Raw genomic sequence first — 115343 nt, forward strand, 5'->3', positions numbered from 1 at the left:
ATAACTACGACTCTTAGTCAAAAACCCTAAATCTAGGGACAGATTAAAGTCCGACAAGGCTTTATTCAAAAAGCCAGCGTGTCGTGCTTCATCCCGTGACATCAGGTTAAAACACTCTGCCAATACAGGGTTTTTTCCTTTCAAGCGACGGCCGAGTTCTTTATATAGCAAAAAGCCAGAAAACTCTGCTGTACAGGAACGTTCTAGAAATTCAACGAACAACTTGCGAGTTTCCCCGTCAATGTGATCCCAGGATTGTTCAAACTCGGCATCCCGAACAAAGTGGTGGCGGTTGTAGTCAGTGCGGAACTCTTCGAGAATGGCTTGTAACTCGTCTTCGTTGACGGAGATATCCATCCGTGCCATTTCATCAAAATCGGTAGTATAAAACCGAGGTGTTAACAAGGTTTCTTTTGCCGGGACTTTAATCCCTGGCCGGATTTCTTCAAAGCCTGGTTTTTTGAGGGAATCTACCATGTCTTGATTTCTCTTTCGTCTTTATTATCTTAAGTAGACCTTTGGGGTGACGCTCTTACGTCCCTACCGCCACGGTAACGGCAGTTCCTCATGGGGAGCCAGTGCGTTGGGCGGCTGTGCCGACTTGTTCGCGCAGCGTCTCCCCTTGGGAGAAGCAACTGGCGTGGAAACCCTGTTGGTGTGAGCCTCTCCCTTTGGGAGAAGACCGGACTGCTTCACCAGAAATGCTCTGGCAAACCGTAACAGCCCACAATAATCCAATTGTATAAAGTTCAGTCTACCAAGGTGCGGGTGAGAAATTTCTAAGCAAAACATTAAGAGTTGCAACAATCATTCAATATTTGCGGAATCAAAAATCGCGGATTGGTAGTCAAATAAATATAGTTCAGCAAGCAGCATTATCTCGTTCAAGTGGAGTAGCACTCACCTCTTAATTTTCAAAGCACTACTATCTCAGTAATTTTCTCTGGTTGTTACTACAATAAATTCATAGGGTTCTACTAATACGTTGGGCATCTTAAAATTAACAATCCATGAGTAGCATAATTACTGAAAAAATCTGAGTACTTTAGTTATTTTTTGCACCTTTCTCACTAATTGGAGATTAGACAGTGCCCACAACTTCAAATCAGAAAAGCATTGTCTATTATGAAAATTGTTAGAAAGCAACTGGTGCAAGATGTAAGTCTAGCTATTAGCACTTGGTATAAAAAGCAGTCCGAAAAAACCATCTTAAACAACAAGAGTAAATCCAAAAGGTTGAAAACAAGATGAATCTTGAAAACAATCAGCAGCAGAAAGACCGACTTCTTGTCTCTTATATTTTGTGTGCAGTCGGATTTATCGGGGTGGGAGGATTACAGCGTTTCTACAATGGCAAGATCGGAACTGGTTTGTTATGGCTGTTGACTGGTGGTGTGTTTGGTATAGGGCAGTTCGTGGATTTATTCTTTATTCCCAATATGGTTAACGAATACGAACACAACTTGAGATTAAAAGCGGGTGTATCTCCCTTTGGTGTGCCGTTGAATCAAGCAGTAGTTGCTTCTCAAGTCCACCGCCCAACAGGCAACCAACTTATGATGAAACTGATTGAAGCGGCGGAAAGCAAGGGTGGTATTTTAACTGTCACTCAAGGCGTAAAGTTTACAGGAGCGACCTTTGCTGAAGTGGAAGCTACTCTCAAAGAGATGTACAAATCAGGTTATGTAAAAATTGATAACGACCCCAATACTGGAGCCGTTACCTACCATTTCCACGAACTTTAATTATTATTAGTCATTTGTCATTTGTCCTTTGTCCTTTGTTAAAAACTAATGACCAATGACCAATGACCAATGACTAATTTCTACCTAACCACTTTTGACCGTCTAAGCGCTGAACTAAGCCAAATACCAACAAATCGAGGGTCGTTTTGCGCTCATCGATTAAGAATGACTCAAGAGTGCTGGGTTTTTTGCCTTCATTACAAGAAAATCCCTTTTTTCCTTGAATATCTTCTTCGGGGAAATACAGGTTAAACTGACGCTTACCAATTTCTGACCAACTGCCGATAATTTGCCAGCATTCTTCGGCAGATTCAAAGCCAGTGATTGGCATCTTCTGCTTGGCAAAAGACACCTGTAAATCTTGCACACCTTTTTGAGCGATCGCTTTTTGTAAAGCTGGCAAGTAGTCTTGCTCAATGAACTCTACAAATGGCTTATCTTCAACAGATGGGGCTTTTTCCTTTTTAGCGGCTTTAGCTGCGGCGGGTTTTTCTCCTGTTGCGTCGGCGGCGGGTTTTTCTCGCTTGGGTGGTATAGCAGTTGGTTTAGCAGCTTTGGGATCTGGCGCGTTGGCAGTAGGAATATCTGTGGCTTCGGGTGAGTCTGTACTAGGAACCTGCTTGTCAGCAGTGGTGGGAGCTACTTCTCCCGCTTGATTTTGATTGGTTGGGTCTGCCATTGCTCAGGTCAATCCTTTAATCTAGCTTTGGGAGCGATCGCTCACCTTGATGTATCGGGTATTTTTATTTTGACATACTACTACCGCTGTGCAGAATTCGTAATTTGTATTTGTAATTTGTAATTTATATAGCGGTTCTCGGTTGAGTGAGGTACAATAACCCCACCGCCAACCCCCGCTCTTCGAGAGGAGGCTAAGATGTACCTCATGTGACTAGGAAACGCTATATACCACAAGGGTTTCATTTATTTGGGATGGGTGGTTTACTTGCAATACTGCTCGGTTAAGGTAAGAGACGCGATGAATCGCCGTTAAGACAATATTCAGTCTTTTGTCTTAACGGCGATAAATCATATCTTTAGCGATCTAGAATTTTCATCCTTCAAATCCCTTTGAATCCCATACCAGTTTCTACCTGTTGCTGTGCTGGAGTAGAATTTACCTTGCTGCTAGAAGTCTGACGCTTGGTGCCAACTTGGCTCAAGAATATACCTCCTAAAATCAAGCTACCGCCAATATATTGAGGTTGGGTAGGGGCTTCACCCAAAATTAAATAGGCTGCTATAATTCCCACAATTGGGCCAAATGAGCTAATTAGGGAAGCTGTAGATACAGTGGAAGTTTTCAAGCCTTTAACCCAAAAAGACTGGCCTACCACCACAATCAACCCGCCATAGAGAAACATCCACTGCCACAAGAATGGTGAAAGTACATCAGCAAAATGATCCTTGCCATAGAGGACTAAAGCAATGAAGAAAAAGATTACAGTTCCAAGTGCAGTCCGAAAGATGCTGTAGATTCCCAAAGGAATCTGCGAAAGATGTTTCTTGCTAATAATCGTAGAAGCGGCTATGGCCACAGATGCGGCTGCGGTCAAAAATTCCCCTATGCCTAAACCAAAACCTCCCATGTTCATCATGGTTCCTGTTGCCGGCTGAAGGATAATAGTTAGGATAACGCCAACAAAAGCTGCGATCGCACCAATAAATTCCCAAATATTTACCCGTTCTCTCAATAACCAAACTGATAAAGCCAAAGTTAGAGGTGGTTCCAAGCGTCCCACCAAGATGACATTATTCACCCCTGTGAGTGCGAGTGCCTGGAAAATTAAGCCAGGGGCTAACGCTCCTGATAAGATAGCTACTGCTGTTAGACTGACCCAATCCTTCCTTGAGAGTTGCTTCAAAGTAGCTTTGTTCCACTGCCGCCCATAGATTAGGATCAGAAGTATCAAGGCGCAAAGGTTTCCCACGAATAAAACATTACACAAAGAAATCGGATTGCGATTATCGATAAAATGTTGAGCACCAATTTCTGTTAGCTTCCGAGTAACAGCGCTAGATGCTCCAAAAATTAGCATTGCTAGCCACAGATATGTTTGTCCTGAAATTCTATAGATTTGGCGATGTGGTTTTTTGGGTCTAGTCACAATAACATCACTGCAATGAAAGCATTGCTCATTATATTAAGTTACCTTAACGCGCTTCAAAATGAGGTTTCGTTGAGAAAATACTTAAATTATCCTGTGACTTTGAGCAGCCATGATTAGCTGAGAAAATGCTGAGAATTAATTAAATTTTCTCAAAGGATAAATTCATGAAAATAGTGGCTTAGTTTCAATAAGCTCTCACTGCCACCTGAGATGCTTGGGATGTTCAGGATAAAACAAAGAAGAGAAGAAACAAATGAAACTCGCACCCTTACTTACAAGCGTAGCCTTGGTTGGTTTTTTCACAGTTTGGGACGTACCATTAAAGGCGATCAATCCTTCATTAGTCCAGGCATCAGCAGCCGAAGAAATGTCTGTAGCACAAAAAATAGACTTGCTTACTAAGAGTAAGGGTCAAATTGGTAGTGGCGATCAACTACGTCGTTTCTTTTTTGCTGACTTGGAACCAATCGGTATCCAGGTAGGTGGTGCAGGCCATGTAGTTAACCTTTATAACAAAGCTAATGATGTCACATTCGCTTACTGTTCGCATTACGATGTGATTGTTGCCATTAAGAAAGGTAAGGTAACTAAATTTGAACCCAGCGAAGTGAAGTAATAATAAATCCACTTTCTAATTAATATTTTGCTGAAACTAGAGGAGCAATTTGATTGCATCTAGGTTGCAATATATGAAGAAAAGCCCGGAGTCACGGAAACGTCTCCGGCTTTATGCTGTGCGTTTGCGCTTTAGCAAAAGTCTGATTTAGTCCTTCTCAAAAAAAATATTAAGTTTCTGGAAGATCGGGTCAAATAGAAAAGTTAAAATATGAAACTTTTTTACCCTTAAACTCTTATTTACTTATTTTCGTTCCAGGTATTTTACAATGAGGCTTTTAAAAGCGATCGCTTGTGAACAAAAATTGTTTAATAGCTATTAAAGCAATTATTGTATGCTACCTCATAGGTAATCGGTAGCAGTTCCAGATTAATGTAGTCAATAATTTTCCTTTTTTGAAAAAATATAAAAGCATATAATCCAGTCAAAAAACTTAGCAAAAACTAAACCTTAACCAAGATGCTATTCAACCTTAATGATTAGGAAAAATATTCTTAACATTATTCAAATACACTCTTGCTAAGATAACTCCAAATACAGATTACAAACTTAGTTTTTGACTTTTAATGGGTAAACAAAAGATGTTTAACTCTCGGTTAATTGTAATCAAATTTGGAAATGATGAGTTCCAAAAAAATGTGTGAAAGTGTAGCTAGATGTAGTTTTGAGATTTCTACATCCGACATCAAGTTCTCACATATCCTAATTTCACAACTTGAGCAAATAGTAATTACAACAATCTTGAGTTAAGTTTTTCTAGCCTATTTACAGTCAAAAGTTTAGTAATTAGTATTTCAGTTTTGCAAATTTCTCTGCTACATAAGCAAAGTAAGATAACGCAGACTAATCTTAAATCTCAGCCTAGCAAAGTTAGCTTTGTTTGTGTCGTACAGGCTTTTAGTCAGATAGCAATTTGCATCTTTGGAGTGTTCCCAAAAGTTTTACAGTTTGAATAAGGATAAAATTCTCATGGCTCTTTACGGCTATACAATTGGAGATGCGGATATCAATCCCAGCCAAGCTGGAGAACAATTCGCAGTTTACCGCTTCCCCATAGGCCCCTTCAATGCTACTCCCCAAAAAGTAGGCGAAATCAATGCTGCGAATATTCCAAACGCAGACCTAGAAGGTTTGGGCACTAACCCCACTACCGGAAGAGCAAGTGCAATTAACGAAGCACGTGCCTCTGGTTCTACAACAGCTGGTTCTGTTATTCGGGTAAATAATGTAGATCAGGCTTTTGCTCCAGCTAGTACCTCACCTACACCTACACCATCTGACCTACGTCGTTTTGGGTTTGACTCAGGTGCTGACTTTGGACGTGACTATTCAGTAGCTGGTCAACCAATTGTTCTGTACAACATTTCAGGAAATAATAGCAGCAGTAATGCAGGTAGCTCTCTTTATAAAGTTACTACAGCTAGCCCTGGAACTATTAGCCTTGTAGACGGCTTTGGCCCAGCTACTACTGCTGCACAAAGACAAGGAACTCAGGCTACCAACCCTGGAAAATTTGCCGACGGATTAGCTATCGATAATCTCAATCCTGGTCGTACTCGCGCTCTTGCTAGCGATTTCAGCACTGCTGATGGAGATGGAGCGCAGCTTTACAAAGTTGATTTGCTCACTGGTGAGCTATCTGCGCCTATTACTGTGAGAAATTCATCAGGTCAACCTCTAAATGTCAACGCAGATTCTGGGTTGTCATTTAGTAACTTCGGTTCTCAAGGATTGTTCGCTTTCCTGGAAACTGGTGCCGTCTATCAAATCACAGGCTACCAAGATGAACTTGCTGCATCAGGTTTAGGTTTAGGTAGTGCTGGTGGTACTAATGGTGCTGGCTTTGCAACTGCCACCTTAATTGGTAACGTTAATTTACCAAGTGCTGTGAGTGGAGCCATTGATTATGAAGGCTTTACGATTGTTAATGAATAACAGTCGTTAGTAGGATACTCTTTCTTCAACTCTTGTAAAAGTAGTTTTTATAAGAGTTGAAGAACGGAGCTAAAGATAAAAAAAGTTTTATTTGCCAAACTACCTGTACTTTTTGTCAAGACTAAGTAGATTTTTATTTTTAAATTTATCAAAACAAAATACGTCCGTCAGTCGCCATAATTCAGGATTGGGTGACGGAGTTTGGAGTAAGCACTCTAGTTCTTAAATAAGGGCTACCACCATTTAAAGTTCTATTTGATGAGCCATTAGAGCCTAAAGTTAAGGTTTCTCTCAAAATTAATTTCTTGTTATCACTTGATAGACAAATATCTGTTCCTTCAATGACTTTCTTTAAAAATTTTGCCAACTTGTAACCATGTTGTTTTCTTCTTTGGTCAAAATTGGGAATATTATCTTTCAATATATGGTAAATCTGATTCAGATAAATACCACCTTCTTTAAGCTGACTTAATTGCTCGATGTTCTGCTTTAAATCTTGTAAAATTTTATTAGTTACTATTAAAACATCATCATTTAATAAACTTTCACTAGTTACTTCATCAATTGAAATATCCTCTATTGTTACCTGGGGAGTAGGTATAGGTATAAAGCAATCACAAACAGACTTGAGAATACGATTAATTTGTCCTTCATAAGCGCATCCGATTACAGTCTTCCCATATTCATGAAGCTTTTTAGCTAAAGCGGCAAATGCACCATCACCTGATACAATAACAAAAACTTGCAGCATAGGACGACTTTGGGCTAATTCCATGATATCAATGGCTAGTTGCATATCTGCTGCATTCCGTTTGTGACTATAATCAAAAATTTGAATTGCTTCGATGCCAAGTTCTTGAATCTCATTCTTGAGTGGCCTTAATCGAGAATCACTCCAGTCAGCATAAGCGCATTGGATAGCTATTTTATTAACTAGGGTAGTGTTTTCCAGATTTATTTGAATTTCTTTTAGAGAAAAATTTAAGTTAGGGTTGTTTCTACCCATTGTTAAGTTTTCAATATCATAAAAAATAGCTGTATTGAACTGCCCAGCTTTAGGTGAAATGTTAGCTGTAGTAGGAAACTGTTCTACACAAATCTGACGTTCCTTTAACTCTTTGAACTCAGCTATTAAAGATATTATCTCTATCCTTGATTCGGAATCACCTTTTTTCTGTTTCAACTCTGTAATTGTTGTTTTTAAGTCATTGACTTGCAGCTTTGCTTGTTGTAACTCTTCTTGTAATTGCTCAGTTAATGTATTGATTTGAGTCTGGGTTTGGATAGTCTGTTCCCGGAGTTCCCCAATGGTTCTGGAAAGAATTTGCTGGCGTTGCTGATAAGCTATTACTAAAGCTTTCTGGACGACATCCCATTCTTGGGGGAAAGCCTCACGGGTACAAACTTGCAAAACTGTTTCATAACCTGCAATTACAATTTCTAAATTACTAGCAATGTTCCCTTGTTTAAACTCTTGAATAATAGTACTCAGTTTGATAATGACTCTAGCTAAATTAATAGCAATGGCAGGTTCTTTAGCAAAGCGATCGCTTACCCATTTTCGCAGCATTAAAGCCAAATCATCATTGAGTTTACTTAAGTTATGTTGCAGAATTGGATATACTTCCTGATTTTGATAAGTCGCTCTTAATAAATTAATTAGGAAGTCTTGCTCCTGGTTAGCACCTTCATTTGGCATAGCTAAATCCCTGACAATACATCTTTTAAGTTAGTATTCCCAAGTTTTCATCATATTGAACAATCAAAGCGGCGTAATCCAATAAGTAATGCCTCGAATAGCTTGTTGTTTAAAACCAAATAAAGGTAAATTATCTTCAGGTAAACCCACATAAGTCCAATGTGGAACATCGTTTGCTACAGTTTGAAACCAACCATTTTGATTAAGAGCTTTTCTCTGTTCTTTACTACCTACGCGTAAATCAATGGCTAATCCCCAGAGATGTTGTGAAGTTCCAGGGGGGGCAACTAAACCGAGAATTTTTGTTTCTTTCCCCTGTTGAACTTTTGCTAAGACTTGATTGTTAGCATATTTATTCCAAAATTTTAAATTAGTATTGAAAGTGCGAGTACAATCACCAGATCCATAACCAGATTTGAGCGGAATTTGTTGCTGGACTCGCGCTTTATTTAAAGCATCAGCCGCCGATTTTTGTAAATAACAGTCGTTAGTACCATCAACATGACCCATTGTTAAAGTAGCTTGAAACTCTTTGGTTTCTTGTTCATTAACAAAGATATTTTTTTGTGGCAATTTAATCCCAATATCTGGATTTACGAATACTGCACCATAGCTTCGCAGCAAAGTATATTCATAAGTCTCAGGCTGGGGAATTGTGGGTAATTTTCTAGCGATCGCAGATAAAAAACGCTCTTTAGCATCTAATTTGGCATCGGGAATAAATGGTTCTGATGTTGTATTTTTAGAGGTATCCATACAAAGTAATGAATTATTACTCAAGCATTCTTGTAATGGTTGAGCAGTTATAGCAACTTTGTGGTGGGTAATTTCATTGCTAGCTACTAATACAAAAATCATCAATATAACGATACTGATGAAACTTGTCTTTCTAATAAACCTAGTAATATTTTTTTGATTTCTGAGGGTGAGTTTCATTTTTAAATAATTGTTTGGTAATTTAAAGAATAAAATCAAGAAGCTTTTAGGAAATATCTATTATTGCTAAATTAAAACTACAAATAATTTATCGGTATTGAACTATAGTTTCATCCAAGTTAGAGAAAATATCTAATATATACCAACTATAAATTAATTTACATTGGCTAACGATATGAACAATAGCTGCGATCTCTAAACCGGAATGTTGTCACAACTTTTAAAAAATAATATTTTTCACTTCCTACTAAAGTTAAAAAATGGAACCTTGCTTTTAATTGAGTACTAGTAAGTTTGATAACTTTTTTATCAGAAAGTTACATCCATGAAACCACTGGAACAGCTAAAATTGAAAAGAACTCTAAGCTTGCCGATCCTGTAAGTATGACCATGCACAATTCCGTTGAATTCCAAGACGCTTTTGATGTCATAGTCGTCGGTGCAGGTCACTCCGGTTGCGAAGCAGCTCTCGCCTCTGCACGCCTCGGTTGTCGTACCCTGTTATTGACGCTCAATTTGGATAAAATCGCTTGGCAACCTTGTAACCCAGCAGTAGGTGGCCCAGCCAAATCCCAGTTGACTCATGAGGTAGACGCACTCGGCGGGGAAATTGGTAAAGTAGCAGACCGCACCTACTTACAAAAACGTATCCTCAACTCTTCACGGGGGCCTGCTGTTTGGGCATTACGCGCCCAGACTGATAAGCGCGAATATGCAGCGGTGATGAAAAATATTGTCGAGAACCAAGAAAACTTGACAATCCGTGAAAGTATGGCAACAGATTTGGTGCTGGGTGCTAACGGTGAAGTCATCGGTGTTGAAACTTATTTTGGTGTAGGGTTCCAATGTAAAGCAGTCATTTTGACAACCGGCACCTTTCTAGGCGGCAAAATTTGGGTTGGTAACAAATCAATGCCAGCTGGACGTGCTGGAGAATTTGCAGCGGAAGGATTGACACAAACCCTAAATCGTCTGGGATTTGAAACCGGCAGACTTAAAACTGGAACTCCAGCACGGGTAGATAAGCGATCGGTAGATTATAGTAAAATGCTCATCCAGCCAGGGGATGAAGATGTGCGCTGGTTTAGCTTTGACCCAGATGTGTGGGTAGAACGGGAACAGATGCCTTGCTACATTACCCGTACAACCGCCGAAACCCATCGCCTGATTCAGGAAAATTTGCACCTGTCACCAGTTTATGGCGGTTGGGTAGAAGCCAAGGGACCGCGCTATTGTCCCAGTATTGAAGATAAGATTGTGCGCTTTGCCGATAAGGAAAGCCACCAAATCTTTATTGAACCGGAAGGAAGGGATATACCCGAACTTTATATTCAAGGATTTTCTACAGGGTTGCCAGAAAATTTGCAGCTGCAAATGTTGCGGACTCTCCCCGGTTTGGAAAAATGTGTGATGCTGCGTCCTGCCTATGCAGTGGAATATGACTATTTACCAGCAACTCAGTGTTACCCCACACTGATGACTAAAAAGATTGCGGGGCTGTTTTGTGCTGGGCAAATTAACGGCACTACAGGTTATGAAGAAGCTGCTGCTCAAGGGTTGGTGGCGGGAATTAATGCCGCTCGATTCGTTCGCTCTCAAGAAATGATTGTCTTTGCCCGCGAGCAAAGTTACATTGGGACGCTAGTTGATGACCTGTGTACAAAAGACCTACGGGAACCTTACCGGATGCTCACCAGTAGGTCAGAGTACCGATTGCTATTGCGTTCTGACAATGCCGACCAACGCCTGACACCCTTGGGACGGGAGATTGGTTTAATTGACGATCGCCGCTGGGATATGTTTACTCAAAAACAGGGTAATATCACCACAGAAAAGCAAAGATTGCAAACCACACGAGTTAAAGAACATGATGAAATTGGAATAGCGATCGCATCTGATACCCAACAAGCAATTAAAGGTTCAATTACCCTCAATGACTTGTTACGCCGTCCAGGATTACATTACGTTGACCTCGACAGGTTCGGACTGGGAAACCCCAACCTCAACCGGGCCGAGAAAGAAGGCGCAGAAATTGACATCAAGTATTCTGGCTATCTCGCTAGGCAACAAAATCAAATTGACCAAATTGCCCGCCAAGCTCACCGCCAGTTACCTGGGGATTTAGACTACACAACAATTGATACTCTTTCTAAAGAGGCACGGGAAAAGCTGACCCACATAAAACCACTTACCCTTGGTCAAGCTGCACGTATAGGTGGTGTAAACCCAGCGGATATTAACGCCTTATTATTATATCTAGAATTGCGTAGAAGCAAGAGCCAGTCAGAGTTTCCAGCGTTAGCTTAACACAAGCTTGATAAAGACTGAGTATAGTAGTAGGGAGAGAGATTGGTATGATAGATGACATAAAGATTAGTCGTGGCATCATCAACAATCCCCAGATGAAAGTTGAGTTTAATACCAACACTCAATCAACTTATCTCAATCAGATGGGGGATTGGATGTTTCATTATTTAGGAGGCAGTGTTTCGACTACGCTCAACAACCACGCAGGAGTAACCCACGCACAACTGCATAGGATTGGCGCAAGACCAGAGGCAAAGCGGCTCCTCTGTTTGTATCTTGCCCCACACGTCTCAATACAATTCTTCTTTTTCATCAGGGTAATCACTTAAGAGTAAAGTTTTTATTCATACTTTTTTTTCAATAAGAACTGCCCTCTACCTGCTGCCTCCTCTGATAATCCTAATTTCCAGGCAGTAGGGGTGGCGTTTCCTCGTCCAAGCAACAACCCAGAACGTCTATGTTACAAGAAGCCAGCACCCGTCTCATAGTACCAGAACCATCAGAAGACTTAATCACCAACGAGCCTTGGTCGATAGAAAACTATGCTGATGGCCTAATGGATGAACTCTTTGCCGATATCGACTACATTCTGGATGCTAGTGGTAATCTGCCTTCTCAAACTGTTAGGCACAGTAGTCAGAACAGATCGAGCCACTCTGTTGCTGGAGTTTCCGCCCAAGCTCAACGCCAATCGCCTCCAGAATACGTGCCTCTGCAAACAGTTACGATACCACAGATTATCTTACCAAACACCTTGAACCAAGGAGTACAGTCAGTTGCTCAAAATAACCACAAGCAATTGAGTACCGTTGTATTTGACACCTCTACTGTTAAATCAGTTAGTAGAAAGCGTCAAAAAACTAGTTCGATTTTGGGCAAACTGCTGATTGTAGGAACAACTTTAGGCGTGGCGATCGCTAGTACAATCTACTTGGTGCAGTCTGGAGTTGTATATCTTTTAAATAATAAATTGCCTGAGTCAGCGCTTCTATTGCCGCAACCCCAGTCACGATTGCCCGTAAAAACAGAAATTGAGGCAGAGTTAGTTGACTATATGCTCCAAGCGCTGGCTGTTATAGACAAGCAAGGAGCAAAAAGCAATCAAAAATCTTTCAATCCAGGATTCTCCAGTCAGGCAAATACTAACCAAATAGGCCTTGGTCGCCAACAAGCAACTGGTAATCTACCAGCACTTCCACTTCTAGCTAATAATACACCACCAGCTCCCAATCGTTCTGGAAGCGTTGTTGAGCGCATCTATGTCCCCGTTTATCAAGCGCCGTCACCAATGCGCTACGCCCTTCCAGCCATTCCGGGGACTCCTACACTACCACAAGTTGCCAGTGCGTTACGGGTATCTCAACCTAATGTTGTCAAAACTGCCCTGAATACAGTCCGACAAGCTGCCAAGCCTGTAACTGTCAATATGTTAGCTGCGGCTGTACGAGCCGAACTCAAACCGGTGGCAGCAAAAACTGCACCCATTACCGTGCGCCAAACACCCAAACCTCTGCCTGCATTACCAGTAGTTCCATTGCGTGCTGCACTTGCACCAGAGTCAGAACCAACTATTACCCAGGAACAAGTATATCCGGCAACTGCGATCGCAGTGGCTCCAAGTAATACCTTAGAGGGATTGCTAGAGTTGGGTAACAAATCTGCCGCTTTGTTTAAAATTGATGGCGTGACTCGCCGCATCAATATGGGTGAAAGTATCGGCTCAAGCGGTTGGACACTAGTAGATGTCAGTAATGGCGAAGCAGTCATCCGACGTAATGGCGAAGTGCGATCGATTTATGCAGGACAGAAACTATAAATTTTTTAACCCACTGGCTGGTTGAAGAGAGTTTAAAGATTAAACTCATCTATGGCCATTAACAGAACTGCGACCAGCAATAATTGATTGAAATAATTTGATTGCGTCAAATAGTTCTCTGTCTTTGTCTGCACTGTTAGGATTGCCTATTTATATGTAGCCTAGCTAATGCGATCGCGCCTTAATAGTTTTAATATTATCAGCTTTATTGATAGCAAGATAGCTTTTACCTCCAACAGACCATGATAGATTTTGGGAAGGTCGTCAACTATGGGGAGCTTTAGTTAATACATCGCGTAACTTAACTCGTGGAATTGCGATAATAGTTAAAGAGAAAACACCACAAGATAAATTAGAAAAGGAAGCAATGCTTCGGTTAGTAACTGCTTTTGCAGTTGCAATGAAGTTACATCTTAGATCGGTGCCTTTAGACACTCAGTTGGCATCATTAATGTCTGAAAAACAATATTTACATCTCCAAGACAGCGATCATGCTCCACTACAAATTGCTTATTGGATAGGAGATTACTTGCAGTATCAGCATGATCGAAATTGTCTAAATGTCTATAATAGTTTAATAAATTATTCGCCAAGCTTTTACCGTCCCTTTACCAATTTCGCTATCAACAGTTTGACCTCCTTCTAAGACTAATCTGATATCTAAGTTCTCATCTGGAGCATTTTTCAAAGCAGTGGCTAATTCTTTACTGACAGCAAATGTGCCGGTTGAACCATCTAATTGATAAACTTTTTCTCTGATCTTGAGCAAAAGCTTATCGACTTTTTTAGTCGTTACAAATCTAAGATAGTCAGGTCTGGGATACACACGACCGGCGGTGTAGAAAGAAGACATTGCTTGACCCGAATTTACTGTTACGAGTACTCGAATACTCGAAGGTGTCCACAAACTAATAACTTGCGTTGAACCCTCACGGAATAAATAGCCACCTAATGAATTGCGATCGAAAACTCCAACAAACTCCCCTTCAAAGGGGTCAACAATTTTTACGGCTTTCGACCAAGGCACACCCATTTCGGGGGACAGCCCAGCCGATTTGACCATTGGCAAATCGCTTGATGCTTGAGCAAGAATAGCTATTTGTTGAACAGTGAAAGCAGCACAAACTTGAGGGGAAATTACAGCCAAGCTAGCCCCAAAAATAAAAACTGGAATCGTTTGCGGTAACTTCATCATAAGTCAGGGGTATAATCTTCAAATGCTTCTTAGTGCAAAACAGTTTGCCTCACTTCAACAGGTTCACCCGTCAAACTAAAAGGTCGGACTTCGGTAATTTTTACCTTTACTAACTGCCCTTTGAGTTCTTTGATGTCACCGCTAAAAAAGGTCAAACGATTACCACCAGTACGTCCCATCACTTGGGTTGAATCTTTAGGATTTTGATCTTCTACTAAAACTTCTTCAATGCGTCCAAAGTAACGTTGCGATCGCTCTGCTACTTTCAAGTTTCCCAGATGATTGAGTCGTTGCAGGCGATCGCTTTTAATTTCTTCACTCAGTTGATTGTCCCACAAAGCGGCTGGTGTCCCTGGACGTGGCGAATATGCTGCTGTATTCAACATATCAAAGCCAATATCTTCCACCAGTTTTAGGGTATTTTCAAACTGTGCTTCTGTTTCCCCAGGAAAACCGACTATTACATCGGCACTAATAGAAGCATCTGGCATATACCGCCGAATGGTATCGATAATTCGACGATATTTCTCATGGGTATAACCCCGCGCCATCGCCTTTAAAAGTTCGTTATCCCCAGATTGAAAGGGAATGTGAAAGTGTTCGCACACCTTGGGTAACTCAGCACAAGCTTGAATTAATCTCTCAGTAAAATAACGAGGGTGGCTAGTAGCAAATCTTAATCTTTCAATCCCCGGCACATCATGGACGTAATAAAGTAAATCTGTAAAGTTGTGTAGATGCCTACCTTCTGCTGTCACTCCAGGTAAATCTCTGCCGTAAGCATCAATATTTTGACCGAGTAGAGTAATTTCTTTGTAACCTTGCCGTCCTAATTCTTCCATTTCAGCCCGGATAGCTGACGGCGCGCGAGATTGTTCGACACCGCGCACATTGGGAACTACGCAATAGGTGCAGCGTTCGTTACAGCCGTAAATCACATTCACCCAAGCGGTCACTGTACTATCTCGTCGCGGCTGGGTGATATCTTCAATAATGTGAACTGCTTCGGTTGCGACAACTTGGTTGCCCTCAAATACTGACTCCAGTAAATCTTTCAGACGGTTGGCGTGTTGTGGCCCCATTACCAAGTCTAATTCTGGCACTCGCCGCAACAGCGCTTCTCCTTCTTGTTGGGCAACACAACCAGCAACGATGAGGGTTAAATCAGGCTGTTCATGTTTACGCTTTGCTTGTCTGCCAAGATAGGAATATACCTTTTGTTCAGCATTATCCCGAATGGTGCAGGTATTGTAGAGAATCACATCTGCATTATTCGGATCTTCACACCACTCAAAGCCCATGTCTTCCAAAACGCCAGCCATGCGCTCTGAGTCAGCTTTATTCATCTGACAACCGAAAGTAGTAATGTGATATTGGCGTTTAGAAGTGGTCATGGGCAATTCTGCTGAATCAGCGTAATGTATGTAAGGTTTCTTTCTATTCTATAACGCTCTTAAGCTGCTTCAGGAGTGCTGAGTACCTTGGTTCACATTCCTTTTGATATTTCAATAGTAAAAATCTAAAGAAGTTGCAAACATTAGCGGTGATGAAATTCTACCTCTTTCTCCAGAATTTTAATATCATAGTTGCCAAAGAAATCATGACCTAGTAGCCCGATGCTTGCTTTTGGTGCGATCGCCACTTGAAGATTATTGGCTGTAACTCCACCTACTGTAATAGATTTTACCTTACTGGTTGAGAATTTTACTTCACTACCATCAGCAATTTGGGCTTGCATTGTACCTGTAGCCTGGAGTTTCAGTGTATTCGCCATATCTTGAGTGATAATGGTTCCACTAGCACCTGTATCTACAATCATTTCAAAGGTTTTTTTGTCGTTGAAGGTGACATCAATCACAGGAGTTCCACCAAAACGGCGTTTGATTGAGACTCGAAAAACTCTATTGTCTGAAGGTGCGGCTATGATATTGCCACAAATCCTTCCCAATCCAACGGTTTTACCAGAGGAAGTTATCATGTAACACGCTCCGGGATCGTCTGCTGTTGCCTGATGAGAGAATGCTAAAAATATCACCGTCGGCATTAGTGCAATTGCAGCTAGATTAACGGTTGTAATCCAACGCCTCCAAGCATTCTTCATGTTATACTGCGCTCCAATTTTTTGGACTACTCTTAATATCTAAACTCATCATGGTGGCTGTAAAACATGGTGTTAAAAGAACAGGCTTTTAATATAAAAATTCAAATTATATCCATTTAAAATAGACATTTATAACGATTTTTTTAGTTTTAAATTAGCTAATTATTTGTATATGTATCTCAGAAATATGAAATTGCATCTTACTCAATACATCTTACATATAATTACTGATTGGTAAATTAAAGATTAGATAAAGACATGATGAAACTACTTAGAGCAGATTTAATCTGACATACTAATCCCGCATTTCTCACAAGCTCAAGGCGTTTGATGGAGCAGAGGAGAAGTAATGAGTAATGAGTAATAAGTAATAAGTAATAAGTAATAAGTAAAAACTTCTTACTTCTTACACCATTTATTTGTGAGGCTGCGCCCACTTGTGTCAACTTAACGCGAAACCGCACGTCCGCCAGCACGTCCGCCAGGGATTGTAAATCCCTGTCTCATAGCTAAAGTCCTCTGAAGAGGACTAAATAGCTCAAAAATTTTCAGTCTACTGAAGTAGACTTGAGCAATTAGTCAGGGATTTACAATCCCTGGCGGGTGAACTGGCGGGTGAACAACTTCACCTTTACCTGCTGGCTAACCTTCATGCTGACGTGAGCGGTTTCCATCTGTCTCTTCTGTCTGTGGAATAGAATTTGTTGAGTTGGGAAAGGTAAATCAATGCCGTTTGCAACGAGCGTTTTCTTAATTGCAGTAATCACTTTATCCCGCGATCGCAGATCGTCTATCCGTCGTGGTGGATTCATCCACCAGTGAACCCAAATGTTAACAGTGCTTTCGGCTAGTTCCATCACCAGTACATCAGGAGCCGGGTCTTTTAAAACCTCGTCTACGCTATGCATTGCCTCTAGCATTAACTGCTTGGCTAGGTCAATGTCGTCGTTATAGCCAATGCCAACATCGTATTCTAATCGTCGGTTATCAAAGGCAGTATTTACAGTCACAGAATTAGTAAATAATTCCGAGTTAGGAATGACAATCCGCCGACCATCATAAGTTCTAATTGTTGTTGCACGTGTCTCGATATCTTCGACAGTTCCTTCAAAGTCTTTAAAAAATGTTTTTTTTAAATTTTTTTATATTTTCAGGCTTTTATACTTACTAATTAACAATTTACTTCCTTAAGAAGGATGTCAGAGATCCATCATAAATATGAAAATTTTAATTATACAAAAATAACGTTAATTAATTTGGAATGAAAAATGCCACACGTATTACTTGTAGATGATGAAGCACCTCTGCGCGACAGTCTCACCTATACACTCCAAAAAGAAGGTTACACGGTGACAACAGCCGCAGATGGACATAGTGCAATTAAACAATTCCACAAGCAAGTACCAGATGTGATTTTGCTCGATCTTATGTTACCGGAAGTTGACGGTATGGAAGTTTGCTGGCGGATTCGAGCATTTTCCAATGTACCTATCGTCATGCTCACAGCTAAAGATGAGGATATTGATAAAATTTGGGGTTTAGAAGCAGGTGCAGATGATTATATTACTAAGCCCTTCAACACCCGCGAACTACTAGCACGCATCAAAGCAGTATTGCGTCGTCGTTCTGGGGAGCAGCCTTCATGAGAGGGTGGATACCTGGGATTAAATTAAATACAATTTATGCCAAGTTGTTAGGCACATACCTGATGCTAACAGCTTTTGGAACGTCACTCATGGCAGGTTATATCCTTTGGTCGTTCCATGATTACTTCATGCGATCGCGACAAGTAGATTTGGATAACTGGACGATCGCCTTGAGTGAAAGTGTTGCAGATGCACTAGAAGAAAAAGATATTAAACAAGTAAAGGTACTGGTGCAACGATATGGCGCACCACAAACTATAACTCTACGTGTTTTTAGTCAACAAGGCAGTCTATTAGCCACTTCTGACCCAAGGTTAGATAGTCAGGTTAAAGATTGGTCTCAGGTTCCGGGGATACGGGAAGCTCTACAAAACCGTGTCAAGCAAGGAATTGCTAAAGGCGTTTTATCAAATAGCGATCGCCTCTACATTACCAGACCTATTGAGCGTAACGGTCAATTGTTGGGCGTAATCCGAATGTCTATGACTTTGGAGCAGCTTCAGCGACAGTTTGCTAGGGTAATTTGGAGTATTTTGGGAACGCTAGCAATAACAATTCTACTATGTGCGTTAATTAGCAGTCGCTTTGCTCGCAGTCTCTCAAAACCAATTGAGATTATGCGGAACTTTGCCATTCGCTTGGGTGGCGGTCATTTTGGTGATAAGCTAACGATGCATGAGAACAATGAGTTGGATCAATTGGCAGCAGAACTCAACCGGATGAGTGAACGGTTAGCTTCCTTAGACAAAGAGCGACGGGTGTTTTTAGCCAATGTTTCCCATGAACTGCGTACCCCTATCAGTAACGTTCAGGTGACAGTAGACGCACTCAAAGCAGGAGCATCTGAAGAACCAGAATTACGCGATCGCTTTTTTCAAACTATCGAAAGCGAAATCAAACGTTTATCACGATTGATTCATGACTTGCTGGATTTAGGGCGTTTGGAAGCAGGAGTTACTGAACTAGAAAAGCAAGCTATTTCGCTGGATGGATTGATTAACCGTGCTGTCAATGCACTAGAACCGCGAATGCGAACTCTGAGAATTTCTACACGGGTGAATGTAGAAAACTTAATCATACAGGGCGATCCAGAACGGCTATTACAGGCAATTTTCAATTTGTTGGATAATGCGATTAAGCACTCACCAGCCAACTCTCAAGTATTTATTTCTGGATACATTCAAGGAAAACAAGCTATTATTCAAATTCAAGACCAGGGGAAAGGGATAAAAGAGGGTGATTTACCCCGAATCTTTGAGCAATTTTATACAACAGACCCCGCACGCAAAGGTAGTGGCAATGGTCTGGGGTTAGCAATTTCTAAGCGGATTATTGAAGCTCATCAAGGCAGTATTATCGCCAGCAGCACATCAAATCAAGGGGCAACTTTTACTATACATTTGCCGATAATTCGTAATTCTTAATTTGTCATTTGTCATTTGTCATTTGTAATACTCTACGGCTAGGGTTGCGCCTATGTAATTAAGTTTTGACCCTTACGGGGCTATAAAAAGGGCTAGGATGCAGATAGAATAGGCCTCATAGCTCTCTCTCCTTGCTGGTAGTACTTACGCTTATTAGGACTTAATATCAATAATTCTGTGACTAACTCATAAGAATTTTCCATGAAATTGACTCAATTGTGGCCATAAAGACCAATATAAAAACTACTATGTCGTCGAACAATCCTTAAGGATTCTTTAATTCGTCCAACATATTTTTGAACACCCATGCGTTTAATTTTTTGACCAGATATCGCGTCTTCTTGTGTTTGATTATTCATTGCGCCCAGTACTATTTACGCGTATAACGATGTTTCACCCCAATAGGGAAATATTCAAAATCACCCATTGGCGCTAATGTAACTTGTAGTGTTTGATATTCTGCCGGAACATAATTAGCAAACTCGCTATTTAGGCGTAGCAGTTGTGAAAGAATAGAAGATGCGATCGCAAGTCTTTGATCTTCACTACCCTCTACCCCTACTGCTAATTCCACAACTACAGATAAAAATCGGTTTTTGTCAGCATCTTCTTTCACCTGTAACACAAATTTACCTGTAACCCATTCTTGAATTACTGGTTGCTCTAATCCCACCGTTACATTTTCGGGATAGATATTCGCACCAAAGTAAGAAACTGTAAAATTAGAACGACCGAAGACATACACAAAAGGTAGCTGATGAATACCTCTAGCTGATTCTTGAGTATCAGAACGAAGATTTTCAAGCGGGTTAAATCCCCATTCTGCTAAAAATTGCAGCATGGCATCATAACTAATTATCCCACCAGTATCTAAAATGTCATAACGCACTAAGGGAATACCGTTATCTCCCGAAAACAGCAATCCGCCATCTTGAACTTCAAAAAAGCGATTGCAAGGATCGTATTGTACTAGCGTGGGTAAACGCGATTCCCCAAATAGACTTTTAGCTGCATCGGGATTTTCTGCCAAAAAGCGGCGAATGCAGATACTTAGGGGTGTTTCATTACCCAAAACTCCCGCATCCGCAGTGCCGTAAAGTGATGCAGAATCATAGCAAGGATTTCGCGAACCAACTCTTTCGCCAACTAAACTCCGCCATTCTTCACTAAATACTTCTCCCGCCATCACTAATTTAATCTGATATTGCTGCCACTCCACACCACGAGCGATACCAGTATCAATGACATCTTTCAAAAATGGCGGATATCCCAATAACACCACTTGCTCAAAACCTGAACCAAGTTCTTGGACAACTCGCAATATTTCTTCTTTGTTGTTACCAGGAGTAATTACAGTGATCAGATAACCTTTGCTAGCAAGATAACGACAGCAATTAGTAGTAAACATTCCACCTACCCAAGTGCCTAAAGTGAAACAAATCACTGCTAAGGTACGTCTGCTATCTGAATAGAAACTATCGTGAAAAATCTGTTCAAAGCGTGTGGCGATTTGGAGTTCATCTGTAAAAAAACGAGGCCAAAATGTCGGTTTACCACTAGAACCTGATGAAGCAGCTATCATGTCGCACGCTTCTAGTTGTCCGTTACGGCACAAGTCAGGTAGAGGATAACGCAGTATATAATTTTGTTTAGCGATCGCTGGTAGTTTTTGAAACTCCTCTAAGGTTTGAATAGTCGCGGGATTAATTTCCCTTTCTGCTAAAAACGCCTTGTAGGCAGGTACATTCGCCGCCACATCGTGAAATAAACTCAAAGCTGGCGAAGTTTGAGTGTTGAGATGCCTTTGCAGTACAGTTTCTAGGGGGGTAGATAAAAAATCTTCAAATGCTTTAATTACTTGCTGCTGTCTTGATTTGCCGTTCATGACGCTTGCTTATTTATCCTGAAGTAGAACCAACACCGTTTAAAATAATTCGTAATATTTCGGCTGCGCTCAATACAAGTTCGTAATTCGTAATGACGCTCCTGCATCGCTAACGCTGCGCGTAATTCGTAGAATATCCGAAAATGAGGGTATGCGCGTTGTAGTCATTCAATAAAACCTTAATTTATCCTTCAGCACCATGCAGCTTTATTGCAGTAAACAACACACAAATAATGGTAGTAACCGCTTTTGCACCCATTGTGGTGAACCATTACCTCTTGCTGTGGGACAGGTTGTGGATAATCGCTATCAAATTATCCGTCATCTAGGACAAGGCGGCTTTGGACGCACCTATTTGGCGGAAGATATCAATAAATCCCATCAAACCTGTGTGCTGAAGGAATTTGCACCCCAAGTACAAGAAAATCAAGATTTACAAAAAGCTAAAGAGTTATTTGAGAGAGAAGCGAATGTCCTGAAAAAACTCCAGCATCCACAGATTCCGCATTTTCACGCCTCGCTACAAGTGAAGATAGGCAGTAAAGATTTTTTCTTTTTAGTGCAAGATTATGTGGATGGTGACAATTACTACCAGTTATTAGAACAGCGTGAAAGTCAAGGCAAAACCTTTAGTGAAGAGGAAGTAATCACTCTCCTACAACAGATTTTACCTGTATTATCATACATCCACTCACGAGATGTAATTCACCGTGATATCTCTCCCGATAATCTGATATGGCGGCGTTCTGATAATTTGCCAGTGCTAATTGATTTTGGTGGCGTTAAGCAATTACCAGCTTCTCAGGGTTTTTGGCGCACTAAGTTAGTTGGAAATAACACTCTGCTGGGTAAAAAAGGCTACGCTCCAGAAGAACAGCTACGGCAGGGAAAGGCGTTTTTTAGTAGTGATTTATACTCTTTGGCGGTGACAACATTAGTGTTGCTCACAGGTCAAGAACCGCAGAAATTATACGATAGCTATCAGGGAATTTGGGGATGGGGCAAGGAAATCCGAGTTAGTCCAAAACTAGAAGCAGTGTTAAAAAAGATGCTGGCTTATAGACCGAGCGATCGCTACCAACGAGCCGAGCAAATCCTCAGAGATTTACCATCGCCAACTGCAACTAAATCTCCAGGCAATTATATTACCACCAAGATTAAGACAATGGTCGTTGCTCCGGGAAGACAACGCGCCAGTGCGGTTATAAGTAGATTCCAGAGGCAAACGCAAGCGATTGCTAAACCGAGAACTTTCCCTGTTTGGATTCGCCCTTTTATGATGAGTTTAGGGGTAACGGCGTTAGTTGGCTTAACTTTAGCGGCGGGAAATGCAGCCATTCGGGCCGTAACTTCAATCACCATCCCATCAATTTCATTACCTTCATTACCGCAAATCCCACAGTTTCCAACTGGAAAACCAGCCGGTGACAAAGGAAAAAATAGCAACCTCCAGAAAATTATCAGTCGTCGTCAAGAGTTAGAAATTACTGAAGGATTTTTTATTCGCACAGTAGATGATTCATTTTATACAAAAAAACCAGAATTAAAAGGACGTAGCCTGACATCTAAACCTGAAGATGCGGGTTTACGAGATGAATGGTCTGATATAGCTGATAATTTATTGGATAAACTAGAACAGGCTGACCTCAGTACAGCAGCTCGTCGGAAATTAGGGAACTATAGTCAAAAAGATTACGATACATGGAGACAACAAGCGCGATCGGGGCAGTTGGGGAACTATACAATCGATCAGTTGACCAAAGACACAAATGAAAAATTCGATCGCTTGTTTCCCGATCGAGATCGGAAGAAACTGAATCAACAGACTTTTGGTCAAATTTGGTATGCGATCGCAGCCGATCGAGTCAGTAAAGTACAAAGATAAAGTTAGGAGTGAGGAGTTAGAAGTTAGGAGTTATGGGTTATGAATTAGGGCAATTTTCTTTATAGACCACGGTTTCAGACCCGGAGTAGTGTAGTTAAATCAAGTAGAAAATGCTACTCGCTACTCCTTGTTATTATTAACTCCTAACTCCTAACTTTCCAATGAATTCAATCTATTGTTCTAAAGGACATGAAAATTCCCCAGGTAGTCGTTTTTGTCTCCAGTGTGGCGAAAATTTGTTGGATACACCCATGAGTTATGGTATACAACCGGGACTGACTTTAGGCGATCGCTATGTGATCGTGCGTCAAATTGGCCAAGGTGGCTTTGGACGCACTTATTTAGCTGAAGATGTCAACCGTTTCCGCGAACTTTGCGTTTTAAAAGAATTTTCCCCCCAAGTTCAAACCGCTTACGTTGTCCAAAAAGCTGAAGAACTCTTCGAGAGAGAAGCAAGTGTTCTTTATAAACTGCAACATCCCCAAATTCCCCGGTTCCGAGAACTGCTACGGCTAAATTTAGGGGGCAAAGAATATCTGTTTTTGGTGCAAGATTATGTAGAAGGGGAAACTTACAATTCTTTGTTAAATGCCCGGATACAACAGGGTTTGCGCTTTACAGAGGCAGAAATACGCCAATTATTCTTTTCAATTTTGCCAGTGTTGGAATACATCCACTCACTAGGAGTAATTCATCGAGATATTTCTCCAGATAACTTAATGCTTCGCACTGTTGACAAACTGCCAGTTTTAATTGATTTTGGCGGTGTCAAACAAGTAGTAGCAACTGTGGCTTCCGAATATTACCAACCCGGTATGGTTGCACCTCCGCCAGCACCAACTTTATTAGGTAAAATCGGATTTGCGCCCCCAGAACAAATGCAAACTGGGTTAGTATCTCCCCACAGCGACTTGTATGCAATGGCTGCAACAATGTTGGTTTTACTAACAGGGAAACAACCCCAAGAACTAATTGATACCTATACTCTCAGTTGGCAATGGCGACGGGAAGTTAATCTGAGTCAAGATTTGGCACAGGTATTAGATAAAATGCTATCTGCCAGACCAAGCGATCGCTATCAATCAGCCCGTCAAGTACTCCAAGCCCTCAACTCACCCCCAGCAAACTATCCGCCAACTCAATATCCCACTCCACCACAACCCACAGCCGCCACCGTCGCCGTCTCCCCACCTCCCCCACCTTCCCCAACCCCTCCATATCCCTCATATCCCTCATCTTCCCCCTCTTCTTCCTGGTGGACACCAACAAAAACCTTTCTTGTGGCGGCGCTAGTTGCTGGTAGTGTGGGATTAATTTGGTGGGGATTGAATGGCAGACGAGATGTCGGGCAAGTCGATCCTAATCCTACAGCCAGCCCCATTCCAACCAGCGAACAACCAACCGATCCTCTAGCGCAATATTCGCCAGCAGAACGAGAACGCAAAGAAAGATTAAGCGATCGCCGTCAACAGTTGGGTATTGACTCTAACTTCTACGTAAACTTAGTGAATCAAGTTTTTTGGGATAGAAATCCCAGTTTACGGGGACGTACTCTCAGCAATGGCCCTGAAGATGAGAGTTTGCGCGCAGAATGGGATAAAACAGCTTCGGAATTACTAGAAAAGCTTGCACCACTGAGTAATAATGCCCGCCAAAAACTAGGAACTTACACAACTGCTGAACGCGATCGCTGGAAAGCGCAAGTCAACAAAATCAACGTTGGTAGTCGTTCTTTATATGATTTGGGAGATACTGCTTTTTTAAGTGTATTTCCTGAGCAGCGGGGTAAAAGTTTTCAAGGTCAGCCCATTGGACAAGTTTGGTATGGATTTGTTAGCGATCGACTCAGTGCAATCCTTGCTGGTAGCGCTTTCCAGAAACTTGTCTTCGATCCTGGGGCTACTGGCAAAACAGTCAGCAGTACTCTCCAACCTGGTGGTGGTAAAGTATTCATTGCTGGACTTGCCAAAGACCAATCTCTAGACTTGAAGCTAGAAGCAAATTCCCAAGTTTTGTTATCAGTCTATTCACCCTCTGGCAAAATTCGATTTTTAGAAGATTCTAGCAAGCGTAGTTTGTCAACTAAATTACCAGAAAATGGATTTTATGAGTTTGTTGTAGTTTCCACAGCAACGAAACCAGTAGATTATCAACTCACTATTACAGCGGAAAATCCCACAGTTCCCCCACCACCAACACCCACACCCACAGAAACACCCACGCCCACGGAAACATCCACGCCTACACCAACTCCTACGCCCACGCCCACACCAACTCCTACACCGACTCCCACAGAAACCGCCACTCCTACACCGACACCAACGCAGGAGACAACGCCTTAGTAGAGAGTCATCCTCTGCATCTATCTGGAGTGGAGTGTCTCTACGTTAATTGAAGAAGAATGGAGAATTCAGCAATCTTTGAGTGAGGGATTCAGACCCGCCACTCAATTGTTGCACCACCAAATCTACGATTTGGTGGGGTCTTAAACCCATCTATTCAGCGTTCGATTGAGCGCTCACGCCGAAGTCCGCTAGTCGCACAGAATTCATGCTGTTAGCGGTAGCGGGGCGTTTAGCCCATTCTGACTTCTGACTCCTGAATTCTGTTTCGATAAAATTTATGGGAAGCATCCCAATGCAAGCAAAAATACACAGGACTGGCACAAAAACCTAATTTTCCGATCCCAAATAACTATATAAAATCTGATGTTGAAACTTAACTTAACAACGATACCACCTTCATCTGAAAAATCTCGCAACGTTCACCAAAAAGAACAGTAGTTTTAAACAATATTTAATTAAATTTAACACCTATTTTTTCATGTCTTAATCAATCGCATTTATTGCATTTTTAAGATTTGTTAAAGATGTTGATGTAACCTTGTACTTCATGATATGCATGTAAGTACAACGTAGGTTCAAAAAAATTTCAAAAAAGAACCAAAATATTTCAGCTAATTACTTACCATTTGGGTAATCATCAATTAAAGAATTTTCAGAAAATTGATTATCTAATTTTGTGGAGTAGGCGTCTCGTTCGCCCGCAACCAAATATGGGCTTTTCGGGTCAGCCTACAACAAATAGTTGGATATTTTTTTCTTTAGAAGTTCCTAACCAAATAATTAATGTTTTCTAACTTAGAGATTACTTAAATGGCAAGTAATCTACAATGAATAGTTCTTTGACTGAGGCTGAACTTACGTATTAGTGAGAAACTCAGGAGAGATAATATGGCATTTAAATCCGGCACTGCAGCTTCTGAAACGATAGATGGGACTCCGGCAAATGACACGCTAGACGGTGGTTTCGGCAATGATATCCTCAATGGTGGCGACGGCGATGATAGTCTACAAGGCGGACCCGGCAATGACGAACTCAATGGCGGGTCTGGAAACGATATCCTCATCGGTGTTTGGCCTGGTAGTGCGCTTCCACCTGGATTAGGGGAAACTGATCAGTTGACTGGCGGGGCTGGGGTAGATAGATTTATCCTGGGCGACGCTGAAAATGTTTTCTACGACGATACCACCACTACAAGTCCTGGTTTTGGGGACTTGGCTACTATTTTTGACTTCGACTCTAGCCAAGATCGAATTGAACTCAAAGGATCTCCACAGAACTACCGCCTGCAAGTTGTTGGAAGCAGCACACGAATATTCTTAGACAAACCAACAGGAGAGCAAGATGAGATCATAGGTGTTGTGCAGGGGAGAAACAATCTCAGACTTGATAGTGATGACTTCTTGTTCTATGAGCGGGAAAATGCTGGAGAAGCTACAAACGGTACACTGGGCAGCGCTGAAGGGTTAGGTTCCTTATCATCAGGCTCAAACGTTAATCTTTCAGGCCAGTTAACAACAGTTCAACCGGGGAGTAGTCCTGGTTTCGACTTTTTTACATTTTCTTTAGCAAATCCAGGAACTGTCACTATCAGGACAGTGACATCGGGAGATACAGTTCTCGGACTGTTTAACAGTGCTGGGAAGTTAGTGACCAGTAACGACGATGGTGGCGGTGGCAATTCGTCATTAATCACCAGTTTTCTGGGTGCAGGTACGTACTCCATCTCAGTGAGTGACTTTCCTTTCTTGCCTCAAGATGGCGGAACTTTCTCTGGTAGCGGCTTTAACCCTCTTTCTTATACGTTACAAGTCAGTTTTGCATAAGAACGTTGTCAACTTAAAAAAGTACTGACATCAGAGGGCAGATTCAAGGATACTTTTCTTCCTAGCTAGGGGAACACGGTAACGTGTCCCCCTTACCCGACAAGAGACTATTTACAAGTCCGGGTTATTTTATGAGTCCGAATTCAGAACTCAGGAGTCAGAATAAACCATGAATTCTGTATGCCAATTTTTGTAATGCAGAGATATTTAATCAAAGTCTGTTGGTAAAGCTGGTTGGCGGTAATGCTGGAAAAGTCGCGTGATTTGCGCTGGTGTCACACGTCCGATGGAAAGTACTGGTAACGCATCTTCACGGAAAAAACCTACTTCTTCAGTTTCAATACTTGATGATGGAGAACCACCAATAAGTTCGCAGTGAAAAAACAGCTTGTAGACATAAAAAGGTAATGGTGGATGTCCCTGTTTGTCTCTGTCATAAACTGCTAAAAGTTTGATAGCGCGTGCTTGATATCCCGATTCTTCGTATACTTCTTTCACAACTGCCTCACTGGCAGACTCGCCAACATCAGCCCATCCACCAGGCAAAGTCCAGCAGCCGTCTACCCGTTCCTTGACTAACAATATAGTATCGTCACGAAAAATTGCTCCTCGCACATCAACTTTAGGAGTTGCATATCCGACTTCACGGCTAAATAAATCGAGGACATAAGTGTGTTCTACATTTGAGTAACTCGCCATAATTTCCGTGGCGATCGCTCGTAATTGTTTGTAACGTTCTATATCGTAGACACCCTCAGAATAAGTCAACCCATTTTGAGCGATCGCTTGTAACTTCTGTCCCCATTCCAGCCATTTAGGTTGCATATATTTTTCTTATGTAGTGACTTAGGTATTGGGAAAAGGTGACAGGTGACAGGTAATAGGGAATAACCTGTAACCTGTACCCTATTCCCTTCCCCAATTCCTAATTACGCATCATCTAAAGCTGCAATTCCAGGCAATACCTTGCCTTCAAGTAACTCCAAGCTAGCGCCGCCGCCGGTGGAGATGTGGCTCATTTGGTCGGCTAAACCAACTTTTTCCACAGCCGCTACTGAATCGCCACCGCCGATGATGGTAGTTGTGCCAGTTTTACCGATTTCAGCGAGGGTATGAGCGATCGCTTCCGTACCTTTCGCAAACTTATCAAACTCAAACACACCCATTGGCCCGTTCCAAATTACCGTTTTGGTATCTGCAAGAGCTTCTTGGAAAAATTTCACCGAGTCTGGCCCAATATCCAAACCCATCCAACCATCGGGGATGTTTTCAATGCTAACGGTTTGAGAATTGGCATCAGGGGCAAAATTATCTGCCAATACCACATCTGTGGGAAGCAATAAAGCAACGCCCCGTTCTTTAGCCTTAGCTTCCAAAGACTTCGCTAGTTCTAGCTTGTCTTCTTCTACCAACGACTTACCAACATTCAAACCACGGGCTTTGTAGAAGGTGAAAATCATCCCACCACCGATGATCAGCTTGTCGCACTTCTCCAGCAGTGTTTCAATTACGCCAATTTTGCTAGAAACTTTGGAACCACCAATAATTGCCGCTAAAGGACGTTGGGGATTTTCAATGGCGTTTTGCAGATATTGCAATTCCTTCTCAACCAAATATCCAGCCACAGAAGGGCTGAGGAATTTAGTCACACCTTCAGTAGAAGCATGGGCGCGGTGTGCAGTACCAAAAGCATCATTTACATAAAAATCAGCATTAGCTGCCAATTTTTTCGCAAATTCTGGGTCGTTCTTCTCTTCTTCTTTGTAAAAACGGACATTTTCGAGTAACAGCACTTGGCCATTTTGCAACGCGCCAACTTTAGCTGCAACTTCATCGCCAATGGAATCATCAGTTTTAATGACTTCTTGCCCCAGTAACTCAGACAGACGCTTGGCAACGGGAGTTAGGCGTAATTTGTCATCCACACCCTTGGGACGACCAAAATGGCTGGCGAGAATGACCTTAGCTCCCTTCTGCGTCAAATCTTGGATGGTTGGTAGAGCGGCGCGAATGCGAGTATCGTCGGTAATGTTGCCTTGATCGTCCACAGGCACGTTAAAGTCAACCCGCACTAAGGCACGTTTCCCAGAGATATCAGCCGAAGATAAACTTGCTAAACTTTTTTTGGACACACCAAACTCTCCTGATTGCCTTTTTGTTATTGTTTTGAAAGTAGAACCATCAAGATTTTACCGGAGTCAGGGGTACCCAAGTGACAGATATATTTAAGACAGTACTATTTCCTATCGATCAAAGCCGGGAAACGCGGGAAGCTGCTGACGTTGTTACCAACGTAGTTAAAAAGTACAGCAGTCGCTTGGTGCTGCTGTCTGTGGTAGAAGAACCACCTCCAGACGCGCCTAGTGCCGATCCGATGGTGTCGCCAGAGGTAGTTGCGAAACTGCTGGAAAATGCCCAATCTTTATTTTCTGAACAAGGAATTCAATCTGAAACCTTAGAAAGGCAAGGCAAACCAGCTTTTACGATCTGCGATGTCGCTGATGAAATTGGGGCAGATTTAATTATCATGGGCTGCCGGGGGCTAGGTTTGACTGAAGAGGGAGCAGATGATAGTGTTACCACTCGTGTGATTAACCTTTCCCCTTGCCCAGTGTTGATTGTGCCTTAGCAGTGTGTTGCTCAATACTAGTGGTAGTGCGATCGCTAATAAAAAGGGGGCTGAGGAAGGTTGTCCTAGATTTATTGGTGCTAAATAAAGGCATCAAGTTTTAGCCTTAACCAAGCATTATTAACTCCTGCCCCCTACCTCCTTAAACCTTAGCGTTCTGAATTTTTTGATTATTATCTAATTTTCTGATTCCTCCAAAAACAATTAACCAAACTACTACTACAACCCAGTGAATTAAAACGATCACAAACAAAGATCCTGTGAGGGTATATCCAACAGTACAGATAATTCCCAAAAATGCAGCTAAAACAAGAAAAACACGATTAAAAAATGTGGTAATTCCAGCTTTAAAAAATGTTTTAGCATTCAAGGGATGATAAAAAATAAATAATAATAAACTCACTATTGCCCACAAAGACCATTGGAACCAACTGGTAATTTCGCTAGGATGAGGAAGCAAAAAAACGCGAAAAAAGAGTTCTTCCATAATTGCAGGTAAAAATAAGCAACGTAATATCAACAAGCATTTATTAGTCCAATTTGCAGACCAAAGTTCTATCTGTAAAAATCCAAATTTCCAACCATAAGGTAGAGCAAGAATACTATAAATTATCAACAGTACAACAATAACTAACCAATCTTTGAACCTCGGAACTACTAAGGACGCTAAAACGCGATTTAAAAGAATTGAAAGTGGTGAAATATTGGTAAAAGGAATCTTAATTTGTCCTAAAAGTGCTGTTGGGGCAATGGGTGTAATATTAGATTCCCAACCACCAACTTGATTGGTTCGCAATACTTGCATAGTTGCACCATGTTTTAAAAATATTGCAGCTAGGTCGTCGTGTGCAAGTCTTGGCATTATTGTTCGCCATGTTGTCAAACCAGCCCAAATACTACGATCTTGAAATGGTTCCGTCGTTTTTCCTCTGCCCGTACCTGCAAGTATACCTGCTTGACTTTGCCAATCAGCACGAACTATACCCAAGGGTGCTAACTGTTGTTCTAAAGATTGACCTAATTTAACTAGCTGCTGAAAGCGTAATGTTTGCGGGTGATTGGGGTTGGCGCGTATCCAAGTTTGAATTTGAGGAGTTGTAGCAACTTGGTTTTTAATTGCCAGTATTGCCGCATAAAGTGCTTGGCTTGCGTCTTGGACGCATGAGGTAGCAGGTGAGACTATTGCGCCACCAGTTCCATCACCAACCCGATAACGTGCCATTGTTACCTGTAATTGTTGCTGGAATTGTTCTAAAGGCGAAAGTTTGACACCATCAAAATCATAATCCTGCGTTACAGGGTCGAATTTGATCAGAATATCTGATACTGGACGTGTTGCCAGCCAACCACGTTGTAAATTACCCATATAATCAGCCCATGTATGCGTTCCGGCAATAATTCCATCGGGGTTATGGGCATAAATTTGGTGGTATTTAGTCTCGAAGCGTAATTCGTTAGTAAACTCGTCGCGGACAACTTCTGCAATTCCAAAAGCAAAATGTCCAGTAATAGTATAAGGTACTCCCAGTGGTTCAGCTTTACGTCCGCCAATTCCACCAAATAGGTGTAGGACAATAGCTTTATTGCCTTCTTGCCATGTTGATATAGATTGATTAAGTGAATTTTGTATTTTTCCAGGTTTTAATAATACAGTATTGAATTTACCTTTATTTTTCTCAGTATTTTGCCAATTTACATCTTGGATGTAATTTAGACCTAATTCCTTACCAGTAATAATTTGACGGGGTTGAATTTGCAACAGAGAACGAGGCGCAAGTGCGCGTACCGTAAATACGCCCTTTGTATCGGCAGCGCCATAAATATACCACCCATCTTCACCCGCAGACGATCGCTCGATTTGCTGCGAACTTGAAGGAGCAAAATTTCGCGAATCTATTACTTGTTGGGGAATACGAATAGTTTCTTCAAGACCATTAAATTTATTTGCATTAGGATTATAATGCTTTACCAAAAAATAATCGTTATACTGCTTTGGTTCTGGAGATAAAGTAGTTTTATATTGAGATTCAATCGGTTTAATTATTTTTACCAACCCATAAAATCTACCAGTTGCCAAAATAGGTTCGCGTTCAATTTGCAAAATAGATTTTTCTTTATTTGCATCAATGATTGTACTTGAATCTAAAACAACAATTGTTTCATCATCAGGATTTGCACCAGCTAAAGAGCGTAAAATCCCTATATGACGAACTCCATTTAGTCGAAAAGGATGAATATTTCCTTGTTTTTGACTTTTAATTACTTCAGGAGTGAAATTTATATCTCGCGTTACAACTCGTTCCAAAGCCAGCAAATTTTTATTCTTTTTCCACTCCAAACGTACAATTTTACCTACCAAATTTTGTGCTGTAGGTGGTGCATATTGTACTTCCATCCATACCCAATCTAAACCATCTTGTAATTGCTGTTTCGTTGGTAAAATTAATCTTCCTACCCAATCGCCAATAGGTTTATAAAGGTTTGTAGATGGAATTTGGGCAATGGGATAAAAAGCAGATTGATTAAAGTTTTGTTGAATATGTATTGCGTAATTACTTTCTTTCTGTACTAGCTGGGCTTGTGTTGGAGAAAGTTGCCACAACGCAATTACTGCAATGAACACTAGCGTTAAAAATATAGTAAATAGTAGCCTTGCTTTTTGACTTAATCCCCGAAAAATCATATATTATCAGCAAATAAAACTTGCTGATAATCTTACTCTAAATATACTGCTTTGAGTCTCTGCCATAATCAAGTGCTATTTTATTTTAAATGTGGGCGATATATAAGACATCCGATGAAAATAAATATGCTTGTTATAGAACCTTTGTAGAGACGTAGCATTACTACGTCTCTATATTCTTTTTCAGCAAATATCTAATGACAAACAGAAAATTCTGAGCGTCGGAAGTCGGCGCTCAGAATTTCAAAGACCAAACTGGCGTGGTGTAAATATGCACTGTTTATTTGCTTAACAGCTTAAAAACGATAGTTGCGATCGCGCACCCACATACTAACTGGCACAGCCTTACCTTGTGGATCTACTTTCGCCTTGACCACAATAGGTGGTACTTGTCCTCTGCGGGCGCGTTGGGCTTGTAAGTCGTTCCGAATCTGCTGCCGTTGGTTTTCTGGGATGTAATATGTTTCTAAGCCGTAGTTAACGGAACCATCCTGATAAACACCTTTTAAGGCTGCCTGATTGGCTCTAAGAGTTGTGGGGCGATCGCTACTTACTCGTAACGGTCTCCAAGCTCTCGGAACACCGCGCCCAGTAGAGAATTGCTCTTGCAAAGTCACGTAAATATTAGTTCCTTCAGGCAATCTCCTGCCGCTTCCACGACCTTTGCTGACTAATGTTTGCCAGCCAGGTAATCTGCTCAAATTTGAGGTACGAGAGATGTTGTAATCTAACGCTAAGGTGTTACCTTCGATCGCATTGTTAGGGTCTACAGGTACGGTTTGTAAAATCACCGTCTTACCTGTTACGTCTGTATAAACTGCTTGGGCTGGTACTGCCATAATTAGCCCTGTTTGCAGCGCCAGGGGAGCTAGTAACCGCCAAAAAGGCAAGGGCTTATTCGATTTTTGTTCAGTAGCAATCAAGTAATCCCGAAAAGTCACCTTACTGGAAAATTCGGCTTCAGGAGACAAGGGTTTATTCTTAGATTCAGAAGAAGTATTATTCATGAGCGTAGTCCTACAAAGCAGAGGTCTTGAGGAGGTTAAAAGTAATGAGATTAGGACTGACGCAGAGAAACTTTAAAAACTTTGACGCACAGAGATTTTTAGTTAGGAGTTAGGAGTTAGGAGTTGGGAATCATTCAATTTTAAATTAAGTGAACTTTTCCTGAATTCTGACTCCTGAATTCTGACTCCTGAATTCTTTCATCTTTTGCCCTACTTTTTACTTGCAGAGCTACCACCGGGTAGGCGGCGTTCAAACCAGAGTCCAGCGCTAATTAAAGCAGAACCGCACAGGACATAGACTAGCGACTTAAAAAGTAAGTCGGTGTCGTACTCCTGCACGCGACTGATAATTTGCAGTGTTACTAACAGCATACCGCCCCAGAAGGAACTTCTGTTGCTTAATTTCAATCCTTCTTGAATTAGTCCCCAGGCTAATGTTGCAAGAAGTACATTGAAAATAAAAATGCCAAGTTCATCAATCCGGCTGATAGTTTGATGCCAAAAAGGTACTATTGCAATAAAGACAAGAAATGTACTAATGACAGCAGTTGTGAAAATCACTTCCCGGCGCGGAGGGTTATTTCTTTGGCGCAGTAGAAACAACCATTGTAAAACCGCCAAGCCGCTGAGAATCCCCAAATCAATGATCGGCAGAGACTCAAATAAGTTTGTCAAATTCGTTGGCTGATTAAAACTATAATCAGGAGATTCCCAGACCCAACGAAAAGACAAAACGTAAAAGACGATGCCAAAGCTTAACAACGCTAAATTACGGGCTAGAGATTGAAACAATCTGTAATTTATGGTTGGAAAGAGTAAATCATCGTAACTCCAGAATAATGCAGGTGGCAGTGTAAAAGCAAAAGATGCCACCCAAGGGGCTATATCAGCATAATTTAGCAGTGGCAGAGGATTAAGGTTAGCTTGTAAGGAACTAGCAAAAACAAAGGCTGCTAGACCAAAAATCCAACGGGAACGACAGAAGTAGGCTAAGGGTACAAATACCAGCCATGCTAACAAAGGCAAATGCTGCACTACTAGCCGCGACCAAGTTAGCTCACCTGAAGCGTACCATAAGTCTTCTAGTCCAGTCCAGTAGCCGATTTCCACAAGGACAATTGACAGAATTCCTAAAGAATTCAAGGACAAACTGAAGGCCATGACTACAACACCAAATCCCCAGGCGAGAAACAGTTGGGAAGCTGAACCGATGATATTGAACATCTGGGCCATCAGCAGTAAATTTGCACCGAAGATGAAGGCGCTTAAAATTAGTAACCCCTCTCCTAGTAGGCGTTTGCTTCGTTCTGGTTTCTTTCCTTCAGGTGGCCTCCAGCTGTAAAATCCAGTGATGGCGATCGCAAAAAACAAACTCATCATCAGAATAAATTTGACTTCTCGCGATCCTCCTTGCCAGTTTCCTGATACAAAGGTAATTATGCCTAAGCATAAAAGTATGCTACCGATTGCGATCGCGATCGCTTTGTTGCGATCGCGTGCAGCAGCTTCCAGGTTTTTAAATTGATAACGTTCTGCTATCTGCTCATACTGCGAAGAACTAATTAATCCTTCATCCCTCCATAATTGTGCTTGTTTGCGTAATTTGTCCTGAAAACTATCTAAAAACATGACCTTCTCCGGTGCAGTGGGGTAGCTTGGCCATTGCGTTCCCAATGGCGGTCATTATATTTTGAGTATGAAGCCAAAAGCCTTAATTACATTGTTCTTGTGTAACAGTTTGATTTTGATTTAGATACAACGTACTAATTCGTAATTCGTACCTCGGCTTCGCTCGGCAACCTAATTCGTAATTCGTAATTGATAACTCATTATCTACATGGAAAAACCTTCTAATTTATTACTTAAAGTCTCGCGGCGTTTGTTCGCTAATCTAGATGAACAAGAAAAATTTATTGAGGCTTTAATAAATCCTCAGCCTTTTTCACCTAGTATTCTTTGGTGTCAAGAAAAGCCAGATGTTGCACCTTTGGCAGTGGAAACACCAACAGCTTGGCAACCACAATTTATAGACCGCTTATCTCTGGGAGAAAAACCTGGTAAGCATCCCTTGCATGAAAAAGGATATTTCTATTGTTTAGATTTTTCTTCGGTGTTTGCAGCTACTACTTTGTTAGCTATTCCTGAGTCAGTGCGTTTAGTTTTTGATATGTGTGCCGCACCGGGAGGAAAAAGTATCTTCGCTTGGAGAGCTTTAAAACCTGAATTACTCATCAGTAATGAAGTAATTGGCAAACGTCTAGGAATGCTAATTTCTAATTTGAAGCGTTGTCAGGTTAGCCCTAACGCAGTGGTTAATCGAGATTCGAGCATATTTGCCGAAATGTTTCCCGGCTCTAGCAATCTAGTCATAGTAGATGCTCCGTGTACTGGACAATCTTTACTTGCCAAAGGTGAAAAAGCACCCGGATGTTTTCACCCAACTGCTATTAACAAGAGTGCAAATCGGCAAAAGCGCATTATAGCTAACTCTGCTAAAATTGTTTCACCACAAGGCTATCTTGCTTATATGACTTGCACATATTCGCCCGAAGAAAATGAGCAAGTTTGTGAATGGTTTTTAGAACGCTTTCCCCAATTTGAAGCGATAAAAATTAGTAATTTAGCCAAATATCAATCGCATTTAACGACGATGCCTTGTTATCGAATATTTCCTCAAGACAGGTTAGGTGCTGGTGCATTTACAGTCCTATTTAAAAATACTAATGAGGATGAAAATGAGCCGAAAGAAATAGATTTAAATACAACTTCTTCGCTGTATATCTACCAAAGTTTTTAAAACAAGCTATAGGTTTGATACAATTCGTTTAACAGGAGGTAAATAGCGGCGTAAAAATCATAAGTGATACTTAATTTTATGAGTAAAATATAAGACTGAATTAGATTTTGGAGATAAAGCAAGGCTTTGAAAAAGATTCCAAATCATCATTTTATTTTTCTTTATTCAGAGATATAAAAGATTGCTAGGGCATCCTACTTCAAGCATCAGTAAACTTGTAAGCTAACTCCTTAACAAAAGTTAAAACTGTTAAAATCTTTGTGAATGCTTCTCTATGAGACACCACGCGAATGTTGTACTCACAATGATATATTTTAAATTTTCCCAATTAATGATTTAACACATTTGGTGCTAGTATTTATCTTGTCCTTTTTCACGGAAAAGAAGGGCAATAAAACTGAATTTATCAAAGGATAATACTCATGTCTTATCTTGCAAAGCTAAGTCGTTCACCACGTTTAATGACTCTGGCAGCTTGTGGTGCAATCATAGCTACAATTCCTATTAATCCTGCTTTTGCAGCACCCACTGATTCTAGTAGTTATCCAGCTTCCTGTCGGAATATTAGGGTTACTGGAGCTACCTTAACGGCAAGTTGCCGCAGAATTAATGGCACATATAGATCAACATCAATTCTGATTCGGGGAATATTCAATGGGAATGGAGTTTTGCGCTATTTATAGGTAGACATTAGGCTGCGTTAAAGTCAGTTGTGTTACCAAAATTTAGGTGAGGTAGATAAACTACCTCACCTAAATTTTAAAATATAATTTACTGACAAACAGTCCATCAATTCGGAGAACACTTGGCACAAAAATCAGGACTGAATTTGCAGTATTGACTACCTGTTACTGGGTAAACTGTACAATAAGGAAAACTTGTAAGTTCAATTTTGGCTGCTTGTAATTTGGAACCATTCGCCAATGTTTCAGTAAGTTTGGTTTTATCGGCCAAAAGGATAGCTAAAATCTTCGGTAACGCTATGCAAGCAGCAATATTGAGCAACGTTAGCATTATGCCGTCGATAAAATTCATAGGTAATCATCTCCTGTGAAACATAGGCGACCGCTGTTCTTAGATGCAAACACAATCATTGCTTGCACTCTATGTAAATTAACCTTAACATAAATTTTTGTAAATATAAACGTGGAATTCCTGGAATTATCATACACAGAAGGGTATGTGGATAATAAGGATGGATATTGTAGCGTAATAACAAAATAAGCTGGAAAATAATCAGTTTAAAATCTTTAAGTAAGGTGTTATGTCAAAAACCCAAACCGCGTCTTCTTTTTTATCTAACATCAGTGAGCGAGAACGGCAGGCATTAAAGCGGTTGGTAGATTACACAAATGTGGAATCGCTACCAGAAATTTGGCCTTTGGCAGCTCAACGATTTGGTGATGTTGTCGCTCTCCGCAATCCTCACGGTAAACCCGAAGTGGCGATTACTTATACCCAGTTGGCAGAGCAAATGCAACTATTTGCTGCTGGTTTACAGGCGTTGGGAGTAAAGGTAGGCGATCGCATTTCCCTGATTGCTGACAATAGTCCTCGGTGGTTTATTGCCGATCAAGGCATCATGACTGCTGGAGGCGTTGATGCGGTGCGTAGTTCTCAAGCGGAAAAAGAAGAACTGTTGTTTATTATCGCGAATAGCGGCAGTATAGCGATCGTTGTAGAGGATTTAAAAACACTTAAAAAACTCCAAGACCGCCTCAAAGATTTACCAATTCAAGTGGTAATCTTGCTTTCCGATGAAGCACCACCAACAGACGAAACCCTAAAGGTACTCAACTTTTCACAGTTACTCGAAATTGGGAAAAGTCATAATTTTGTGCCAGTCAAGCAAAATCGTAACGCTCTGGCAACTCTAATTTATACCTCTGGTACTACGGGTAAACCCAAGGGTGTAATGCTGTCTTATAGTAACTTGATGCACCAAGTGATAACTTTTGGCACAGTATTGCAACCAAATGCGGGTGATATAGTTCTCAGTATCTTGCCTTCTTGGCACAGCTATGAACGAACTGTTGAATATTACCTACTATCTCAAGGTTGTACGCAAGTTTATACCAACTTGCGCTCTGTAAAAGGGGATTTGAGACAATTTAAACCCAATTACATGGTCGGTGTACCCCGCCTGTGGGAGTCGATTTATGAAGGAGTGCAAAAGCAGTTCCGCGAACAACCAGCCAAAAAGCAACGCCTAATTAAATCTTTATTGGGCATGAGTGAAAAATATATTAGAGCGCGGCGAGTTGCTCAGGGACTAGATTTAAATAATCTTCATGCTTCAGGCATCGAACGATTAGCAGCTAGGATAATAGCAGCGGCTTTATTACCCCTCCATGCCTTGGGAGAACGGCTGGTTTACGCCAAAGTGCGGGAAGCCACAGGGGGACAAGTTAAGCAGATGATTAGCGGCGGCGGTGCGCTTCCTAGACACATAGATAATTTCTTTGAAATTATTGGCGTCCAGATTTTACAAGGCTATGGCTTGACAGAAACTTCTCCTGTCACCCATGTACGGCGTCCTTGGCGGAATTTGATTGGCGCATCAGGGCTACCACTCCCGGCTACAGAAGCTAAAATCGTCGATCCTGAGACAAAAGCGCCTTTACCAATAGAGAAGCGAGGCTTAGTATTGTTGAGGGGCCCGCAGATTATGCAAGGCTATTACCAAAATCCTGAAGCGACAGCGAAAGCAATTGACGCGGAAGGTTGGTTTGATAGCGGCGATTTGGGTTGGCTGACACCACAAGATGACTTGGTGCTGACTGGCAGAGCGAAGGATACGATTGTATTGACTAACGGGGAAAACATCGAGCCACAGCCGATCGAAGATGCGTGTTTGCGATCGCCATACATCGATCAAATTATGCTCATCGGCCAAGATCAGCGCAGCCTGGGAGCCTTAATTGTCCCCAATGTCGAAGCCTTAGAAAAATGGGCAGCAAGTCAGAATCTAACGCTGGATACGCTGGGCGATCAGGTGACTTCCTCAGATAGTCAAAAAATTGACTTCGAGAGTAGAATGATCCAGGATTTATTTCGCCAAGAATTGAATCGGGAAGTCCAAAATCGCCCAGGCTATCGACCGGATGACCGCATCGGAACGTTTAAACTCATCCTGGAACCGTTTTCTATCGAAAATGGCTTGATGACACAAACACTAAAAGTTCGCCGACATGTCGTCACGGAACGCTATCGCGATATTATTGACGGCATGTTTGCCTGATCATTCCACCTGCTAACTGTAAAGAGTGAACGTGAAATATTTATGGATGTCTCCAAATCTAATTTGCTTCTGAAACGCGTCGTTAACGTCAAAGTTATTGTGACTCCCCTCTGGAAAGAGGAAGTACAACAGCAGCTGCAAACCCAGATCAATCAACTCGATCAGCAACTGCAACAGCTAGACGTTGAAGGACAAAGAGCGATCGCGGCAATTCAAAAGCAGAGTCTGCAACCACCTGGGCCTCAGACCCTCCAACAAATTGACAATATCCAACTCCAAGTCAATCAAAAGAAAAGTGAATTTCTAGAGCAGAAAAATCAGTTGCTGCAAAACCTCCAGCAAGTGCAGTTTCTCCAGCAAGATCAAGAAGTCAACCAATTCCAAATGGAAGGCTTTTTCCGGGTAGAAATCGGTGATAACCTGATTAGCAAAATGCAAGTCGAAATCGTTCTACGCGATGGCGTTGTAGAAGAAATTCGCGGTGACATTTAGAGAGTTATAAGTTATGAGTTATGAGTTATGAGTTATGAGTTATGAGTTATGAGTTATGAGTTGGAATTCCTAACTTCTAACTTCTAACTTCTAACTCCTAACTTCTAACTTCTAACTTTTAACTCCTCACTCCAGCCCAAACGATTTGCCACACTGGAGGTGAGCTAATAAAAAGCGATCGCCCAAAGGTTGTCATCTCCGCTCGATATTTAACCGTCCCAACTGAATTATTACCCCGCTTGATTTGCGTAATCGTCACTAACGCCTGATTTGGTTGCGGATAAACTACCTCGATCTTTCGCGTTCCTCCCACTGCTATCTCCTCAAAGGCATTCAGGGCAAGGGTAGTAGGATTACTGCCTTGGAGAGATGAGTTAAGTTTTTCTAAAGGTATAGTTTGATAATCGGAACGCTCTGAGAATGCTGCAACTTCCTGAGACTGATGTATTGCTCCCATCTGCTGGGTTTGCCCATCACTAGTCTCAACAATCGGTGCAGATTGCTGGTGCTGAATAATATAAACTCCAGTACCAGCCGTAGCAGAGATACTCAATATCACAATCAAAAAGAATTTCAGCTTTGCCGACATAAAAGTAAACAGGAATTTCAAATAGGTTTATTACCAATTTTGAATTCTAGATTGAACTACATCCCATATCCTCTATCCGCGAGAAGCTCTTGTATCTTAAGTAGTGGTTATGAGGAATATAAATAGCAAGGGAATAGGGAACAGATGTATACTAAGTTTTTTCAAAAATCAAATACAAGTCCTATAGACCTCTAAGTTATATTTAGGTTCCTATTAGTCATTAGTCAAAAGCTAATGCCCAATGACCAATGCCCACTTGCCCTGAGCGACTCGTGCCGAGTATCTCGACTTACTTCGACTACGCTCAGTACACAGTCGCTCGATGGAGCCGGAGCCGAGGTAAGCCGAAGGGATGCCCAATTCCCAATGCCCAACCTAAAATATAAACAGTCTAAAACTCTCCCATCAAGATACAATTCGATCTGATAAAAACTGTTAAAGTCCATAAACCATTGATTTCCAAACCACCCTATGAGCATTCACGAAGTATTTATGCCGGCGCTGAGTTCCACGATGACAGAAGGCAAAATCGTTTCCTGGGTGAAATCGCCAGGGGACAAAGTGGAAAAAGGCGAAACAGTGGTGGTTGTAGAGTCAGATAAGGCAGATATGGATGTAGAAACCTTTTATGAAGGCTTTCTTGCCCATATCATAGTTGAAGCTGGTGAAACTGCCCCGGTAGGATCTGCGATCGCCTTCATCGCTGAAACGGAAGCTGAAATTGAACAGGCCAAATCTCTTGCCAATTCCGGCGGCGCGGCTGCTACTCCTACCTCTTCCCCTGAACCAGTTGCCGCCACAGCCTCAGTTGCAACACCTGCCTTAGCGTCTCAAAACGGGTCTAACCACAAAGAAGGAAGGCTTGTAGCTTCACCCCGTGCCCGCAAGTTAGCTAAAGAACTCAAAGTTGATTTAACTACACTCCAAGGTAGTGGCCCCCACGGACGCATTGTCGCCGAAGATGTAGAAGCATTGTCTAACAAGGGTAAACAACCTGCCCCAGTTGCTCCACCCGCACCTGTACCAACCAGCGCCCCAGTTGCACCCCCAGCACCTCGGACACCAGTACCTGCACCCGTGGCGGCGGCTGTTCCTGGTCAAACCGTACCTTTAACTACCTTCCAAAACGCCGTAGTGCGGAACATGGTAGCTACCATATCCGTGCCCGTCTTCCGTGTCGGTTATACAATTACCACTGATGGGTTAGACAAACTTTATAAACAAATTAAATCCAAAGGCGTGACAATGACAGCGCTACTGGCGAAAGCTGTAGCAGTGACATTGCAAAAACACCCATTGTTAAATGCTAGCTACTCAGACCAAGGTATTGTTTATCATTCTGATATCAACATTTCCGTAGCAGTAGCGATGGATGATGGCGGATTGATTACACCTGTGCTGCAAAATGCAGATGCAGTGGATATATATTCTCTGTCGCGTACTTGGAAGTCTTTGGTAGAACGTGCCAGGGCAAAACAATTACAGCCTCAAGAATATAACAGTGGAACTTTTACCCTGTCCAATTTGGGGATGTTTGGCGTAGATAAATTTGATGCGATTTTACCGCCTGGACAAGGTTCAATTTTAGCGATCGGGGCATCTCGTCCGCAAGTAGTAGCAACACCCGACGGTTTATTTGGCGTGCGGCAACAAATGCAAGTCAATATTACTTCTGACCACCGGATTATTTACGGTGCCCATGCTGCGGCGTTCTTGCAAGATTTAGCAAAATTGATTGAGACGAACCCTCAATCTTTGACAATGTAGTTTTGAAAAAACACCAAATTTAAATGTTAGCGCTATGAGCGAACATTACTTTTTCGTAGAGTAGCGCTAACAAGAAACAATACTTAAACTAAATTTTTGATGGACAAACTATGTAGCGATATTACGTCTCTACATGAGTTTATGTCCAAACTGATATCAAAGTGACATACGACAACACCCTGAAATATCTGGTTGAGCAGTATCCAGAAGATTTTATCCGCTACTTACTTGCATCTGAAGTAACGGATATCCAGATTCTCAAAACAGAATTAAATCAAGAACCAATCCGTGCCGACTCAGTAACCTTTTTGCAAACTGCCAATCAAATACTGCATTTAGAGTTTCAAACTTTACCAGCATCGACTCCACCCTTACCACTGCGGATGTTGGACTATTGGGTGCGGCTATATCGACAATACAATTGCGATATCGAGCAGATAGTAATTTTCCTTAAGCCGACAACTTCAGAAGCTGTCTTTGTAGATCAATTTACCGCTCGCAATACTACCCACCGTTACCGCGTCATCCGAATTTGGGAACAAGATCCAGAACCTTTATTGTTATCTCCTGGTTTATTACCTCTGGCAACTTTGGCGCGAACAAATTCTCCTCAAAGCTTACTCCAACAGGTAGCAGTTCAGGTGAGTATGATTGAAGAAGAAGCCACCAAGCAGACTATCTCGGTATGTACCCAACTTCTAGCAGGGTTAGTATTCGAGCCAGAACTAATTCGTCAGTTTTTGAGGAGAGAAGATATGAGAGAATCTAGCATTTATCAAGAAATTCTCCAAGAGGGACTCCAAGAAGGGAGACAACGAGGCATTGAACAAGGAATTGAACAAGGAATTGAACAAGGTCTTGAACAAGGAATTGAACAAGGAAGACAATCAGAACTAAGGCTAGTGATACGTCTATTAACTCGTCGGCTTGGTTCAATTAATTCTCAGTTACAATCTCGCTTGCAAGAGTTGTCCTTGGCTCAGTTAGAGGACTTGGGTGAAGTATTACTAGATTTTGTTAGTGAAGCTGATTTGATGAATTGGCTAAATACAACAGAAAATTAGAGTTTGCTTTAAACCTTTCTACCAGTTAGAAAAAAGTTAGATTTTCGTACCAAGCTCCTTGCTCGGTTGCTTTTGCTTCAATTTTTTGACGATATTCTGCTTTTAATTCTGCCATTTTCTCTGATGAAACCTGTAACAAAGGATTTTCTCTGGGATGAAACCATCCTCCATTCCATTCTCTAGCTTGCTCTACATTGCGATAGAAACCTAGTTGTTGGATTTTTACTTCAATATCTTTAAAACCAACTTCTGCAAGTAGATGATGACATTTTTCGGGTGTGCCTGTTGGCTCATTGATACTTGTCAGCGAAATGCCATGTTTGTTACATATTTCGATTATAAGTGGCGCTCCACAAGATTCCTCAGAGCAACAAGAAAAACCGATGACTCCCCCTGGTTTGAGAAAACGATACCATTTACGTAGAGCAGCAGGAATATCTTTAAAATACACTATCGCTGTAGAGCAAAGAATTACATCGAAACTCTCATCATTGAAGTTAATATATTCACCATCGGCTTCAATAAGTTCAATATTTTGCAAGCCTAATTCTTCAATTTTCTGTTGTGCTTGAGTTAGCATCCCTGAAGAAAAATCTACTCCAGTGACTTTTCCTTTGGAACCGATAATTTGTGCAACAGCAATAGCAATGATACCTGTACCAGTCGCCATGTCCAATACTTTTTGTCCCTTTTGCAGTTGAACTAAATCTAGTAGAGGTAGAGCGCGATGAATTGTGTAATCGTTATCGTAGCTAGTTCTACTATCAAAGAAATCAATTACTTTTTTCTTATACTGTTGTTCGTATTCACTATTTTGCATGACAAGTCTATTTACTTAAAATAATTATTTATTCTTCAGCATATCTTTACGTTTAGAAATAAAAAAGGTGGGCAATACCCAATACGCTTGGGTTAAGGCTAAAAACTAAAACTGGCGTATTGGAGCGCTACCCACCTACAAATTTATCCTTTAACACAAAGAACTTGTTTGAGTGTTGCTACAACCTCAACTAAATCTGCTTGATTTGCCATAACTTGTTCTATCGGCTTATAAGCACCAGGAATCTCATCTAATACGCCCTCGTCTTTGCGGCATTCTACGCCATTTGTTTGCTCTATCAAATCATCAAGTGTATAGACATTTTTTGCCTTATTTCTAGACATCAAACGTCCTGCACCGTGAGAACAAGAACAAAAACTATGAGCATTACCTTTACCCTTCACGATGAAAGATTTTGCCCCCATCGAACCAGGAATAATCCCATAATCTTCAGTCTGGGCACGGACTGCACCCTTACGAGTAACGTATACATCCTCATTAAAATGCACTTCTTTTTCGGCGTAATTGTGATGACAATTAACCTGCAATAAAGGTTTAGTTGCCTTCCCACCTGCCAGATGTTTCTCAACTATGTGCTTAAAACGCGCCATCATTACATCGCGGTTGACACGCGCATAGTTTTGTGACCATTGTAAATCGTGCCAATATGCCTGGAATTCTGGCGTACCAGCGACAAAGTGAGCTAAATCTGGGTCAGGCAATTTATTACCTGCCATTTTTGCTAATTCTCTGGCTGTGTGAATATGACACTGGGCGAGTTTATTGCCGATGTTACGCGAACCAGAATGCAGCATCAGCCAAACTTGATTCTCTGTATCGAGGCACACTTCAATAAAGTGATTTCCTCCACCGAGAGAACCCATCTGTTTCATTGCTTTACCTTGTAGGTCTTGCACGCCGCGATGCAAGTCTTTAAAATCATCCCAGTATTGCCAATTGCTGACAGATTTTTCAACGTCTTTATTTTCGTTAAATCCAGTCGGAATTGCTTCTTCAATATCCAAGCGGATTTTCTTTAGTTTACCTTCTAGTTGTTCGGCGGTAAATGCTGTTTTGATCGCGCTCATACCGCAACCAATATCCACACCGACAGCAGCGGGGATAATTGCCTCTTTGGTTGCAATTACAGAACCCACTAAAGCACCTTTTCCTAAGTGAACGTCTGGCATTAATGCCACATGCTTAAATACAAATGGTAATGATGCCACATTCTTGGCCATCTTGGTTTCTTCTGGCCCCAAAGAGTGATTTGCCCAAGATAAGACGGGTGCTGGTGTGGTAATTTCTAACTTTTCGTAGGGCATAATCGTTTCTATTTTTGATTTTAAATTTTAGAGTTTGGATTGGGTATTGGGCACTGTTAATTATCGGTATGACATATAACCCATTACCTAGTTAGTTGTAGCAATTTAAATGTTGTATTGTCTTTCATCTGGCTCCCTCAATTTTCGTGAAGCTGAAGAACTACTTTTAGGAGTTATATTTTTGTAGCATAAGTGTAGCGCTTTGAGTTACAGCCGTCAACCTATCACCACAGAGAGAAAGCAGATACTTCCCAGATGTATTAAAATTTGTAAAGAAAATAACTTTGTTTAAATAGCCCCTTAAAGTTCTGACACAATATGGCAGTCCGTCAAGATACAATCTGGGAACGTTTTTTATCCCCTGTAGTGCGTCTTTTGATTGATGAAGATGGGTTACGGCGTTACGCTGATAGTATTAATTGGGAAAAAGAGAGCGATCGCTATCGACGAGATGATGTCATAATTCCGTCGTACTACAGTAATCAAAACTTTCACGGGATTGCTGGCGGATATCTCAATTCCGATGCAGCAGTTACTTACGATCCGATTACTCAATACGTTATACCGCCTAATGAAGGTATTGTCCGTCAAGCTTTAGTTGATGCTGTGCAGGTGAAACCACGACGCATACTTGATTTAGGCTGCGGCACAGGTTCCACTACCTTAATGTTAAAACAGGCTTTCCCCGAAGCGGAAGTTATTGGTTTGGATTTATCACCCTATATGCTGGTAAGGGCGGAAGACAAAGCTAGAAATGCTGGCTTGGAAATAGTCTGGCGACACGGAAATGCTGAAAAAACTGGTTGGAAGGATGCAACATTTGACTTAGTAACAGCTTCTTTACTATTCCATGAAACACCAGATGCGGTGTCTCTAGCAATTCTGCGAGAAAGCTTCCGGTTGCTGGTAACTGGAGGACAAGTATTAATTCTAGATGGGAATCAGAAGACTCTGCGTCAGTTAGAATGGCTCAATGATGTTTTTGAGGAGCCATATATTCGTGAGTATGCTGCTAGTAGTACAGAAGCGAATATGGGTGCGGCCGGATTTGAAGCAGTGCGATCGCAGGATGTATGGTGGATAAATCAGGTAACTAGCGGCATAAAACCAATAGCAACCGAAAATGTCCGTCATTATACTCCCACATCGGTAGATAATAATGATTTGGAGGGACTTGGTTCTCCAGCGTTTGGCATAATGGCATGAGTTTAAAGGCAGTTCTCTTTGATTTTAATGGTGTCATCATTAATGATGAGCCAATCCACCTGCAACTGATAGATGAGATTCTCATTGAAGAAAATCTCCAACCCCAAAAGGTGAGTGAGCGTCAAGCTTCTTTAGGACGCAGCGATCGCGCTTGTTTTCAACAACTACTCGCTAATCGTGGTAGAGTAGCCAATGAAAACTATTTAACTCAGTTGCTGTACCGCAAAGCCCAAGCTTATACGGTGGAACTAGAAAAAATAAAGAAACTGCCTTTATATCCAGGTGTAGAAGACTTAATATTTCAGGTGCGATCGCGGAATCTGAAACTAGGATTAGTTAGTGGCGCGATTCGCAAAGAAATAGAATTGGTACTGAATCGCGCTAAACTAGACGAACATTTTAAAATTATCGTCGCGGGTGATGACATCACCACCAGTAAACCAGAACCCGATGGTTATTTACTGGCAGTAAAACGCCTAAATAAAGAATATCCCGACTTGAATCTTCAACCACACGAGTGTCTGGCAATTGAAGATACTCCAGCAGGCATCGAAGCCGCGAAGCGATCGCAAATGCAAGTTGTTGGTGTAGCGAATACTTACCCATTCCACATGCTCCAACGCTGCTGTAACTGGACTGTTGATTATCTCAGTGATTTGGAACTAGAACGGGTGCAAAAAGTTTATTCCCAAAAACAGCCTCAACCATCGGTAACAGAATGTTAGAATAATCTATGGTGATAATGTCTTGAGTTAATGAGTAATATTACTCTTGACTTAATACCGATTAAGGGGAATTAGCTCAGTTGGTAGAGTGCTGCGATCGCACCGCAGAGGCCATCGGTTCGAATCCGTTATTCTCCATTTGTTGTAGTTCGCACATTAAATGTCGCAATTCGCAAATTAATGTCCATTTTTTCACAGTTCAGGGACAGAAGTTACGTATTTTCTTTCGCAGCTTTCAGCAATCAAATCAGTTTGAAAGAATTATTGTCCAAAATCAGCTTGTAAAACTTGGCTAAATAATTGAGATAGCTAAAACCCAGTTAGAAATGACTGGGCTTTTTTGTATGCAATCTCTACTTTAAGCTACTTTAAGGCGCTGTGACCTAACTAGTAACTGATGGCTAATGTCAAACTCTTAACTGGGTGACGGCGATATTACCAGAAAAACATACATCTACATCGCTGCCAGGAGTGCGATCGCGTTTGCCATATTCCCCTACGTAATAAAAATCATCACCTTCAATTCGATAGTTAACGGGCAAAGGTTTGGTACAAGCTTGGCAAAATACCACTTTAGGATCTGGTTCTCCTGGTTGCAGATGCGGCAGATTCACATTCCAAAAGCTTCCCGGTTCTAAGGGACGCTTGAGTAAATCTGCTAAAACTTCAGCAGTGAATTTGGCAGCCAGATCCCAATCAAAATCCTGTTTGGCTTTGCGATACTGAGAAATGGCAACTCCGGGAATCCCATGCATCGCTGCTTCCCGCACAGCAGCCACTGTGCCAGAAATATAGGCATCGACTCCCAAGTTGCCCCCAGCGTTGATACCTGAAAGTACAAATTTGACATCTGCGTGAATTTGTGTTATTGCAATTCTCACGCAATCAGCGGGAGTACCTGCGATCGCATACTCAGTCTCAGAACGTCGCTGGAGGTTGATAGCACGAGTAGTAGTAACTTGATGTCCACAGCCAGACTGATGATCGGCAGGAGCCGCGATAATAGAATTTTTGCCGTTTACAGCTTTCAGCAGCGCTTGGATACCAGGGGCATCAATGCCATCGTCGTTAGTTAAAAGTATAGTCATGTATATATGATATTGATTTAGCTAAAATATCAAAAAAATGCAGATATCAACCATCACATAGACATCTACAGCAACATTTCCCAGGCGGAGCCTGGGAACGCATTCATTGAGTCTGACAGGAGGCAGAGCCTCTAAATCAGGCAATATCATGTCCGCGTAATTAGTTATGCTAACCGCAGTCATTACACCCCACACGCCAGATGCTCCACTTGGGGAGACCCCATCGCCCTTGGCGTCTCCCCTTGGGAGAAGACCGCACTGGCTCCCCTTAATCCCCTCTCCCCGCTCTTCGGGAGGGGAGACAAAGCGTAGCTTTGGCGGGGTGGGGTTCTTCGGGTTTAATAAGCAATCAAGCGGACATGATATAAAATCCGCTTTATACCTGGGTAACAGACTTAGCTTGTCTACCTCGCCTACTTGAAATCTGCTGTATGTAAATTAAATATGCATTGTCCAGAACCCTTGTAGAGAGGTAGCAGGATAACGTCTTGACATTCTTTTTCATTCATATATCTAATTGAGTATGGCAGGAAAAGCTACTCGCAGATATGAAAAAATATGGCGTTGCTGAACCAAAATAGAAATCATGCGATATGATTTCTAGATGGTTTGCAAATTCCGCCCTCAGCATTTGGGTTAATTCCCAAAATGGGCGGTATTTCTTGTGACTAGTAAGGGGTTTAGCGTCAGGTTAATGCTTGCAACCGCTTCAGAACAAGTTTGTGTAATCAAAAATCCCGTACAATATACATATTTGCTGGGAATATCAGAAATTTTACACTGAAGAAAATCGGGAACGAGGTGATTTTTGCAGTGGTTCTGTAGTATTTTTGGTGCAAGTCTGTCTTAGGGATCACACGATGAAACAGCTCCTCAAACAAGTTTTTAGCAGTCAAAAACACCTCATACGGCTAATTCTACCTTTGGTGACGGTTATTTTCGCAGCCTCACTGTTTGCTACACCTGCTTTAGCCACAGGTGTATATCAAATACCCAGCCTGACAGCAGGGAATGACACTTGGGTTTTGGATCAAGGCGAAGTCATCAGCCGTCTGAATGAAGGCAAGATTAGTAGCGCTTTTAAGGATTTGGCAAAGCAAACAGATAAGGAAGTAAGAATTGTTACTGTTCGCCGCCTCGACTACGGGGAAACACCAGAAAGCTTTACTAAAGAACTGTTTGAAAAATGGTTTCCGACAAAAGCAGCCCAAGCTAATCAAACCTTATTGGTTCTTGATACAGTTACCAATGGTACTGCCATTATTACTGGGGATCAAGTCAAGCCAATACTTACTGACTCTATTGCCGAGAGTGTCGCTACTGAGACAGTAAGTGTGCCGTTACGCAATGGTGACAAATACAATCAGGCATTTCTTGATGCAAGCGATCGCCTTGTCGCCGTTCTCTCTGGCAAAACCGATCCAGGGCCACCCAAAATAACTGACAATGTGCAGGTTGGAGGCACTTACAAGAAAGCAGAAGAAACCAACCAAGGTAACGCTACTGCTTGGGTAGTAGGATTGTTAATTGCTGCCACTGTTATCCCAATGGCAACTTACTATATCTATCAGATAAATCAGCCCTCTTCTAATGGGTAATGCGGGAGTTAGGAGTTAGGAGTTAGGAGTTAGGAATTTGTAACTCTTAATTTTTAACTCCTCACTCCTAACTTTAATCTTGAACATACTCTTGCCGTGTAACTAAAGCTACCTCAGCCCGGACAAATTCTCGACCTAAATAAGCTGCATGATCTAATTGAGTTACCAAAGTGGGCTGAGTTTCTTCAAAAATTTTCACGCAAAGTTCTTTCGCCGTCCTCGCGCTAAAAACTGTTGTATGAGTTCGTTCTACCTTTTCTCGCGCCGGAATAACCTTTCCCGTTTCGGGATCGACAGCTAAACCGCGATCGTCAATCACATTTGTAAAATGCTTGGCATAAATTAATCCTGCATCTCGATCTAAGTAAATAATGAAATATCCACCGGGATCGAGGTCAATATGACGCTGGGAAAGTTTATCATCAATTGCGGCTAAATCTTCAAGTATTAAATCCATAAGCATTATAAAAAGAAATTTTCTTTTTTCAGGGTTTTACACTCTATCTCAAGTGTAATTCGTCCTTTACCCTCTGCCTTGGCAAACTTTTAAGAATCTCGGTTACTAAATGGCAACTCTGCATTAATTGCCTCAATCTGCTGCTGTTCGAGTTGGTTCACTTCCTTAATATAGGGACGGATAATTTGTCCTAAACGATTATTGTAAAAGCGGTGCAAACTGTGATTGGGCATAGCGGGGAAACCACGGCGTTTTTTATGTCGTCCACCCGCGCCAGGATCAAAAATTTGGATATTGTTAGCGATCGCCCACTCAATCGGTGCATAATAACAAGCATCAAAATGTAAGCAATCTATTTCTTGAAAACTCCCCCAATAGCGTCCATAGAGTTTGTCATCTTTAAATAAACAAAAAGACATTCCTAAAGGATGAGAATTATCTTCCTCGCTATATGCGGCAACAAACAAGACTCGATGGCGATAATCGGTGTGTAGCTGCTCAAAAAATCTCCGTGTGAGATACTTGCTACCCCACCAGCCAAACTTATCACAGGTGTCAGCATAGAATTGGTGCATCAAGGGAAACAAAGACTGAGGTATTTGATCGCCACTCAGTGGTTGCAATCGTAAACCTGCTTTCTCCACAGCTTTGCGTTCCCGCTTGATATTGCGGCGTTGATTGGCGTTAAACACCTTCAAGTAATCATCAAAAGTTTTAAAACCAGCATTTTCCCATATATAGCTGTGGTGCAGCCAAGTTGTAAAGCCATGCCGTTCCAGCATCGGCCGCCATTGGGGATCGACGTAGAGAAAATGACACCCAGAAATCCGGTTTTTGGAGCAAAAAGTGTCAATTTCATGCACCATCAGCGCTGTGATTTCATCCTCGTCTTCTCCTGGGGCGATTAAGAAGCGATAACCTTCTGCTGGCGTAAATGGTGTCATTCCCAGCAATTTTGGGTAATATTGGACTCCGATGCGATCGGCTAACTCTGCCCATTGGTGATCGAAAACAAATTCACCAGAACTATGTCCTTTAAGATAGAGTGGCGCAGCAGCAATCAGCGTTTTATCTCGCCACAATGTCAAGTGATTTGGCAACCAACCAGTTTTAGCCGTAACACTCTGGGAAGTTTCGAGATTATTCAGCCACTCCCATTCTAAAAATGGCGTTTTGAGTGGCATTGCCAAAGCATTCCAAGCATTTTGGGGTACTTCAGCGATTTTGTTCGTCCAAACGACAGAATAGCGAGGCTTAAGTTGTTCCACCATCTTAGAGGAGTAGGGAGTAGGGAGTGGGGAGCGGGCAGTGGGGAGCAGGGGTGCAGAGGAGACAAGGGGGACAAGGGAGACAAGGGGAAATTATTGAACAAGTCTCTCCCTTGTCTCCCCCCTCTTCCTTGTCTACCTTGTCTCTTCTCTATGCCCAATGCCCAATCCCCAATGCCCAATGTCCAATAAATAACTTAACTTAGCGTAATCTAATCTGCTGGTCGTTGCAGACGATAGTGCAAAAACACTTCTTGCTCAACTGTATGAACTTCTATGAGTTGTAACTTGGGAGCCAAATCAGGTAAAAATCCTTTCCCTTCGACCGGTGTGGGTGCAGTATTACCACCTAAAATCAGCGGACAGACAGTTAGCCATAATTCATCAATTAAGTCTAATTCCAGCAAAGAAGCGACTAATTCACCTCCACCCAAGATCGCCAAGCGTGTTATATGTAGAGTGGCTAGATACTTTAAAGCTGCGGGAATGTCAATTTCTAGCGTTGGTGTTTCAAAAACCAGAATCTTCTCAAATTCTGAAGGGTACTCCTGTACTCCGATTCCCAACGTTGAGTGAAGCGTCTGTAAGCGTTCTTTCCACGAAAATTCTCCTGCTGTTGTCGTGAGTAGCCAGCGTCTAACTGGTTGCTTAAAAAAGTGAATTTCCGGATTAAGGTTTGCAGAGTTTGTAATCACTATATGAACTGGTTGCTGAGGCTTCCCTCCTTGTGCCCGGAGTTGCACTAGAGTTGGATCGGTTACAGTAAGTGTTGTTCCGTATGCGTCCAGAGTACCAGCACCGAATAAAACGGCATCAGAGGCAGCAATTTGTTTTTCTAAGTGTGCTTTATCAACCTTTGAGCCGAACCGAGCAGGCGATCGCTTAAAATCTGATATCTTGCCATCTGCACTCATTGCTAAAACAACTGTAGTATGAGGACGATGTTGTAACATTAAATAGATTTGATAGTTTTAAGATTTTCTTTAGTCGTATGTAGATTCTCAAAAAAACCATACCTGCAAGCTACTATTTTATCATTTCACCACTGTATTGATATGCAACACAAATCGCTTCTACATTTAGCATATACGAGGTTTGGTATACCACGTTTCTTTTTGAATTATAGCAATTTGTTATTTTTAAACATTGAAAATAAAATTCTGATAATTTAATAAAATGTCTCATCTAGCTGGTTTAATTGCATATCTTTGGTGTTGTAGATTGCAGGTGCAAAGTGAGACACTTGATGACTAATTCCCGCCAATCTTCCTTTCGTCGAATTTTAGTAACGAGAATATTGCTGCTGTTTGTTCCAGTTTTACTTGTAGGGGAAATTGTTGCCTTGAATAAGGCACGTACTAGTATATTGAGAACTGCACGGCAAAATTTAACAGAAAGTGCCATCAGCAAAGGGGAGAGAATTGGTGATGCGATCGCAATCTTAAAAGCTAATTTGCAGAGTGTAAGTAAAACAACGGTTATTCCGTCGGATTCACCTATACAAGAGCAAGAACTTCTCAAGCAGTTAAAGCAACAACTTCCAGCCAGTATTGAGTGCATCCAATTAACGGATCTGCAAAACCAGAAAATAGTTGCCAGTAGCTGTGGGGATCAAGCTATTGGAGAATTGAGATTACCCTTCCCTAGTGACGGAATTAATGTCAAAGCAATCTTCCCGCCAAAAGCAGGAATGACTGGGAAAAGAAATACACAAAATCAACTGCAAATAGTTCTATCTGCACCAATCTTCGATAGCCGAAGAAGTTCAGTTTACAGTTTAAGTATTCAGTCTGCATTGTACCAACAAACCAGAAATCCGCCGGGATCGCTCACGGGCGCTATGGTAGTAATTGCTGAAGATGGAACAATTTTGGCACACCCATTCACCGATTGGGTGGGAACTAATATCAATCAGCACCCTCATGCTTCCCAAATCAAGAGCATAATTAAAAATGCAATTACGGGAAAAAATGATTCGATAAATTTGTCTTTTACACAGGGAGAAGAATTAGTAGCTGGCTATACAGCTATTGCAAATCCACTCACTCAAGAGCAGCAGCAAAAATGGATAATTTTAGCTGTTACTAGTGTCGATAATGCGCTTTTTGGTTTAGAGGAAATCAAATTAATTCTCATTGTTTTGACAGTTGGTTTGATTGGTGCAAGTTTGTTAGCATCTTTATACTTAGCTCCTTACTTGGCCCGTCCTGTAGAAGAATTGCGAGACTATGCTCTCAATATTCACTCTCACCATGCCGCACAACCAGTTCCGCACAATTTTCAAATTCGGGAATTCAATCAACTGGCCCAAGCATTAGACCAAATGGTAGAACGGCTGAAAGCTGGATCGGAAGAATTAGAAATAGCTTGGAAAGAAGCAAAAAGCGCTAACCAAATTAAAAGCCAGTTTTTGGCTACGACTTCCCATGAATTGAGAAACCCATTAAATATTATTATTAACTGTATTCGCCTGGTTGAAGAAGGCTTATGTGATGACCGGGAAGAAGAAATGGAGTTTCTCAAACGTGCCGATGAAACAACGATTCACTTGTTAGGTATTATTAATGATTTACTCGACATTTCTAAAATCGAAGCAGGTAAGCTTTCAGTTGTTTCCACGCCTATTGACCTCCGACAACTATTGTTAGAGGTAATTAATTTACAATCAGTTAATGTCCAACAAAAGGGCTTGCAATTGAAATGTGAGTTAGCTTCCAAAGTGATACCAATTAAGGCAGACGCGGGCAAACTGAAGCAAGTGCTGATTAATGTTATCGGCAACGCCACTAAGTTCACCGACACCGGAAGCATCACCATTGCTACAGAAATTCAATCTAGTAATGGTAAATCTCAGGTGGTAGTAGCTGTCAAAGATACAGGTATAGGCATCGATCCGACTCAACAGCACAAACTATTTCGCCCCTTTGTAATGGTGAATGGCACTACGACACGTCAGTTTGAAGGTACTGGACTGGGACTAGCAATTTCACGAAACTTAATCGAACTCATGGGAGGCAGTATTACTCTTGAGAGTGCGGGACTTTATCAAGGTACGACACTGAAAATTACCTTACCTTTGATTGATATCTCGCTGTTAGCTGTTCCAAAAAAAGAAGCAAATGTCGGGGATTTGGGATTCTCCTCTGCGAATGAGCCAGTAAAGGCAAGCCGCTACCCCAACCTACAGGAGTCTGGAGGAAGTTCTTCTTTGGCAATCAACAAATCTGTGAAAGTAGAGGTAGACAAAGAAAAGTTCCCGAAGTCCCAGTTGCTATTTGGAAATGAGACTTGCGAGATTCGTCTTTCGCCCTTGCAAACTATTTTGGTAAGTCTTCCAAAAGGAGGAGTTTGTGTGAATGGGACTTTTGAAAGGTAATCCTTGCTAGACTCTAATTTCCTAACTCCTAACTCTATGGTTTCGATCTAGATTGAGAAGCGTTACTAAATAACCAAGATACAAGATTAGGAATCGTAGCAGCCCCAAAAGAGAATAGCGCAATAATTGCATCACGAGGTAAAACGCCATCTAACCAGCTACCCTGGATTCTGGAAACGGGAAAATCTTGATCTAGACCGATTTGAATCTGTTTAGTTCTGCCAGAGAAGCGGGCTTCTATGCCTTTTTTGGGAACAATTTGCAGATGGCGTATTAGTTGAATATTTAAAGGAATATCAGGGTTTTCTCCCATGAGAAATTGATTTTGTTTAATTTCTTGTTCCTGCCCTACCATGCGAATTTTGCCTTCGACAATAGTAGAAACATCTAAATCATCTCTGAGATCGCTGCCATTTCTATCCACATCTATAAACTGAACATTTTTGGTTTCTATCTTGCCTCTAAACCATTGTTCTGTTTCATATTTGGCAGCTTTGGCTAAGGTAATATAAATATTGGTGTTTTGTGGAAGTTCCAAGTTTAATTCTTGATTATCTGGATTTAAAATAAATTCTAGAGGTGTTGTTATTCAATGCGATCTGCGATCGCAAAGACGCGATAAATCGCCGTCTCTACAAAGGGCTGATTCTTGTAAAGACGGCGTTTATCCCGTCTCTTGCCTTAACCGAACAGTATTAGGCGGTTATTCTCAGGGGAAAATTAGACTTGAGAGCAGTTGTTTAGAAAAACAGGTTTGCCGCCTTGTTCAAGAGATACTGTCAGAGCAGCAAGAATTTCTACTAACTGTGTGCCTACCCAGCCAGACGAAATCTCTGAGGGAGTATTGTTGAAGATAGAGTCAACAAAACAAGAGCAAACTCGCCCCAATGGTTCCCCTGGCTCTAATTCCAGCACTATCTGCTTTTGATTTACCGGAATAAAATGATTACCCTGCTGTTCAAACTCCCCATGCAGCAGCGTTAGAGGTGATAATTGCGACATTTCATCAAAAATCAAACTACCAAGGCTACCTACAATCCCCAGCCGTCGCTGCTTATCAGGATTTAACCAACACAAATGAATATAAGCTTGAAAGCCATCTGGGTATGTCAGTGTCAACCATACCACATCGGCCAAACCTTGAGGCAGAGGAGAATTTATATCTTTCTTCTCCTCTGCTCCCCTGCTCCCCTGCTCCCCGGTCACTGAGCGTAGTCGAAGTGCTGCTCCCTGTAGCCACACCGTACCCGTAGCTTGTACTTTCACAGGAATCTGACCCAGCCAAGCGTTAAAGATAGCAATATCGTGAATAGCTAAATCCCACAGCGCATCAACATCTTGCCGAACAGGCCCTAAATGGGTGCGTGTCGCGTAGCCATAGCGTAAATCACCTAATTTACCCGCTTGTACTACACTTTGCCCTTGCTCAACTGCTGGATGAAATAAATAAGTGTGGTCAACCATGAGTATTAAATGATGCTGCTCTGCTAACTGGCAAAGTTCCCGACATTCTGCGGGATCAAGAGTTAGGGGTTTTTCTGCTAAAACATGGTATCCCTCTTGTAGAGAGTCTTTAATTAAAGCATAGTGGGTGGTAGCCGGAGTTGCGATCGCCACCCCTGTCAACCCTGGCACTTTTTTTAAATCTTCCCACTGGGTTGTCAATATTACATTTTCATCTAAATTAAACTGCTGTTTAACCGCCGCTAATCGTTCTGGATGGGGATCTACTACAGCAACTACATCTACTTGAGGATGTGCTAAGAAATTCCGCAGCAGATGCACTCCCCAACGCCCAACTCCGATAACAGCAATTTTAATTTGGTTTGTCATTTGTCATTTATCATTTGTCATTAGTTATTTGTCATTTGTCATTTGTATACAAAGGACTAGGGACAAATGACCACTGACAATCAACTGATTATCGGCTAATTGCTCTTATTTTAAGCTCAGGGTATTTGCGGGTTAGGTATTGCTAAAAAAGCCACCTTAGCTGCGGCTTGTTCAGCAGTTTTGATCGATCGCCCTTTACCTTCTCCGAGTTTATTTCCGTGCAGCCACACTTCAGCCATAAAACGTTCTTGATTACGGTGCGGTTGAGTGACTTCCACAACACGATATTCTGGTAAAACTTTAAATTGCGCCTGAGTCCATTCTTGGAGAGCAGCTTTGTAATTAAGTCTGGCAGGATCGAGGCGAATTTCTGTCGTTAGTTGTTGGAAGTGGGGATCTAGCCAAGAGCGAATCAATTCCAGATTTTGAGTACTTAAGTAAAGCGCACCCAGAACTGCTTCAAAAGCATCTGCCAGTCGTGACTCTAGACCAACTTTATCAGCGGTAGCACTGCCAGCGACTAGTAAGTATAACTCCAAACCATAAACTCTGGCCAATTGGGCGAGGATGCGATCGCTTACCAACACCGAACGAATTGCCGCAAAATCCCCTACTGGACAATCGGGATAATTTTCCCATAACACAACAGCCGACACCAGGCGCACCACTGCATCGCCAACAAACTCTAGCTGTTCATAATTTGCTGAATCAGAGACAGTGGGATGAGTGAGCGCTAAATCCAGCAATTCCCACTTTATAGGTGCTTCTAGCGACAAACCTAATTTTTGGACTAAACTTTCGAGTTGCCGTTGACGGCGTGGATAGGCAAGGGGCATTACGTGAAAAGGGGAAGGGGGCAGGGGAGCAGCTAAGGTAACTAGCTATCTATACTTGTATATCTAAATCTCTTGGACTATTACTCTAACAACTTTTTGCTACTTCTCTCTATCTAGCTTTTCTTGGATAGCTTGACGGCAAAATTCAGGAGGATCGTCTTTAGCTTTCACTTCTTGCTTCATTTCCTTGGTGACACGAAAATTTAATTGTTCGGTTAATTCCTTGCTTGGTTGATTTCCAAAATTTTCAGGTTTTCCCTTAGCTTTAGCCATTTATATAGAAACGTAAATATAGCTTTAAGTCGATGTTAACAACGGAATAGAGTTTTATATCGGTGGCGATCGTGTCTTGCAAACTAGTTCACCACCGATTCCCACTTTTACAAGAGGTAACTCTATTTTATGTTTACGCGCACAGAATTAGAAGTTAAAAGCTTGAGAGCATTACGTGATTTGTGTCTGATACAGTATGGCATCCAAGCAATAAGAAACCCTGCTGATAAGGCATCCTATATTAATGCACTCCTGACTTTTCCTGTTGTAGCTTGTAAGCAAGTAGCGGAAAATAAAGGATTGAAGTCTCCCATATTCTCTAAAGTAGAAGCGCTAGAAGCTATGGGAACACCGACACCAGAGCAGTCAGCATTGCTCAAGGTGACGATGGAGGGGAGGAAACTAGAGTATCCAGCACGGTACAGTCAAGAGAAACTGTTTGGACTCTATCGGGTTAAATGGTATTTGGATACAGCATTAGAGATATTGGGAATACTTTAGGGACTTCCAAGAAATAAATTATCCATTTTGTGGGGTGGGCAACATGACATTGGTGTCAACTTAACGTGAAACCGATGTCCCGCGAGGAACTGAAGTTCCTTGCTCATAGCAAAAGTCATCTAAAAGATGACTAAATATCCCGGAAAATCTTTAGTCATCTTTAGATGACTTGAGCTGTTAGCCTGGAACTTTAGTTCTAGGCGGGTGATGAAGCCAACAGTGAAGCCATTTATAGCTTAAGTTGACACGTATGGCAACATGAGCGCCCTAAATCTGGGACGGGTGGGGACACCCATCCCACAAGAAAATTTGGGATGTTTTTTTATTTGGAAGTCCCTTAGATGATGAATTAGCGATCGCATAAAACCCATACAAAAAATAATAGAGTACAAACCGTGAAAGGTTCATACTCCATTAGAGGGGAGAGAGCAGGACATAAGCCGGGTTCTGTTCTCTTGCGAGGGCAGTTATCTATCTGGGACGTTTGTTACCAAACGCCTCAAGCGGCTCTCATTGAGCGGAACTGGTAAAAGACCAACCGTAGTTCCTATCGCCTTGCTCCCAACCGGGGTTTACCGAGCCAGCACCTCTCGATACTGCTGGTGCGCTCTTACCGCACCTTTGCACCCTTACCAGATCAATTAAAAATGTAAAATTAAAAATTAAAAATTACTCATTTTAGATTTTTAATTTTTAATTTTTAATTGATCTGGCGGTATCTTTCTGTGGCACTATCCTCACGATCGCTCGCACTGGACGTTATCCAGCAAGTTTGGTCTTTCGGGAGTCCGGACTTTCCTCAAACCAGTAACTATGACTGATCTGCAACCGCCTGCGCCTACTCTCTCCTTAGATCCAGTGTAATCTTGGATGACGTAGTATGTTGAGATGTTATTGCTTTTTTTTATTCCAAGGTAGAGCGTAAGTCCAAGGTAGTTTCCTGACTGTGAAAGGACAATTGATAATACTAATGGGAGGAAAATCACGACCTGGGGCTAGACCTAAACGCACTTCAGATATCCGTAGCACCAGTTGCAGGGAAAAGTCCAACTCCTTTTTTCTATTAATAAAGTCGTTGTACAACTTTTTTTGCCCTTTTTGTAGCCCGTTGATATCAATTAGTGGTTTTTTTGCTGAATAGGTTCCAGCTACTTGATCGCGCTCGAAAACGTCTTCTGCTGTCACTGTTTCAGAAAGTGTTTTCTTGGGAGCAATCAGGCTAGGACTTTGGGGTACTGCTAAGTCGCGGGTTAAGTCTGGTGATTTCCGAATTACGCGGCGCGATTGCTTACTATGTTCAACAACTAAAGAACTATTATCCCAGTCAACGTATACGGCAACATTATCCGATTTATTTTCAATGCTAATTCCTAAATCTTTCAAATCGTCAATTGGGTATGAGGGTTTGAGTTTAAAGGAAATTCCAATTTTATCGTCGAGATTGTGTTCTTTGAGTTGTTCGTCAACAGTTCCTTTTTTAAACTCAAATTTAACTTGGTCATCGATGGATTCAATCATGCGGTTGAAAACGTATGAAACACCGATAATATAAATTGTCAAAACTACTAAATTTTGGTCGCTACTCCTCATAACTCAGAATCTTAACTCCCGGTGCTAATGAATATATATTTGACTCATCGCTAATATACAATTTTTAATTGCGCTTGATTACTACAGAATTTTGTAGCCACCCTCTTCGCCAAAAAAAGAATAGCAAACTAACTGCGATCGCTATCATTACTGCCCAGCAAAGTGGATAGCCCCAATACCAATTCAATTCAGGCATATTATATGGCGATTTTTCCGTATCGAAATTCATACCATATATTCCTGCAACAAAAGTCAGTGGGATAAAGATTGTTGAAACTATCGTTAGCACCTTCATGATTTCATTCATTTTATTACTCACTGCCGAAAGATACACATCCATTAATCCAGATGCTAATTCTCGGTAAGTTTCTACCATATCCATCACTTGCACTGTATGGTCATAACAATCTCGCAGGTAGATTCGCACTTCTTCACTAATCAATTCACTCCCATCTCGAATCAAGGAATTAATTGCATCCCTCTGGGGCCAGATAGCACGACGTAGTTGCAGTAATTCTCGCCTAATTTGATAAATATTTTGTAGTGTTTGTGGGGTAGGTCTGACTACTACCTCCTCTTCTAACTCTTCAATTCGCTCACCATAAAGCTCCAGTACGGGGAAAAAGCCATCAATAATTGCATCTAACACAGCGTAAGCTAAATAATCTGCTCCTTGTTTACGGATGATACCTTTATTTTTTTCAATTCGCGATCGCACTCCTTCAAAACAATCATGTTCTGGTTCTTCTTGGACTGTCAGCAGATAATTTTTTCCTAATATCAAACTCACTTGCTCGCTATAAAAACCACATATTTTTTCCTTTGCTACTACCATCCGAGCAATAAATAACAATTGGTCTTCATAATCCTCTGTTTTGGGACGTTCTGGCACATTGACTATATCTTCTAAAACTAGAGGATGTAATTCAAAAACTTTACCCAATCGTTGTAATATATCTTGACTACCTAAACCTTGCACGTCTACCCAAGAAACCGATTCTGCGTCAAGATAGGGAACACACTCCTCTGGAGTTTCTATTTGTTCGCGGATGAAATTGGTTTGGTTATAGTCAATCAAAAAAATTATTGGTGGTGGAGCATCTGCATCAATAAAAATGGTTCCAGGTATAGTCCCTGGTTGGTGATGGAACTCATCTTCATAGAGCTTGGTGAGTAGTTTAGGAAGACGACGTAGTTTTCGTGCCATGCAATATTACCTAATAGTGATTAGTCATTTGTCATTTGTTACTTGTACTGAGCCTAGTCGTAAAGCCTGCGGCATATCTACGCTTAGGGCGCAGCCTCTCCAAGAGTTGTATTTGTTGTTAGTGAATAACAAAGGACATAAGAATAACTTACACGTCCTTTTACAAAAATTAATATAAAGACGGTAATTTCTAAATTAAGCAATTATTTAAGTTGCTAATTTGGTCATCAGCCCGATTAAATATTACGAATTACGAATTACAAATTACGAATTGGTATAGCATATTGCCTTTGAATCAGCAATGCTACAAAAAAAACAGTTTGCCTTGGCAAGACAAACTGCTAAAAAAATATTTATCTGGATGAGCAGAAGTTAGAACATACCCATGCCGCCCATGCCGCCCATGCCGCCCATGCCACCCATACCGCCCATACCACCCATATCAGGGGCAGGAGCAGCGGATTTCTTCTCTGGCTTTTCAACAACGATCGCTTCGGTGGTTAAGACCAAACCAGCAATGGAACCAGCGTTTTGCAAAGCTGAACGCACGACTTTGGCAGGGTCGATAATCCCAGCAGCAATCAAGTCTTCAAATTCGCCAGTAGCGGCGTTGTAGCCAATGTTGAAGTCGCTATCCCGAACTTTCGAGACAATTACAGAACCTTCCGCACCAGCGTTGTCTGCTATTTGGCGCAAGGGGGCTTCTAGCGCTCGTTCGACAATATCAGCCCCAATTCTTTCTTCGTCATTTTGCAAGGTCTTTTTAATCGCTTCTACCGCCTTAGCTAAGTGAATCAAGGTTGTGCCACCACCAGGAACAATACCTTCTTCCACAGCAGCTTTAGTAGCGTTGAGCGCGTCTTCAATCCGCAGTTTCCGGTCTTTGAGTTCGGTTTCGGTTGCCGCACCCACTTTAATCACTGCCACGCCGCCAGCGAGCTTGGCGATGCGTTCTTGGAGTTTTTCTTGATCGTATTCAGAATCAGTTTCTTCTAACTGTCTGCGAATTTGACCAATCCGCTTTTGTACTTCTGGCTTGGTGACACTGCCAGCGACAATTGTGGTGCTTTCTTTGTCAATGGTGATTTTGCGGGCAGTTCCCAGTGCTTCTAAAGCAGCGGTATCCAAGCTTAAGCCGATTTCTTCCGAAATCAACTGTCCATCGGTGAGAATAGCAATATCTTCTAACAAAGCTTTGCGGCGATCGCCAAACCCAGGTGCTTTAATTGCAGCTACGGCCAGTACACCCCGCGCTTTATTCACCACCAGAGTTGCCAAAGCATCACCTTCGACATCTTCAGCAATAATTAGCAAAGGCTGACCAGAACGGGCAACTTTTTCCAAAATCGGCACTAAATCTTGGATGCTGCTGATTTTTTTATCTGTCACCAAGATTCGGGCGTTTTCAAATTCGACGATTTGCCGTTCGTTGTTGGTGACGAAGTAGGGAGAAATATAACCCCTGTCAATCTGCATCCCTTCAACTACTTCTAGTTCAGTTGTGAGGGATTTAGATTCTTCAACGGTAATTACACCATCTTTGGTGACTTTTTCCATTGCTTGAGCTAACATTTGGCCAACTTCTTCATCGTTACCAGCAGAAACAGTGGCAACTTGAGCGATCGCACTTCCTTCTACTGGCTTGGCTATTTTGGCAATTTCTTCTACCAATGCCTCAATAGTTTTGTCGATCCCGCGTCTCAAGCTAACAGGGTTACTACCTGCCGCGACGTTCTTCAAACCTTCTCGAATTAAGGCTTGTGCTAAAACGGTGGCGGTGGTTGTACCATCCCCAGCGACATCTTTAGTTTTTGAGGCTACTTCCTGGATGAGTCTTGCACCAGTATTTTCCAAAGGATCTTCTAATTCAATTTCCTTGGCAACAGTGATACCATCGTTGACAATTTGAGGTGCGCCAAATTTTTTCTCTAAAAGGACATTGCGACCTTTAGGCCCCAAGGTGATTTTTACAGCATCGGCAAGGGCGTTAACACCCCTTTCTAGAGCTCTCCGAGATTCCTCGTCAAATGCAATAATTTTCGCCATGTTTTATTTCTCCAGCGCTTCCATTAGACAATTTAGCACTCACAGCGCCAGAGTGCTAATCTCTCAACCTACTCAAGTTACAAATGGAAATAAAAAAAATTGATTAATATACAGGTGATGCTCATATTAGATACTGGCAGTAATGCTTGAATTGGGAGATGAATCTAGACAACTCCCTTAAGTCCCTTGGTATTGCCGACCCTAGCGGCACCGGCTGGTTGGCAGTAGTATTTACGTTCCTCTTGGCTTGGCTTGTAACTTGGCGTTTAATTCCGACAGTACGCAAATTCGCCTTGCGGGTAGGTTGGGCTGACCAACCCAACGCCCGGCGACTCAACCGAGAACCTTTACCCAATGCAGGGGGGCTGGCTATCTACGCGGGCGTGATTGCCGCGCTGGTATTAGCTAGCCTTTTACGACCGATCGAACTCCAAAACGTATTGGCTCAGGTGCTCACTATTCTGTTGGGGGGTTCGATATTAGTCCTTGTGGGCTTTATTGACGATCAATTTGGCTTACCGCCCTCTGTGCGATTGTGGGCGCAAATTGTCACGGCACTTTTGCTGGTAGCTAATGGCATCAGCGTCAAAGTCCTGTTTGGCACTCCCATCGACTCGCTTCTGTCCATGTTGCTAACAGTACTATGGGTAGTAGGGATTACCAACGCCATCAATTTGATGGATGGTATGGATGGCTTGGCAGGAGGAATTAGCTTTATTACCGCCATGAGTTTGTTGGGCGTTGCTGCTCAATTTAACAATCGTGCAGCGGCAATCTTAGTCCTCGCAGCTTTGGGAGGTGCTGCACTAGGATTTTTGCGCCATAATTTCCATCCATCACGCATTATTATGGGTGATGCTGGAGCATACTTTTTCGGTTATGTGTTGGCGGCAACTAGTATTTTAGGAAAACTGCAACAAAACACAATTTATGCGCTAATTCCCACGGTTTTATTTCTATTATTGCCGGTGCTAGACACCACTCAAGTATTTGTGCGACGGCTACTAGCAGGAAATAACCCTCTGAGTACTCCTGGCAAAGACCACCTGCACCACCGCTTACTTGCTTGGGGACTCTCCCAGCGCAATGCTGCGTTTACCCTTTGGTCAATTACCTTAGTTTTCAACTTGCTGGCGATGAGAATACAAGGTATGAGTTTGGCTGTAATGCTGACAACTGCCAGTAGCATTATCCTGCTTTTGGGCTTTACAGTCTGGCAAAGGATACGCCAACAGCCTTAGTTACTGGTAGGGTGGGCATTGCAGTGCTAGCCCTACTATGTTTATTCAGTCCATCAAAAATTCAAGCTTGAGTTAAATTGTCTTGCAACCAAGCAACTAAATCTCCTTCTGTGGAAAAATCCAACAGTGCCTCGGCTAGATTTTAAAGCTGTTCGATAGATAACTGGCTGATACCCTCTTGCAATTGCGGACTCAAATTACCAATGCGTCGTCGTAACTGGCGCATGACTAGCTCTAGAGTTGTTTCCTGCTTGAGTTCCTCATAAAGTCTAGTCGTTTTAATATCAAAATCACCGAGTCCAAACATTTTTATTAACTCCTGACGACTGATACGCGGTAGTTTGTAAACTACAATTGTTTCTATTAAATCTAGCACTTTCTTTTGAAGTGCTTTATCGCTCAATTCCGAACGTGTCTTTGTAATCAAATTTTTGACTAATATGGGAGTTTGTTTTTTATTTACAACTACTAGTTTGATAATACCAACTCCCAAGGAATATTCAGTTACTTCTCCAAGCTCGTTTAAATATAGCCTCGTTACAAGTTGGCTTTCGAGTAAGACTCGATAAGGTTGGACTTGGGTTGGTTCAAGGCTACGGCGAGGGAATATAACTACTGCTCGCCAATCTATAGTAGGTGCGTAAAGTCGTAAATACAGAAATATTTCTGAAAATAAACGAGCATAAAATTCATTATCTTTTTGAAATTGAACCTCTACAAAATAAATCGGCTGATGACTAGTGTCAGCAACAGAAAGAAAGACTCCATCAATGCGAAATGCTGTTTGCTTTAATTCTACTGAAGCGAAATTATATGCATTTGCTTTTGATGGTTGCAGATTAATTAATTCAAAAAAAGCACTGGGGAAAGTTTGAAATCAACGATAAAAAATAGAGTCTGTTTTCATAACTAGTCTGTCAAATATTATTTAATAAGTTCGTAGTTGGCGCTAAAGCGCCAACTACGAAAATCGCTACCCCTCAATTATTTAGCTCAACTATTTAAGCCATTACCATGCCGCCATCGACGTTAAAGACTTGTCCGGTGACGTAAGCGGCGGCGGGATCGGCAGCGAGGAAACGCACCATCCCAGCAACTTCTTCAGGTTGACCGAAGCGACCGAGTGGGATGTATTTCAGAATATCTTCGGGGTTGTTGAGATCGCTGGTCATGTCGGTGGTGATGAATCCAGGTGCGACGGCGTTAACGGTGATCCCACGAGTAGCTAGTTCTTTGGCAACGCTTTTGGTAAAGCCGATTACACCTGCTTTGGCGGCGCTATAGTTTGACTGACCTGGGTTGCCCATTTGCCCAGCAACGGAGGTAATATTGATAATCCGCCCCGATCGCTGCTTCAGCATGATTTTACTGGCAGCGCGTGTACATAAGAAAACACCAGTTAGGTTAAGGTCTATTACAGCTTGCCAATCTTCTGGCTTCAAACGCAAAAGCAGTGTGTCGCGCGTAATTCCGGCATTATTGACCAAAATATCCACACGCTTAAACTTTTCCATAACGGTGTTAACTAGCGTGTCTACTTGATCGCCTTTAGAAACGTCTGCTTGGATCGCGATCGCTTGACCTCCGGCTGCTGTAATTTCTGTAACAACTGCTTCAGCCGCAGCACTAGAACTGGCATAATTAACAACTGCGATCGCTCCTTGTGAAGCTAATTCAATTGCGATCGCGCGGCCAATTCCTCGTGATGCACCTGTGACAATTGCGACTTTATCTTGTAATAGTGTCATTTAATGTTCCTCAATCTTAGAAATACCGCGCTAATTATCTTATGGTGATTTCGGGAACATCTGAATATTGTCTGAGTAAAATCCCACTCTTGCGGGATGACAATCTTGCTGTCATGCTCCAAATTAGATAGCTAATAGATAAAGTTATATGTCGTATTTAGCTAGATACAGGTATCCTGAATCAAATGCCCAGAAATAAGATCCCGACTTGATAAAAGTTGTCGGGGACGCGGGTTGCAATTCTGACAAATCAAATAGGATTGCTATATAACTCGAATAACACGAATTAACGTTTTACTATAATTAAATATCTATAGTTATTTCTCTGTGAATAGATGAATAACTTGAAGCAATATATTCACCTGGCTGGATAGACTAGAAAGTGTTGCAGCTAGACCCTTCGTAGATATCACTCTCGTGAACGCCTTTATAATTATTTGGTTAGTCAGGATAGGTTTAAATACATATTTAATGCGGATGCACAACCTCAAAAAAATACCTATTTTATTATAATAATTTAATATTTTGGGTTACTAAATCGTTCTATATTAACTAATTTAATCTTTTCCCAACAAAAACCCATGAACCTATACCTATTTTATTTTCTAAGAATTACTATTGAAACAAACAATTGAAAATCGGTGTGTGTCACATGGCAACTAAAAAGCAATTCAACAGCTTTGAAGAGATGCTGTCTGCTTCTGATGTACCTGTATTAGTAGATTTTTATGCTGACTGGTGTGGTCCCTGTCAAATGATGGTGCCAATTTTAGAGCAAGTCAATGCCCAACTTAAGGATCGCTTAAGGATTGTCAAAATCGACACAGAAAAATACACAGATTTGGCTACTGAGTATAAAATTGCATCTCTTCCAACCTTAGTACTGTTTAAGCAGGGTAAGCCTGTGGATAGGATAGAGGGAGTGATGCAAGCACCGCAGTTGGTGCAATATCTACAAACAAAGATTTAAGCTAACACTTAGAATTTTGATTTTAGTTCTTAGAGGCGCGAAATATCGCGTCTCTTTCAATAGATAGATAATAATCTGCGCCCATATTAATCAAATCACTGTTTTATTAAACTTCTAGGAGCTATAGGACTCTATTTGATTGGGTGAAAAACTTTGAAAAGCCTGATTCCCTATTACCTGCCTATGGCGCTTGCACTGTACTTTGAGTAGCACGCAAATAAGTTTAAAAATTAAATCGGATTGCGAGCAAACCTTAAGTAAATATTAAGCATATTTACTTATATATCTAGAGAAAGTAGTTTAGAAGTTGAGATGTATATATTGTATAGATATAACAAAATATCTTGACAAGTAAAGCAATATATGAGCTATAAACAGCAAAAACCTGATAAAGCCTATATTTGGGTGAATATTGACTTTGATAAAGTTAAACATAGAATAGATGCGGTAACTTGCCAGATTGAGCGGGTTATACAAAAGCACCAAATTTCAAATCAAACTGCTAACTCAGGTAGAAGAAACAATTAGGTTATCTCTAGGGCAATATCTACGATGGGCTAAGGGCGTGCCATCGTTTACTTCTAGTCTTGATTCTTTCCTGCTCTCTATTTTACGCTTCTATGCAGCCTCACATAGAATTGGTATAAGTCTACTAAGGTGTAGTTACTCACCCAACGGTCTTGTTTTGGTTCCAAACCTTGAAGCAGTGCAGCAGTGAGAACGCTGTGTTGGCTGTTAATCTCTTCAAAAACTACTTCAAAACCACGAGAAGCCGCAATAAAACACCTGTCTCTGCCTTTACCGCGATCGCCTGGATCTGCCTCTGCAAAATTTAGCACTTCTCCGCTATAACAGCAATCCAAAATCACAATTTGTTGTCTGACTTCACTTTCTTGCAGCAGTCGCCGCAGCCATTGCAAAGAGAATCCCCAATTACCCGCATCGGGGTTGACTTCACTCGTTGCTAAAAAGCCTTCCTGAATCCCCAGATTTTTCCGCAATCCATGACCAGAAAAATACAGCAGTGCTGTGTCAGGTGGCTTACCATCTGGCTTAAACAATTGGACGATCGCTTTTTCTAACTGAGTTAAACTAACTTTAGTTTGCTTACCAATGCGAATCGTCTCATTTTCCTTATCTTTGACTGCTGGTAGCCGCGTTACCCGAAACTCCCCATATTGTTGTAAGATTTGAGCGATCGCTTCACCATCGGCAGCTGGTGCGTTGAGACTTTTTAAGCGGTCATACGTATTAATTCTCACCACCAAAGCGTCTCGACTCATCCTGCAAAGCCCTATGATAGTTGTGCCGAATTATTTCCAGCTTCTACAAGAAATTTACCGCATTTTCCGTAAAATTTTGTAGATAAGCACAACTGGGCTATTTTAGAGGTTGTTTGAAAAGTGGTTTGCTGTATCTTTGTACTTATTGATCCCCCCTAACCCCCCTTAAAAAGGCTACGGTGTACACACAAGTCTTCTAGAGTTGCGCCACAGCCTTTTGATCCCCCCAACCCCCCTTAAAAAGGGGGGCAAAAAGCTCTCAAAGTCCCCCTTTTTAAGGGGGATTTAGGGGGATCTAGAACGTTTTGCTACCGAGAAGAAGACTTTTCAAACATCCTCTTAGACGCAATTTTTTTAGGCGAGATTTATCCCATGACTCAACTCACACCTATTCAATTAGAAGATGGCACGATTATTGACATTGAGGCTACAGATAATGTAGATGCTCCGCCAGTGATTACCGAAGTTTCCCCGGAGGGAGAAGAAGAAGCACTAATTGATAAGGGATGGGATGCTGATGCTGCACAAAAGCAAATAGTCCAAAATTTCCAAGCAATTGAAGGTACAATTCGGGCTTACACTGTTTATTCACTGAATGCTTTTAAGAAAATCCCTGTTGCCAATATTGATAAACTCACTTTAGAATTTGGGATCAAAGTTGGCGGTGAAGCAGGTATACCTTACATAACTAAAGGCACGGCTGAAAGTAATCTGAAGGTAACGGTAGAGTGTTCGTTTCCTGACCAACCGGAAAAGCAAACTCAGCAATCATGAGTGAGAGTATTGACGCTGCTAAAATTTCGATTATTATTCCGGCTATTAATGAGGCTGGGAATATTAAAAAAGCTATTGCTACTACTCAAGCCAATCTAAATATAGAAGTCATTGTAGTCGATGGTGGCTCTAGTGATGATACTGTAGCGATCGCTCAGTCTTTAAATGTCAAAGTTATCTCATCATCTCCCGGTCGTGCTGTGCAAATGAACGCGGGTGCTGTAGCAGCTAGCGGCGAAATTCTGTTATTTCTCCATGCAGATACCCGTTTGCCAACTGGGTTTGATGAGATGATTCGCACGGCATTACAACAGCCTGGGATTGTGGCTGGTGCTTTTAAGTTGCGGATTGATGCGTCACTTTTAAGTTTACGATGGGTAGAGTGGGGGGTAAATGTGCGATCGCATTTTTACCAAATGCCCTATGGCGACCAAGCAATTTTTTTAACTAAGGAAGTATTTCAGCAAATAGGTGGCTTTCCCGAATTGCCTATCATGGAAGATTTTGAACTCATGCGTCGTTTAAAAGGCATCGGACACGTTGTAATTATTCCTACACCAGTTGTCACCTCAGCTCGTAGATGGTTGCAAAAGGGAGTATTGAAAACTACGCTACTCAATCAAATAGTAATTATTGCTTATTTGCTCGGTGTTTCACCTGAGCGAATTTGTAGCTGGTATCGCCGAGAAAAATTTAAGAGGCTTTAAGCTGTTTCTCATGTGGGTAGTATATCTTAGGGGCATTGGATTTGAGGTGTAAATTTTAAAGTTGAGCCTCAGAAGGTCAACGTCAAGCCTCAGAAGGTCAAAGTTGAGCCTCAAAAAGTCAACATTGAGCCTCAGAAGGTCAAAGTTGAGCCTCAAAAAGTCAACGTCGAGCCTCAGAAGGTCAAAGTTGAGCCTCAAAAGGTCAAAGTCGAGCCTCAGAAGGTCAACGTCGAGCCTCAGAAGGTCAAAGTTGAGCCTCCGAAGGTCAAAGTTGAGCCTCAAAAGGTCAACGTCGAGCCTTAGAAGGTCAAATTTATAAAAATGAACAAGCGTTTATTAAATTCCAAACTCAAACTACTACTCCTAAGTTGCCTCGCTGTCACTTTCATAATTGCTGCTAAACAGTTAAACTTTCAGGGACTTTTACAAACTTTAGTCATTTGGGTTGAAAGTTTGGGTGTTTTAGGGCCTATCGCCTACATAGTTATTTACAACTTGGCAACGTTACTGTTTATACCGGGTTCTCTTCTAACCCTCAAAGGTGGTTGTCTGTTTGGTGTATTTTGGGGATCAATATATGTGCTAATTGCTGCAACAATTGGAGCAACCTTGGCTTTTATTATTGGACGCTACCTGTCACGGGATTGGGTTTCTCGACAAATGGAAAAACATCCTAAATTTAAAGCGATTGATTTAGCAGTTTCCAAAGAGGGATGGAAAATTGTTTTGCTAACTCGTCTCTCTCCTATCTTTCCCTTCAATTTATTAAATTATGCATTTGGAGTAACACAGGTTTCTCTCAAAGACTATATATTAGGTTCCTTCGGCATTATTCCCGGTAGTGTAATGTACGTTTATATTGGTTCTTTAGCTGGGAATCTTGCCATGATTAACACCTCTCATCAACCAATTACTCCAGAAACTCAAATCTGGCAATGGATAATGCGAGTAGTTGGGTTGATTGCTACCGTTGCTGTGACTGTGTATATCACAAAAATTGCTCAGAAAGCATTAGCTCAAAGTGTGGCAGTAGAAGAAATCACAACCCATGAAAAAACTAACAATCATTCAGATATTTAAAGCCTCTCTGCGAGACGCTACGCGAACGACTCCGCTCGGCTTTAACACTGAGCGAAGCCAAAGTGTTAAAAGTATTGATGCCAGAAACTTCCAGAAGTTTTTTAACCTCTGCGCATTAATATTACTAATATTGGCAAGTAGTTTCTCATTAAACACAGACCCGGCTTTGGCACAAGAATTGGCAAATTCAAATTCTTTCAATCCCCAAGCAATTTTACGTGAAGCTTTGCAGTGGATTGAAAGCCTGGGTGCGTTAGGAGCCATAGCTTTTATTGCTATTTATATTGTCGCTACCGTTGCTTTTTTCCCTGGTTCTATTCTCACTTTGGGGGCTGGTGTAATTTTTGGCGCAGTTTGGGGTTCTCTCTACGTGTTTATCGGTGCAACCCTTGGCGCTACCGCTGCTTTCCTCGTCGGACGTTATTTAGCAAGGAGTTGGGTTGCTGGTAAAATTGCAGATAACAAAAAATTTGCCGCCATTGACCAAGCGGTAGGTAAAGAAGGATTAAAAATTGTCCTGTTAACGCGACTGTCTCCCATATTTCCTTTCAATTTGCTCAACTATGCCTTTGGCATCACGGGAGTTTCACTTCAAGATTACTTCATCGGCTCTCTAGGGATGATTCCTGGAACCATCATGTACGTTTATATTGGTTCCCTTGCAGGTAATCTGGCGATGATTGGGACTGAGACTCAACCTACCAACCCAACTTTACAATGGGCAATTCGCATCTTGGGTTTGATTGCGACAGTCGCCGTTACAGTTTATGTAACCCGGATTGCCCGCAAAGCTTTAGAAGAGGAATTGTAGAGGTGGACAGTTGTGCTACCCTACTGTGGTCTATTAAACTGCAAATTTCTGTAAATTATTGATTGCTGAAACGTTTATACAGAAAAGCTTCAATCATATCTGTCAATTTGTCTCGTTCCCAGTCTGAGACTGGGGATGCCGTTCTAGAGGCTCCGCCTCCCTTGCTGGCGGCTCTGCCGCCAGGAGAAGCATTTCCAGGCGGAGGCTGAAAACGAGATTTGAAACAGGAAAGGTTCAATCGTATCTGTCAATTCCCAAACGGACAAAACAATTCAAAGGCTGTATTCCTTATTAGACAAGCATAAAAATAAAAGACTGAGCCGCCTAAATTAATCGGGATTCTTAATTTTAAAAGAGGTTCTGCCAATGACCAATTCAGATTTAGAGAGAGTCACAGTTCGCCCAATTGACGAGTATAACCAAAAGTTGGTGTCTTACGTCCATCCGCCAAATTGGGTTAATCCTCAACCTGCCGATGTTTACGACTTGGTAGTAATTGGTGCTGGTACAGCAGGATTAGTGGTGGCAGCGGGTGCTGCGGGTCTGGATTTGGGTTTAAAAGTGGCGTTAATTGAAAAGCATCTCATGGGTGGAGATTGCTTAAATGTTGGTTGCGTACCATCTAAAACTATTATTCGCTCTGCCCGCGTTGTTGGCGAAATCTGGAATGCTAAAGATTTGGGAGTTAATATTCCCCAACATAATATAGATGTTGATTTTCCCAAAGTCATGGACAGGATGCGGCGAATCAGGGCTGATATCAGCCCTAATGACTCGGCGGAACGGTTTAAAAAGTTGGGTGTCGATGTCTTTTTGGGTAGCGGTCGATTTGCAAGTAAAAATACCGTGGAAGTTGGCGACAAAACCCTCAAGTTTAAAAAGGCTGTAATTGCTACTGGCGCAAGAGCTGCACAACTGTCAATTCCGGGAATTGAACAGGCGGGTTATCTAACTAATGAGACGGTTTTTTCTCTGATTCAACGACCGGAACGTTTGGCGGTGATTGGCGGTGGCCCCATTGGTTGCGAATTGGCGCAAGCTTTCCGGCGCTTGGGTTCTGAGGTGGTGCTTTTCCATAGCGGTTCTCATCTCCTGAACAAAGAAGACGCTGAAGCGGCTAAAATTCTCCAAAAAGTTTTGATTAACGAAGGAATTCGCGTAGTGCTGAATTCCAAATTGGAAGAAGTGGTAACTGTCACCGAAGGGAAACGGCTTTACTTTTCCTCCAACGGTCATCGAGATTCGGTGACAGTCGATGAAATTTTAGTCGGTGCGGGGCGATCGCCAAATGTCGAAAATCTAAATTTAGAAGCTGTGGGTGTAGAATATGACAAGCACCAAGGCGTAAAGGTAAATGATTACCTCCAGACGACCAATCCCAAAATTTATGCAGCTGGCGATATCTGCATGAACTGGAAGTTTACCCATGCTGCTGATGCAGCGGCGCGGATTGTAATTAAAAATACCCTGTTTTCTCCCTTTGGTCTAGGACGCTCGAAACTCAGTAGTTTGGTGATGCCTTGGGTAACTTATACTGACCCAGAAATTGCTCACGTAGGGTTATACGAACACGAAGCGCAGAAATTGGGTATTGAGGTGACGACAATTAAGATACCTTTTAATAGTGTAGACCGAGCGATCGCAGATGGTGAAGAGTTAGGATTTCTCAAAATCCACCATAAAAAGGGGTCTGATGAAATTATCGGTGCAACTATTGTCGCTAGTCACGCGGGGGAGATGATTTCAGAAGTAACTACGGCAATGGTGAATAAGCTCGGTTTGAGCAAGTTAAGCAGTGTAATTCATCCTTATCCCACTCAAGCCGAAGCGATTAAAAAAGCCGCTGATGCTTATCGTCGAACACTTTTAACATCAAATACCAAAAAATTCTTGGGATTTCTGACAAAGTTATCTTGAGCAAAATCAGTGAACAGTTAGAGGACTGTTCACTGATAACTGATACAGCAGTTTTCAACTAGATGAAGTATAAAGTACAGGAGTCAAAATCAGACATCAAGAGTTTATTTCCTGCCTTCTGCCTCCTTCAAGTCATCTCTAAACAGGTCGGAAGCGATCGATCTCGCCTCCGATCAAGTTTGCGTAATACAGATTACCATCAGGACCAGTGGTGATTTGTGTAGGCAGTCCTAGATTAGGCCTGTCTGCTGTGGAAGCAAACCGCTTAACTGAGGTAACTTTACCTTGACTATCTAATATCAAAGCATCGATAGTTCCTTGACTGAAATCACCAATGAATAAGGCACCTTGATAGATTGAAGGGAAAGTATTACCTGTGTAAAAGTCACCCACAAGGATCGAATTAGAACCAGAATGCTTGTAAGTGTACAGTGGTTCTGTAACAGATGAGCCACTATTATAGAAGGCTTTTGCTGCATCTAAATTAGCGTAGACTGGTTGTTTCAGACTGACGACATTACCATTTGCATCAAGGCCACCTTCATAGAATGGCCAGCCAAAGTTAGCTCCTGGTTTTCCGATATTGACCTCTTCGTAAGTACCTAAGCCAACATCGCCAATTACAGGGGTATTGGTCTTTTTATCAATTGTGAAACGGAAGGGGTTACGCAGACCCAAGTCATAAACTTTGGAAATATTGCTATTGGCGTCACCGTTGTAGAAAGGATTGCTTGATAAGCCTTTACCAGTAATCGGGTCAATCCGCAGAATCTTGCCGGATAGATTATTCTTATCCTGGACGCGAATTGCTCTGGGGTCTACTCCATTGTAGGAAGTACCATCTCCTAAGCTCACAAACAGAGAGCCATCAGTACCAAAACGCACAGAACCAACTGAGTGAGATTCACTATCATTAGCTATAAAATTCTGGACATTTTGGACTTTATCGAGATTATTGAGATAATCCTGCAAGCTGGTAAACGGCTTACCAGTATCTCTGTTGAGAATTCCTGATGGTGCATAGCCAAGTGTGACATTTGTACTATTTCCATCTGGCTTGACAATATTCGCCCAAGTACCATTTGTGCCGAGTAGTACAACTTCGCTGCCAGCGATCGCAGTAGTGTAATTAGTGTTGGGGTCGGCTGTAAAGCGACTTAGCCGTGCAGTCCGATTCCCATTCTGGTCAGGATCGTCTAATGTGCTATTGGGATTGTTCTTAGAATTGCTTGTATTAGTTTCTGGTGGATCGTAGGTATACAACAGGTAAACATAGTTGTTGCCGTTTGGACTTTTGCCAAAATCTGGATGTACAGCAATGCCTAACAGACCGCGATCGCGCGTATCATTTACTTGTCCGCGAATATCAGTAAATGGTGTAGCTAATAAGGTACCGTTTTTCGTGACTCGCACTACCCCATTTTTCTGGGCAATGAACATGCTGTTACCATCAGGTGCCCATTCAAAAGCTGTGGGTTGATTCAAACCAGAAACTACCGTATCTAAAGCAAAGTTACCAGAGTCATTATCAATAATACTGATACTTGTTTCTTGATTAGTTAGCTGCACTCCAACTGCGTTACTGAACTTCAAAGCAAATGTTTCATTTGATTCCCCAATACTGTCATTAAGAATGGGGATAACAATAGTGTTGCTGGTTTGTCCAACTACAAAACTCAAGCTTCCAGATACAGCCTGGTAGTCAGATCCAGCTTTAGCAGTCCCATCTTGGGTTATGTAGTTCACGCTAGCAGCCACTGAAGCATTGCCCCGTGTAACTATCACCTTAGCAGTGCCGTCACCCTCATTAACTACTGGCTGACTGAAATCGAGTCCGGAGCGATCGTTGTCTTGAATCGTAATTGCGAGAGTTCTTTGAACTCCGAGTGTTGCCCCCTCTGCCTGATCGATGACAAAATTAAAGGTTTCATCTGTTTCTATCGAGGAATCATCATTGATCGGAATGGATACCTGCGTGCTGCTTTCTCCCGCCGCAAAAGTCAGTGTTCCAGCACTTTCAATGCCTTCACTCCCATAGTCAACTCCTTTTGTGGCAGTATTAGCTATAGTTGCATACTTGATTGAGGATGTACTACTTAAATCTCCAGTTCTAAGTATTTTAACGGTAACACTATCACTGCCTTCGTTCACAGTCATCGAAGACGATCCTAATGTGATAGCGGTCTGAAGAACTGGTGAATAAAGTTGAGACTGAGGAATGATTTCTTTCACCTGAGAGGCGCTTGACCAACGCAGTTGAGAAACGGCATTGTTTTTATTTTCGTAGTACTCAAGTTTAATATCGTACTTCTGACCTGCAACTAGTGCGATCGAGCCACTGGATTCGGTGGCAGGTTGATCGATAAACTGATTGATGATTTGTTGACCATTCACCCACAGTCGCACACCATCATCAGCAGTGGTGTAAAAGTTATAAGTTTCGCTGTAATTGGCTTCTACCTGACCTGTCCAGCGCGCTGAGAAGGTATCTGCTTCAATCGACGGAGCGGGAGAATTAGCGCCCCAATTAAAGTTCACCGTCGGATTTGTAGTAGTTACCTTTAGGTTAGTGAAGTCGATGTTGTCGTAGTACTCTCCTTTGAGTCCATTGCCACTACTAAGTGTGCTGACATTACTATACAGTTGGGACTGAGGAATGATTTCCTTTGCCTGAGAAGTGCTTGACCAAGCCAGTTGAGAAACGGCATTGGATTTATTTTCGTAGTACTCAAGTTTAATATCGTATTTTTGACCTGCAACCAGGGCGATTGAGCCGGTAGATAGTGTGGCAGGTTGATCGACAAACTTATTGATAATTTGTTGACCATTTACCCACAGTCGCACACCATCATCACTAGTGGTGTAAAAGTTATAAGTTTCGCTGTACTTGGCTTCTAGCTGACCTGTCCAGCGCGCTGAGAAGGTATCTACACCAATCGACGGATCGGGAGAACCAGCGCCCCAGTTAAAGTTCACCGTCGGATCTATGCGAGTTTGCTTGAGATTGGTGAAGTCGATGTTGTCGTAGTACTCTCCTTTGAGTCCGTTGCCACTACTACCACTACTAGGTGTGCTGACATTACTATACAGTTGGGACTGAGGAATGATTTCCTTTGCCTGAGAAGTGCTTGACCAAGCCAGTTGAGAAACGGCATTGGATTTATTTTCGTAGTACTCAAGTTTAATATCGTATTTTTGACCTGCAACCAGGGCGATTGAGCCGGTAGATAGTGTGGCAGGTTGATCGACAAACTTATTGATAATTTGTTGACCATTTACCCACAGTCGCACACCATCATCACTAGTGGTGTAAAAGTTATAAGTTTCGCTGTACTTGGCTTCTAGCTGACCTGTCCAGCGCGCTGAGAAGGTATCTACACCAATCGACGGATCGGGAGAACCAGCGCCCCAGTTAAAGTTCACCGTCGGATCTATGCGAGTTTGCTTGAGATTGGTGAAGTCGATGTTGTCGTAGTACTCTGCCTTTAGTCCATCTCCTTGAGAGATTAGGCTAGACCGAGCAGAAATGCTGGTTTGTCCCTGGTCAATGCTTTCTAGAGATGATTTAGTAGTAATTACTGGGCTTACAGATGTTGATAAGTTTTGATTTGATGCCATGATTAATGTTTCAGGATTAGTTTTACATTGAATATTTCAACAAATAATGCATCATAAAGCTTGATATAAACATACTAATAAGCTAATGATTGATTTAACCTATAAATATATATTCAGTAATTGCTAATTATGAATAATTAGTTGAGGAAGATATTAGTCTTTGTTTTCTTTCAAAAAATTACTGAATTATTGAGACCTTCTAAATTTCACTAATGTGCAGATGCATATTCCGTCAGACAAGCAATGCTCAAGAAAGCAAATACATGCGTAATTAGTCAAATGCAATAACTTTACATAGATTACTTAAGTATTCTTTGACTTCTACATATTTGACAATAGAGCGCGGTGTTATGTCTATCTTGTTTATGGAACTTTGTTTAAATATTCACATTAATATATCCTTTTTTAAAGGAATATAAAAGTTTTGATGATGTTTAAATAAAATTTGCCAAAGTACCGGATAATTAATATGTTTTATCTACATATTTATTAACTGTATAAAAAATTGATAAAGAAAAAATGTAATATTTAAAGATTTAAAAAATTAATATTTATCTATATTTCATCTTGACTATTACTTGATTACCAGAACCAGCAGAAATATAGTAATAATCTAAAATTAGTGGAACAGAAAACTTGGCAAGAGCCTGACTAGTCATGCATTTAAGCTAGGGAACACAAGTTACTGAATTCAGAAATAATCGTACTTTTTGAGTACCCTTGTTATGGGTGCATTATCCTGCAAATCGCTATGTGACCACATATTTGGGTCTGAATCCTAAGGCTTCACGCAATGCTTTAAAGTCATGAGTAAGGAGTAATGAGTTTCATAGTGGATGAAAAATGGGTATTTACTCATTACTTGTTACTTATTACTCATTACTCCTTCTTAAGAGCGCCTTTAGGTCGGTGAGGATGTCAAAGTTTATCTTCTCTACAAGAGGCTACGCTAACGAGACACCGTGATATCGCTGAACGCAAAGAATTGTCAACGTCCGAAATCTTACTCTTTCGTTCATTTACAAAAGTTTTCAATCTACTCCTAGTCAGAAAAATTACAAGTTTGACGTTGCACATCCCACTTTCCCCTAGACTAGGGGCAGCAACCTTGTTCAAACTGGCTGAGGAAAGTGGACTTTGACTGAGACAAACAATTTAAACTCTACCATCCAGAATCTCTCACGCAGGGAATTGCGAGATTTAGTGCGGACTCAGCTACAAATGCTCCTAGAAGCAGGAGACTTGCAGGGAGCAAAATCTATTCTCGTACCCGTGCAGCCTGCGGATATCGCCGAGGCGATTGAGGGTTTGCCAGAAGCGATGCACGCTTTGGCTTTTCGCTTGCTTTCTAAGGATGAGGCGATCGAAGTTTATGAATATCTCGACTACAGTGTTCAAGAACGGTTAATTGAAGAACTTAAAAGCCAGGAAGTCCGCGATATTGTCGATCAAATGTCGTCGGATGACCGAGCTAGGTTATTTGATGAATTACCGGCAAAAGTCGTCAATCGCTTGCTAGAACAACTGAGTCCAGCAGAACGCCAAGCTACAGCCCAACTATTGGGTTATGAAGCTGATACAGCTGGACGAATTATGACGCTAGAGTTAATCTCACTGAAAGAAAACTTTACAGTATCTCAAGCTCTAGAGCGAATTCGCAACTTAGCTAATGCCAGTGAGATGATTTATTATCTTTATGTCATGGATGCGGCAAGGCGCTTGACGGGGATTGTATCGTTGCGGGAATTAGTAACGTCTCAGCCTGAGCAAATTATTGGCGAGATTATGACGCGTGATGTGATATTCGTCCACACTGATACAGATCAGGAAGAAGTCACGAGATTAATCCAAAGATATGACTTTCTGGCTGTGCCTGTGGTAGATCGAGAACAGCGTTTAGTAGGTATTGTCACCGTCGATGATGTGATTGATATTTTGCAACAAGAAACCACCGAAGATATCTATGCCTTGGGTGGTGGTGTGCAGTCGGGGGGCGACAACTATTTTCAAATGAATTTGCTGGAAATTGCTCGGAAGCGGGTTGTCTGGTTATTGGTCTTACTTATAACCAATACCGTCACAGGCACAATTATTAAGTCGCAAGAAGATATTTTAGCAAAAGTTGTCACACTGACGGCCTTTATCCCCTTGTTGACTGGTACTGGGGGTAATGTAGGCGCTCAATCTTCCACAGTGGTGATTCGTGGGATGAATACCGATGAAATCCGATCGCTTGGTGCATTGCAGGTAATCGGGCGGGAAGCGATCGCAGGGGCATTATTAGGAGGAATGTTAGGTACGATCGCTACTGTCTGGGCTTATTTTCTGCAAGGACGATTAGAAGTAGCGATCGCTGTAGGCACTAGTTTGGTGGCTATTTCTATTTTGGCTTCGATCTCCGGTTCAGCACTACCATTTCTATTTCGCTATCTTCGTTTAGATCCGGCATTAATGTCAGCACCATTTATTACCACAGCAGTTGATGTTGTAGGTGTTTTGATTTATTTCAATTTAGCGCGGGTAATTTTAAAGTTATGAAAAGAGTCATTAGTCATTAGTCACTTGTACTGAGCGTAGTCGAAGTATTAGTCATTAGTGAATAACACACTACAAATGACAAAAGACAAATGACTAACTTAACTTTTACAATTCTGATTCTGTATCTGGAGCAACAATTTCACCAGTACCCAATTGCAGGATCATGTCCTGGTCAGTAATCAATCCGCTGAGTTCCTTAACTTGTAAATTCATTTCTTCACAAGCTTGTCTAAGTTCTCTGGCAAATGTGTTGAGGTCTTGACCATAGCCACATTGATAAGCAGCAGTTTCAATTCCTTGCTGGGCATTTGCTCTAGCACAATCTACTAGTTCTGTGCCTTTCAGTGGTGTAAGAGATGCCATAAACGTAGTTATTATTTCTTAAATGTACGCTGTTAGACAGGTTATCAATATTTCAACATTAGATCATCCCTCCAATGGATGACCATGAAGGTAGAGTTAAGAGTTAGGAGTTAACAGTTAAGAGTTATAAGTTTAGAGTTAGGAGTTAACAGTTGTAAGTTTAAAATATATTATTTATAACTCTTAATTTCTAACTCCTCACTCATAACTCCTAACTATTGTACTCACCCATTCACAACATCTCCACCATTGACATGTAACACTTGTCCAGAGACATAAGAACCATCATCAGAAGCTAAATATACGTAGCTAGGAGCAACTTCTTCTGGTTGTCCGGCTCTTTCCATTGGCACTTGTTTCCCAAAGGTTTCAACTTTCTCTTCAGGAAAAGTTGAGGGAATTAAAGGTGTCCAAATTGGCCCTGGTGCGACAGCATTAACGCGAATTCCTTTGGATACCAAATTTTTTGATAAGGAGCGAGTGAAAGCAACGATCGCGCCTTTTGTAGAGGAGTAATCTAGTAGTTGTGGACTACCTTTATAAGCTGTTACCGATGTGGTATTGATAATAGCACTGCCCGCTTGCAAATACTTGAGTGCGGCCTTAGTCATGAAAAACATTGAGAAGATATTAGTGCGGAAAGTTCGCTCTAGTTGCTCTTCGGTGATTTCTTCAATACTTTCTTTCGGATGTTGTTCAGCAGCGTTGTTGACGAGAATATCGAGTTTACCAAACTCACCAACTGTTTGTTGTATGGCTTGCTGACAAAAGGTTTCATTGCCAATATCACCTGCAATTGTTACTGCACGACGACCTTGTTTTTCTACCAAATGTTTTGTTTCTTTGGCATCATCGTGTTCATTAAGGTAAAGGATTGCCACATCTGCACCTTCTTTGGCAAATGCGATCGCAACAGCACGACCAATCCCACTATCTGCACCCGTAATCAATGCTACTTTATCTTGTAACTTACCACTACCCCGATACTGAGCATCATCAGCTTTGGGTTTTGGTGTCATTTCTGATTCAACACCTGGTGTTTCTTGTTGTTGTGGCGGTTGCAATTTTTGCTCTTTTTTCTCTTTTGGTTCTTTTGATTTAGCCATCTGTTTTACCTTGGTAATTGAATATTGAATGGGGCATTGAGAAAGGGGCATTGGGAATTAGTTAACACTCCATCTTTCTCCTATTTCATAACTAAACCTTGGATCGAAACGAAAAATTCAACCCAAGGTTTATTTTTTGCTTTGACTCTCACTAGCCATTTGCAATTTTAGGCATTTATATTCTGGATGTTTGCCAAACTTACTTATTCCAGCAACTCTACGCAACTTACATTATTTATCCTCATGCCTGACCATGAAAATAAGTACACAACTCTAATGTGATGAAGAATTTATCTTTTTCATCTGTTTTAAAGTTAACTATTATATTGCTGTACTTTATCGCCCCCTAGAGGTAAAGTAAACAGCAATTAACTCAACCTTAAGAGGGAAAAGAATTAAAGAAGTCGGCGATTTGCGGGTTGCTATAGTTTGATCAAACCTTGCGGACTTCCAGAAATTTTTTACAAAACTACCTGAATCTTGACACGGCGACTATACATCGTCCAAAAGGGTGCGTGGTGCGCTACATTGAGATCATTAGAGGGCATGGGTTATGGCAACATTAAATATTTCCGAGTTAGAACAGGTTGAAAAGTTTCGCCACTTACAATTAACCCTGCGCGATCGCTGGAAAACGAGCGAACTATTTGACAATAGCGAAGCGGATATTTTAATTATTCCCTCCTTGAGTCTCGACCAGCGCGAACTCCAAAAGATCGAAGGCTGCGAACATTATGAAGAAAGATTACTATTTTCTTTAATTCGGTTGCGGAATCCCCAAACTCGCCTGATTTATGTAACATCAGTACCCCTGCATCCAAGTATCATTGATTATTATTTGCAGCTATTGCCAGGTATCCCTTTTTCTCATGCTCGCAATCGCTTGCTGTTACTTTCTACTTACGATTCCTCTCTTAAGCCTCTGAGTCAAAAGATTTTAGAACGTCCCCGTCTGCTAGAGCGGATTCAGAAATCTTTGAGGCTAGACAAATCATTTATGATCTGCTACAACTCTTCGCACTGGGAAGGCGAATTGTCTTTAAAATTAGGTGTACCATTGTATGCTGCTGCACCAGATTTACAGATTTGGGGAACAAAAAGTGGTAGTCGGCAAATTTTCAAGGAAAGCGGAGTACCGCATCCAGATGGCAGCGAAAAAGTTTGGAACCCCACAGATTTGGCAGAAGCTACTGTTGATTTGTGGGAACGCCAACCAACATTAAAACGAGTAGTAGTAAAACTCAACGAGGGCATTTCTGGAGAGGGGAATGCATTGTTGGATCTTAGACCGATTGAGAATTTAGCACCAAACACTGGTACTCATGCCGAAAGGGTAGCTGCAATTAGCGATCGCTTCTCAACGATGCGCTTTCAAGCAAAACTTGAGACATGGGATAATTTTTCGGGAAGAATCCCGGAATTAGGGGCAATTACCGAAGCATTTGTGGAAGGGGAAATTAAGCGATCGCCCAGCGTTCAAGGACGGATTACACCCCAAGGCGAAGTGGAAATCCTTTCAACTCACGACCAAATTCTCGGAGGCCCAGACGGTCAGATTTATCTTGGTTGCAGCTTTCCTGCTGATGAAACATATCGATTGCAATTACAGCAATTGGGACTTCAAGTTGGCAGAAAGCTAGCAGATAAAGGCACTTTAGAGCGGTTTGGTGTAGATTTTATCGCCGTTGACAAGGGTAATGGAGAGTGGGATATTCAGGCGATCGAAATTAACCTGCGTAAAGGCGGTACAACGCATCCATTCATGACCCTGAAATTATTAACGAACGGTCGCTATGACCTTTCCACGGGTTTATTTTATAGTCAGCAAGGTCGTCCAAAATATTACATTGCCACTGATAATCTGCAAAAAGAGCGCTATCAGGGATTATTGCCTAATGATTTAATGGATATCATTGCTCACCACAGACTGCACTTTGACAGCGGTACAGAAACGGGTACAGTGTTTCATCTTATGGGCTGCCTTTCGCAGTTTGGCAAGGTGGGATTAACCAGTATTGGTGATTCCCCACAACAAGCACAAGATATTTATAACAAAGTTGTCAAAGTTCTAGATGAAGAAACCCGCAGCGAAAATCGTAATTTCTCGCCATTTTCAGATTATTCCTTTCCTGTGGTTTGGGATGAATTATAGGGCACAGCAATGCTGATTAGTTCTAAATGCGCTGATCGCTATTAGGTAAATTTTGCTGGTTGCTTGGCTGTTTACCAGATTGTAATTGAGTATATATATAGGTTACTACTGCTAAAGTCAGCCCAATAGCCAACACCACCCCTACAATTCGCAAGAAATTGGGAGTAATTCTCGTAGTTAGCTGCTCACTTAGCCTTGGTTGGTAAATAGTGTCATCCGTTCGCGCTTGTGGTCGGCGTTGATTAGACGCAGGTCGTGGCTGATACAACGTCACGTCTGCTTGCACTGGTGGTCTACTTTGATTAGATACTGGTCGCGGCTGAAACAAAGTCTTATCCGGTGACACTTGTTGCCCACTTTGATTAGATCCCGGTCGGGGTTGAAACAACGTCTTGTCTGGTGGCACTTGTTGACCGCCTTGATTAGCTCCTGGTCGCGGTTGAAACAACGTCTTATCGGGTGGTACTTGTTGCCCGCCTTGATTAGCTCCTGGTCGTGGTTGATATAACGTCACATCAGGTTTGCTGGCGTTCAGATTATTCCCAGGACTTTGTGAATTTTGTTCAACTGGGTTAAATGGTCTGGGAACAGTTTCGTGATTTGAGCCTTGATTGAAACCAGATGGAGGACGAATCACAGTATCGTCGTTCGATTGTCTGGGAACAGTTTCGTGATTTGAACCTTGATTAAAACCCGATGGAGGACGAATAACGGTATCGTCGTTCGATTGTCTGGGAACAGTTTCGTGATTTGAGCCTTGATTGAAACCAGATGGAGGGCGAATAACGGTATCGTCGTTCGATTGTCTGGGAACAGTTTCGTGATTTGAGCCTTGATTTGAAGAAGGTTGCGATCGCCCAGTCATTAGTTCGGGTACGCTAGATTCTGTGGCAAATTTGGCAGCAGCTTGCAAAGCCTGATTCAGTTCTTCTACCGTTGCAAATCGGTTAGCTGGGTTCTTATGGAGGCATTTCATCACCACGGCTTCTAATTGTACGGGTAAATGCTCACACCCTGGTTGTTCGCGCAGTGGTTTCGGTGGCTCATAAGCATGAGCTAATACCCAAGAAGCCTCACTGATATGACTACCCTTAATGCTGATTCCAAAGGGATCGGCTGCACTCAGCATTTCATAAAGGATAATCCCTAAGCTGTAAATATCACCTCTAGCATCCAGGTTGCGATCGCTTTGGATTTGTTCAGGAGGTGCGTAACGAAATGTACCGATAAATGTACTAGTTATATTTGTAATATTGGAATTTTCTGAAGATTCACTCCGAATTTTGGCAACACCAAAATCCAAAACCTTCACCCACTCTCCCAAATCTGTTGACATTAGAAATATATTATCTGGCTTCAGGTCGCGGTGAACTACTTGAATATGTTCACTGGTTTTGCCGCCATCCCGTTGGAGAGTCACTCCTTGATGGGCAAGCTGTAAACCCTTACAAACTTGCGCCATAATCTTCACCGTCCGCTCAACAGACAGCCGCTTTTCGCGCAGCAGTAATTGTCTAAGCGTTTGCCCCCGCAAATATTCCATGACGTAAAATGGAAAACCTTCCGGGGTTACACCACAGTCACTAATCTTAACAATATGGTCGCTTTGCAAAGCAGCACAAACTGCCACCTCCCGCTCGAAACGCTTTCTCATTTCGAGTGATGCCACTAGCGTATCTTTGAGCAACTTCAACGCTACCTGCTGACCAACACGGGTGTCCGTTGCTAGGAAGACTTCTCCCATGCCACCCCCGCCTAACCGTCTGTCTAAACGGTATCGCTGGTTATCACCTACGAAGCGACCATTCCAAGAATTTGAAGAAGGTGGGGATTTCATCTGGGGCAACCCATCCTAGTTACTTTAAAATGTTAACTTTATTCAGAGATAATACTAGTATTACAAATATGATTGCTTCATAACTTAGATGAATATTAGTAATATATACTACTAGTACTTATCTAATTATACTCAGCTTAACATATTAGTAACTTAAAGTAATGTGATAATTTTGATAAAATGTTTAAACTTTAGACTTAATAGCAGTTGAAATTTGTTCCTGATATTAAGTTAGCGCAAGTTCGACGAGAATCGTCTGCTTCAGTAGTACTGAGTGACTAAAAGAGTGAAACTGTAGAGCGCAAACTACGAACCTAGCAAGTCAAACTTGACAGACAAGTAATTGAATTTAACACTCTGATTAAATTACACTGCTAATTTTGACTAGCAAATCAGGAGGCTAAGATGGAAAGCAACACCACAACATGGTGGATATATGCATTATTGTCAGCTGGCTTTGCAGCATTGACAACTATCTTTGCCAAAATTGGGATAGAAAATGTGAATGCTAATTTAGCAACAGCAATCCGAACTGTTGTCATCTTAGTAGTTGCTTGGGGGATTGTATTTTTTCAGGGAAACGTAGTTAATATCTTAGCTATATCCCAAAAAACCATGATTTTCTTATTATTATCTGGATTATCGACAGGGTTATCATGGATTTTTTATTTCCAAGCCTTACAAGTAGGAAAAGCTTCACTTGTCGCACCAATTGATAAATCAAGCTTGGTATTAGTTTTATTGTTTTCAGTTATTTTCTTGGGAGAAACTTTAAGCTGGAAGATTATTTTAGGAACGGGGTTAGTAGTCATAGGCACTTTAGTTTTAATTATTTAAAGTCTTAATTAAAAGGATGTTTTAAAAGTCCGACTGTTCAAGTAGGTCAGGTAGCTTTAAGTGGAAATTTGCCTACTGTTAACAAGCTGATTTTGATCGTTGCCGAGTATTTTAAATTGAGATGCTAGGTGGATTTACGCCATACTGTACTAATAGTTGACACCGTGCTTTTGTCTGTCGTGCTGATAGTCTTGGCTACAACAGGACTTAAAGTTTTGCAAAATATATTCTATTAATGTGCTGTGGCGTACATGATTAATATGTGCTATTGCCATGAGGAATCAGGATGAGTAATGTGCTCTCTATAGCCGCAGTGACAGCAGTACTAAAAGTCTTGCTGGAAAATGGTTTAGTCAGCGATCCGATCGCTGCTAGTGTTGGTGATGTGATTGTAACTGCCCTACCGCCCGATCGAATTTCAGTTGAAGCTGACGAGCGTGCCCAAATCAACCTTTTTCTCTATCAAGTGACGCAAAATCGCAATGTCGATTGGGTATCTCAAGAATTTCGGAGCAGGCACTCACCTATTAATGGAAACCCACGCTCTCCAACTCCACCACTAGCTCTTGACCTGCACTACTTACTCACAGCCTACGGAGCCAAGGATTTCCAGGCGGAGCTTTTACTCGGCTATGCAATGCATTTATTACACAAAACACCAGCTATCACATCTGATATTATTGAAAATACTTTGATAAATGCATCTACCACCAATACCTCAAGTGCTTTTTCGCAAGCTGTAGCAAGTGTGTCTGTATCTGCCTTAGCTGAACAAATTGGGCAGATCAAATTGACTCCAGAGTTTTTTAACATGGAAGAAACTTCTAAGTTATGGTCTGCTTTACAAACACACTATCGACCTTCAGCTACCTATTTGGCATCAATGGTATTGATTGAGAGTAGCAATGATAAGTCTGAAAATTTTTACATGATGCCCTTGTCTCAACCGAATATAGAGCAAGTTATAGCTCCGGCCAAGACTGAACAAATGATTGTTACAGGTACAACATTAGTAATTCGTGGTAAACGGTTACGCGGTGAGATCACACGAGTTCGTTTCGGTAATACGGAAACATTACTAGTACCTCAAGAAGTAAAAGAAACGCAAATCAGTTTGTTAGTCCCGCCAGATTTATACGCAAGTATACAGGGTGTCCAAGTTGTACATCTAACAATGGGAAATGCAGGGCAAACGAATCATTTAATTGAATCAAACGTTGCGGCTTTTGTCTTACATCCAACAATTACAGCATTTGTCAATAAAGTAGAAAATAGCGGTGAGAATTTACGCGCAGCAGAAATTACTGTTAAATTCCAACCCAAAGTCGGTAAGGCACAGCGGGTAGTTTTGCTACTCAATGAAGTATCAGGTGATAATCCAGTAGCTTACTCTTTCTTGGCTGCACCACTTACCCAAGACACTGATGCGATCGCAATTCCGGTCAAAAATGTGAAACCAGGAACTTATATTGTCCGGGCGCGGGTAGATGGCGCTGAAAGTCCATTGCAAAAGAATCATTTAGGGGAATATGATTCGCCACAGGTGACAATTTTATGAATGCTACGACAATTAATCACAATTGGGATGAGGCAAACTACCGCTACCTATCAGCAGCTCTCGCCGTGGTGCGTGGTATTTTAGAAAATCACACGGCAAAAGAGCAAAATCAACCTGAAGAGAATAACCAAGACCATTTACAGCAAACGTTACAGGAAGCCGCTGCTGCTATGCCTGCACCATCGGCATTGGAGAGAGTCTGCAAAATGTTTCGCCTCTCATCCTTTGAACGCGATCTGTTGCTGTTGTGTGCAGGTATGGAATTAAATGGAGATTTTGCCAAATTGTGTGCCATAGTTCACGGTGATTCACAACGAGCTTACCCAACTTTGGGTTTAGCTTTGGCAGCTTTACCCGATGTCCACTGGGATGCGATCGCTCCAAATGCTCCCTTACGTTATTGGCGGTTAATTCAAATTGGTGATGGTCATGCCCTAACTCTTAGTCCCTTGAGAATTGACGAGCGGATTTTACATTATCTCACAGGTATTCAATATCTTGACGAACGGCTAGCTGGTATCATTGAGCCATTACCAGAGGTTAGCGATTTAGTTCCCTCGCACCAAGATTTGGCAGAGCGAGTAGCAGCAGTTTGGGCGCAAGCTTCCAAGGTTAATAGTCTCCCAATTGTCCAGTTATCTAGTGGTGAAGTTGCCAGTAAACGTGCCATTGCCGCCGCAATTTGTCAACTTCAGGGTTTAAGCTTGTGGATAATGCCTGCACAAGTGATTCCTCTAGCACCTAGCGAGTTGGATAATCTCATCCGCCTGTGGACTCGCGAGACAATTTTAAGTAAGAGTGCCTTACTGATAGACTGCAACGAACTGGATACTAATGATACAGCGCGGGTGAATGCGATCGCTCGTTTCATCGAACGCACGAAGGGCTTTTTAATAGTTACGAGTCAAGAACGCATCGGTTTATCACAACGCCTAATAGTTAATTTTGACGTACATCAACCAACTAGTAAAGAACAAGGTGCAGTTTGGCAAGATGCATTAGGGGCAAGCGCATCGCAAATGAATGGGCAAGTCAAAACCTTAGTGGATCAGTTTAACCTTAGTGCAGCAACCATTCGTGCTGCTTGTGCAGAAGCCGCAGGACAATTAGCACAAACACCAGAAACCGATATCACTAGCATTTTATGGGATGCCTGCCGCGTGCAAGCACGTCCGCGCCTAGATGAACTTGCCCAACGGATTGAGCCATCTGGCGATTGGGAAGACTTAGTATTGCCAGAGGCACAGAAACAAGTTCTCCGGGAAATTGCGGCTCATGTACGGCAACGTAGTACTGTATATAACAATTGGGGTTTTGGGGGCAAGAGTGCTAGGGGATTGGGAATCAGCGCTTTATTTGCAGGTAGTAGCGGCACTGGTAAAACTTTGGGAGCAGAAGTACTTGCCCAGAAATTACGCCTCGACCTCTATCGGATTGACCTATCATCGGTAGTCAGCAAATATATTGGTGAGACAGAGAAGAATTTGCGCCGGGTATTTGATGCCGCAGAACAAGGTGGAGTGATTTTGTTATTTGATGAAGCTGACGCTTTATTTGGTAAACGGAGTGAAGTTAAAGATGCGCGCGATCGCTATGCCAATATTGAAGTTAGCTATTTATTGCAACGGATGGAAAGCTACCCAGGTTTAGCAGTATTGACTACTAACTTGAAGAGTGCAATTGATACAGCCTTTCTGCGGCGGATTCGCTTTGTGGTGCAGTTTCCCTTCCCTGATACTATGCAACGAGCCGAAATTTGGCGGCGTGTGTTTCCAGCCGAAACCCCAACCGCAGATTTAGATGCTCTGCAATTAGCACGGCTCAATGTTGCTGGGGGTAATATCCGTAACATCGCTTTAAATGCCGCTTTCCTCGCTGCCGATGCTGGGGAACCAGTGCAGATGAAACACGTATTGCGGGCGGCTCAAACAGAATATAGTAAGTTGGAAAAACCCTTGACTGATGCGGAAGTTGGCGGATGGATGTAATTTTGCAATTTTGAAATGGATGTTACTGATTTTCAAAATTTAGGATTGAATGCGTCCCTGTTGGCGAATTCTCAACTAACAATGGTGTCACCAGTCGTGATCGTCGTTGAGGACACTTCCATCCTCCAAAACAAGACCTCTGACGCGAGTACCAGTCCAGTCAACATTACTCACATGCTTGGCACCATTCATATTGGTGTTACCCAGCCAAGTTTGGGTGATAGAAGCGGATCGCAATTCAGCACCACTCATGTCAGTATCCATGAATTCAACAACATCCAAGCAAGCTTTAGTCAAATTGGCTCCACTCAAATTAGCACGAATCAATTTGCACTGACCCAAGTTGGCACTAGTCAGATTGGCGTTACTCAAATTGGCATCAGTGAGATCAGCACCAGCCAAGATAGTATCAGTCAAGTTGGCTCCACTCAAATTGATTCCACTCAAGTCAATATTAATAAAAACATCTTCCATTGGTTCGGAGCCGCTGATATTAATACCACTGAGATTGAGACCGCTAAAATCTCTTTCCCCAGCAGCATATCTTCTTCTCAACTCTTCTCCATCCATAATTTACTTTTGAATTTTGAATTTTGAATTGGTATTACTCTGGTAATTCACCAAATCTTTCCCGATAGCGAGCAAGCATGGACTCCATTTGGGCAAGTTGTTGCTCGGCTTGTTCGCGTTGCTGTTCAGCTTGTTGACGCTGTTGCTGTTCTTGGTGTGCTACTTCTTCTGGCGTGGGCGTTAGTTGTCCATCGGCAGTGAAAAAGCGCAACTTCGATTGATAAACTCCCAAATATAACTGCAATTGCTGACTCCATAACCAGTCTGCTTCATTTGCTTGCAGTTCTTGATAACGACCATCTAATAGATGAAATCCTTTAAATTCTAAACTTACCGGGTCAAACCAAAAATAATCAGGAGTCCGCCAAATATCTTGATAGATTTCCTTTTTCAACCCTCTATCAGTAGCAGCTGTTTTGTCAGAAAGAATCTCTACAATCGCATTTGGGTATTTGCCATCTTCTTCCCAAACTACCCAGCTTTTGCGTGTTTTGCGTTGGGTATTTAAAACTACAAAGAAATCGGGACCTCTAAATTGCTCAGACTTGCGTTGACGCGGACTGTAATAAATCGTCATGTTACCGCAAGCGTAGAAATCTTGACGCTCCTGCCACAACCATTCCAAACACTGAATCAACAGCAGTATTTGCCGTAAGTGAAGTTCTGTTTCCAAAGGTGGTTCATCACTGTACAAATCACCAGGAGGAAATATAACATCTTCTGGTGTGTCTTCTAAAATTATTCCTAAATCTTGAGCAGAAGACATAATAATTTCTATTTTGACAAGATAAATCTAACTTAACCCAATTCATTCACCTGCAAAAGCGATCGCCCCAGCTTTCTAGAATTATAAATCTCGATCGCACAGAGCCACTGCTGGCAAAGAATAATTTCTACTTAAGTCGATAGCGATCGCCACTAAACAAATTGTATAATTTGATTCAAAAATATGCATTGAGGATGTGAGATGAGCGATGTCTACGACGGGCTATGCCTACGCATATTTAAACCCAAGAAAGCAGGTATATCCACTTCAAATCCGTCGCTGCTCTCAGCAACAACTCCAACGCTGGCGAATCCAGTGCGTGGCTTTGACATCGCAAATAAAGCTCCAATCCAAGCATCCTCTGAAGTATCAACCGACCTGCAAGCAGCTCAGTCTACTGGCGAACAATCCTGGGAATCACAAGCTATCAAAAAAAAGCCTGTTCACGACATTAGTAGCATAGCGTTGCGTCGTCCACAAGCAAAACTGACGGTTGGAGAACCAGGAGACCAGTTGGCTAATCGAGTCATGTCAATGCCTAATACTGCGATGCAAACGCAGATGACAGCAGAAGAACAGACTCAAGAGGAAGAAGTGCAAACTAAACCTCTCGATGTTTACTTTGGGCAAAGGAAATCGCCAGTAAATAATCAGTTGACTCATGTAGTACAACAGAAAGGTCGAGTATTGCAGAGAGATGTGTTGCAGAGAGCGCCAAAAAACTCAGTAGTTACAGAACTTTCGACAAAACTGCCACTGACGGAAGCCAATGCAAGATTAATTGATGCTTGTCATAATTTAGGTAGTATTTATGTGGATTTATCTGTAGCAAATACTGATTTAATCAGTACAAAATTAAGAATTTTCTCCATAAATTACGATATGGCTTACAGCAATTACTCAAGAGTAATTGGTCAAGGAAGAGCAGAAGCACAAAATCAAACTCTTTGGAGAGGAATATTTTTAGGAATAGGAACGGGTGTTTTAGCAGGTCTTGCCGCCGCCTATATTGCTCCTTCTACCGCTGCTGGATGGTTTGCTCTCACCCTCGCTGATGCAGGTACAGCAGCTGGTTCTTCATTTTTACAAGGAGCTGCCTCTTCAGCAGTAGCTCTTGCTGTATCAGATGCTATCACAACACGAGGCAGTGATTTACAACCTAGTGGCCTTTCACCGGATATGCTGCGAAGTAATATTTGGCAACACGTTGCATCAATGTATCGTGGTGCATTGCAAACCAATAAAGTATTAGCAAACTTACATAAAAATACTGTTATTCTTGAGCGATTAATTGCAGAAATCAGGGTACAAATTGCTGGTGGTGCATCGTCATATTCGCCAGCAGATATACTAACAGCAACTAATGCCATGAACGATCGCATTAATGGAATGGCAAGTGTCTTTAGCGAATTGAGACAAAAAGCAACTGCGATGAGTGCCTTTGGTAATTCTATTTTGGCTTACGATCCTACTAAACCTGGAGTCGATCAAATAGAAAAAGATATTTGGATTATGTGGATGGGAACTTTAAGTAATGATGACTCTGACATTCTTGATTTAGATAATATTGAGGATCATTTGAAGAGTATCGGGATTTTAGGTAATGGTGGTTTATTAGGTGTAGATTTTGGAGACTATACCTCGGAAGATGATGAGCTAGCGGCTTTAGCAGCAGCTCGTCCTCGCGCTGCAACCATAAAAGGTAAGTACGATCAAACCACTTCTCAATGGACTGCACCAAGTCCTTAAGTCAACTTTTAATTATTTACTTTGATTTGTTTGCAGAACCGTTTCTAAACCAAAGATTTTACATCATTTCCAATCTCCGACTGGTGACACAGATATGAGTAGCACACTTTAAAACTTTTTCAACTTGTTTTGGTGCTTTAATTTCAGTAAATAGCTGAATTGCTCGATCAAAATTTATTTGACTTTCATCAGATTTTGACATCCTTTGATTAGTTAAACCCAATTGAAAATAAGCTTCAGCCAGATCGCATTTAGCGCCTATTTTATCCAAAAGTTCGATTGCTTCTGTATGATTCGCAATAGCTAATGCAAAATCTGTTTGTTGCCGATGGATTTCTGCTAAACCATTGAGTGTTTTTGCTTTTACCTGCATATAGTGACTTTCTTCAGCAAAAGTCAAAGCTTGGTGGAATATCTGATTTGCCTGAGAAAATTCGCCTAAATTGACGTAGGTTTGACCTAAAATTTGCATAAAATAGACAAATCTACCAGTCTGTTCTATCAGTTTTTCGTTCGTAATATTTTGATACGCTACATCTGCTAATTGATATGAGAGATCGCGCAAACCTAAATAAGAATACACCAAAGCTAAACAAACTGAAGCTTTCTCTGCCCAGCGATGATGCTCGGTATTTTGAGCTAAATAAATTACCTGTTGAAATAACTTTGCGGCTGCCTCTAGTTCCCACAAATCTATTTTGTACAGACCAATACTTAATAAAGAATCTACCTCTAACATCCTCAGATAGTAAACTGTATGTTTGTTTTCTGGCTGAGGTATAAGTGATTTGAGTGCTTGGGTTGCGAGTGTAATAGTCTTTTCTTGACAAGCGATCGCTTGACTAATTTTACCTGTTATCCAATACAAATCGCCTAATATATTATAAAGTTCGCTGAGATTTTGGTCATCTTCTAGATTGTTAACAACTCGCTCAATTGCCGCAAGTATCGGTTGAATTAAACCCATCCGATACAATGTGCTACCAAGAGGTAAAAACTGCTGCCATTGATTATTTCGGCTTTTTAAAATGACCTTACCCGCCAACTCAAATTCATGAACTTCTATGTAATGATAATATGCTTCTAGAGCTTGCAAAGCATCTTTAAAGGTTTCAATTTGTTGAACACTAATTGTCCAAAATTCTGCGGCTTTGTGGTTGGCAATTTGCCATTCATCGGTGAGGCGTAAACGTGCGATCGCTTCTTTCCGAATCACCGGATGCAGCCAATATTCGCCTTTTTCACACTCCACCAAAGACCGATTTCTCAAGGAGGCGATGATTTGGCGATGTTGATCGGCTGGAACATCCCACAGTAAACAAAACAATCCTGATGATGAAATGGTGGGTATATCTTGGTAACGATAACATCCCAAACGGCAAAGTAAGCGATATGCTTGAGGGTCAAGAGTTTGCAAACGATTGATTTGACTAACCGCCAAATTTTTTAAGTCGGTTGCGGCTAACGGATCGGCATGATTTTCTTGCCAATAAAGAGCCATATCACCATCAAAATCCTCCTGAATTGAACCGCAGAGAATTCCCATTGCTTTAGCATTACCGCCATAAGTGCGATGCATGATTTGCAAGGTTGGCGAGTTGATAGTTAACCCACGGTTGCTAAAAAACTGTTGCCATGCGCTTTCATCTAAACCAGGAAGCCGATAGTGATTCACATTCAACCCAGGTTCACAAAGGCGATCGCGGCTAGTAATCAATGTAACAGATTGCACCCTGGCATCAGTTAAAACACGCAATAGTTCTACATAGTTGCGGTGAGAAGCAATTAACGCACCTTGTCGATCTAATGCAGGTTCGAGATTATCAATTAACACCCCAATTCGCCGATTGTGGAGTTGGCGCTTGAGTCGCGCCAAAGTTACCCCAAATTCTACCCCAGGTTCTTCGTCAAAATCTTGTTTAAGCCATTCCTCTACAACTCGTTCAGCGGGGGTGATATTCTGCGTTTCCTTCGCCATCAGCAGTTCCAAAACCAAATCAAACCCCTGATGGAGATATTGCTGCGCTAGAGTAGTTTTGCCTAAGCCTCCCTCACCTTGAATGACAATCACTTTCGAGCCTTGATTTACCAAAGTATTCAGGTGAGCGATCGCTTCTGTTCGTCCAATAAAATTGGTATCCTCTAGTTTTGGGGTAGGTTGGGGCGATCGCGAGTAATCGATCAGACTTGATGATATCGCAGTAGTTTTTCTTAGAACCCGCTCCAAAGTAGCGCGACAATTACTTTTGGTAATCTTTTCTCGCAACACTTTAGAAAGCAACTTCCATAACTGAGAACCTGTATCCTTGGCGTGTCCTTCCGTACAACCGTAAGCATGAGCGATATCCAAGTATTTTCTACCCAACCAAACTTGCACAAGAATCACTTTTTGCAAATCGCTCAACCGTTCCCCAGTCTGAGGGGGAATTATGGCATCTAACCATGCTAATGCTGCTTCAGCGTCCATTGTGTAACGACAAGGATAGTTCAGATTTTAGGGACAACTATAAATTACTTTACAGTTATGTTGCTGGAGTTTTCGGATAAGATTCTGTAAACCCGACTTTTTTCCCGACTTTTCCGAATAAAGCTTTCTCATCTAATAAAATACAAATCATTAGGTCATTCCAGCACCATCATTACTTATGGTGAAATCAGACCCCCGCCAATTGCCTAGCAGTGCTGAACTTCCTTGTTCAGACGATACCCCTGTGGATAACGAAGACCAGAACTTTATTCCTAACCTGCTTCTCTTCTTACTGCAATACATTTGGGCAAACCGTAATGACTGGTTTTTCAGTGTGGATATGGGCGTTTACCATACCACAGGGGTTAGTCCACTTGTGCCAATTGTACCCGACGGATTTTTGAGCTTAGGTGTAGAACGCCGCAAGGAAGGTAAATCTCGTAAAAGCTATGTTGTTTGGGAAGAAAACAACATTGTGCCTATCCTGGCTTTAGAAATTGTCTCCTTAACTCCGGGTGGAGAATACGACAAAAAATTAGACACTTATGCCAAGTTAGGTGTACTATATTACATTATTTATAATCCAGAGTATTGGCAACGCGATCGCCACCAACCTTTTGAAGTTTATCGCTTAGTAGATGGTAGTTATCAATTGCAAATTGGTGAACCCTTTTGGATGCCAGAAATTGGTTTGGGAATTGGTAGAGGGCAATACGTATCTGGTAATATCCAGCATCAGGTTTTGTATTGGTATGACCAACAAGGAAAGCGCTATCAAACACTAGAAGAACAGTTGGAGCTAGCGCAACAACAACTTGAACGTTATCGTCAGCAATTTGGGGAACTATCAGAATAAGTAAAGTATTAAATTTAAGGTAGCGCCTTCTCTGCTTCTAGCAAAAATAGAATTGTGCTTGCCGTCATGTGAAGCTGGTAAGCAGCAAAGTGTTGTGGGACAGTAAGTGGCTGAGAACCTTGACCATGACCTGCATTTTTATTTCTCATAGTAGGAACTCCACTTTCAAGACTGGATTTAAGTGAGGTAACTTGGGTTTGTAAGTAAGTAGGAATCAGATTATTCTGAAAGCAAAGATTAATCAGATTTTTCGCTGTATCTCCAGGTTGATAAGTCCAACCTTGAATATCACAAATAGTTTTCATAGTACTCTCGAAAGCTTTAAGGCATTCAACAAGGCATTCCTTGTATCGTCCGTGCCGATAATGTTCGTGTGCTTTCAAAAATTCCTCATTTGCTCCTTTAAATCTTGTATCACTTAGCAAAAGCAGAACTGGCTTAACTGCCTCAGCGTGGATAATCTGAGAATCAATTCTGATAATTTCGCCTGACTCATACTGATAGCCTACCCCATGTTCCCTAAACCTAATATTCAATTCATTACTTGCGTCAGTAGGTGAAATTTTTGGATGATACCTTATATAGTAAATATCTTCCCTATAGGGATTATGAATAAAATTAAATATTAATTCTATTACATCAAGAACCTGCTCTATATCATCGGTTTTTAACATAAAGGCCAAAACATCAGCCATATAACCTTTTCTCGATTCTTGTAGCGAAAATTTGCCATATTCACGGCATAGAGTATTGTGAATATTTTGGAAGCTATCTAAGTTTTTCTGATTATCGGGATCACCAATAGCATCATTAATAATATAAATTATCTGTATACGAAGCTTATTTGGGATGTCATCATAGTGATAAAGATCAGGAACTTCCCCTCTAAGCTTTTTTTGGCGTTTTGAGTATATATCGTAGACCTTCATACTTGATAAACCTATATACAATACATACATACTATACTAATGTTAACTATGCTGCGTGTAGTGGATTTCTACTTATTTAGATACGTGCAAATATCCCTTAAATATGAATGTGGAGTTACCGCCTGGCATAGTGCGCCAAGTAAGGTTACTTAAGTGAAAATAGATACATCTATCAGCCGACTTGTTCGCCTACTTTTCCAACTCCATCGCATAAAACTGCCGACTTCAGCCGACTGACAAAAGGAAGTGCGATCGCTTAGGCTATTGGGCAAAGAGATAAAAAATTAAGTATAAAAATATGCTTAACGCCCTCAGCCCACTCGCAGAAGACTTAGCAGATAAAAGCTCTCCTAGTCCTCATTACTTGCAAACACAGCAGCGCATTCGTTCCCTTATAGACAAATATATTGCAGTCGAAAAACTACACGATCGCCTACAAGATTTACCGCTACAGTTTGTCAATCCTCAACCGCGTCCTTGGAAACACATCGACTGGCAAACAATTAACCGCAATCAAATTATTGGCTTAGACGCAAATGTATTTCTATCTATATTAATAGGTGCGATGGATACAGAAGCTCCCATTCGCGGCTATACCCAAACCAGTCGCCAGTATTTAGAAAAATTGCATCCTCAGATGGCTCGGTTTGTTGGTGGAACTGTCCGTGAAAATGGCGAACTACTGGAACTTGGTTTGTGGGAAAAGGAAGAACGTCAGCACACACCTGCATTAATCAAAATCTACACCCAATTAACAGGCGAGAAAATTACCCCAAAACTTCGGATTGTTAGAAGCTATCTTCCCACAGATGACCCTCACGAAGATTTATATCGCCACGGTTTACACCGCATTGCCACAGAATACGGTGCAACCTGTCTTTATATTTGGTTGATGGCTCACACCACTGGCGCACTCCAGGATGTTCTAGAGGAATTAGCGCAGGATGAAATCAACCACATGACCAAATTCTGGGGGTTTGGAGTCTGGGCTTTCCCTGATACTGGGTTGATGCGAATTGGACGCACCCTGATTAAAACGCGATCGCCAAACTATCAGCGTAACAACCTCATGCGTACTCTCCGCCGCATGATGGGTACACTCAACTGGAATGCTTGGTCATTAACCAACAAAACAACTCTCCTCTTCACCTTCACTTACACAATGCATCGCCTGTGGAGTTGGAACAACACCCTTACACCAAAATATTTGCAAGATTTATTTGAAATAAATCATCAGTAATAACAACATCACAAAGAACAAATGACAAAATTACCCACCGATTTAAACCCGCAAAAAATACCCCAACATATCGCCGTCATTATGGATGGTAACGGACGATGGGCAACCAGTCGAGGATTACCGCGCATCGCTGGACATCGCCAAGGAGCAAAAACGCTTAAAGAACTATTGCGTTGCTGCAAGGATTGGGGAGTCAAAGCGTTGACAGCCTATGCTTTCTCAACAGAAAATTGGCAGCGTCCCGTTGAAGAAGTAGATTTTCTGATGCATTTGTTTGAGCGATTACTACACCGCGAGTTGGCTCAGATGCATCAAGAAGGAGTGCGAATCTCCTTTATTGGAGATTTATCAGCTTTACCCAAGTCTCTACAAACGGAAATGGAACGTTCAATGACAGAGACATTGAACAATCAAGCAATTCACTTTACTGTTGCAGTTAACTACGGTAGCCGCAACGAAATTACCAGAGTTTGTCGTCAAGTAGCTCAACTCGTGCAACAGGGCGAACTCAGTGCGGAACAGGTGAATGAAAGTCTTGTAGAACAACACCTCTATACAGCAGATACTCCAGAACCCGATTTGCTGATTCGTACTAGCGGTGAGATGCGATTGAGTAATTTTCTTTTGTGGCAAATGGCGTATACAGAAATGTATTTCACCGATATTCTTTGGCCAGATTTTAATAGAGAAGCATTTCATCAAGCTTTGTTGAGCTACCAAAATCGCGATCGCCGTTTTGGTCAAGTTAAAGCTTCAGTGTCAGCTTAGTGTACCAAACACCAGACATCTTCTCAAAATTAAACCGGATTCTTGCCAGGAGCGATAAAGTAAAAGCACCCATATTACCACGATGGTATATGAGCGCTCACAAATAAAAACATTATCGAGGATAATCTATCTGCTATGACAGACCGAAGTAACTATAAGAATAGCAGGCACTGGGTAAATAAACTGCAAGGGTAGTTACAAATGTTTTGTTAAAAATATTACTTACCGTCAATATGATGCTTGATTTGGGCAAAATCCAATCGATTGCGGAATCCTATTCTCCTCAAGAACTCTTCGCTGGCTTGGTTTGGCAGCGTCGTTTTAATGAGTTTGATGGCGAAGAGGTAATTACTGACCTTTCCAACCACAGAAATTTATGGTCAAGCTTTCTGTTCACAAAACCAATCTTTGCACCAGATGAAAACGGCTTAAGCTTTGGTGGTATGGTCGATACCCTGCTTGCAATGGCAAACTATCGTCCCATGCCTGAAACCAGCATCATCCATTTCATTGCTTATCCAGCTGATACGTTATACATCTTGACAGAGAACCAAGATACAAAAGTGTCTGAGCTTTTAGACTTGGGCAAAAAGTGGCGAGCTGATTCAGTAGAGGTAAGTGATGGCACGAATGAAGATTACGGTTTGCGGCTTAAGCGGCGACTGAGAACTAGATTGGAAGGGGCGTTATGGGGTGAGGATGTTCACCAGGATTGTGATGCGGTGGTTGTTGCCTATTGGTGGGATTGAATACTTGAAATATCTCAATCAGAAAAATCGTGGACTACAATATGCTGTTTTCTTGCCGAATCTTAGCCTACACCCAAATTGAGCAGCGATCGCAGTCTCTTAATTTTTTTTGAGTAAATTATTCTTTGTTAGGTATTGAGCCGAAAATTTCGGCTCAATACCTATATTCACTATCACAAAATCAGACTTATGTAAATTATTATTTTGCCAATATAGCAATCGCATTTATATTTGAACAGAGAAAATTCAGAAGGCTTATGAATCAAGCATTTTACGTAATCCATTGCTCAAAAACCATTTAGGATTACTATCGTAATTATAAAAACTATCAATATGATGTATTGTTAATTCTCTCCAAAAATAGTATTTACTATAATTTAATACTTGCGATATAAGCTGATGTTTTGATAAGTCAACTCGGAAAAAATCCTGATATCCAAAATTTAAAGTTAACAAGACTCTCTTGCTAAATCTACTTTAAATTTACTTATCAATCAATTTTAAAATCGCAATCAATTTTTTCACTATTTTATAGGTGTTGGGAGTTATGATGACAAAATATCTACTAGCTTCTGCTAGTGGGATGGGATTCTTATGTTTAATTGTCGGGTTATCACCTGTGCAAGCCCTTCCTAGTTTAAAAATTGCAGATAAAAACGTAGCTGTTAATCAAGATGACAGCAGCTATCAAAAAAATGATTCTCATCAAAGCGATTTAACAAATAATCTCTCCAATAAACTGCTGATAGCTAATGAGAGCCAAAAAAACTTATCCTTACTCAAGGAACAGCAAAAAATTCAAGATATAGAAGTAGATTCTGCTGTTAATTTGTGGCAGCCAATCATACCACAACCTGCAAGTTCATCTCCAAACTCATACAAACTTGCACAAGTAACATCCGTATCCCAATTGTCTGATGTACAGCCGAATGATTGGGCTTTTCAGGCACTCCAATCTTTAGTCGAGCGCTATGGTTGTATCGCAGGTTATCCCAATCAAACCTATCGCGGTAATCGAGCGATGACTCGCTACGAATTTGCTGCTGGCTTAAATGCTTGTTTAGAGCGAATTAACGAACTAATTGCCACTGCAACTGGTGATTTGGTCAAAAAAGAAGATTTAGCCACGTTACAGAAACTGCAAGAACAATTTGCGGCAGAATTGGCAACATTGCGAGGTCGAGTAGATGCTGTAGAAGCTCGCACAGCAGAAATAGAAGCAAATCAGTTTTCTACGACTACTAAACTCAATGGTGAGGTAATTATTGCTGGTGTTGGTGCTAGCGGTGGCGCTCCTAATGATAGTGACCCGAACATCATCCTAGTCAATAGAGTGCGGTTAAATCTTACTACTAGCTTTACTGGTAAAGATTCATTAATTACTGGATTGCAAGCCTATAACTTTTTGGGTGGAGCCGATGGACAGGGTAGCTTACAACAAAGTTTAGGATTAGCTTCGCCACTTTTAAGTGCAAGTAGCGCTCGTACCAGTTTTGAGCCGCAATTTCCGGGGTTAAATGTCAATACTTTGTCGAGTGTTGGCGCAAACAGTGTTCAGCTTTATAAATTGCTGTATGTCTTTCCCGTCGCTAATAAATTAACCTTGTTTGCGGGAACTGCGGCAGAAACATCAGATGCTTTCCCAGTAATTACGCCTTTTTATGGTGAAGGACAAGAGTCAATTTCTCGTTTTGGCAACTTGAATCCTGTGCTACGGGTTTCTGGTGGGACTTCGGGTACTGGTTTAGCATCGGCAGCGGGATTTATTTTTAACATTTCACCAAATTTGGATTTAAGAGCTTTATACGGCAGTGTAAATGCTAATTTACCCGAAAAATCTGCGGCTGAGGCAGTACCAGGAGTTTCTACTACACCTTTGGGAGCAGGTTTATTTAGTGGTAGTAGTATTATTGCCACACAGTTAACCTTCAAACCGAGTTCTGCTCTGGATATTGGTTTAAACTATGCCCATAGTTATCACGAAATCAATATTTTGGCTACAGGATTAGTTAGTAGTGATATCGGTGCTTTAGCAGGGGTTGCAACTGGAACACCGCTCACACTCAACTCTGTTGGCGGTACGCTAACATGGCGATTGTCTCCCAAAATAGCCTTATCTGGCTACGGTGCAGCAATATTTGTTGATGCTGCTTCAAATAGCGTGGATGCTTCCACCACATTTACAAGTTGGATGGCGGGAGTTCACTTCAGAGATTTATTCAAGTCAGGAAACACTGCCGGGATTCTTTTTGGTCAGCCGCTTTTCCGTAGTGATACTGGTGGTTCTGCTCAACTTACACCCACAGGCGACAATCGGGCGACTCCTTACCATTTAGAAGCCTATTACCGCCTTCAAGTTACCGATAATATCAGCATTACCCCTGGTGCGTTTGTTCTCTTTAACCCAGAAGGTAACAGCAACAATGACACTACGACTGTAGGTGTACTTCGGACTACTTTTACGTTTTAAAAGATTGGGAGTATGGTCTAAATCCCCCAAGAAATTGGGGGATTTTGAGATTGGGTAACAAAGTTCACAGTCATAACAATATTGCCCTATCTGACTAGTATCGTGACAAAAAAACCTTTACTCGATGCTGAACCCCACTAAGGTTTGTAGAATCTAATCCTACTAACCGAGATATAGATGGAAAGTGTCCTTTAGGTGCGTCTAAGCTGAAAGTATATTCTTCATATTTAACCCATTCATTATTGGCAAGACTTGCTACCCATCCAACTTTATAAGCAAAGCGCTTACAATCTTTCTTCGCTTGCCAAATACGTTGTTGGACGCTAAAACCAAATTTGCCTTCGCTATATTGAACCCAAAGCTTATTAATAATATAAAGGTCATGACGAGGAAATCTTTTAATTTCGCCATCATCTAACCAGCCTTCTTCTTCACGCTCACATATTTTGAGCATAGTAGAGTAGGTTTCCTTATTTTCTCGGCAGTCATCACCACAACCACGCCGAGGTTTGAGAAGGTGAATTATGTGCAACCTGAGTTACCCTTAAATCAATGGGAACAAATGAGTTGTGAAACTAATCAAACACAGGCGGTTAAACTATATCGAAAAGCATTGCTTTCATCAAAATGGTTAACCGTTAACTGATGACTGTTAACTGATAACTGTCAATCACCAAGTATTATGTATAATTACAATCCCTTAGACTGCCTACCTTCATCGGCGGAATTACGAGATTCTGATGATACCCCTGTGGATAACGAACTACAAATATTAATTCCTAATTTATTGTTAGCCATCTTAGCCTCGATTTGGCAAACCCGTGATGACTGGTTTTTCGGTATCAATATGGGAATTTACTATACACCATTACAACCTGCTATAGTCCCCGATGGGTTTTTGAGTTTAGGTGTTGAACGTTTTGTTGGAGAAAACGGACGTTCTAGTTACGTTTTCTGGGAAGAAGAAGGAATTGCGCCCATTTTAGCTTTAGAAGTGGTTTCTCAAACCTATAATGGCGAATATGAACAAAAGAAAATAGACTATGCTCAATTAGGCATCTTATACTATGCCATTTATGCACCAACGCGGCTACGTCGTAAGCGTCAACGTTTAGAAGTTTATCGCTTAGTTGAAGGTAAGTATATTTTACAACTCGGCGATCAAATTTGGATGCCAGAAATTGGTTTAGGGATTGGACGAGAACAGGCTACTTATCAAGGAAGAACACGAGAATGGCTATTTTGGTATGACCAAGATGGTAACAGATACCAAACTCCAGAAGAAATAAACGCACAACAGCAACAACAGCTAGAACAAACTCAGCAGCAGCTTCAAGAACTTTTAGCCAAATTACAACAACGAGGAATTGACCCAAATTTACTATAGACCTGCCTTGAAAATAGAGGCTGAAACAACGCAAAATCATTACCAGATTATTTTCATTGTTCCTTGTGAGCGCAGCTCATGGAGTCTCTTGCAAAAATATATTTTTGCACTCTCAGGGTAAAGGGTAAAGGGTAAAGGGAAAGGATTTTGAGTTTCTTTACCCTTTATATCATGTCCGCCAAATTACCCATAATAAAATAACTCCACCCCCAACCTCCCCGCAGGCGGGGAGGTTGGGGGTGGGGTTCTTCGGGTTTAATAAGCAATCAAGCGGACATGATATTACCCCGACTTTTGCAAGGAGTCTTATAAAATACCCCTGGCTTAAACTTTCGCACAGCCAGAGGTAGTTAGTTATCTGAGGTGTATTTGCAGATAATTAACTGCGGTTATCTATCTGAGCGCGTTGCAAACTTCCAGAGAAGTCAACATAGACGCTTTTCCATTCTGTGAAAACATCCATTGCAGTAGTTCCAGCTTCGCGGTGTCCGTTACCGGTTTGTTTCACACCACCAAAGGGCAAGTGTACCTCTGCGCCAATAGTCGGGCCGTTAATATAGGTGATACCTGCTTCAATGTCACGCATGGCAGTAAAAGCCCGATTGATATCGCGGGTGTAAACTGAAGAAGAAAGACCATAATTGCTATCGTTGAGAATTGCGATCGCATCCTCAAAAGAATTAACCTCAATTAATGCCACCACAGGCCCAAATATCTCTTCACGAGCAACTCGCATATCAGGAGTTACATTATCCAAAATAGTTGGTTGAAAGAAGTAACCGTTTTTTAATGAGCCTTCACTAGCAATTTCTCCACCAATTAAAACCTTTGCTCCTTCCTCACGGGCGATATCTAAGTACTTGCTCACCTGTTGGAGTTGTTTTTCATTGACTATCGGGCCAATATCTGTATCAGAGTCAGTGCCAGTACCCAAGCGTAATTTACTGGTACGCTCATAAAGCATCGCAGTAAACTTTTCTTTGATATCACGATGCAAAATCAGCCGACTGGTAGCCGTACACCGTTGCCCAGTTGTTCCAAATGCTCCCCACACTGCACCATCGAGAGCAAGTTCTAAATCTGCATCTTCCATTACCACTTGAGCATTTTTACCACCCATTTCCAAACAAACACGTTTGTGAGTGCGTCCGCAAGTCGCACCGACAAAAGCACCCGTTTCTGAAGAACCGGTAAACGATACCAAATCTACATTGGGATGCTCAACTAAAGCTTTCCCCGCCTCTTCTCCCACACCATGCACCAAGTTAATTACTCCTGGTGGTAAACCTGCTTGTTGAAAAATTTCAATCAATTTAGTTGCACAGGCGGAAGTATCTTCGGCAGGTTTGAGGATGACTGTATTACCACATACCAAGGCTGGCATAGCTTTCCAGCAAGGAATTGCCACAGGGAAATTCCAGGGAGTAATTAAGGCACAGACTCCTATGGGCATCCGCACAGTCATGGCAAATTTATTGGACATTTCCGAGGGTGTCGTTTGCCCAAATAATCGCCGTCCTTCGCCAGCACTGTAAAAGGCGCAGTCAATACCTTCTTGGACATCTCCCCTAGCTTCTGTCAAGGGTTTACCCATTTCCCGACTAATTAATTGGGCAAGTTCTTCTTTATGCTGGAGTAATATTTCCCCAACGCGAAAGATATATTCTGCCCTCGCTGGGGCTGGGACTTTGCGCCAACTGCGGTAGGCTTTACGGGCGGCGGCTACTGCTGTATCTACATCCTTCACTTGCGAACGGGGAAATGTTGCCACGACTTCGGTTTTGTCGGCAGGGTTGCGACTTTCTAGGGTTGCTTCTTCTCCAGCACTCAACCATTGGCCATCTATATAATTGCGGCAAGATAGCGGAGTTGTCATTTTGAAAATCTCCGATGATCCACTGAAACTTGTGTATTAAGTTTGCTTGCTTTCTAGGTTATCCTCAAGTTTAGGAAATTGGCGCGATAAGCAAATATCGATATAAAAATTAAGGCACGAAGGCCAATACTCCCACAGGAGAACCAGAACCACCACGTAATCTTAGAGGTGCGATCGCTAGAGTAGTACCTTTAGGTGGCAGTTGATCCAAATTTGTCAGATTCTCTAACACAATGCGCGGTTGTTCTAAAACTAGGCGGTTAATCGTAAAACTGTTATCCTGTCCTGGGTCTACACCATGCGTATCAATTCCTACTCCAGCAATGTGCCGTTTATCAAGTAAAAATTGAGTTGCATCGCTGCCAAATCCGGGAAAGTGGGGAATCCCTTGAGCATCATGATTGAGGAATGCACTCTTATCAAACCACTTTTTTTGCCAACCAGTATTCAGTAAAACTACGCAGCCAGGAGAAATTTCACCGTATTCTGCTTCCCAAGCCAAAACATCAGCAATAGTCAGGGCATAATCAGAATTAACTGCTGTAGCTTGGCAAATATTTATGACCACCGCTGGTACAACCAAAGACTGGGCTGGGTATTGGTCAATTCCCAAAGCAGAACTATGAAAACTGTTAGGAGCATTGATATGGGTAGCACTATGTTCTCCCAAGGAAAAACGCCGCAGGTAATAGCCATCATTATTTAGTTCAACCACAGTTTCAAATTCTACTGTGGGATCTCCAGACCATTGGGGAATATCTATGTCAATTACATGACTTAGGTGGATAACGCGTGTGTAGGTGATACTATTTTGACTTTGGGGTTGTATCATCCCAGCCTTCTATTTTATTTGTACTCAGGGATTTTCTGTAAAGTGCGTAATCTAACACAGTCGTAGACATCGCCTTGGTTAGATTACACCTACGCAAAAATAGTACTACGATTACAAGGTTTTTCCAATCTAATTGCCCATACTACAGTAGAGAAGCGGCTTGCCGAAGGCTACCACAGAGGACACAGAGGTCACGGAGAAATGAGAGTTTGAGAGGGTTTTTGCGTAAGTCCTATTTTTATATCTGATGTGTGAGCTTTGCGTTTTGTACCTCACTTAAAAAGCAAACTGCTGTATCTACGTTGAGGGTTCCTGCTTTAGTGGAATCATCACAACAAACTCAGCACCTTCTCCTGGCGATGAAATACACTGGATTTGCCCACCGTGTTTTTGGACAACAATTTGATAGCTAATTGATAATCCCATACCCGTGCCTTTACCCACAGGTTTTGTAGTGAAGAAGGGGTCAAATAAACGTTTGCGTACTTCCTCTGTCATGCCTGGGCCATTGTCGGCAACGCTAATGATTACATGGTCTTCTTGGATGAGGGTGCGAATGCGAATTTGTGGAAAAGTCATTTGTGTAGTGTTATTTACTAATGACAGATGACTAATGACATGGGCGTTTCGCCTTCCCGCAGGGTATGACTCTTCTAAAACATCGATCGCATTTGTCAACAGATTCATAAACACTTGATTCATTTGTCCAGCGTGACACACTACTGGTGGTAGGTTGCCATAGTCTCGGATAACTTGGATTTCGGGATGTCCTGGTTTGGCTTTTAGGCGATTTTGCAACAACAGCAAGGTGCTATCCATACCTTGATGAATATCTACTGCTTTTGTACCGTCTTCATCAAGACGAGAAAAATTGCGTAAAGATAGGACAATCTGCCGAATGCGTTCGGCTCCCATCTTCATAGACTCCAAGATTTTGGGCAAATCTTGCCGGAGAAAGTCTAAATCAATGGTATTGATTTGTCGATCAATCTCTGGTGTTGGTGGGCAGTAACTCTGTTGATAAAGTTCTATTAAGTGCAGCAAATCCTTAGTATATTCATTGGCGTGGCTAATATTGCCGTAGATGAAATTGACGGGATTATTGATTTCGTGGGCAATGCCTGCAACCAATTGTCCTAAACTGGACATTTTTTCAGTTTGAATCAGTTGCGCTTGAGTTTGTTGAAGTTCTAGCAGTGCTGCTTTTAGTTGCTGGGCTTTGTCTTGGGCAGTTTGGGCAGTGATGCGACTTTGGGTATAAAGTTTAGCTTGGTCAATGGCGATCGCTAGTTGAACTGTAACTGCTTGTAGTAATTCTACTTCGTTGTTCAACCAAGGGCGAAAGCCACTACAATAACCACAGCTAAATGCACCAATTTCGCCAGATTGGGTATGTACGGGTAGCGACATAAAGGCAGTGAAACCAAAATCCTGCAAAAATTGCTGTGCTATAGAATCGTCCACAGTCTCAGTATCATCAATGCGGATGATTTCTCCGTTCAAGGTTTTAGCTGCGATTAGTTTGATTTCGGCATGAGTCGCTTCTTGTTGGTTAAGTATACAGGGTAAAAAAGAACTTTTTGCCTCATAGACTCTTTCCCAGTATGGTACATCAGCGTCTTGACGATACCAAAGGAAGGCGCAGCGATCGATCTGGAATAAGTTGTGAATCTCCTGCACTGCGGTTTCTACAATGTGATTGAGATCCAAAGAAGCTCGAATCTGATTAGAAAGACGATTGAGGAGTGCTTCTCGTTGGGCGCTTTCTCTGAGTGCAATTTCTGCTTGTTTGCGCTTGATGCCAATGGCAATCTCTTGGGCGGCAAATTCCAGTGCTGTGAAAGTTGATTCTGTGATTGTTTGGCGGGCAAACATGGCTATCACCCCTACAATTTCATCTTCAACAATCAAGGGATAGCCAGCAAAGGCGATCATACCCTCTCGCTGTGCCCACTCTTTGTTACCAACGCGGGGATCTGTCTGCACAGAGTTAGTTAAGTGGGGTTTGCCCTCTTCGGCAATCAAACCAATTTTGAATTGACCGACTGGCACACATTTATGTGGCCCATTGATATGGGTGTACATCCCAGAACTGACTTGCAACTCCAATACGTTGTCTTGTTTGTTTAGCGTCCAGATGCGAGCAAAGGCTGCATCAAGATGTTCAACTAAGGCGTCAGTGCAGCGGCGCATCATATTCTGTAAGCTGTCACTCTGCGTCAACGCCGCGTCTACATCAGCACGAAAATTTGCTAAACGCGCTCGTTCTGCTAGAGCTACTTCTGCTTCTTTACGGTCAGTGGTGTCATAGCAAATACCAACGAAGTTTACAACATTACCATTGGCGTCTCTAATAACAGATGAGTTGCTTGTATGCCATCGCCAACTACCATTCTTGTGTTTTACTCGATATTCAATCGCCTTTTGTTTCTTGCCTGTTGTCAAAATTCTTTGGAAATAGTCGGCACAGATATGCACATCGTCAGGATGTATAAAGGGAATAAAAGATTTGCCTTCAACCTCTGCAACCTCATGCCCAAAAATCTCAGTCCAGTTAGGAGAAACATAGGAAAATATTCCTTCAAGTGTCAGCGCAAAAATAACGTTGTTGGCATTTTCTACAATGCTGCGGAACTTGGCATCACTTTCTATTAAGGCTGCTTGAATGTTGTCGCTGGTGTCGCGGAGCAAAACTATGATTTGCTGGTCTGGTAATGGTAATAATCTAGCTTCAAAATTATTATTTTCTTCCGGTAACGGTAAGGTATATTCAAAACTAACTTCATATTGAGTTTCAAATACTTGATTTATTGCTTGATCGAAGCGATCGCCTACAGCAGTTGGTAAGCATTCTCGCAAACTCTTGCCCTGACAATCTCCTGGTAGAATATACAGACTCTCTATCAATCCTGGCTTGTAATCCAAAATACTTCCATCAGCATCGAGACGAAAGTATGAATCAGGAAGTACTTGCAAAATCGCGGCAAATTCTGATGTTTTTTGGCGTAACTGCGCTTCAACTGCTTGGCGTTTGCGAATTTCAGTTTGCAGTTGCTCTAATGCTTTTGCTAATTCTGTCGCCCGTTCTCTATCTGTAATTTTACGTAGGCGACGAGAAGAATTTGTAGACAGCGAGTAGCTTTCTGTTAAGGAAGGTTGGCTGATCCCTATCGGCACTCCTGTTAAATCGATACAATAACCGATGTAACCAACAAAGCTACCATCTGCCGCAAATCGTGGCGCGGCTGTATCTAAAATCCAGCGATATTCGCCATCAGCACCACGCAGACGATATTGCCTCTGGAAGGAATCATACGTCGCAAATGCTCTCAGGTATATATCTTCGCATCGCTGTCTATCTTCTGGATGGACGCTGCCAGTCCAAATATTGCCTATTTCCTCTTCTAGCGCAGATGCAGACGCGGCTTTTGTGAGATGTGTTCCAGTAAATTTCAGCCAATTAGAATTGAAGTAACAATAAAGTGCATTGCATCCAGACATCCAAATCATCAGAGGAGCAATATCCGCCTGCTGGCAGAATACTTTTTCATCCTGTTGTATTTCTTCCTCTTCAACTATGATTTGTTTAACGTAGCTCTGCACCTTTTTAGAAAACACTTTTGCCTGCCTGCTCTGCCTAAATTATTAAGGTAATATGCTGAAAATACGATTTCTTAATACATGGATATAATCTTGTTTATGCCAACCTGCTAATTATCTTAATACTTTATTTATTTTTATATGCCCAGCAATTCCTCTTTTACTGTAAATAAATTGAAAAAATGCTGAAGTTATCATTAAGATTAACTTCAGCATTTTTTGTGAAATTTAAACTATCTATATATCAGGAAGCTTCTTTGACTTTGTTTATTTTTAAAATCACTGATAAATTCATCTTAGCTATGTAAGTGCATTGCTCAAAAACCTGATTTAGCTTTACGGAAACTATATGATTCTCTGTAAGGCATTTACATCTTTATAAGAAATTCACAATAATCAAGAATTTTATCCAAAATAAATATTGATTTTTTATCAAGAAGAATTCAGCATGAATTAAAATCTGGCTGATGGATCTATCTTGCTTAAAATCAGGGGGTATAAAAGAGTTTTAGAGTCACATCTGTATTAAGCAGTCATTATCTGATTAGTTGTATAAAAACCAACTTTATGTATTTGTAATTTTAGATAATGATGAATGTATTCTTTTTTATTGTTCCCAACAAAACCCAATTTTTCAAAATAGTCTTGACTAGTCAAAATGCTTTATATAGCAATCCTATCTGAGTGATGATAAATCTAGGTGATGACGAACTGTCTCTCTACAAGATACTACATATAGCTTGCTTCCTCGTAGGGTTACGCACAGTATCTTGTAAGAAGTATGCTAAGAAAAAGAGAACATATCTGCGCGTTTGATTTAGGATTGCTATAGCAAAATCACAAATTAAATGAGAGAAATGCTAAATGTGATATCAACTGGTTGTAACAATGCCTGGTAATCGCATTTTATGTGTTATAAAGCTCACAGAAATTAATGTTAGGCGGAAACTACTTTATGGAACCAGATAAACTGGGCCGTTTTAAGGAGTACGGCGAATTCATCCTCCGAAAGATAGATTCTGTGCCCCAGTACCCTTCTAAAGAAGAAGATTGGGTTCCAGCTAGTCTTGATGACTGTCTTCTTCGTTTGCGATCGGCTGCCCAGAAAACTGTAGACCTGGCAACTTCGCCTGTCAAAATTGGTGTGATGGGAGAATTTAGTAGTGGAAAAACCTTACTTTTAGGCAGTCTAATTGGATATGCAGATGCTTTGCCAGTTAGTGAAAACCCCACTACAGGTAATGTTACCGCCATACATATTATTCCGCAAGACGATTTTACAACGACGCAATTAAGTAACTTTACGGTAGAATATCTTTCTCACGAAGGCGTACATGAGTGTCTACGCTTCATGCTAGGGGAAGCCAATAAACGAACAACAGCAGCGGGGCTTCCTCCGATACCAGTATCGAAACTCAACTCTGGCACAGATATTATTGGCTGGTGTGAAGAAGCATGGAATAGCAGTAACAATTTAGAACTGCGTTATTTACTCCGAGAGTTGGTATTATTCCTGCGGGCTTATCAAGCTTATGGGGAAGTTATGTGTGGTGGGCACTACCAGATTGATGCTATCACCGCCCGCGAGGGGCTACAGCTAGTCGAGCAGCCAATGGCAATCCAAACTCTGAAATTTGAGGATCTACCGCCAGCGCACATTAGATTACCCAGTCCACCCCAGAGGCTACCAACAAAGTTATTGCAAAACAGCTTTCCACTAATCCGCCGCGTCGATATCGATGTGAAAATCTCACGGGAAATTTGGGATTTTGCAGACGCAGCTAAATTTATTCTCATTGATTTTCCCGGATTGGGGGCTGCTAATTCCGGGGCTAGGGATACCTTCTTGTCACTGCGGGAATTGGCAGAAGTACAGACAATTTTGGTATTGCTAAATGGTAAATCTCCCGGAAGCGATCGCGCCAATAAAATCTTCACCATGATGCAGCAGCAGCGACCGGGACAAGACCTGAAAGATTTAATTCTCGTCGGTGTGGGTCGTTTCGATCAACTACCTCTAGACAGTGAGGGTGGCGAAAGAGAACTTGACCATCTGATTGAAGATAGCCATTTAGAAGAGGAAACGGTTCTCCAAAAACTCAAAGTTCTGCAAACTACGATTGACGGTGCAGCAGCATTTACAACCCAAAAAGACCGCATCGTTTTACTGTCGCCACTGTTGGGATTGGCTGAATTGGCAAAGCGTTCTACTACAGTCAAAGCAGGCTCACCAGAATTTTTAGCTAACCTAGACTATCCTGATTACCTAGACAGGTCTAAACGGCTACAACAGAAATGGGAGCTATTAAGTGAACGGCTGATAGAATCTAATACCCGTAGCTATTTGGGCAGACAGTTGGGTTACTTTAGTCAAGATGGCGGACTTAGTAAGCTGCGGGAATTGATTCAAACCCACGTAGCTACTCATGGTTTGAAGCAACTGCATGAAGATACTAAAAGAGCTGCTGATGTGGTGAGTCAGCAACAAGATCACTTGAAAGACATCATAGATGAAATTCACGAGCAAGGTATCCCCACAGGCGATAGTCCGGCTTTTATAGAATTGCGCTTTGTGGTCGAAAGCTTAGATAAAATCTACAGAAATTTCCAAAAAGATATCGGCAAAGAACCACTTAAAGACCGACGCGGTGTTGTTGTCAGCGATGTGGTCAAAGACGAACTCACCTTTAGAATCCTTAATTGGAACCAGTGGACTCTACTCTTCAACAAAGCTAATAATGGAGCGATCGCTCTGGCAGAATCTAAAGGTGCAGCTGGGAAATTATTCGATCGGGGAAACCGCGTAAATACTTCCCTTCCGACTAAGAGTGATGATTTTTATCCAGTATTTGAGAAAACCGTTAAAGAAGTAGAAGATTTTGCCCGCGATCGCATCCAGCAAGCCGTGGTAGATTTGTTAAACCAATTATCAAACTATATAGCCCCAGAACGCGAACAATTGCAGGCATTTTTCCACCCAGAAATGGAACAAGAAATCGAAGAAAAATTTGGTTTTGAAGATGCCGATCTTTTTTACAAATTATTACTAGGATGCGATCCTAACGAATGGAAAGAAGCAATTATCGCTGAAATCAGTAGTAAAGACAAAACCGTTGCACCCGAAATTATCTTTCCCTTAGCACGTCAAGACGATAAACACAACGTTGGTCAAATCTTTGATTGGGCACCAGAGAAAAGCCAAGGCTTGCCCAGATCGACCAATCACCAACTTTTAGTACTGCGACTGCGAGATGAAATTACTGCTAGTGCCAGCCTCCATCTTGTGCAGTATGTCAGTGAAGTTAATCAGCAAATTAATTACGAACTAGAAGGCATTTTAGATCAAATTATTCCTAGTCTGCAAAACCTTTCCAAAAAAGAAACTTTGCTAAGATATTTGGCGGCTGGAGAATTGCCATCTGAGATCCAAATTCCTACTTGGTTGCAAATTATTTCTGAAATGGCGGCTGTTTCTCCCTCAGACGATTTGGATTTGAGATGACGCGATCGCATAGAGATATGAGGATATATTTGTGAGACGTGATGCAATTTTTTATACAATTTTTAAGCGTGTCCCAGGATTGTTTTTTGAGTTAGTAGAACAACCACCGCCTGAAGCTGCTAGCTATCGCTTTGAATCAGTTGAAGTTAAAGAACCAACATTTCGGATTGATGGGGTATTTTTACCTCCACCGGATGCAACATCTCAGACGATCTTTTTTGCTGAGGTACAATTCCAAAAGGATGAGTTACTGTACCATCGGTTTTTCTCCGAATCCATGCTGTATATGTATCGTAACCCATCGCTTTACGATGACTGGTACGGGGTAATTATTTTACAGTCTCGCAGCTTGGAACCGGAAAACACCACTATTCATAGATCGTTACTGAACAGTTCTCAAGTACAACGAATTTATTTAGATGAGTTAGGTAGTCCTGATGAGTACAAAGTAGGTATCAGTTTGATGCTGTTGACTATTGCCTCAGAGACTCAAATGGTTCAGGAAGCGAAACGTTTAATTGAGCGGGTGCAACAAGAGCAGATAACTGTCTTGGCTAAGAAGGAGATAATAGATGTAATCACAACAATTGCAGTTTATAAATTCGCAAACTTAAGTCGTGAAGAGGTAGAGGCAATGTTAGGAGTTAAGTTAGAAGAAACTAGGGTTTATCAAGAAGCTAAACAAGAGGGACGAGAAGAGGGACGAGAAGAGGGACGAGAAGAGGGACGAGAAGAACTAAAACTTGAACTTGTACCTCAGTTATTAGCTCTTGGTATGTCGATGGAAGACGTTGCCAAATTACTTAATTTAACTATAGAACAAGTAAGACTTGCATCTGAATAATCACAACAATTACTGGTTATAAATTTGCAAACTTAAATAGTGAAGAGGTAGAGACGATGTTTGAAATTAAGTTACAAGAAACTAGGGTTTATCGAGAAGCTAAAGAAGAAGGACTAAAACAAGGACGAGAAGAAGCAAAACTTGAACTTATACCTCCGTTCTTAGCTTATGGTATTTCTATAAAAGAGGTTGCCCAGTTACTTGATTTAACTATCGAACAAGTCGAAAAAGTAAGAGTTGCAACTGAGCAATAATCTTCAACATCAACTTAATAACTGCTGCAATTTTCATAGCGATGTCTAGTTTGGGCTACGCCTACGTC

General features: G+C 41.6%; 88 protein-coding genes, 1 tRNA gene, 1 other RNA gene and 4 pseudogenes (1 of these 94 cut by a window edge). 47 read left to right on the forward strand and 47 right to left on the reverse strand.

The genetic code is table 11. The features are described 5' to 3' along the window. On the reverse strand, positions 1 to 477 hold the 5' portion of the coding sequence (gene acsF, locus RMX69_RS06420) for a magnesium-protoporphyrin IX monomethyl ester (oxidative) cyclase (RefSeq protein ID WP_289798516.1). It extends 600 nt beyond the left edge of the window; 477 of the gene's 1077 nt are visible here — the first part of the coding sequence; its start codon is at positions 475 to 477; its stop codon lies beyond the left edge, outside the window. 46 nt (positions 478 to 523) lie between these two features. Here acsF and RMX69_RS06425 point away from each other — a divergent pair, with 46 nt between their 5' ends. Continuing rightward, positions 524 to 661 carry a hypothetical protein gene (locus RMX69_RS06425; RefSeq protein ID WP_289798515.1) on the forward strand — a complete coding sequence of 46 codons (138 nt, stop codon included), beginning with the start codon at positions 524 to 526 and terminating at the stop codon, positions 659 to 661. A gap of 586 nt (positions 662 to 1247) precedes the next feature. After that, entirely contained in the window at positions 1248 to 1745 is a 498-nt protein-coding gene (locus tag RMX69_RS06430) for a TM2 domain-containing protein (RefSeq protein WP_289798514.1), read from the forward strand. A gap of 73 nt (positions 1746 to 1818) precedes the next feature. Here RMX69_RS06430 and RMX69_RS06435 read toward each other — a convergent pair whose 3' ends face one another. Then, positions 1819 to 2424 (reverse strand): DUF2996 domain-containing protein, encoded by a 606-nt coding sequence (locus RMX69_RS06435; protein WP_289798513.1) that lies wholly within the window; start codon positions 2422 to 2424, stop codon positions 1819 to 1821. 382 nt (positions 2425 to 2806) lie between these two features. After that, on the reverse strand, positions 2807 to 3853 hold the full coding sequence (locus RMX69_RS06440) for a DMT family transporter (RefSeq protein ID WP_322636912.1): 1047 nt from the start codon (positions 3851 to 3853) through the stop codon (positions 2807 to 2809). A gap of 256 nt (positions 3854 to 4109) precedes the next feature. Between RMX69_RS06440 and RMX69_RS06445 the strand changes: the two genes are divergently transcribed. Beyond that, on the forward strand, positions 4110 to 4472 hold the full coding sequence (locus tag RMX69_RS06445) for a hypothetical protein (RefSeq protein ID WP_289798511.1): 363 nt from the start codon (positions 4110 to 4112) through the stop codon (positions 4470 to 4472). Positions 4473 to 5441: 969 nt separating this feature from the next. Next, positions 5442 to 6407: a hypothetical protein gene (locus RMX69_RS06450; RefSeq protein WP_289800076.1), complete on the forward strand. Its 966-nt coding sequence runs from the start codon at positions 5442 to 5444 to the stop codon at positions 6405 to 6407. A 181-nt stretch (positions 6408 to 6588) separates the two neighbouring features. Here the strand turns inward: RMX69_RS06450 and RMX69_RS06455 are convergent, their stop codons facing one another. Further along, positions 6589 to 8106 (reverse strand): NYN domain-containing protein, encoded by a 1518-nt coding sequence (locus RMX69_RS06455; protein WP_322636914.1) that lies wholly within the window; start codon positions 8104 to 8106, stop codon positions 6589 to 6591. Between the two features lie 63 nt (positions 8107 to 8169). Further along, complete coding sequence (locus RMX69_RS06460) at positions 8170 to 9042, reverse strand: D-alanyl-D-alanine carboxypeptidase family protein (RefSeq protein ID WP_322687099.1); 873 nt, start codon at positions 9040 to 9042, stop codon at positions 8170 to 8172. A gap of 384 nt (positions 9043 to 9426) precedes the next feature. On the opposite strand from RMX69_RS06460, the gene mnmG reads away from it, so the two are divergent. The 3 genes and pseudogenes from mnmG to RMX69_RS06475 all read left to right on the forward strand — a co-directional run. Next, positions 9427 to 11349, forward strand: coding sequence for a tRNA uridine-5-carboxymethylaminomethyl(34) synthesis enzyme MnmG (gene mnmG, locus RMX69_RS06465; protein ID WP_322637001.1), 1923 nt, complete (start codon positions 9427 to 9429; stop codon positions 11347 to 11349). A 457-nt stretch (positions 11350 to 11806) separates the two neighbouring features. After that, positions 11807 to 13165, forward strand: coding sequence for a hypothetical protein (locus RMX69_RS06470; RefSeq protein ID WP_289798508.1), 1359 nt, complete (start codon positions 11807 to 11809; stop codon positions 13163 to 13165). A 304-nt stretch (positions 13166 to 13469) separates the two neighbouring features. Continuing rightward, positions 13470 to 13811: pseudogene (locus tag RMX69_RS06475) on the forward strand (bestrophin family ion channel); the annotation flags it as partial. Here RMX69_RS06475 and RMX69_RS06480 read toward each other — a convergent pair. From RMX69_RS06480 to RMX69_RS06495, 4 genes and pseudogenes are all read right to left on the reverse strand, one after another. Continuing rightward, on the reverse strand, positions 13740 to 14360 hold the full coding sequence (locus RMX69_RS06480) for a hypothetical protein (RefSeq protein ID WP_322636915.1): 621 nt from the start codon (positions 14358 to 14360) through the stop codon (positions 13740 to 13742). The pseudogene RMX69_RS06475 and the gene RMX69_RS06480 overlap by 72 nt on opposite strands. 29 nt (positions 14361 to 14389) lie before the next feature. Further along, on the reverse strand, positions 14390 to 15754 hold the full coding sequence (gene miaB, locus RMX69_RS06485; RefSeq protein WP_322636917.1) for a tRNA (N6-isopentenyl adenosine(37)-C2)-methylthiotransferase MiaB: 1365 nt from the start codon (positions 15752 to 15754) through the stop codon (positions 14390 to 14392). 143 nt (positions 15755 to 15897) lie between these two features. Further along, a complete protein-coding gene (locus tag RMX69_RS06490; protein ID WP_322636919.1) occupies positions 15898 to 16461 on the reverse strand; it encodes a retropepsin-like aspartic protease in 564 nt (187 codons plus the stop codon). Between the two features lie 642 nt (positions 16462 to 17103). Then, a pseudogene (locus tag RMX69_RS06495) lies at positions 17104 to 17582 on the reverse strand (mechanosensitive ion channel family protein); the annotation flags it as partial. Between the two features lie 147 nt (positions 17583 to 17729). Between RMX69_RS06495 and RMX69_RS06500 the strand changes: the two are divergent. Together RMX69_RS06500 and RMX69_RS06505 are read left to right on the forward strand one after the other, a co-directional pair. Beyond that, positions 17730 to 18107 carry a response regulator transcription factor gene (locus tag RMX69_RS06500; RefSeq protein WP_289798503.1) on the forward strand — a complete coding sequence of 126 codons (378 nt, stop codon included), beginning with the start codon at positions 17730 to 17732 and terminating at the stop codon, positions 18105 to 18107. Next, positions 18104 to 19531: a HAMP domain-containing sensor histidine kinase gene (locus RMX69_RS06505; RefSeq protein ID WP_289798502.1), complete on the forward strand. Its 1428-nt coding sequence runs from the start codon at positions 18104 to 18106 to the stop codon at positions 19529 to 19531. The genes RMX69_RS06500 and RMX69_RS06505 overlap by 4 nt, the downstream gene beginning before the upstream one ends. 92 nt (positions 19532 to 19623) lie before the next feature. On the opposite strand, the pseudogene RMX69_RS06510 reads toward RMX69_RS06505, so the two are convergent. Both RMX69_RS06510 and RMX69_RS06515 read right to left on the reverse strand, forming a co-directional pair. After that, positions 19624 to 19863 (reverse strand): annotated as a pseudogene (locus RMX69_RS06510) (IS4 family transposase); the annotation flags it as partial. Positions 19864 to 19901: 38 nt separating this feature from the next. After that, a complete protein-coding gene (locus RMX69_RS06515) occupies positions 19902 to 21416 on the reverse strand; it encodes a phenylacetate--CoA ligase family protein (RefSeq protein ID WP_322636920.1) in 1515 nt (504 codons plus the stop codon). A 199-nt stretch (positions 21417 to 21615) separates the two neighbouring features. On the opposite strand from RMX69_RS06515, the gene RMX69_RS06520 reads away from it, so the two are divergent. From RMX69_RS06520 to RMX69_RS06530, 3 genes are all read left to right on the forward strand, one after another. After that, positions 21616 to 23301, forward strand: a complete 1686-nt coding sequence (locus RMX69_RS06520; protein WP_322636921.1) for a serine/threonine-protein kinase — start codon at positions 21616 to 21618, stop codon at positions 23299 to 23301. A gap of 161 nt (positions 23302 to 23462) precedes the next feature. Continuing rightward, on the forward strand, positions 23463 to 25643 hold the full coding sequence (locus tag RMX69_RS06525; protein WP_322636923.1) for a serine/threonine-protein kinase: 2181 nt from the start codon (positions 23463 to 23465) through the stop codon (positions 25641 to 25643). Between the two features lie 891 nt (positions 25644 to 26534). Further along, entirely contained in the window at positions 26535 to 27470 is a 936-nt protein-coding gene (locus RMX69_RS06530) for a DVUA0089 family protein (RefSeq protein ID WP_322636924.1), read from the forward strand. Positions 27471 to 27677: 207 nt separating this feature from the next. On the opposite strand, the gene RMX69_RS06535 is transcribed toward RMX69_RS06530, so the two are convergent. Beyond that, positions 27678 to 28295 (reverse strand): NUDIX hydrolase, encoded by a 618-nt coding sequence (locus RMX69_RS06535; protein ID WP_289798498.1) that lies wholly within the window; start codon positions 28293 to 28295, stop codon positions 27678 to 27680. A 104-nt stretch (positions 28296 to 28399) separates the two neighbouring features. Continuing rightward, entirely contained in the window at positions 28400 to 29602 is a 1203-nt protein-coding gene (locus RMX69_RS06540) for a phosphoglycerate kinase (RefSeq protein WP_069074728.1), read from the reverse strand. 89 nt (positions 29603 to 29691) lie between these two features. Here RMX69_RS06540 and RMX69_RS06545 point away from each other — a divergent pair, with 89 nt between their 5' ends. Beyond that, positions 29692 to 30099 (forward strand): universal stress protein, encoded by a 408-nt coding sequence (locus RMX69_RS06545; protein ID WP_289800074.1) that lies wholly within the window; start codon positions 29692 to 29694, stop codon positions 30097 to 30099. A gap of 142 nt (positions 30100 to 30241) precedes the next feature. Here the strand turns inward: RMX69_RS06545 and RMX69_RS06550 are convergent, their stop codons facing one another. The 3 genes from RMX69_RS06550 to RMX69_RS06560 all read right to left on the reverse strand — a co-directional run bounded on the left by RMX69_RS06550 (position 30242) and on the right by RMX69_RS06560 (position 35418). Then, positions 30242 to 32782 (reverse strand): type II CAAX prenyl endopeptidase Rce1 family protein, encoded by a 2541-nt coding sequence (locus RMX69_RS06550; protein ID WP_322636925.1) that lies wholly within the window; start codon positions 32780 to 32782, stop codon positions 30242 to 30244. Positions 32783 to 33078: 296 nt separating this feature from the next. Continuing rightward, a complete protein-coding gene (locus RMX69_RS06555) occupies positions 33079 to 33789 on the reverse strand; it encodes a GDYXXLXY domain-containing protein (RefSeq protein ID WP_322636927.1) in 711 nt (236 codons plus the stop codon). Positions 33790 to 33999: 210 nt separating this feature from the next. Next, positions 34000 to 35418: a DUF2157 domain-containing protein gene (locus tag RMX69_RS06560; RefSeq protein WP_289798494.1), complete on the reverse strand. Its 1419-nt coding sequence runs from the start codon at positions 35416 to 35418 to the stop codon at positions 34000 to 34002. Between the two features lie 208 nt (positions 35419 to 35626). Between RMX69_RS06560 and RMX69_RS06565 the strand changes: the two genes are divergently transcribed. Together RMX69_RS06565 and RMX69_RS06570 are read left to right on the forward strand one after the other, a co-directional pair. Further along, positions 35627 to 36586 (forward strand): RsmB/NOP family class I SAM-dependent RNA methyltransferase, encoded by a 960-nt coding sequence (locus tag RMX69_RS06565; protein ID WP_322636928.1) that lies wholly within the window; start codon positions 35627 to 35629, stop codon positions 36584 to 36586. Positions 36587 to 37008: 422 nt separating this feature from the next. After that, positions 37009 to 37269 (forward strand): hypothetical protein, encoded by a 261-nt coding sequence (locus tag RMX69_RS06570; protein WP_289798492.1) that lies wholly within the window; start codon positions 37009 to 37011, stop codon positions 37267 to 37269. A 106-nt stretch (positions 37270 to 37375) separates the two neighbouring features. Here RMX69_RS06570 and RMX69_RS06575 read toward each other — a convergent pair whose 3' ends face one another. Further along, complete coding sequence (locus RMX69_RS06575) at positions 37376 to 37621, reverse strand: hypothetical protein (protein WP_289798491.1); 246 nt, start codon at positions 37619 to 37621, stop codon at positions 37376 to 37378. 229 nt (positions 37622 to 37850) lie between these two features. Here RMX69_RS06575 and RMX69_RS06580 point away from each other — a divergent pair, with 229 nt between their 5' ends. Then, entirely contained in the window at positions 37851 to 39827 is a 1977-nt protein-coding gene (locus RMX69_RS06580; RefSeq protein WP_322636929.1) for an AMP-dependent synthetase/ligase, read from the forward strand. 42 nt (positions 39828 to 39869) lie between these two features. Next, entirely contained in the window at positions 39870 to 40319 is a 450-nt protein-coding gene (locus RMX69_RS06585; protein ID WP_012412623.1) for a YlqD family protein, read from the forward strand. A gap of 118 nt (positions 40320 to 40437) precedes the next feature. On the opposite strand, the gene RMX69_RS06590 is transcribed toward RMX69_RS06585, so the two are convergent. Then, positions 40438 to 40908 carry a hypothetical protein gene (locus RMX69_RS06590; protein WP_289798489.1) on the reverse strand — a complete coding sequence of 157 codons (471 nt, stop codon included), beginning with the start codon at positions 40906 to 40908 and terminating at the stop codon, positions 40438 to 40440. A gap of 471 nt (positions 40909 to 41379) precedes the next feature. Between RMX69_RS06590 and RMX69_RS06595 the strand changes: the two genes are divergently transcribed. Together RMX69_RS06595 and RMX69_RS06600 are read left to right on the forward strand one after the other, a co-directional pair. Then, a complete protein-coding gene (locus RMX69_RS06595; RefSeq protein ID WP_322636935.1) occupies positions 41380 to 42675 on the forward strand; it encodes a dihydrolipoamide acetyltransferase family protein in 1296 nt (431 codons plus the stop codon). Positions 42676 to 42836: 161 nt separating this feature from the next. Beyond that, a complete protein-coding gene (locus RMX69_RS06600; protein ID WP_322636937.1) occupies positions 42837 to 43739 on the forward strand; it encodes an Rpn family recombination-promoting nuclease/putative transposase in 903 nt (300 codons plus the stop codon). Positions 43740 to 43764: 25 nt separating this feature from the next. On the opposite strand, the gene RMX69_RS06605 is transcribed toward RMX69_RS06600, so the two are convergent. Together RMX69_RS06605 and RMX69_RS06610 are read right to left on the reverse strand one after the other, a co-directional pair. Then, complete coding sequence (locus RMX69_RS06605) at positions 43765 to 44559, reverse strand: class I SAM-dependent methyltransferase (RefSeq protein WP_322636939.1); 795 nt, start codon at positions 44557 to 44559, stop codon at positions 43765 to 43767. A gap of 143 nt (positions 44560 to 44702) precedes the next feature. After that, entirely contained in the window at positions 44703 to 45884 is a 1182-nt protein-coding gene (locus RMX69_RS06610) for an RtcB family protein (protein ID WP_289798485.1), read from the reverse strand. A 318-nt stretch (positions 45885 to 46202) separates the two neighbouring features. Here RMX69_RS06610 and RMX69_RS06615 point away from each other — a divergent pair, with 318 nt between their 5' ends. The 3 genes from RMX69_RS06615 to RMX69_RS06625 all read left to right on the forward strand — a co-directional run bounded on the left by RMX69_RS06615 (position 46203) and on the right by RMX69_RS06625 (position 47953). After that, positions 46203 to 47090 (forward strand): class I SAM-dependent methyltransferase, encoded by an 888-nt coding sequence (locus tag RMX69_RS06615; RefSeq protein WP_322636940.1) that lies wholly within the window; start codon positions 46203 to 46205, stop codon positions 47088 to 47090. Then, positions 47087 to 47815, forward strand: coding sequence for an HAD family hydrolase (locus tag RMX69_RS06620; RefSeq protein ID WP_289798483.1), 729 nt, complete (start codon positions 47087 to 47089; stop codon positions 47813 to 47815). Before RMX69_RS06615 ends, RMX69_RS06620 begins: the two co-directional genes overlap by 4 nt. A 65-nt stretch (positions 47816 to 47880) precedes the next feature. Further along, positions 47881 to 47953: transfer RNA gene (locus RMX69_RS06625), tRNA-Ala, on the forward strand. A gap of 269 nt (positions 47954 to 48222) precedes the next feature. On the opposite strand, the gene surE is transcribed toward RMX69_RS06625, so the two are convergent. After that, complete coding sequence (gene surE / locus RMX69_RS06630; RefSeq protein WP_322636941.1) at positions 48223 to 48903, reverse strand: 5'/3'-nucleotidase SurE; 681 nt, start codon at positions 48901 to 48903, stop codon at positions 48223 to 48225. A gap of 860 nt (positions 48904 to 49763) precedes the next feature. On the opposite strand from surE, the gene psb32 reads away from it, so the two are divergent. Beyond that, complete coding sequence (gene psb32 / locus RMX69_RS06635; RefSeq protein ID WP_289798481.1) at positions 49764 to 50501, forward strand: photosystem II repair protein Psb32; 738 nt, start codon at positions 49764 to 49766, stop codon at positions 50499 to 50501. 73 nt (positions 50502 to 50574) lie between these two features. Here psb32 and RMX69_RS06640 read toward each other — a convergent pair whose 3' ends face one another. The 3 genes from RMX69_RS06640 to RMX69_RS06650 all read right to left on the reverse strand — a co-directional run bounded on the left by RMX69_RS06640 (position 50575) and on the right by RMX69_RS06650 (position 53179). Then, complete coding sequence (locus RMX69_RS06640) at positions 50575 to 50958, reverse strand: DUF4346 domain-containing protein (RefSeq protein ID WP_289798480.1); 384 nt, start codon at positions 50956 to 50958, stop codon at positions 50575 to 50577. 89 nt (positions 50959 to 51047) lie between these two features. Further along, a complete protein-coding gene (locus RMX69_RS06645) occupies positions 51048 to 52229 on the reverse strand; it encodes a GNAT family N-acetyltransferase (RefSeq protein ID WP_289798479.1) in 1182 nt (393 codons plus the stop codon). A 209-nt stretch (positions 52230 to 52438) separates the two neighbouring features. Then, positions 52439 to 53179 (reverse strand): RibD family protein, encoded by a 741-nt coding sequence (locus RMX69_RS06650; RefSeq protein ID WP_289798478.1) that lies wholly within the window; start codon positions 53177 to 53179, stop codon positions 52439 to 52441. A 293-nt stretch (positions 53180 to 53472) separates the two neighbouring features. On the opposite strand from RMX69_RS06650, the gene RMX69_RS06655 reads away from it, so the two are divergent. Beyond that, positions 53473 to 55602 (forward strand): ATP-binding protein, encoded by a 2130-nt coding sequence (locus tag RMX69_RS06655; protein WP_322636943.1) that lies wholly within the window; start codon positions 53473 to 53475, stop codon positions 55600 to 55602. A 34-nt stretch (positions 55603 to 55636) separates the two neighbouring features. On the opposite strand, the gene RMX69_RS06660 is transcribed toward RMX69_RS06655, so the two are convergent. The 4 genes from RMX69_RS06660 to RMX69_RS06675 form a co-directional block, all read right to left on the reverse strand. Beyond that, on the reverse strand, positions 55637 to 56140 hold the full coding sequence (locus tag RMX69_RS06660; RefSeq protein WP_289798476.1) for a hypothetical protein: 504 nt from the start codon (positions 56138 to 56140) through the stop codon (positions 55637 to 55639). A gap of 182 nt (positions 56141 to 56322) precedes the next feature. Further along, on the reverse strand, positions 56323 to 57435 hold the full coding sequence (locus RMX69_RS06665) for a Gfo/Idh/MocA family oxidoreductase (RefSeq protein ID WP_322636945.1): 1113 nt from the start codon (positions 57433 to 57435) through the stop codon (positions 56323 to 56325). A 116-nt stretch (positions 57436 to 57551) separates the two neighbouring features. Further along, positions 57552 to 58271, reverse strand: a complete 720-nt coding sequence (rnc, locus tag RMX69_RS06670) for a ribonuclease III (protein WP_289798474.1) — start codon at positions 58269 to 58271, stop codon at positions 57552 to 57554. Between the two features lie 99 nt (positions 58272 to 58370). Further along, positions 58371 to 58544, reverse strand: coding sequence for a hypothetical protein (locus RMX69_RS06675; protein ID WP_289798473.1), 174 nt, complete (start codon positions 58542 to 58544; stop codon positions 58371 to 58373). A gap of 129 nt (positions 58545 to 58673) precedes the next feature. On the opposite strand from RMX69_RS06675, the gene RMX69_RS06680 reads away from it, so the two are divergent. Next, positions 58674 to 59045 (forward strand): hypothetical protein, encoded by a 372-nt coding sequence (locus RMX69_RS06680; RefSeq protein WP_322636947.1) that lies wholly within the window; start codon positions 58674 to 58676, stop codon positions 59043 to 59045. A 420-nt stretch (positions 59046 to 59465) separates the two neighbouring features. On the opposite strand, the gene rnpB is transcribed toward RMX69_RS06680, so the two are convergent. The 4 genes from rnpB to groL all read right to left on the reverse strand — a co-directional run bounded on the left by rnpB (position 59466) and on the right by groL (position 63888). Next, an RNA gene (gene rnpB, locus RMX69_RS06685) (RNase P RNA component class A) lies at positions 59466 to 59891 on the reverse strand. A 45-nt stretch (positions 59892 to 59936) separates the two neighbouring features. Next, positions 59937 to 60635 (reverse strand): hypothetical protein, encoded by a 699-nt coding sequence (locus RMX69_RS06690; RefSeq protein WP_289798472.1) that lies wholly within the window; start codon positions 60633 to 60635, stop codon positions 59937 to 59939. Positions 60636 to 60699: 64 nt separating this feature from the next. Next, entirely contained in the window at positions 60700 to 61842 is a 1143-nt protein-coding gene (corA, locus tag RMX69_RS06695) for a magnesium/cobalt transporter CorA (protein WP_289798471.1), read from the reverse strand. Between the two features lie 372 nt (positions 61843 to 62214). Further along, the gene (groL, locus tag RMX69_RS06700) at positions 62215 to 63888 is read right to left on the reverse strand and encodes a chaperonin GroEL (protein WP_069068951.1); all 1674 of its coding nucleotides are present in this window, start codon (positions 63886 to 63888) and stop codon (positions 62215 to 62217) included. A gap of 158 nt (positions 63889 to 64046) precedes the next feature. Between groL and RMX69_RS06705 the strand changes: the two genes are divergently transcribed. Further along, positions 64047 to 65129 carry an MraY family glycosyltransferase gene (locus RMX69_RS06705; protein ID WP_289798470.1) on the forward strand — a complete coding sequence of 361 codons (1083 nt, stop codon included), beginning with the start codon at positions 64047 to 64049 and terminating at the stop codon, positions 65127 to 65129. Between the two features lie 61 nt (positions 65130 to 65190). On the opposite strand, the pseudogene RMX69_RS06710 reads toward RMX69_RS06705, so the two are convergent. Together RMX69_RS06710 and fabG are read right to left on the reverse strand one after the other, a co-directional pair. Next, positions 65191 to 65994 (reverse strand): annotated as a pseudogene (locus RMX69_RS06710) (Rpn family recombination-promoting nuclease/putative transposase); the annotation flags it as partial. Between the two features lie 136 nt (positions 65995 to 66130). Continuing rightward, a complete protein-coding gene (gene fabG / locus RMX69_RS06715; protein ID WP_322636950.1) occupies positions 66131 to 66877 on the reverse strand; it encodes a 3-oxoacyl-[acyl-carrier-protein] reductase in 747 nt (248 codons plus the stop codon). Between the two features lie 652 nt (positions 66878 to 67529). On the opposite strand from fabG, the gene trxA reads away from it, so the two are divergent. Further along, entirely contained in the window at positions 67530 to 67847 is a 318-nt protein-coding gene (gene trxA / locus RMX69_RS06720; protein ID WP_289798468.1) for a thioredoxin, read from the forward strand. Between the two features lie 605 nt (positions 67848 to 68452). Here the strand turns inward: trxA and RMX69_RS06725 are convergent. After that, complete coding sequence (locus RMX69_RS06725; RefSeq protein WP_322636951.1) at positions 68453 to 69130, reverse strand: caspase family protein; 678 nt, start codon at positions 69128 to 69130, stop codon at positions 68453 to 68455. A gap of 372 nt (positions 69131 to 69502) precedes the next feature. On the opposite strand from RMX69_RS06725, the gene RMX69_RS06730 reads away from it, so the two are divergent. From RMX69_RS06730 to RMX69_RS06750, 5 genes are all read left to right on the forward strand, one after another. Further along, positions 69503 to 69904 (forward strand): CU044_2847 family protein, encoded by a 402-nt coding sequence (locus tag RMX69_RS06730; RefSeq protein WP_322636953.1) that lies wholly within the window; start codon positions 69503 to 69505, stop codon positions 69902 to 69904. Further along, positions 69901 to 70611 (forward strand): TIGR04283 family arsenosugar biosynthesis glycosyltransferase, encoded by a 711-nt coding sequence (locus RMX69_RS06735; protein WP_322636954.1) that lies wholly within the window; start codon positions 69901 to 69903, stop codon positions 70609 to 70611. The genes RMX69_RS06730 and RMX69_RS06735 overlap by 4 nt, the downstream gene beginning before the upstream one ends. A gap of 321 nt (positions 70612 to 70932) precedes the next feature. Continuing rightward, positions 70933 to 71691: a TVP38/TMEM64 family protein gene (locus tag RMX69_RS06740; RefSeq protein WP_289798463.1), complete on the forward strand. Its 759-nt coding sequence runs from the start codon at positions 70933 to 70935 to the stop codon at positions 71689 to 71691. Then, positions 71660 to 72502: a TVP38/TMEM64 family protein gene (locus RMX69_RS06745; RefSeq protein WP_322636956.1), complete on the forward strand. Its 843-nt coding sequence runs from the start codon at positions 71660 to 71662 to the stop codon at positions 72500 to 72502. Before RMX69_RS06740 ends, RMX69_RS06745 begins: the two co-directional genes overlap by 32 nt. Positions 72503 to 72868: 366 nt before the next feature. Beyond that, a complete protein-coding gene (locus RMX69_RS06750; protein ID WP_322636958.1) occupies positions 72869 to 74419 on the forward strand; it encodes a mercuric reductase in 1551 nt (516 codons plus the stop codon). 138 nt (positions 74420 to 74557) lie between these two features. Here the strand turns inward: RMX69_RS06750 and RMX69_RS06755 are convergent, their stop codons facing one another. After that, entirely contained in the window at positions 74558 to 78037 is a 3480-nt protein-coding gene (locus RMX69_RS06755; RefSeq protein WP_322636959.1) for a PA14 domain-containing protein, read from the reverse strand. A 1137-nt stretch (positions 78038 to 79174) separates the two neighbouring features. Between RMX69_RS06755 and mgtE the strand changes: the two genes are divergently transcribed. Then, a complete protein-coding gene (mgtE, locus tag RMX69_RS06760; protein WP_289798459.1) occupies positions 79175 to 80575 on the forward strand; it encodes a magnesium transporter in 1401 nt (466 codons plus the stop codon). A 105-nt stretch (positions 80576 to 80680) separates the two neighbouring features. Here the strand turns inward: mgtE and RMX69_RS06765 are convergent, their stop codons facing one another. Together RMX69_RS06765 and RMX69_RS06770 are read right to left on the reverse strand one after the other, a co-directional pair. Further along, positions 80681 to 80938 carry a hypothetical protein gene (locus RMX69_RS06765; RefSeq protein WP_289798458.1) on the reverse strand — a complete coding sequence of 86 codons (258 nt, stop codon included), beginning with the start codon at positions 80936 to 80938 and terminating at the stop codon, positions 80681 to 80683. Positions 80939 to 81162: 224 nt separating this feature from the next. Further along, on the reverse strand, positions 81163 to 82044 hold the full coding sequence (locus RMX69_RS06770; RefSeq protein ID WP_289798457.1) for an SDR family oxidoreductase: 882 nt from the start codon (positions 82042 to 82044) through the stop codon (positions 81163 to 81165). Between the two features lie 553 nt (positions 82045 to 82597). Between RMX69_RS06770 and RMX69_RS06775 the strand changes: the two genes are divergently transcribed. Next, the gene (locus tag RMX69_RS06775; protein ID WP_322636961.1) at positions 82598 to 84196 is read left to right on the forward strand and encodes a peptide ligase PGM1-related protein; all 1599 of its coding nucleotides are present in this window, start codon (positions 82598 to 82600) and stop codon (positions 84194 to 84196) included. 22 nt (positions 84197 to 84218) lie between these two features. On the opposite strand, the gene RMX69_RS06780 is transcribed toward RMX69_RS06775, so the two are convergent. Next, on the reverse strand, positions 84219 to 86033 hold the full coding sequence (locus RMX69_RS06780; protein WP_322636963.1) for a protein kinase domain-containing protein: 1815 nt from the start codon (positions 86031 to 86033) through the stop codon (positions 84219 to 84221). A 405-nt stretch (positions 86034 to 86438) separates the two neighbouring features. Between RMX69_RS06780 and RMX69_RS06785 the strand changes: the two genes are divergently transcribed. The 3 genes from RMX69_RS06785 (at position 86439) to RMX69_RS06795 (ending at position 90416) form a co-directional block, all read left to right on the forward strand. Further along, positions 86439 to 86870 (forward strand): EamA family transporter, encoded by a 432-nt coding sequence (locus RMX69_RS06785; RefSeq protein ID WP_094352699.1) that lies wholly within the window; start codon positions 86439 to 86441, stop codon positions 86868 to 86870. A gap of 286 nt (positions 86871 to 87156) precedes the next feature. Further along, on the forward strand, positions 87157 to 88428 hold the full coding sequence (locus tag RMX69_RS06790) for a DUF4255 domain-containing protein (RefSeq protein WP_322636964.1): 1272 nt from the start codon (positions 87157 to 87159) through the stop codon (positions 88426 to 88428). After that, positions 88425 to 90416 carry an ATP-binding protein gene (locus tag RMX69_RS06795; protein ID WP_322636965.1) on the forward strand — a complete coding sequence of 664 codons (1992 nt, stop codon included), beginning with the start codon at positions 88425 to 88427 and terminating at the stop codon, positions 90414 to 90416. The genes RMX69_RS06790 and RMX69_RS06795 overlap by 4 nt, the downstream gene beginning before the upstream one ends. Positions 90417 to 90503: 87 nt before the next feature. Here the strand turns inward: RMX69_RS06795 and RMX69_RS06800 are convergent, their stop codons facing one another. Together RMX69_RS06800 and RMX69_RS06805 are read right to left on the reverse strand one after the other, a co-directional pair. Further along, a complete protein-coding gene (locus RMX69_RS06800; protein ID WP_289798452.1) occupies positions 90504 to 90986 on the reverse strand; it encodes a pentapeptide repeat-containing protein in 483 nt (160 codons plus the stop codon). Positions 90987 to 91020: 34 nt separating this feature from the next. After that, positions 91021 to 91752: a Uma2 family endonuclease gene (locus RMX69_RS06805; protein ID WP_322636966.1), complete on the reverse strand. Its 732-nt coding sequence runs from the start codon at positions 91750 to 91752 to the stop codon at positions 91021 to 91023. Positions 91753 to 91953: 201 nt separating this feature from the next. Here RMX69_RS06805 and RMX69_RS06810 point away from each other — a divergent pair, with 201 nt between their 5' ends. Then, positions 91954 to 93501: a hypothetical protein gene (locus RMX69_RS06810; RefSeq protein WP_322636967.1), complete on the forward strand. Its 1548-nt coding sequence runs from the start codon at positions 91954 to 91956 to the stop codon at positions 93499 to 93501. A gap of 58 nt (positions 93502 to 93559) precedes the next feature. Here RMX69_RS06810 and RMX69_RS06815 read toward each other — a convergent pair whose 3' ends face one another. Continuing rightward, positions 93560 to 95968 (reverse strand): tetratricopeptide repeat protein, encoded by a 2409-nt coding sequence (locus RMX69_RS06815; protein ID WP_322636969.1) that lies wholly within the window; start codon positions 95966 to 95968, stop codon positions 93560 to 93562. Positions 95969 to 96146: 178 nt separating this feature from the next. Here RMX69_RS06815 and RMX69_RS06820 point away from each other — a divergent pair, with 178 nt between their 5' ends. Continuing rightward, complete coding sequence (locus RMX69_RS06820) at positions 96147 to 96824, forward strand: Uma2 family endonuclease (protein ID WP_322636970.1); 678 nt, start codon at positions 96147 to 96149, stop codon at positions 96822 to 96824. A 14-nt stretch (positions 96825 to 96838) separates the two neighbouring features. On the opposite strand, the gene RMX69_RS06825 is transcribed toward RMX69_RS06820, so the two are convergent. After that, on the reverse strand, positions 96839 to 97753 hold the full coding sequence (locus tag RMX69_RS06825) for an STM4504/CBY_0614 family protein (RefSeq protein WP_322636972.1): 915 nt from the start codon (positions 97751 to 97753) through the stop codon (positions 96839 to 96841). Between the two features lie 298 nt (positions 97754 to 98051). Between RMX69_RS06825 and RMX69_RS06830 the strand changes: the two genes are divergently transcribed. The 4 genes from RMX69_RS06830 (at position 98052) to RMX69_RS06845 (ending at position 102980) form a co-directional block, all read left to right on the forward strand. Continuing rightward, positions 98052 to 98993: a ferritin-like domain-containing protein gene (locus RMX69_RS06830; RefSeq protein WP_322636973.1), complete on the forward strand. Its 942-nt coding sequence runs from the start codon at positions 98052 to 98054 to the stop codon at positions 98991 to 98993. A 21-nt stretch (positions 98994 to 99014) separates the two neighbouring features. Next, positions 99015 to 99761 (forward strand): isoprenyl transferase, encoded by a 747-nt coding sequence (locus RMX69_RS06835; protein ID WP_322636974.1) that lies wholly within the window; start codon positions 99015 to 99017, stop codon positions 99759 to 99761. Between the two features lie 206 nt (positions 99762 to 99967). After that, a complete protein-coding gene (locus RMX69_RS06840) occupies positions 99968 to 100510 on the forward strand; it encodes a hypothetical protein (protein ID WP_322636975.1) in 543 nt (180 codons plus the stop codon). A gap of 550 nt (positions 100511 to 101060) precedes the next feature. Next, positions 101061 to 102980 (forward strand): iron uptake porin, encoded by a 1920-nt coding sequence (locus RMX69_RS06845; RefSeq protein ID WP_322637002.1) that lies wholly within the window; start codon positions 101061 to 101063, stop codon positions 102978 to 102980. Positions 102981 to 103074: 94 nt separating this feature from the next. Here RMX69_RS06845 and RMX69_RS06850 read toward each other — a convergent pair whose 3' ends face one another. Beyond that, the gene (locus RMX69_RS06850; RefSeq protein WP_322636976.1) at positions 103075 to 103512 is read right to left on the reverse strand and encodes a GUN4 domain-containing protein; all 438 of its coding nucleotides are present in this window, start codon (positions 103510 to 103512) and stop codon (positions 103075 to 103077) included. Between the two features lie 150 nt (positions 103513 to 103662). Here RMX69_RS06850 and RMX69_RS06855 point away from each other — a divergent pair, with 150 nt between their 5' ends. Then, positions 103663 to 104367, forward strand: coding sequence for a Uma2 family endonuclease (locus RMX69_RS06855; RefSeq protein ID WP_289798443.1), 705 nt, complete (start codon positions 103663 to 103665; stop codon positions 104365 to 104367). A gap of 379 nt (positions 104368 to 104746) precedes the next feature. Here RMX69_RS06855 and RMX69_RS06860 read toward each other — a convergent pair whose 3' ends face one another. From RMX69_RS06860 to RMX69_RS06870, 3 genes are all read right to left on the reverse strand, one after another. Next, a complete protein-coding gene (locus RMX69_RS06860; RefSeq protein ID WP_322636977.1) occupies positions 104747 to 106243 on the reverse strand; it encodes an aldehyde dehydrogenase family protein in 1497 nt (498 codons plus the stop codon). A 109-nt stretch (positions 106244 to 106352) separates the two neighbouring features. Next, entirely contained in the window at positions 106353 to 107075 is a 723-nt protein-coding gene (locus tag RMX69_RS06865) for a cyclase family protein (RefSeq protein ID WP_289798441.1), read from the reverse strand. Between the two features lie 297 nt (positions 107076 to 107372). Continuing rightward, positions 107373 to 110693 carry a PAS domain-containing protein gene (locus RMX69_RS06870; protein WP_322636978.1) on the reverse strand — a complete coding sequence of 1107 codons (3321 nt, stop codon included), beginning with the start codon at positions 110691 to 110693 and terminating at the stop codon, positions 107373 to 107375. Between the two features lie 937 nt (positions 110694 to 111630). Here RMX69_RS06870 and RMX69_RS06875 point away from each other — a divergent pair. From RMX69_RS06875 to RMX69_RS06885, 3 genes are read left to right on the forward strand one after another with little or no spacing between them, the layout of a single operon-like run. Further along, positions 111631 to 114177: a proteasome protein gene (locus RMX69_RS06875; RefSeq protein ID WP_322636979.1), complete on the forward strand. Its 2547-nt coding sequence runs from the start codon at positions 111631 to 111633 to the stop codon at positions 114175 to 114177. Between the two features lie 31 nt (positions 114178 to 114208). Next, positions 114209 to 115021 carry an Rpn family recombination-promoting nuclease/putative transposase gene (locus tag RMX69_RS06880; protein WP_322636980.1) on the forward strand — a complete coding sequence of 271 codons (813 nt, stop codon included), beginning with the start codon at positions 114209 to 114211 and terminating at the stop codon, positions 115019 to 115021. 56 nt (positions 115022 to 115077) lie between these two features. Beyond that, positions 115078 to 115275: an aspartate aminotransferase gene (locus tag RMX69_RS06885; protein WP_322636981.1), complete on the forward strand. Its 198-nt coding sequence runs from the start codon at positions 115078 to 115080 to the stop codon at positions 115273 to 115275. The last annotated feature ends 68 nt before the right edge of the window (positions 115276 to 115343 follow it).

Origin of the sequence: Nostoc sp. EspVER01 (assembly GCF_034530635.1) — a bacterium.
Lineage (GTDB): Bacteria > Cyanobacteriota > Cyanobacteriia > Cyanobacteriales > Nostocaceae > Nostoc.

Coding starts and splice junctions, on each gene's coding strand:
- RMX69_RS06430 (WP_289798514.1), top strand. CDS start 1,248: ATGAATCTTGAAAACAATCAGCAGCAGAAAGACCGACTTCTTGTCTCT.
- RMX69_RS06435 (WP_289798513.1), bottom strand. CDS start 2,424: ATGGCAGACCCAACCAATCAAAATCAAGCGGGAGAAGTAGCTCCCACC.
- RMX69_RS06445 (WP_289798511.1), top strand. CDS start 4,110: ATGAAACTCGCACCCTTACTTACAAGCGTAGCCTTGGTTGGTTTTTTC.
- RMX69_RS06450 (WP_289800076.1), top strand. CDS start 5,442: ATGGCTCTTTACGGCTATACAATTGGAGATGCGGATATCAATCCCAGC.
- RMX69_RS06455 (WP_322636914.1), bottom strand. CDS start 8,106: ATGCCAAATGAAGGTGCTAACCAGGAGCAAGACTTCCTAATTAATTTA.
- RMX69_RS06460 (WP_322687099.1), bottom strand. CDS start 9,042: ATGAAACTCACCCTCAGAAATCAAAAAAATATTACTAGGTTTATTAGA.
- mnmG (WP_322637001.1), top strand. CDS start 9,427: ATGACCATGCACAATTCCGTTGAATTCCAAGACGCTTTTGATGTCATA.
- RMX69_RS06470 (WP_289798508.1), top strand. CDS start 11,807: ATGTTACAAGAAGCCAGCACCCGTCTCATAGTACCAGAACCATCAGAA.
- RMX69_RS06480 (WP_322636915.1), bottom strand. CDS start 14,360: ATGATGAAGTTACCGCAAACGATTCCAGTTTTTATTTTTGGGGCTAGC.
- miaB (WP_322636917.1), bottom strand. CDS start 15,754: ATGACCACTTCTAAACGCCAATATCACATTACTACTTTCGGTTGTCAG.
- RMX69_RS06490 (WP_322636919.1), bottom strand. CDS start 16,461: ATGAAGAATGCTTGGAGGCGTTGGATTACAACCGTTAATCTAGCTGCA.
- RMX69_RS06500 (WP_289798503.1), top strand. CDS start 17,730: ATGCCACACGTATTACTTGTAGATGATGAAGCACCTCTGCGCGACAGT.
- RMX69_RS06505 (WP_289798502.1), top strand. CDS start 18,104: ATGAGAGGGTGGATACCTGGGATTAAATTAAATACAATTTATGCCAAG.
- RMX69_RS06515 (WP_322636920.1), bottom strand. CDS start 21,416: ATGAACGGCAAATCAAGACAGCAGCAAGTAATTAAAGCATTTGAAGAT.
- RMX69_RS06520 (WP_322636921.1), top strand. CDS start 21,616: ATGCAGCTTTATTGCAGTAAACAACACACAAATAATGGTAGTAACCGC.
- RMX69_RS06525 (WP_322636923.1), top strand. CDS start 23,463: ATGAATTCAATCTATTGTTCTAAAGGACATGAAAATTCCCCAGGTAGT.
- RMX69_RS06530 (WP_322636924.1), top strand. CDS start 26,535: ATGGCATTTAAATCCGGCACTGCAGCTTCTGAAACGATAGATGGGACT.
- RMX69_RS06535 (WP_289798498.1), bottom strand. CDS start 28,295: ATGCAACCTAAATGGCTGGAATGGGGACAGAAGTTACAAGCGATCGCT.
- RMX69_RS06550 (WP_322636925.1), bottom strand. CDS start 32,782: ATGATTTTTCGGGGATTAAGTCAAAAAGCAAGGCTACTATTTACTATA.
- RMX69_RS06555 (WP_322636927.1), bottom strand. CDS start 33,789: ATGAATAATACTTCTTCTGAATCTAAGAATAAACCCTTGTCTCCTGAA.
- RMX69_RS06560 (WP_289798494.1), bottom strand. CDS start 35,418: ATGTTTTTAGATAGTTTTCAGGACAAATTACGCAAACAAGCACAATTA.
- RMX69_RS06565 (WP_322636928.1), top strand. CDS start 35,627: ATGGAAAAACCTTCTAATTTATTACTTAAAGTCTCGCGGCGTTTGTTC.
- RMX69_RS06570 (WP_289798492.1), top strand. CDS start 37,009: ATGTCTTATCTTGCAAAGCTAAGTCGTTCACCACGTTTAATGACTCTG.
- RMX69_RS06575 (WP_289798491.1), bottom strand. CDS start 37,621: ATGAATTTTATCGACGGCATAATGCTAACGTTGCTCAATATTGCTGCT.
- RMX69_RS06580 (WP_322636929.1), top strand. CDS start 37,851: ATGTCAAAAACCCAAACCGCGTCTTCTTTTTTATCTAACATCAGTGAG.
- RMX69_RS06585 (WP_012412623.1), top strand. CDS start 39,870: ATGGATGTCTCCAAATCTAATTTGCTTCTGAAACGCGTCGTTAACGTC.
- RMX69_RS06590 (WP_289798489.1), bottom strand. CDS start 40,908: ATGTCGGCAAAGCTGAAATTCTTTTTGATTGTGATATTGAGTATCTCT.
- RMX69_RS06595 (WP_322636935.1), top strand. CDS start 41,380: ATGAGCATTCACGAAGTATTTATGCCGGCGCTGAGTTCCACGATGACA.
- RMX69_RS06605 (WP_322636939.1), bottom strand. CDS start 44,559: ATGCAAAATAGTGAATACGAACAACAGTATAAGAAAAAAGTAATTGAT.
- RMX69_RS06610 (WP_289798485.1), bottom strand. CDS start 45,884: ATGCCCTACGAAAAGTTAGAAATTACCACACCAGCACCCGTCTTATCT.
- RMX69_RS06615 (WP_322636940.1), top strand. CDS start 46,203: ATGGCAGTCCGTCAAGATACAATCTGGGAACGTTTTTTATCCCCTGTA.
- RMX69_RS06620 (WP_289798483.1), top strand. CDS start 47,087: ATGAGTTTAAAGGCAGTTCTCTTTGATTTTAATGGTGTCATCATTAAT.
- surE (WP_322636941.1), bottom strand. CDS start 48,903: ATGACTATACTTTTAACTAACGACGATGGCATTGATGCCCCTGGTATC.
- psb32 (WP_289798481.1), top strand. CDS start 49,764: ATGAAACAGCTCCTCAAACAAGTTTTTAGCAGTCAAAAACACCTCATA.
- RMX69_RS06640 (WP_289798480.1), bottom strand. CDS start 50,958: ATGGATTTAATACTTGAAGATTTAGCCGCAATTGATGATAAACTTTCC.
- RMX69_RS06645 (WP_289798479.1), bottom strand. CDS start 52,229: ATGGTGGAACAACTTAAGCCTCGCTATTCTGTCGTTTGGACGAACAAA.
- RMX69_RS06650 (WP_289798478.1), bottom strand. CDS start 53,179: ATGTTACAACATCGTCCTCATACTACAGTTGTTTTAGCAATGAGTGCA.
- RMX69_RS06655 (WP_322636943.1), top strand. CDS start 53,473: ATGACTAATTCCCGCCAATCTTCCTTTCGTCGAATTTTAGTAACGAGA.
- RMX69_RS06665 (WP_322636945.1), bottom strand. CDS start 57,435: ATGACAAACCAAATTAAAATTGCTGTTATCGGAGTTGGGCGTTGGGGA.
- rnc (WP_289798474.1), bottom strand. CDS start 58,271: ATGCCCCTTGCCTATCCACGCCGTCAACGGCAACTCGAAAGTTTAGTC.
- RMX69_RS06675 (WP_289798473.1), bottom strand. CDS start 58,544: ATGGCTAAAGCTAAGGGAAAACCTGAAAATTTTGGAAATCAACCAAGC.
- RMX69_RS06680 (WP_322636947.1), top strand. CDS start 58,674: ATGTTTACGCGCACAGAATTAGAAGTTAAAAGCTTGAGAGCATTACGT.
- RMX69_RS06690 (WP_289798472.1), bottom strand. CDS start 60,635: ATGAGGAGTAGCGACCAAAATTTAGTAGTTTTGACAATTTATATTATC.
- corA (WP_289798471.1), bottom strand. CDS start 61,842: ATGGCACGAAAACTACGTCGTCTTCCTAAACTACTCACCAAGCTCTAT.
- groL (WP_069068951.1), bottom strand. CDS start 63,888: ATGGCGAAAATTATTGCATTTGACGAGGAATCTCGGAGAGCTCTAGAA.
- RMX69_RS06705 (WP_289798470.1), top strand. CDS start 64,047: ATGAATCTAGACAACTCCCTTAAGTCCCTTGGTATTGCCGACCCTAGC.
- fabG (WP_322636950.1), bottom strand. CDS start 66,877: ATGACACTATTACAAGATAAAGTCGCAATTGTCACAGGTGCATCACGA.
- trxA (WP_289798468.1), top strand. CDS start 67,530: ATGGCAACTAAAAAGCAATTCAACAGCTTTGAAGAGATGCTGTCTGCT.
- RMX69_RS06725 (WP_322636951.1), bottom strand. CDS start 69,130: ATGAGTCGAGACGCTTTGGTGGTGAGAATTAATACGTATGACCGCTTA.
- RMX69_RS06730 (WP_322636953.1), top strand. CDS start 69,503: ATGACTCAACTCACACCTATTCAATTAGAAGATGGCACGATTATTGAC.
- RMX69_RS06735 (WP_322636954.1), top strand. CDS start 69,901: ATGAGTGAGAGTATTGACGCTGCTAAAATTTCGATTATTATTCCGGCT.
- RMX69_RS06740 (WP_289798463.1), top strand. CDS start 70,933: ATGAACAAGCGTTTATTAAATTCCAAACTCAAACTACTACTCCTAAGT.
- RMX69_RS06745 (WP_322636956.1), top strand. CDS start 71,660: ATGAAAAAACTAACAATCATTCAGATATTTAAAGCCTCTCTGCGAGAC.
- RMX69_RS06750 (WP_322636958.1), top strand. CDS start 72,869: ATGACCAATTCAGATTTAGAGAGAGTCACAGTTCGCCCAATTGACGAG.
- RMX69_RS06755 (WP_322636959.1), bottom strand. CDS start 78,037: ATGGCATCAAATCAAAACTTATCAACATCTGTAAGCCCAGTAATTACT.
- RMX69_RS06765 (WP_289798458.1), bottom strand. CDS start 80,938: ATGGCATCTCTTACACCACTGAAAGGCACAGAACTAGTAGATTGTGCT.
- RMX69_RS06770 (WP_289798457.1), bottom strand. CDS start 82,044: ATGGCTAAATCAAAAGAACCAAAAGAGAAAAAAGAGCAAAAATTGCAA.
- RMX69_RS06775 (WP_322636961.1), top strand. CDS start 82,598: ATGGCAACATTAAATATTTCCGAGTTAGAACAGGTTGAAAAGTTTCGC.
- RMX69_RS06780 (WP_322636963.1), bottom strand. CDS start 86,033: ATGAAATCCCCACCTTCTTCAAATTCTTGGAATGGTCGCTTCGTAGGT.
- RMX69_RS06785 (WP_094352699.1), top strand. CDS start 86,439: ATGGAAAGCAACACCACAACATGGTGGATATATGCATTATTGTCAGCT.
- RMX69_RS06790 (WP_322636964.1), top strand. CDS start 87,157: ATGAGTAATGTGCTCTCTATAGCCGCAGTGACAGCAGTACTAAAAGTC.
- RMX69_RS06795 (WP_322636965.1), top strand. CDS start 88,425: ATGAATGCTACGACAATTAATCACAATTGGGATGAGGCAAACTACCGC.
- RMX69_RS06800 (WP_289798452.1), bottom strand. CDS start 90,986: ATGGATGGAGAAGAGTTGAGAAGAAGATATGCTGCTGGGGAAAGAGAT.
- RMX69_RS06805 (WP_322636966.1), bottom strand. CDS start 91,752: ATGTCTTCTGCTCAAGATTTAGGAATAATTTTAGAAGACACACCAGAA.
- RMX69_RS06810 (WP_322636967.1), top strand. CDS start 91,954: ATGAGCGATGTCTACGACGGGCTATGCCTACGCATATTTAAACCCAAG.
- RMX69_RS06815 (WP_322636969.1), bottom strand. CDS start 95,968: ATGGACGCTGAAGCAGCATTAGCATGGTTAGATGCCATAATTCCCCCT.
- RMX69_RS06820 (WP_322636970.1), top strand. CDS start 96,147: ATGGTGAAATCAGACCCCCGCCAATTGCCTAGCAGTGCTGAACTTCCT.
- RMX69_RS06825 (WP_322636972.1), bottom strand. CDS start 97,753: ATGAAGGTCTACGATATATACTCAAAACGCCAAAAAAAGCTTAGAGGG.
- RMX69_RS06830 (WP_322636973.1), top strand. CDS start 98,052: ATGCTTAACGCCCTCAGCCCACTCGCAGAAGACTTAGCAGATAAAAGC.
- RMX69_RS06835 (WP_322636974.1), top strand. CDS start 99,015: ATGACAAAATTACCCACCGATTTAAACCCGCAAAAAATACCCCAACAT.
- RMX69_RS06845 (WP_322637002.1), top strand. CDS start 101,061: ATGACAAAATATCTACTAGCTTCTGCTAGTGGGATGGGATTCTTATGT.
- RMX69_RS06855 (WP_289798443.1), top strand. CDS start 103,663: ATGTATAATTACAATCCCTTAGACTGCCTACCTTCATCGGCGGAATTA.
- RMX69_RS06860 (WP_322636977.1), bottom strand. CDS start 106,243: ATGACAACTCCGCTATCTTGCCGCAATTATATAGATGGCCAATGGTTG.
- RMX69_RS06865 (WP_289798441.1), bottom strand. CDS start 107,075: ATGATACAACCCCAAAGTCAAAATAGTATCACCTACACACGCGTTATC.
- RMX69_RS06875 (WP_322636979.1), top strand. CDS start 111,631: ATGGAACCAGATAAACTGGGCCGTTTTAAGGAGTACGGCGAATTCATC.
- RMX69_RS06885 (WP_322636981.1), top strand. CDS start 115,078: ATGTTTGAAATTAAGTTACAAGAAACTAGGGTTTATCGAGAAGCTAAA.